Origin of the sequence: Vibrio chagasii (assembly GCA_041879415.1) — a bacterium.
Classification (GTDB): domain Bacteria; phylum Pseudomonadota; class Gammaproteobacteria; order Enterobacterales; family Vibrionaceae; genus Vibrio.
The window spans coordinates 2,189,482-2,304,824 of record CP090851.1 but is presented as its reverse complement, the minus strand read 5'-3'; the positions used below and the strand labels follow the sequence as shown (position 1 = coordinate 2,304,824).

Genomic DNA, 115,343 nt, shown 5'->3' with positions numbered 1-115,343 from the left:
TTTTCTAATAGGAGACGAACCTCTGAGTTGAGGCGAGAAACAGTAAAGATGTTTGGATTAGTCATAGAAGCACTATCTTTCCTTGAAGGAAGGTCTTTCTTGGAATCTCACAGGGCGTGAGTATGGAAGATAGCGGCAATATAATACATATCAAGGGGGTAAATGCAAATTAAAAATACAAAAATGTGTAGCCAAGCGATTTCCCCGTGCGTATAATCCCTCCGCAATATCTAATCCAAAGCACTTCATTATGCGAAACGATGAAGTCGGATTTTTCTTTCTACTCCTCAATTGTGAGATATTGCAAATGCTAAGAATTGCCAAAGAAGCGCTGACATTCGATGACGTACTACTCGTGCCAGCTCACTCCACTGTTCTCCCAAACACAGCTGATCTTCGCACTCAGTTGACTAAAAACATTTCACTGAACATCCCTATGATTTCTGCGTCGATGGATACCGTGACGGAAGCTCGTCTGGCTATCGCACTCGCGCAAGAAGGTGGCATTGGCTTTATCCACAAGAACATGTCTATCGAGCAACAAGCTGAAATGGTTCGCCAGGTTAAAATTTACGAAGCAGGTGTGGTTTCTCACCCTGTAACAGTAAGCCCTGACGCAACGATTGCTGACGTTGTTGCCCTGACAGAGAAGCACGGTTTTGCTGGCTTCCCTGTAGTGACTGAAACAAACGAACTGGTTGGTATCATTACTGGCCGTGACGTTCGCTTTGTAACAGACCTTTCTAAGAAAGTTGACGTAGTAATGACGCCTAAATCGCGTCTAGCTTCTGTTAAAGAAGGTGCAACTCGCGAAGAAGTTCAAGAGAAAATGCACGAAGCACGTGTTGAAAAAGTACTTGTTGTAAATGATGACTTCCAACTAACAGGAATGATCACTGCAAAAGACTTCCACAAAGCAGAACGTAAACCAAACGCTTGTAAAGATGAGCGCGGCAGCCTACGTGTAGGTGCAGCTGTTGGTGCTGGTGCTGGTAACGAAGAGCGCGTTGCTGCTCTTGTTGAAGCTGGTGTAGACGTTCTACTTATCGACTCTTCACACGGTCACTCTGAAGGCGTACTTAACCGTATCCGCGAAACTCGCGCTGCATACCCAGATCTACAAATCATCGGTGGTAACGTAGCAACTGGCGCTGGCGCTCGTGCTCTTATCGAAGCGGGTGTAAGTGCAGTTAAAGTTGGTATCGGCCCTGGTTCTATCTGTACTACTCGTATCGTTACTGGTGTTGGTGTTCCTCAAGTAACAGCAATTGCAGACGCAGCGGAAGTTGCAAACGAATACGGTATTCCAGTAATCGCAGATGGCGGTATCCGCTTCTCTGGTGACATCTGTAAAGCTATCGTTGCTGGCGCATCTTGTGTGATGGTTGGTTCAATGTTCGCGGGTACTGAAGAAGCACCAGGTGAGGTTATCCTTTACAACGGTCGTTCTTACAAGTCTTACCGTGGTATGGGTTCTCTTGGCGCTATGTCTCAAGGTTCTTCTGACCGTTACTTCCAATCCGACAACGCTGCAGACAAGCTTGTTCCAGAAGGTATTGAAGGTCGTATCGCATACAAAGGTCGTCTAAAAGAGATCGTTCACCAACAAATGGGTGGTCTACGCTCAAGCATGGGCCTAACAGGTTCTGCGACGATCGAAGACATGCGTACTAAAGCTGAGTTTGTTCGTATCTCTGGTGCGGGCATGAAAGAATCTCACGTACACGATGTTCAAATCACTAAAGAAGCACCTAACTACCGTTTAGGTTAATAATACGTCCAAACGTTTGAATAATGTGCTGATTAAGTCGGCACATTATTTTATCTACCGTCTGTTTTGCTGAAAGCCTGATTTTCTCAAAACACGAGGTTAAAGATATCTAACGAAAACGTTTGCTTTATTTCTTGAAGAGTTAATCAGAGGTGAGTAAACTCGCCTCCGTTTGATCACATAGCCAATAAGACTGCTTAAAATGACTAAAAATATTCATGACCAACGTATTCTAATTCTAGACTTCGGTTCTCAATACACACAGCTAGTTGCTCGTCGTATTCGTGAGATCGGTGTTTACTGTGAACTTTGGAGCTGGGACGTAGACGAAGCGGATATTCGTGAATTCAATCCAGACGGTATCATCCTATCTGGTGGCCCTGAAAGTGTAACCGAAGAGAACTCTCCACGTGCACCTCAGTACGTGTTTGATTCAGGTGTTCCTGTATTTGGTATCTGCTACGGCATGCAAACTATGGCCGAGCAACTTGGCGGTAAAGTAGCAACGTCTACTGAGCGTGAGTTCGGCTACGCAGCGGTACAAGTGACTGGTGAATCAGCACTGTTCGCTGACCTTGAGTCTACTCAAGATGTTTGGATGAGCCACGGTGATAAAGTGGTTGAGATCCCATCTGATTTCACAAAGATTGCTGAAACAGACACTTGCCCATACGCAGCAATGGCAAACGAAGAGAAGAAATACTTCGGTGTTCAATTCCACCCAGAAGTAACACACACTAAGAATGGCCTGAAAATGCTTGAGAACTTCGTTCTTAACGTTTGTGGTTGTGAAGGTCTGTGGACTTCAGCTTCAATCATTGAAGATGCAGTTGCACGTATTAAAGAGCAAGTAGGTGACGACGAAGTTATCCTTGGTCTTTCTGGTGGTGTTGATTCATCAGTAGTTGCAATGCTTGCTCACCGAGCTATCGGCGACAAACTGACGTGTGTATTCGTAGATAACGGCCTACTTCGTCTGAACGAAGCTGAGCAAGTAATGGATATGTTCGGCAACAAGTTTGGTCTAAACATCATCAAAGTAGACGCTGAAGATCGTTTCCTAGAAGCGCTTAAAGGCGAAGCTGAACCAGAAGCTAAGCGTAAGATCATCGGTCACGTATTCGTAGATATCTTCGATGAAGAGTCTAAGAAACTGACAAATGCTAAGTGGCTTGCTCAAGGTACTATCTACCCAGACGTAATCGAGTCTGCAGCATCTAAGACTGGTAAAGCGCACGTAATCAAATCTCACCACAACGTTGGTGGTCTTCCTGATGATATGGAAATGGGCCTTGTTGAGCCTCTACGTGAGCTGTTTAAAGATGAAGTACGTAAGATCGGTCTAGAACTTGGTCTTCCATACAACATGCTTTACCGCCACCCATTCCCGGGTCCAGGTCTAGGTGTTCGTGTTCTTGGCGAAATCAAGAAAGAGTACTGTGATCTACTGCGTCGCGCTGATGCTATCTTCATTGAAGAGCTTCACGCTGCTGACCTTTACCACAAAGTATCTCAAGCATTCACGGTATTCCTACCAGTACGTTCAGTTGGCGTAATGGGCGATGGCCGTAAGTATGATTGGGTTGTATCTCTACGTGCTGTAGAAACGATCGACTTCATGACTGCTCACTGGGCACACCTACCATACGACTTCCTAGGTAAGGTTTCTAACCGCATTATCAACGAAGTTGATGGCATTTCACGTGTTGTTTACGACATCTCTGGTAAGCCACCAGCAACTATCGAGTGGGAATAATCTCTTAGAGATTTAACTGCTATTTGATTTAGTTATTAAAAGCCCCGAACTCAGTTCGGGGCTTTTTTGTTTTCCACTCCGCATAGTCAATGGTTGTGGTTTGAAGACGGCTTATTGAGTGTAAGAAACCAAATCAGTTGGAAACTAGATATCAGCTCAAGAAACCATGAGACGCATTGTTACCTCTAACTATACATAAAACTATCACTCGCACTTTTTATAAAATCATAACGCAACAGCTAGGCTATTTCCCACGTGCCACATACTCTTTGATGGACTTATTAAGGACAGATAAGAGAATCCATCATGTTAAAAATCAAATATTTGGCGACAGTATTGGGCTGTACTTTAGCAGCACAAAGTCATGCGTCTTTGAACATTCAACCTGATCCGCAAAACCCGAATGGTTACCTTATTGAGAAGTCGGCTTTACAGGCTGCTGAACAAGCGAAAACCTCGGACCCTATGTATGCGATCTGGTCACAGGCACTACAAACTCGTTCGAACACCATCGTTGAAGCGATTGAACCCGGTTCACCTTCCAACCCTGAGAACGTAAAGCGGGTTGAGCGCGTATTCCCTCAATCAGAATGGGATTTCCTTACTCAGATGGCTGCGCCTGAATACACTTACACTCGTTTCCTACGCGCGATTGGTAAATTCCCCGCGTTTTGTGGAGAGTACACTGATGGTCGTGACTCTGACGCCATCTGTAAGAAATCCATCATCACGGCTTTTGCTCACTTCTCTCAAGAGACGGGCGGTCACATCGCGATAGATAATACTTCTGATAATCCGTTGGCTTTAGAAGAGTGGCAACAAGCGCTGGTACATGTTCGTGAGATGGGGTGGTCTGAAGGGCAAGAAGGTTACACAACTGGCTGTGGTCAGAACGATTGGCAAAATGCACGCTGGCCATGTGCGGCAGGGCAGGGTTATTTCGGTCGTGGTGCAAAACAGCTTTCTTACCACTTTAACTATGGTGCTTTCTCTGAAGTAATGTTCGATGGTGATGCAACGGTTCTGCTGAATAATCCGGGCCTAGTTGCTGATTCTTGGTTGAACTTGGCTTCGGCTATTTGGTTCTTCTTAACGCCACAAGCGCCGAAGCCAGCGATGCTGCATGTTATTGACCGTACTTGGACACCATCTCAACGTGAACTGGATGCGGGCATTGGTTATGGCTTTGGTACTACCATCAACGTAATCAACGGTGGTATTGAGTGTGGTGAACAGAATAAAGACAAAGGCCAACCGGTTAACCGTATTCGTTACTGGGAAGGGCTAGCTGCGCACTACCAGATCCCTGTTGAAGCAGACGAAAAGAATACCTGTTGGCAGCAAACACCATACGGAAGCTTGAACCTTAATGGCGCAACAGATGTGCTGTACACCAACTGGGATGGCAACTGGAAATACTACGCAGATCGCCCAGAAGGCTACTCATTTGAGTGTGAGCTAGTCGGTTTCCAAACCGCATACTCTGCACTAGTACCGGGTGATTACGAGAAGTGTGTGACCAACTTCTATGGTTCTCATGCAAGTTGGCCTGAAGTGAAGGTGGTCGATAAGCTTGATCCGGTAGACCCTGGAACCGATCCAGGTGGTAACGGTTGGAGCGCGACTAAGGTTTATAACGCTGGTGACCAAGTGACTCACAATGGCGCAACCTACGAAGCGAAATGGTGGACACAAGGGGATGACCCTGCCAATGGTGGCCCTTGGAAACTAGTAGCAGGTGAGCCAACACCACCGGTAGTGACAGATCCAACGCCTGTTGATCCTGCTCCTGTCGATCCAGAACCAGTAGACCCAACACCCGTTGAACCGCCTGTGACAGAGCCACCAGTGGTTGTCGATCCATCTGAATTTATTACGTGGCAAGCCGGTGTTAGCCAAGTGAGTAATGGCGATAAAGTGACGCATAACGGTAAGTGCTTCGTGGCTAAAAACGGCCCTGGCGTCTGGGAAAGCCCAGTTCAATCGAATTGGTTCTGGGATGAAATCAGCTGTAATTAATTGTTCAGCCAATTGAGTACCTTAACTGATTAATCAAAGCCGAAAGTGATTGCTTTCGGCTTTTGCGTTTCTGCTCTGCGTTCCTCGATCATCTAACGTAAAATTCCCTAGCTGAATGCTAATTTTCCATTTAGAGAATAAAGTCCTGTACAAATGCCATCTGTGAATTTATATTCATTTTTAAATTATACTTATTCTTTATTTTAGGGTTAAGGTTTACCTATGGAACAGACAGATATCACGTCACTCATCCCCATTGTGATTACTTTGGTGTTGTCGTTGGCGACAAGGAATGTAGTGATTGGCCTTTTTGCTGGCGTACTCAGTGGCGTTGCTATGCTCACCGGAATGTTTAGTGAACTAAACCCTCTTGATACCTTTGGAACCATGGTCAAAGGCTACTTAGTGCCACAGCTTACTGATAGCTACAATGCTGGCGTCATTATGCTGTTGGTATTCATCGGTGGCTTTGTTGCTTTGATGGAGAAGTCGGGTGGTGGTGTTGCGTTTGCCAAGCGTGTGACAGAGTGGGTCAGCAACAAGTGCCAAGCTCAACTGTCTGCGTGGTTTGGAGGAATCGTGATATTTTTCTCTGACTTAGGTACCCCGTTAATTGTTGGCCCTGTCTTTCGTCCCCTTTTCGATAAACTGAAACTTTCTAGACAGAAGCTGGCATTCATCATCGACTCAACATCATCACCTGTCGCGATCCTTATCCCTTTTATCGGGTGGGGCGTTTACATCATGAGCCTGATTCAAAAAGAGTTTACCGCTTTGAATGTCAACATGTCTGATTGGGATGCTTTTATCGGTGCGATTCCTTTCCAGTTCTACGCATTCTTAGCGATTTTCATTGTTCCTTTGGTTTCAGTTAAAGGTTTAGACTTCGGACCAATGGCAAAAGCGGAACGTGATTGCCAAGCGGGAATCAACTCTGGCGTGAACAGCGAATCACTTAATCCTTTCTCGCATAAAAATGCAAAGGCATCTTTTGTTTGGGCACCATTATTAGTGATGCTGGTGGTATTGTGTGCCATGTTAGTTCCACAAGGTTTCCCATTTCAAAAGGTCGCTGGCTCATCATTCAGAGCAGCACTGTCTTCGGCTTATTTCTTTGCCGCGATTACCTTGATCTCGCTAATGGCTTACTACGGCGTGAGAAAACTGTCGGATGGCGTTTCTGTGTATCTAAAAGGCATGGGTAACATGATGCCGGTCGCGATTATTTTGGTACTGGCGTGGGCATTAAGCACGATAGGTAAAGAGTTAGGTGCGGCGGCTTATATTGCAGAACAAGCGCAAAGCGGTTTCCCATACTGGTTAGTGCCTGCTGTAGCCTTTTTACTGTCGGCTATTATCTCATTTGCTACGGGTTCTTCATGGGGAACTTTTGCCATCATGATGCCGTTGGTTATCCCAACCGCGATTGCGATTGATGCACCGCTGTTGGTTGCTATTGGTGCGGTGCTTTCTGGCGGTCTGTTTGGTGATCACTGCTCACCGATCTCTGAAACCACCATCCTCTCTTCAACAGGTGCCGGATGTGATCAATTTGAGCACTTTAAGACGCAGCTACCTTACGCATTAATGAACGGTTGTATTGCTTTAGTGAGCTTTGTTATCGCAGGCTTAACGGGCAGCTCGTTGGTTGTGTTAGGTGCACTTGTCGCTCAATTGATTGTGGTGACATTGCTAGCCAAGCGCGACGCGAGTAAAAATGCATCTTCAGAAGTTCAATCTCAAGTGTCTGAATCTAAACCACAACAAGCGTAATTTAAGATTTCAACTGAGAGACTAGATATGGGATGCGAGTAAACGAGTATCGAAGAGCTCGCTCTCGATAGTTGTTTATTTGATACCTCGCACCTCCCTTTTTCTATCCGTCATTCCCTATAGCGAGGCACGAGCGTAGTAGGGAATCTCTTGTGTTTATTGTTGGTGTGGATACCTAGAGGAGATTCTAGACATCTCGTCCCTCGATTCTGGAATGACGATGGGATGGGTAGATACGGGATGCGAGTAATCGACCAACGAAGAGTTCGCTCTCTATTGTCTAAGTTTGACGCTAAGGGCTCTCGCTTACTCAAATCTGGAGAGTCTTTTCTCATCCCGCATCTAAGCTACACTCGTTTCTTCCTAAGCATCTCAATATACACTTCATCCGTCATTCCCTATAGCGAGGTACGAGCGTAGTAGGGAATCTCTTGTGTATCTCGTTACTCGCATCTTTTTTATAGCGTGATAGGGAATCGACAACGTATATGTTTCATGAATGGAAGCTGCAAAAACCAAATCAAAATCCCAATAGGATCATTTCAACAACCTTAGTTTTCGATAACTGGATTATCCCAAAAGCGATTTATCGATTAAAATTTTCTTACAATTTTTATTGGTTTTTTTTAACCCCCTATTTGATAAAGGTAAATTCGCAATGTCGACCAAACTAGCTAACCCAGCGCCGTTAGGCTTAATGGGTTTCGGTATGACCACTATTCTTCTTAATATCCACAACGCAGGTTTCTTCCCACTAGATTCAATGATCCTTGCAATGGGTATTTTTTACGGTGGTTTAAGCCAAGTTATCGTTGGCACAATGTGTTTCAAACGTGGTGACACGTTCGGTACAACTGCATTTACCTCTTACGGCCTATTCTGGTTGTCTCTAGTTGGTCTAATCGTAATGCCTTACATGGGCCTACCAGCAAGCCCTGCAGCATTCATGGGTTGGTACCTACTTCTATGGGGTATCTTCACAGGCTTCATGTTCATCGGTTCTCTATGCTACCCAGTAGCGAAGCAAGTAGTATTCGGCTCACTAACTATCTTGTTCTTCCTGCTTGCAGCTCGTGATTTCACAGGTAGCCAACTGATCGGCACTATCGCTGGTTTCGAAGGTATCTTCTGTGGCGCTTCTGCTATCTACTTCGCAATGGCACAAGTAATCAACAACGAATACGGCCGCACAGTACTGCCAATCGGTGAGAAGAAAGCACCTGAAATGGCAACACAAGAAATCGCTGCATAATCTCGCGTTTCTTAGAAATATAAAAAAAGGGTTAGCCATGGCTAACCCTTTTTTGCATTTGCTCTAAAGAAAAACAGAATCTAGAGCAACTTATCACTTAAAAGCTGCAATTGAAGGCCTTACGCTGAAGGCTGTTCTACTGGCTTGCTGTCTGCCACTTCAGCTTCTGGCGACTTACCCGTCTTACGCTTGTACTTCTCTTCCCAGTAAGTTGCACCTTTGATGCCTAGTTTTACAGGGTTGAATGTGTACTCGGTTACGCCTTTACTCTGTTGCTCTTCGTAGTCAGCCAAAGCTTTTAGCGCAGGCTTAGACATGAAGAAGATAATCAGAATACCAACGATGTTTAACCATGCCATCAAGCCAACACCAACGTCACCCATTGCCCATGCAAGGTTCGCTGTTTTAACTGTGCCATAGAACACCGCAGTGATAAGAACAAGCTTAAGTACGAACATCATGCCAGGGATCTTGATGGTACGACGTAGGTAAGCAATGTTCGTTTCTGCAATGTAGTAGTAAGCAAGAATCGTTGTAAATGCGAAGAAGAACAGAGCAAATGCGATGAATGGCTTACCAACACCTGGTAATGCGCTTTCAATCGCTAGCTGTGTAAATACAGGGCCGTTTGCACCAACGTTTGCTGCTAGGTTTTGTACAAGGAATACGCCTTCTGCGCCGCCGTGGACGTTGTAAGCACCAGTGATGATGATCATGAACGCTGTAGCAGAACAAACTAGCAATGTATCGATGTAGATAGAGAATGATTGAACCAAACCTTGCTGAGCTGGGTGATCAACACTTGCTGCCGCAGCTGCGTGAGGACCAGTACCTTGACCTGCTTCGTTTGAGTAAACACCACGTTTAACACCCCAACCAATCGCAGCACCGAAGCCAGCCATAGGTGTGAATGCATCACCAACAATCATAGAGAACACAACAGGAACTTGGCTGATGTTTAGTAGGATGATAACGAACGCGATGATGATGTAAGCCAATGCCATGAATGGAACAACGATTTGCGTGAAGTTCGCAATACGTTTAACACCACCGAAGATGATGAAACCAAGGATGATAGCGACAACAGTACCAGTGAAAATTTTAGCGAAACTGAATGTACCGACAGCTGTTTCGATCATTGCACCTGAACCAAATGCAGCTTCTACAGCGTTACCGATGCTGTTTGACTGAACACCTGGAAGTAAAATACCACAAGCAAAAATAGTCGCGATTGCAAAGATCCATGCGTACCACTTCTGACCCATCGCTTTCTCGATGTAGTAAGCCGGACCACCACGGAACTGGCCTTCGTCTTCTTCTTTGTAGATTTGCGCTAGCGTAGATTCTGCAAATGCAGTCGCTGCACCAAAGAAGGCAACAACCCACATCCAGAATACTGCACCAGGGCCACCGAAACCGATAGCAGCAGCAACACCTGCAATGTTACCTGTACCTACACGGCCAGATAGCGAAACAGCAAGAGCTTGGAAAGATGAGATACCTTTATTCGAACTTTTACCAGATAGTAACAAACGCCACATTTCAAAGAAGTGACGGATTTGTACAAATCGAGTCATGACCGAGTAGAACAAACCAGCACCTAAACATAGATAGATAAGTACTGGACTCCAGATTATTCCATTCAAAAAATCAACGAATGACTGCATGAGTATTTTCCCTGTTAGTTTTACTTGTGATTGTTTTTCGAACAACACAATACTTCACTTGTAACCTGAGTGTTAAATTATTTAACTGTGCATTCGAATTACTGTGACATAAAGCATGTTGTGGGAGCTAATTGTTAACGATTAGTGCTATTTCGATAATTATTCTATTTAAAATTAAATGCAACTGGTTGCTCTTGTGTGGTTTTTCAGAAATGCATAAATAGTGATTAATACAAAAGTGTGAGTTACTTGAAGGATTGAGAATGGGGTGAGACAGAAAACCGCACTTTTAGCCGATTGGAAGTAACGGCTGTAACCGGCGGAATGTTATCGATAAGTTGGAATATATCACCTCCATTTAGAGCTCTGGCAGCTTTAAGAAGAGGTGTTCTTTTGAAGGAGGGAGATGGCAAGAGGGCCCGCTACATATGCAGCAGTGCCCAGTTAAAAGCCTGTTTTAAACAACGTTGAATCCCTGTTTTATCAGCTCTTGAGTGAATTCAGACTGGGTATCTGGTTCGCCATGAATCAAATGCACTTCTTTGGGAGGCACAGGAATGCTAACAATAAAGCGCTTGAGATCTTCTTGGTCGGCATGAGCAGAGTAGCCAGACATGCCATGAATTTGAGCATTCACCTCTACTTGCTTGTTGTCGATTGATACCTGTATTTCACCTTGTTGAAGCTCTCTCCCTAGCGTGCCGTGCGCTTGGTAGCCCGCCAGAATCACATCGGTTCGTTTATCGGGCAGCAAGGCGGATAAGTAGTTCATGATTCTGCCTCCCTGACACATACCAGAAGCCGAGACCACAATCGCAGGCTCTCCGGTTGAACGCAGTCTATTGACGATTTTCTTATGCACTCTATGCCCATTGACAGTAATGCACTGCTCAAATGCCAGTGGATGACGTTTGAGTTCAAGCCGTTGTTTTGCCTCTTGGCCCCAGAGTTCTTTAAAGCGTCGGTAGGAGCGGGTGACTCTCAGAGCCATTGGTGAATCAAGAATGATAGGAATGTCGGCACTGAGTTGATGCTCAAAGATCAGTTGCTCAATATCAAACAGGAGTTCTTGTGTGCGGCCAATACTGAATGCTGGGATCAAGATGACAGCACCATCTAGTAGCGAACGATCAATGATCGCTTTAAGGCGCTCGGCTCGTGTCGCAATGTCATCGTGTGTGCTCATGCCATAGGTTGATTCGATAAACAGATAGTCGGCCTGCTGAGGAGGCATAGGGTCGGGCAGTAACGGTGTATTACTTGGCCCTAAGTCTCCTGAAAACACCACCACTTGTTGATTAGGTAACTTTATCTCGATATAGGCAGAACCCAAGGTATGTCCGGCAGGTTGAAAACGAGCATACAGAGTATTTGGCCTGCCATGATCCTTTCCGTTATTTTGCTGTTTAGCGGCGACAGGAAACCACTCTCCATAAGGCTTGGGAACAATCAATAAGTGGAGTTTTTTCAGTATTAGCTTTGCTTGTTTATGGCTTAGCCCTTGCAGCTTTAAGCCATCTTCAATCATTAAAGGGGCAAGTTCAGCGGTGGCTTGAGTGCAATAAATCGGTTGGTTGAACCCGGTAGCGAGCAACCAAGGCAGTCGCCCGATATGGTCTATGTGAGTATGAGTTAACAGTAGGGCATTGAGGTGGGATATTTCGAAATCGATATCAAGAGGGCGACTGTCTCTACCTTGAACCTCTTTGCCTTGAAACAAGCCACAATCGATGAGCACGGCTTGACCGGAATCTCTTAGCTCGTGACAAGATCCTGTGACCGTATGTTTACCGCCATGGTGAATCACTTCCATCGTTTACTCCCATTGCTCTATGCCGTATCCCGCGTTTTATTTTGCGGATAACCGTCGGCAAGTAAAACAAGAACAATGAGAGTTGCGAGCGTAAGGTCTCTTTTTCGGTAATTGAGCGATAACTCAATGTTTTCGCTGCGAGTTAGCTCGTAGAAGACCGGTCGGAATCAAGCTCTGGGTTTTGTTGTGATTCCAATCTAGCAACTTCGGCATCAAGCTCTGCAATCTTCTCAGCCATTAAAGCATGGCAGTGATTCGCCAGTTCTCTTGCGTCACTCAGTTTGTATCCAGATACATCAATAGGCTCAAGCATCTCGGTAATCACAATACCGTTGTTTAGTCGGTTAAAGTCGATTTTATTGTGAGTGGTGCTCGTGCACATCGGGGTGATAGGCACACCTGCCTCAATCGCCATTCGGAAAGCGCCCGTTTTGAAAGGCAATAGCCCGCGGCCTTTACTACGTGTCCCCTCAGGGTAAACCCACACAGAAAGGTCTCGCTGATGAATCGCTTCTGCCACTTGTTTGATGGTATCGCGTGCTTTCGACTTGTCTTCACGATTGATCAGAATGTTCCCCGTGATCCAATACAGCAGGCCAAAGAAAGGCACTATCAATAAATCACGCTTTCCTAAAGAAACGGTACGCGGCCTTAACATTCCTGGGTCGGTGACAAAATCCAACACACTCTGGTGGTTAGAGATATACACGCTCTTTTCTGGTGTTGGCGCATTCTCTAGGCCACGCTGCACCAGTTTTACACCAAGGATCTTCTGTAATTGGTTGAACCAACGACAGAAAAAGTACACATGCTTAGGGTTCTTGGGGCTAAACAAGCAGTAAACAAAAGCAAATAACGTGGTGAAAATAATAAACACCATAGCCAAGATAATACGAAGAACAGCAAGCACAATTGACTCCTTACTCACTACAGGGATGCAGTGATTAAATAGTTTTAGATAATTGAAGTTTTCACTCTATTTAACCGAAATGCAACAATTAACTGTGTGTGAGGCCTATTTTTAGATCTGTATATAAAACAATGACTAACAATCACTCACAGACAGGCTTACCGAGCTTACACGTGTTCACCAGTACGGGATTATGAGGGCCAATATTGCTTATTTGGGTCTGATGTTTCTACCCATTCAGGATTTTGGCGAGCTTCTAAATAGAGCTGAAGGCCGTTATAAGACATGAAAGCCGCAGGGCCGCCAAGGTGTTCGAAATAGTCAAAATAATCATCTTCAAGCGCGCACAGCTGAGCTAAATCTTCCACCTTGTTCGCCAGTGCCCATTGAATCGCAAACACCGGGGCCGTTGAGCTAGCAACCGACACTTCTTCAATATTGGGGTTAAACATCGCATTAGCCTGTTCCAGTAGAATCTCTTGCTGTTCAGATTCTTGCAGCAGCACCTCATCGATGATAGCCAAACGCTTGGAATTCGAGACATTCTTGTTCAGCTTTGCAATTTTCAGTGCGTAGCTAAATCTTTCTGATGAAACAATATTGACTAGCTCAGACAGTAGTTCTTTGTCTACCCCGGCTGCCTTGGTGAAATAGTCGATACAAGAGTGGATTGAAGCATAACGAGTACCTTCAAATTCAAAGCCACTGGTTTCGTCGTAGGCCTCAATGGCGATGTTATCAAGCGACAAAGGCCAACCTTGATACTCGACTCGTTGCTTGGCTATTTGATACATCTTCCAAGCGCTGCGCCCAAAACCGCCAAGTGTCGAACCCGTAAACTCACTGTCTATCAGCTCTTGCTCTGTCCAGTTCTCACCAATACCTAAGTGCTTGGCATACTTATCAATGAGCGCATGCTTTATCTGGTCGCGAACCGCCCAAATCGAAGTTAGGTCTTTGGCATATTTCACACTCGCGCACTCTTTACACGCTGGCAGTGCTATCGGCGCATGACCAACCTTGGCAAAAAGCGACGCGGTTTTAGGAAACTCAACGCTGTGATTAGAAGGCTCACCACAAAACCAACAGGTGTGGCGTAGGTTGAATGGGATGTCTATGTAGGAGTATTGAGTCATTGAACGTCTATCGCTGAGTATTGAGGTTGGGAGCATCACGGTAAACAATTATCTCTGTTCGGTTGTCGTCTTGCACCTGGTTTGTTTCACTTTTCCACCGAGTTTGATTTTAGGCGCTTGTTATCTGAATGGGTTGGTGGAGATATGTTTATATAAAACAGCGACTAATGGTCAATGTTGATGGGAGTGGCTGAACCGATATGTGCCGCTAGTAATCTTGTTAGGTCACTATTACTATGGAGCTAGACTCCTTACTCCAATGGCGCATATGTCTTCATCGATTTCTTTTTACGATAAAAATGCTCACCTACTTTGCCAGCAGTACCATTCCGTTGCTTTCGAAACTGTTCATAAAAGCTGGCAAGCTTATTGGCCTTTAGAGGGCGATAAGGTGCTAGATGTAGGGGCGGGATGTGGCCGTGATGCGTTATGGATGCAAAAAGCTGGTGCGGAAGTCATCGCGATAGAACCCAGTGCGTCATTACGTGAGCAGGGCTCAGAATATACTGGGCCAGATGTTACATGGTTGGATGATTCACTCCCATCCTTGAGTCGAACTGAAAATCTTGGAATGCGTTTTGACCTGGTACTAGTAAGTGCTGTGTGGATGCACCTTGCACCATCATATCGAGAGCGAGCATTCAGAAAGTTATCTAACTTGCTTGCCCCAAATGGCAAATTGGTGATTACGCTACGACACGGAGAGTTTCATGACGACCGAGAGGGCTATGAAGTCTCAGTTGAAGAGCTTGAGCGTTTATCGAAGAACAGTGCTTTGTTGGTGCGTCATGTCGATAATAGCCAAGACACCTTGAAGCGCAGTGAGGTTTGGTGGCAAACCGTAGTGATGACCTTGCCAGATGACGGCTCGGGTGACTTAAACAAGGTGCGCCACATTATTGTAAATGACAATAAGTCGGCCACATACAAATTGGCTCTGTTAAGAACCTTACTGCGAATCGCAGATGCCCATTCAGGTGCTGTGATTGATCGAACCGATGGCAAAATATCTCTACCAGTGGGTTTGGTTGCTCTGTATTGGGTTAGGCAATTTAAGCGTCTCATTGATATCGATATAGAAGGCGTTGGGATTCAGCAAAATAGCAACACGAGTAAAGGCCTAGGATTTGTAAAAGACGATGGCTGGAACAAACTCAAGCACCTCAGTGCTGATGATTTAGCTATTGGTGCCATGTTTTTAGGTGAGGAAGCCAAGGCTCTACAAAAGCTATTTTCACAGACGATCAGCACCATTAAATCGGGCCCAGTGACCTTTATTTATCAAGGTTCCAAAGAGAATAAGTTGTTTGAGATACTTCCACCTCAACAGCGACGAAAGAGTCGAGAATCACTGGTTATCGACAGCGAGTTCTTAGCAAGCTTTGGTTACTTCACACTGGATGAAAGCTTATGGGAATGTTTCAGAATCTACCACTCTTGGATTGAGCCGCTAGTAGTGAATCAATGGGTGATGGAGATGCAGCGTTTTGAGTTAAATCGACAGCGAAACATTTCACTTCAGACCTATCATGACTGCTTAGTCTGGATTGACCGAAACCACGATACTCGTGACGTACGCAAAAGAGTTGAGCAACTTAGAGCCGAACATGCAGACATTGTCAGTGTTTGGAGTGGAAAATCGTTAAAAAATGAGTATCACGTTGATCATTGTCTGCCTTTTGCTTACTGGCCGAATAACGACAAGTGGAACCTCTTTCCAACCACAAGCAAAGAGAATCTAAGTAAAAGTGACAAAGTGCCTACCGCTGAAAAACTTCGCGCGTCTAAACCTCGTATTCTCGAATGGTGGCAATTGGCGTGGAGTGATTCGGATCATTTTGAACAGCAATTCTTTTCTGAAGTAGCCCTTTCTTTACCCAATATTCCACCACAGTGTCGAGACTTTGAAGAGGTGTTTGACGCAATGGGTCTGCAGGTGCGTGGTGTGAAAAGTCGACTGCTAATCAATGAGTGGCATTGAGCGCCACGTTTACCCGCAAATTTAATCCTTTAAACAACGGTAGAGTAAACAATGAAATACATCGGAATTGATGGCTGTAAGGCGGGCTGGATCGCTTGGATTGTCTCTGATGATCAGGCGCCAGTGTTCAAAGTAGTAAAGGCACTTGATGAGCTAGCGAGTGATCTTATCGGTTCAACGGCGCTTATCGATATGCCGATTGGTTTTAGTGACGCACAAACTCCAGATCGCTTGTGCGACAAAGCAGCGAGGCGCTATCTAACCAGCAAACGTGGTTCTTCGGTGTTTCCGGTTCCGTGTCGAGAGGCGGTTTACCAAGCCGATTACATCGCGGCGTGCAGTGCCAATGTGCTGCAGCTTGGTAAGAAGTTCTCTAAGCAAACTTGGGGTATTGTTCCTAAAGTCCGAGAGTTAGATAAGCTCATCGATGATCGCCCACATTTATCGATCAGAGAGTCTCACCCGGAGGTAGTGTTTGCTGCCTTGAAAGGTGAACCGCTTACCTTTTCTAAGCGAACTCAAGAGGGCAAAGAAGAAAGGCTTTCGATTATTCAGCAACTCGCTCCGCAATGGTGTGAGGGTTTGGCGTTAGCAATCTCGGATACCAAGCGTAGAGATGTCGCGATAGATGATATTTATGACGCATTTATATTGATGCTGATTGCTTATCACGCTCCAACATTGTCGTGCTTGCCTGAGCTTTCTGAGATTGGTGGAAAGGCGGATAAGGATCAGAATGGTCGAGTTCGCGAAATCGTTTATTGGAACAAAGCGCACTAGCAAAGTATGCGCTCTGTTAGGTTGAGTGTGTTATTTTCCACTTCCTATCTTTTTACTCTTACTGTTTTTGAGCCTTGATATGAAACGTTTAATTGTTGGTTTGCTGGCAATCTTGATCAGTGCGGCGAGTTACGGCCAAGTCGCGCCTGTCTCTCAATGGCAGTGTGACATGATGAAAAAGAACAAGGTATTGAACAGTGGGGCTCCTGTTGGTTGTGAGCGTCTATCCAAAGTGGACTTTGATTTCGTTAACTTTAAGGGCGAAACGCAGCAGGGGAATATGATTGTGCTTGATGTTATCGCCCCTTCTGTTGAACAAATCTTTTTAGAACTCAAACAACGTAATTTCCCACTGCATTCTGCTCGCCTAATGCGTGAGTTCAACGGTGACGACAATGCCTCGATGGAAGCCAATAACAGCAGTGCGTTTAATGCTAGGCCTATCACTGGCGGAGGAGGTTGGTCGAAGCATGCATACGGTGTGGCAATCGACATCAACCCAGTTCAAAACCCTTTCTTAGCGTTTGATAGCAACGGAACCATTACGGTAAAGCCATCGCAATCGGCAACCAGCTACGTGAATAGAACACGCTTTCGTGCGCGCAATGACATTGAACGTCGCGGCATGGCGGAAGATGTGGTCGAGCTGTTTGCACATCATGGTTTCATGATCTGGGGAGGGGACTGGAATTCTCCAATCGATACTCAGCATTTCGAGGTCGGATCAAGAAAGTTCGTCAATCAGCTGCTCTCTAAACCCAAACCAGAAGCCAAAGTGTTATTTGAGCGATACGTCGAATCTTACCGCCAATGTTTTAATAAGAATAAAGGCGAGGGCGCAGAAAAAGCTCGTGCTATCTGTGCAAAGAAAACAGTCGGGACTTTTTAGTGCTATGTTTATCTAGAACCGTTTGTGTTTTAGCAAGTTAAGCTCGCTTCAAGGGTATTTTGAATCGCTAAGGTCAACGCGCGTCGTTGGCCTTTTTTGTATTCGTTTATCCAATAGAACCCTGCGTATTCAAAAGGTTATTGGGTATCGGTTAGTCAATAATTGATGAAGTAATGCGACGCAAAGTCATCGGTTTGTCATTGAAAAAGTCATAGCGTAAACGTTATGTGAGAACCATTGCTGGTGGGGGAACTTATTGCCTTTTCACCAGTATTATTAGTGAACTGATCACAACGGACCAACTAATGAAAAAGATACCTTTGGCTCTAACTCTTTTAAGCACTCTACTTTTTTCACAATATTCTTTGGCTACAGACACTTCACACACCACACAAAACCCGACTTACGAACTCGATGGTAAGGCGGTATTAGGCCGTACTGAGAATGTGTACCTCTCTAGCGTTCAAGGGCTTAAAGACGTTCCTTTCATTGGCAAAATCGACACCGGTGCCGAAACCACTTCCATGCATGCAGAAGACATCCATGTAAAAAGCACACATGCCGATTATAAGAACCTCAAAGATAAAGAGTTGATGTCGGCATTGACTGAAGATGTTCTGAACAATAGCGACGTTGATTACGACGATTGGGATGGCAGCACCTTTGCGAAATATGAAGCTGTGGTCTCTTTTAAGGTTCAAAACCCACGTACTGGTGAGATGGTATTGGTTGAGGCGCCGTTAGAGCGTGTCAGCATGATTCGCAGCCGTACCAGCAGCACGCCTTTGCTTCGCCCTACCATTAAAATGTCTCTGACTATCGCAGACCAAGAGCTAAAAACTGATGTTAACCTAACAGACAGAAGTCACTTCTCTGCGCCAGTATTGATAGGTAAGACCTTCCTAGCGGATAACGCACTGGTGTTTGCAGGTTACGACTATTTACAAGAGCAAGAGAACGCAACCGTGGTTGGCCGCAAAGAGGTGGTGTCTATCTCGGGAATGCCAATGAATGTGACTTTCTCATTAAAGAACCGCTACAGTATTTTGCATGCAAAAGACATCGATATAGACAAAGAGAACAAACAAGTGACGTTTGATATGTTCGACAACGACGGCAAGCAAAAAGAGATGACATTGCCGTTGGTTCGTATGTTAAGCGTCAGCGGTAAGAAGAGGCCTTTAGTCTATGTTCCCGTTCAACTTGATGAGGACACCACTAAAGATGTGCTTGTTTATCTGCGTGACCGTTCAGACAGCAGCTCACAGCTAAGGTTAGGTACCAACACAGCAAGTGAACTCTTCATGATTGATACCAGTGCTGAAAACATTTTATCAGAAGGTTCAGAGAGCTTTAGTGATGTGGCGGAGTCGGGTGAGCCTATGATTATCTCACCGGAAGAGGACATCACACTTGATGATTTTCCGCTTAAGGCTGTGGCTTCTTTCACGGTAAACACGCCTCTGTTGAAGGTGGACAGCTTTGAGGTTGTCGGCAAGGGTAAAGATGAATCGGTTGAGTTTTACCTAACTGACGCGAATGGCGAACAGCAGAAAGTCACAAAGCCAATCATTAAAAAGCTCAAAGTTGGGGATGATAGTCGCCCAGTAGTGAGCGGTGAGTTCTCGGCTTCTGGCAAGGTTCGCACACAAGAGTTTGCTATCGATGTGCTAAACAGCAATGAAAAAGAAGCCTACTTCATTCTCGGTAAGAAGATGGCGAAAGAGGGCGTTTACGTAAACACGCGCTCAGACTACCTATTGAAAGCCGAGCCTCTATTTAAAGTCGGGCACATTGAAGTGGTTGAAGTGAACGGCATGACATTCCCTGCCAAGCTAGATACCGGTGCTGACGTTAGCTCTATGAACGCGGTGAACATCAAGCGATTCAAGAAAGACGGCCAAGACATGGTGACCTTTACTTATCAAAACAACCAAGGCGATAAGCAAGAATTCACTAAGCCAGTGATTGATGTGATGCGAATTAAAGCGAAGAAAGGCGAAAAGGTAAACATTCGCCCTGTCGTAGAAATGAAAGTGAAGTTAGGCGACCTAGAGAAAGAGGTGAGAGTGAACCTTCAAGACCGTTCACGCTTTGAATACAGCATGATTCTAGGTAAGAACTTCCTGAAGTACGGCGCAGTAGTAAGTAGCGATGAAGATTACGTACTAGGGAAAATGGAGTAACACCTTAACTTACTAAAAGCGAAATAGAGCAGTTCTAAACGGCCACACATTCCAGTAATGGGATGTGTGGCTTTTTAATAACTAACTGTTTTGATGAGTTGTTCTCAGTTGTTTGCCATTGAACACATCTCATTTTGTGGTCTTTAGACAAACAAAAAGGGCCAACTCTTTCGAGTTGACCCTTTCCAAACGTTTGGTGGAGCTGGCGGGAGTTGAACCCGCGTCCAAAAACTATTCATCATTGGTACTACATGCTTAGTCGATCTTTAAATTCACCAGCAACCTGCGAACCGACACGCTAGTTAAAGGCTAACCTGAATTATAATTCGCGCTTTTCCTCTCAGGTGGGAGAAGCCACGCTAGCTTGTTTGGGTTTGATCTCTTGTTGGTCCCCGTCTTACGAGCGGAAGCTAGGGCAAGAGAGCTCTGAGCAGGTTATTAAGCTGCTAGTGCGTAGTTTTCGTCGTTTGCGACTATTTTTTTGCGGCTTTTTACGTGGCCAACCGCCCCACGGCATGCACCTCAGACTTCAAAATTCCTGTCGAATCCTAAATCAGCCCCAAGTGTTCTTGCATAGTACCAGAAAAGCTTACCCTGTCTAGCACTGTGCGTTTAAGTGCTTAAAATTAGCGCAAATTACTCTTCATAATTCGTGCTTTATCTCTCGCCCAATCTTTTTCTTTCATATCAGTACGTTTATCGTGCAGCTTTTTACCCTTCGCTACGCCGATCTTAATCTTCGCCCAAGAGCGAGACCAGTAAAGTGCGGTTGCGACAAGTGTCATGCCTTCACGGTTAATACGACCGAATAGGTTATCGAGTTCTTTTCTCGACATTAGGAGTTTACGGACACGTGTTGGGTTCGCCACGATATGAGTACTCGCTTGAGTAAGCGGAGTGATCGTCATACCACTAATGAATGCTTCGCCATCACGGATGTATACGTAGCTTTCTGCGATATTCGTTTTGCCTTCACGTAGGGATTTTACTTCCCAGCCTTGTAGCTCAAGCCCCGCTTCTATCTCATCATCGATGAAATATTCGTGGCGAGCTTTCTTGTTAAGCGCAATGGTATTGCTACCGGCTTTTGATTTTGATTTATTCTTTGCCATAATGGCCTCATTATACGGATTGCGCCCTAGTTGGGGAATCCTTTTTATTTGCGCTCTGGCCCAATACAATTAAAATTGCAGTTTGTGTTAATGTAACGCCGTCTTTAACAGGAGTCTATATGCCAAAGGTTACTCGTTCAGCATTAGTTTCATTTAGTGCCGACCAGATGTTTAGCTTGGTCAATGATGTTGCTCGTTATCCTGAGTTTTTGCCAGGGTGTTCTGGTTCTCGTGTGATCGAATCTTCAGATTCCGCTATGGTGGCTTCGGTTGATGTCTCTAAAGCCGGTATCAGCAAAACATTTACAACGTCTAACCGCTTAGCGGATGGCGCTGAGATCTTGATGGAGCTGGTGGACGGCCCGTTCAAGAAACTGCAGGGCGGTTGGTATTTTACTCCGTTGGATGAGCAGGCCTGTAAGGTCGAGCTTAAGTTAGAGTTTGAATTCTCTAGCCGAATGATTGAAATGGCATTTGGTAAGATTTTCAATGAGCTAACGACCAACATGGTGAGCGCATTTACTCAACGAGCGAAACAGGTTTACTAAACCATGACTATTGAATCAGATATGATCCACGTAGAAGTTGTGTTTGCACTTCCGCATGAGCAGCGTGTGTTTACTTTGGTTGTGAACAAGAACGCGACCGTTGAAGAGATTATTGCGCAGTCTGGTGTTTTGGAACTGTATCCAGAGATCGACTTAGCGAAAAACAAGGTTGGCGTGTTCAGCCGTAACGTGAAGTTAGATGCAACGGTTCGTGATAAAGACCGTATTGAAATTTATCGTGCACTGCTGGCTGATCCAAAAGAGATTCGCCGTAAACGTGCCGAACAAGCAAAAGCCGCTGCTGCTAAATAGCATCGAAAAACGGATTAAATTCATAGAGAGCTCGCCAAATCGGCGAGCTTTTTTGTGTCTGTGAGTTAGATTCGGTGGGTTAATTTGTAAGCAAATATTAAAAAGCCTGCTCATAGAGCAGGCTTTTAAGATTCTTGATTGAGAGCTTGTTTACTGAAAGCTAGCGAAGGCTTTCGAAGAACTCATCACTGGCTTCAAAATCACCATTGATCGTAACTAGGGTGCCAGTAGCATCAAAGTTCACGACGAGGTTTTTCTGAATCGGGTCTTCATGACCTTTTTGGTGGTGGTAAATGTAGTACCACGTATCTGGGTAGCCATTTTCGATAAGCATAGGTGAGCCCATAACGTAACGAACTTGTGTTTTTGTCATGCCAAACTTGAGCTGGTCGACAGCTTCTTGTTCAACATAGTTACCCTGATTGATGTCAATTCGATAAACCAACTTCTCTAGTAGAGAGCAACCGGTCAACATTGTTAGTGCAAGTGGAACTGCAACTAACCACTTTTTAATTCGCATAGTTTGAGATCTTTCTTCGCTAAAATACTGCCTGATAATAAACAAGCTCCAGCAAGAAGTAAAAAGCTCCTTGCGCTTTGAGCTTGTTATGACTGGCAATTTTGAATTTAGTTGCAAAATTGCCAATATTTTTCGGTAAATTATCAGAAAGTTGCTGAAGATTTAATCTAAGCGGCGACTAATAACTCTTTTGCGTTGGCAAGGGTCGACTCGGTGATTTGGCTGCCACCAAGCAGTCGAGCCAGCTCTGAAACGCGTTGTTGCTCATCAAGTGTGTGCATTTGAGTTTCAGTTTTACCTGATTTCGTGTTCTTTGCCACAAACAGCTGTTGGTGACCGCAACCGGCAACTTGAGGCAAGTGAGTCACACACATGACCTGAGTAGATTCGCCCAGTTTACGCAGCATCTTGCCGACTACAGCAGCGGTTGGACCACTGATACCCACATCCACTTCATCGAAAATCAGACTTGGAGTATCGACTTTTTGCGCGGTTATAACCTGAATCGCTAATGAAATACGTGACAGCTCACCACCCGAAGCCACTTTAGCAATAGGCTGCATTGGTTGACCTGGGTTTGTAGACACAATAAAGGTCACGTTATCCATACCCAATGGTGACGGGTGAGTGTTGGTATTGTTTACTTCAATCGAAAACTGCGCTTTTTCCATGCTGAGTTCGTGCATGCTTTGAGTGATCAGCTTGTTTAGCTCTTTCGCGTAACGAACGCGAGATTTATGCAGCTTTTCAGATTTTGCTACGAATGATTGGTATTGGTTTTCAACGTCATTTGCTAGCTCTTCAAGCTTTTCATCAGAGCAATCCAGCGCTTCTACTTGTTGTAGTAACTCTTGGTGGTGTTTATACAGCTCTTCAGGCAATACGTGGTGTTTACGCGCCATCGACATCACTTTAGAGAAACGCTCTTCAACGTAAGCCATGCGACCTGGGTCGACATCAATGCTATCAAGATAAGTTCTTAGCTCGCTGTTGGTCTCTTCAATCTGAATAATGGCTTCAGACAGCATATTTGGCAGCTCAGCAAGTCGTTCGTCTAATTCTGCCAATTGAATTAGGGAGTGATTGGCTGATTGCAGAATACCAAGCGCATTAACTTCTTCACCTTCGTAAATAAGCTCGATAGCTTGCTGGCAGGTTGAGGCCAATTCTCCGCTATTGGCGAGGCGCTTATGCTCTTGTTCGAGCTCTTCATATTCTTCCTCCCCAATAGATAACTCGTTTAACTCTTTGATTTGATATTCAAGAAGCTGTTTTTGAGCTTGGTTTTGTTGGCTGTTTTCACGTAACTCTTTCAGGTGGTTGTCTGCTTGACGCCAAGTTTGATAAGCGTTACGTGTCGATTTCAATAGGTTTAAATGGCCTGCGTATTGGTCAAGCATTGCCATTTGGTAGTCGCTTTTCATCAACTGATGATGTGCGTGCTGGCCATGAATGTTGATCAGCAGTTGTCCCAGTGATTTCAATTGTGAAAGAGGAACCGGACTACCGTTAATAAATGCACGAGAGCGACCTTCTTTAGAGATGGTTCTGCGTAGGATGCATTCGGTGCCGTCTAGAAGTTCGTTATCTTCTAACCAGCGAGTTGCATGCAGATTGTTCTCAAGTAAAAAAGCAGCACTGACTTCGGTTTTTTCTTCACCTTGTCTAACCATTCCTGCATCGGATCTCCCTCCAAGACACAAACCCAAAGCATCGATAGCAATAGATTTACCCGCACCAGTTTCCCCGGTGATTGTTGTCATGCCTTTAGAAAGTTCTAGCTGTAAAGACTTAACAATAGCGAAATTATTAACACTTAAATGAGCCAGCATTTTTATTTACCTGTATAACTGAACAATACTGTATATAAGCTCAGTATATACTGTTTCTTTATACAGTAAAGTCGGCAGGTGAAAATTTTTTGTGATAGCTCTCAGAATTGTACTTGCCTGTAGATCACTGAAACCACTATAGATTCCCAACTCAGTCGTTCCTCCTTCTTGGGAATGACGATCTCTGGGATTGACGTGAAGGCAGAGCTGGCGGGCGTTATACAGGTAGTAAAAAAGGCTAACGAATATCGTCAGCCTTTGAAGTTTTTGGTTGTTGCTAGTGCCGTTGAGCTAGAACAGCTTACTCGACCAGCCCAGTTTGTTTCGTAGGACATGGTAGTAGTTGTAGTCTTTCGGATGGATCAGCTTGAGTACATTTGGGCTTTGGTAAATGTGGATCTCGTCGCCTGGCGATACAGGTAGCGAGATTTGACCATCGCAGCTGACTTCTTGAGTGCCGCGGTTATCAGGCGATACGATCAGTTTAATGTGACGTTTCCCATCGACAACAAGTGGTCGGCTTGAAAGTGTGTGCGGGAACATAGGTACCAAAGAGATGGCATTCAAGCTTGATGACAAAATTGGGCCGCCGCCAGAAAGCGAGTAGGCGGTAGAACCGGTTGGTGTCGACACGATCAAACCATCAGAACGCTGCGAGAAAGCGAAGCTGTCGTCGATGTACACTTCAAACTCGATCATGTGCGCGACTTGACCGGGGTGAAGTACCGCTTCGTTCAGTGCCGCGTTATGGCTTTTTATTTGGCCATGGCGGTGGATCTCTGTTTCAAGTAGGAAGCGTTCTTCTTCCATGAACTCGCCTTTGAGAACATCAGTTAGTGCGCTCTGGAAGTTTTCTGGGTTGAGATCGGTCAGGAAGCCAAGGTTTCCTCGGTTCACACCGATTACTGAAATATCGAAACGAGACAAGATTCGAGCGGCGCCGAGCATGTTTCCGTCACCACCGACTACAATGGCGAGATCGGCGCGTTTACCTAAGTCGACCAGGCTAGAAAAATGTTCTTTTGGGATATCGTCTAAAATACTGGCGAGTCTGTCATCCACAAACACTTGATAACCCTCAGCGCTCAGCCACTGATAGAGTTCTCTATGAGTCTGAATTGCTTGCTGATCTCGAGGTTTACCAATAATGGCGATCACTTCAAATGGCTTTTTCATAAGGTTTCCAAACGAATTAGGCTTGAATCAAAATTCTTCATCCCCATAATAAAGGCAAGTTGAACGTCTATGCGAGTGTTTTATATCAATTTGAGGCGCAAACCCGCCTGTCACTTGCATTGGAAACGAATTCTGGAGATATCATGAGCAACGAAGAAAACAAAGTAACCGAAGAAGAACTAGATCAGATCATTGCTGAAGCAGAAAAAGTTGAAGAAGCTGAACTGAACGCAGACGCTGCTGATGAGCAGGAAGCAAAGATTGCTCAACTAGAAGCGGCATTGCTAGCTAGCGAAACTAAAGTGAAAGAGCAGCAAGACTCTGTTCTTCGCGCTAAAGCTGAAGTTGAAAACATGCGTCGCCGTAGCGAGCAAGAAATTGATAAAGCGCGTAAATTCGCTTTGAACAAGTTTGCTGAAGGTCTACTGCCTGTTATCGACAACCTTGAGCGTGCAATGCAAGCTGCAGACGCTGAAAACGAAGTGGTTAAGCCACTATACGAAGGTGTTGAGCTTACGCACAAAACATTCGTAGACACAGTTGCTAAGTTCGGTCTTAAAGAGATCAACCCTGAAGGTGAAGCGTTCAACCCTGAATTCCACCAAGCGATGTCTATCCAAGAAAGCCCAGATCACGAATCAAACACGGTTATGTTCGTGATGCAAAAAGGCTACGAGCTAAACGGTCGTGTAGTTCGTCCTGCAATGGTAATGGTTGCTAAGTAATTGAGTGGTGCTTGCTAAGTGAAAGGTTCGACCTTTTACTGATCAAGCGAGCTGCAGTTACAACATAATTCACTAGTTGATGTGAAATAAGAAGAGAGGCTTATGCCTCTCTTTTTTGTGCCTGTTACTTGAGAATCCGCGTAAATAGTCCGTCAAAGTGCATTAAGGATGTTGTTCTTTTTATTCCATACGGAACAGCGCTTTAGAGTTTTGTGTTATGAAACTGGTTGTTAATGAGAAAATGTTTTGATGTCACACTTGTGATATTTTTGTAAACAAATGCTTTTAATTGTTATCCTTGTATGTAAAATCCACTGCCATATGGCGATATTACTCGCATATACAACTATAAAAGTACAAATTTTAAACACAACAGACTGGAGAAGAACGATGGATAAATCGCTCTCAAGTAAGATTTTTGTAGGCCTGTTTGTCGGCCTGATTATTGGTACTGCTATTCAGTACCTATTCAGCGGAATCGCTATTTTTGACACTTACCTACTTGGTGCTGCAGAAGGCGCTGGTGGTATGTTCGTATCACTTATCAAGTTGCTAGTAGTGCCTCTTGTATATGTATCTATTGTTTGCGGTATCGTTGAACTAAAAGATATCCGTTCATTTGGTCGTCTTGGTGGTAAAACCTTTGGTCTTTACATTATTAACACCATCATCGCGATCTCTGCTGCTCTAACGATTGGTCTTATCTTCCAACCTGGTGCGGGTGCAAACCTAGCAGGTACGGTTTCTGAGACGATTGCACTTACAACAACAGAAACACCAGACATCTTCTCTCTTGTTGTAAACATCGTTCCTAGCAACCCAGTACAAGCGTTCGCAAGTGGCGACATGCTACAAATCATCTTCATGGCGATTCTGACTGGTCTTGCAATTCAAGCGCTTGATTCTCGTGGTGGCCCAGCTATCAAGACGTTCAAGATGGCTAACGAAATCATGATGAAGCTTATCGGCCTAGTAATGAGCCTTGCGCCATACGGTGTATTCGCTCTGATGATTCAACTAGGTGCAACACTGGATGCAAACACGCTAATGTCAGTAGCTGGCTACGTAGCGCTTGTTGTTGCAATGCTTGTGTTCTGGATCTTCTTCTTCTACCCAATGATGGTGGGTTCATTCACTGGTATTTCTCCAAAGCAGTTCCTACGTGCAACTCGTGAGCAGGTTCTATTCTCACTATCTACTGCAAGTTCGAACGCGACAATCCCAGTAACAATGCGCACTCTTACTGACAAGCTAAACGTATCTAAGTCAGTAGCGGGCTTCGGTGTACCACTAGGTGCAACAATGAACATGTCTGGTGTATCTATCTACATCGCACTAGCAACTATGTTCGTAGCAAACGCATTTGGTCAGCCAATCAACACCGCTGATATCTTCACTCTAGGTCTAACTATCCTGCTACTGTCTATCGGTGCTGGTGGTGTTCCAGGTGGCGGTGTAGTAATGGTAGGTGTTCTATTGCACCAACTAGGTCTACCACCAGAAGGTCTAGCTATCGTTGCTGCTGTTGACCGTATCTGTGACATGTTCTGTACTTCTTCAAACGTAGTTGGTGACACAGCGGTAAACACTATCGTTGCAAAATCTGAAAACGAAATCGGCGTTGAAGCAGACGAAGAAGTTGAACTGAAGAAAGCAGAAGCTTAATTAAAAGTTCTTCCTTCTATAGACAATGTCTATGTAGAAAGCCTTGATTGAAAACGGAGCCCAAGTGGCTCCGTTTTTTATTAGCGTTGATCGTTAGCCATAAGGCTTGTACAGCAACACCAGCTGTCGCCCACATAAGGCAAAACGGGGCTTTTGAATCGAATTACGGGTTTATTAGTGTGTTAATGATATGCATTCTTACCTAATCATTCTTTTTATTAAAATAAATGTAAAAAAATCCGTTTTTACCCTTGAAAAGGTATCGTGAGCCCTTATCTATGGTGCATACGAAAGCAAATTGTATTTGCACTTTAATTTTGTGTATTAGGGTTGAATCTCTAATTACCACCCCCACATCAGTGGGTATAGCAAAAACTTAATAGAATATATTTCGGAGATAGCCTGATGGGTAAAATCATTGGTATTGATTTAGGTACTACTAACTCTTGTGTTGCTGTTCTTGACGGCGACAAACCACGCGTAATCGAAAATGCTGAAGGCGAACGTACAACAGCATCAGTAATCGCATACACAGAAGGCGAGACGCTAGTTGGTCAACCTGCAAAACGTCAAGCTGTTACTAACCCTCAAAACACACTGTTCGCTATCAAGCGTCTAATCGGTCGTCGTTTTGAAGATGAAGAAGTTCAACGCGATATCGAAATCATGCCTTTCAACATTGTTAAGGCTGACAACGGTGATGCATGGGTAGAAGCGCAAGGCCAAAAAATGGCTGCTCCTCAAGTATCTGCTGAAGTTCTTAAGAAAATGAAGAAAACAGCTGAAGACTTCCTAGGCGAAGAAGTAACTGGCGCAGTTGTAACTGTTCCTGCTTACTTTAACGATGCTCAACGTCAAGCAACTAAAGATGCTGGCCGTATCGCTGGTCTAGATGTTAAACGTATCATCAACGAACCAACTGCTGCTGCTCTAGCTTACGGTCTAGACAAGCAAGGCGGTGATCGCACTATCGCTGTATACGACCTTGGTGGTGGTACATTCGATATCTCTATCATCGAAATCGATGAAGTAGAAGGCGAGAAGACTTTCGAAGTTCTTTCAACTAACGGTGACACTCACCTTGGTGGTGAAGATTTCGATAACCGCATGATCAACTACCTAGTAGATGAGTTCAAGAAAGAGCAAGGTATTGACCTTAAAGCTGATCCACTAGCAATGCAGCGTGTTAAAGAAGCAGCAGAAAAAGCGAAAATCGAGCTTTCTTCTACTACTCAAACTGACGTAAACCTACCTTACGTTACTGCTGATGCGACTGGTCCTAAGCACATGAACATCAAAGTGACTCGTGCGAAGCTTGAGTCTCTAGTTGAAGACCTTGTACAACGTTCTCTTGAGCCTCTAAAAGTTGCTCTAGCGGATGCTGACCTATCTGTAGGCGAAATCACTGACGTTATCCTAGTTGGTGGTCAAACTCGTATGCCTATGGTTCAAGCTAAAGTTGCTGAGTTCTTCGGTAAAGAAGCTCGTAAAGACGTAAACCCTGACGAAGCAGTAGCAATGGGTGCTGCAGTTCAAGGTGGTGTACTAGCTGGTGACGTCAAAGACGTACTACTTCTAGACGTTACTCCTCTATCTTTCGGTATCGAAACGATGGGCGGCGTAATGACTAAGCTAATCGAGAAAAACACAACTATCCCTACAAAAGCGGATCAAGTGTTCTCTACAGCTGAAGACAACCAAAGCGCGGTAACTATCCACGTACTACAAGGTGAGCGTAAGCAAGCGACTTACAACAAGTCTCTTGGTCAGTTCAACCTAGAAGGTATCCAACCAGCACCACGTGGCATGCCACAAATCGAAGTAACTTTCGACCTAGATGCTGACGGTATCCTAAACGTATCTGCGAAAGATAAAGCGACAGGTAAAGAGCAGAAGATCACTATCCAAGCATCAGGCGGTCTGTCTGAGGAAGAGATCGAAGCAATGGTACAAGAAGCAGAAGCTAACAAAGAAGCGGACAAGAAGTTCGAAGAGCTAGTAACTGCACGTAACCAAGCTGACCAAATGATTCACGGTACTAAGAAGCAAGTAGAAGAAGCTGGTGAAGCTCTACCTGCAGACGAGAAAGAGAAGATCGAAGCAGCTATCGCGGCACTAGAAGAAGTTAAGTCTAGTAACGACAAAGAAGCTATCGACGCTAAAGTTCAAGAACTTATGCAAGCAGCTCAGAAGCTAATGGAAATCGCTCAACAACAAGCACAGCAAGCTGGCGCTGAAGCGGGTGAGCAACCTAAGCAAGACGACGACGTTGTAGACGCTGAGTTCGAAGAAGTTAAAGACGACAAGAAATAATTTCGTCGCAGAGTAGCCTGATTTCGTTGTCGGAAGTGCTCACCTACTAGCGTAGGCTGCGCGCTTCCTCCTAGAACTCAAGCTACCTGCTTAGAAATTTGTCTCGAAGACTTATTAATACGGGCGTCAGAGGTAACTCTCACGCCCGTAAATTTGTATTTAGACTTGTCGATCTAGATAATAGCTTTATTCGGTGATTCAGCCGGCAGAACTTTTATCTAGATTGATACACAGACTACTGAAGTTACTTTTCGGTAGTAGCAATTATTTTGGTGACCTAGAACATGTCAAAACGTGATTTTTACGAAGTATTAGGCGTAAGCCGCGATGCATCAGAGCGCGATATTAAAAAAGCGTACAAGCGCTTAGCAATGAAATTCCACCCGGACCGTAACCAGGGTGATGAGAGCGCAGCGGACAAATTTAAAGAAGTAAAAGTAGCGTACGAGATCCTAACCGATCCTCAAAAGAAAGCAGCTTACGACCAATACGGCCACGCAGCTTTTGAACAAGGCGGCATGGGTGGCGGCGGCGGTTTCGGCGGCGGTCAAGGTGACTTCGGCGATATCTTCGGTGACGTATTTGGCGACATCTTCGGCGGCGGTCGTCGTGGTGGCGGTCAACAACGTGCACAACGTGGTTCAGACCTACGTTACAACATGGAACTGACGCTTGAAGAAGCGGTTCGTGGTGTATCTAAAGAGATTGAAGTACCAACACTGGTTGAATGTGACACTTGTGATGGTAGCGGTGCGAAGAAAGGTTCTTCTGCGCAAACTTGTGGCACTTGTCATGGCCACGGCCAAGTACAAATGCGTCAAGGTTTCTTCGCGGTTCAGCAGACTTGTCCTACTTGTAACGGTAAAGGCAAGATCATCAAAGACCCATGTAACTCTTGTCACGGTCAAGGCCGTAAGCAGAAGACGAAAACACTTAACGTTAAGATCCCTGCTGGTGTTGATACTGGCGACCGTATTCGTCTATCTGGCGAAGGTGAAGCGGGAGAGCAAGGCGCTCCAGCTGGCGACCTATACGTACAAGTTCACGTAAAAGAGCACAACATCTTCGAACGTGATGGCAACAACCTTTACTGCGAAGTACCAGTAAGCTTCTCTATGGCAGCTCTAGGTGGTGAAGTTGAAGTTCCAACACTGGATGGTCGTGTAAACCTAAAAGTGCCAGAAGAGACACAAACGGGCCGTATGTTCCGTATGCGTGGCAAAGGCGTGAAAGGTGTTCGTGGCGGCGGTGTGGGTGACCTAATCGTTAAGCTAGTGGTTGAGACGCCAGTTAAGCTAAGCTCTCGTCAGAAAGAACTTCTACGTGAGTTTGAAGAGACATGTGGCGGCGAAGCGGCAAGCAAGCACAAGCCTAAGTCTGAAGGTTTCTTCAGCGGCGTAAAAAACTTCTTCGATGACCTAACTAAGTAATTAGATTATTGAAATATTAAGTTATTGATACTTTAACTTAATGACGAAAATAGAAAGCCTGCTCTTGTAGCAGGCTTTTTTGTGTCTGTAGAAAATAGAAAAGTGGTCACACATGGTGCTGATTGGCTTACCTCGTTATTTCCAACACGCTTCTGGCTCCGAGATACCAGAGTGGTGTAATTCCAAAATATCAGTCGTTGAGTCTAAGCAGTCATCGTTAGTTTGTGGGGCGTGCGGCTCAGCTTGAATAGTATAGGTGGTGCTGCTTGCTGAGATAGCGAGCGTGTATCGGCTTGTATCAGTATCGCAAAAACTGCATGTCCCGGCGGAAATAATCCCCTGCGCTGCGGATGCATAGTCACCCGTATATAGGGTTTCCATCTCTAATTGTATCTTGGTCATGTCGGCCAACGCGGTGACACGATGTGCTTTCATGACATGGTTGGTATAACTCGGGTAGGCGATTGCCCCAAGTATTCCCACGATGACCACAGCCAGCAATAACTCGATCAATGTCATCCCTCTCATGCTTATGTTGTTGCTGTTGCATATATTTTTTCGAATCATCGCGAGTAGTTTCCTCTCATAATTCAGTACATTCTTCTCCGGTGGTAGCATCGCTGCAAGATTAAATACGGTTACGCACTGAATTACATAGGAATTTGGGAAATGACTCGCGGGTTTACTTTATTAGAGCTGTTAATAACGGTATCGGTACTGTCGATACTGATAGCGACGGCTGCCCCGAGTTTTAGTTCGGTGACTCAATCCGTCAAGATGCAGCGGTTAGCTGGTGAGCTCAATGGTTTCTTAATTCAGGCTAAGTCTGAATCGGTGAAAAGGAATCAGGATCTCTGGGTGCATTTCTCTACCGCAAAAAATGAAGTGCAATCGACTGGTGATTGGACGGTATGGTTGAAGCCGACTGAAGATCTCACTGGAGAAACTTTGCTGCAGTTGTCGGGTGGAGCATTTCGCGATGTCTCGTTTTCTCACAATTACACAGGAGAAAGAATCAGCTTTGAGAGTGTCAGGGGTAGGCCAGCTAGAGGCACGATCTATCTTTCTCCCAGTGCATCTTCAACCGACCGTTTATTGATTAAATTATCTAGCCCTCCTGGGCGCATAAAAGTGTGTGGTGAGTCGAGTGCGCAGTATGGCTATGATGCGTGTTAAACCTGTCGCGGTAGGACTCAGCAAGCAACAAGGTACTTCATTGGTTGAGTTAATGGTGGCCTCTGTGATTGGTGTCTTCGCTATCTCGATTATCGGAAGTGTCTTTATTACAGGGCAGAGAATAGCCAAGGACAAAGGCATTGAGTTACTGCTGCTACAAAACCTAACCAGCACCATACAAGTGATGAAAGAAGACATCCAACGAGCGGGTTACGACGGCTCAAACGGTTACTCAATCAAGTTATCTGGTGCAAGCAATACGATTCAAGTGAGTGGTGGCGCTGCGGTTGGTTTTGTTTATTTCAGAGAGGGTTCGAGCGGCAATAAAAACCACCGCAATATTGTTTACCAAAAAAACGGCACCAAACTGCAAATATGCGAGAAGGGCACCACGGTATCAGAGGCGTTCCCCACGTTTGAAGAGGTTACTGGCTGCTATTCACTGTTTGATGACACGATTATGGATGTCGATGAGTTCCACATTACATCTCGGGTGCTAGAGCAGAACTCAATTAAAAGCACGCTTACGGATATTAGTATTACCGCATCGATTCCAACTGCAGCGGTGACCAAGTCGGTGTCTGTTTCTATTAAGCAGAGGAATTGGCAATGAGGAATTATGCAAAGCAGCATGGCGTAGTGACTTTGTTGATTACATCTGTGCTTTTGCTTGGAGCCTTAGTTGTCACGCTAGGCTCCTATCGAAGTATCTTCCATCAGATGAAAGTGGCTCAAAATGAAGTTCAAGGCAGGCAAGCACATTGGCGTTCGGAAGGTGGACTGGAGTGTACTTACGCTTATCTACTTGAATTAGATAAAAGTGTTTCCGACATTCAAGATGCCAGTACTCGCCCAGCAGATTTTGCTGACTGGTGTTCCCCTTATCAAGACCAGCCCCAGATCGATCTGTCGAGCACGGCTAGCTCTAGTACGTATTTGGTGACGTCTTCTTCGAATACAAACTCCCTTTATAAGACGATAACAGAGCGCTCCCAACTAGGCACGGGAGCAATTCAGTCGACAGGACCAATAGAGATAGTTGGTACGTTAAGTCTCAAGCCAACAGCAAAAGAAGAGCCAATCAGTGGTAATGAATATGAGTGTGTCAGTGTCTCATTCGCTGATCTGTTTACTTATCAATATGATGCTACTCACGGTGATTCAGGGCAGGCGTTGGGTTTAGAAGTCCTTAATCCTACTGCTGATGGACCCTTTTCTGGTTTCGATGGCGCTTGTCATAGCGATTATAAAACGGAGATCCCGAAAGGCACTTCCGGTAGTTCCTATTCGATCTATGCCCCTGATTATTATCAAGGAACCAACCCACCGCCGTTCAAGAAAGACTTTAATCCAGATCCTAATATGAATCCGTTTTACACCTTCTTTGGCATGGCTAGAACGGAACAAAACATTCTCGACCTGTCGCAAGATACGGACTTGTTTAAACATGTTCAGCTATTGAATGCGACGGAGTGTGGTCCTGAGATCATGGACCATTTTACGATTGGCCAAACCAAAGGGTTGTGGATTGAAGGTAACTGTCACATCAATGCGGCGGTATCAGCTGCAAATAACCCCTCTCAACTTCTCGTAATTCAAGATGGTGTGCTCGCATTGAATGGCGCCATGGCCTATAACGGGGTGATTTATCACTTGGTTGATTACCAGAAGAGCCATGTGAAAACGCGAGTCGATAACTTCTGGAACTCGCTTGCGGCTAACAACGTGTTTGCGCCTTTTATCAAAGACATCGATGAGGCTAGCGTTGTTAAAAAGAGTGTCGGGATTCAATTTGCTTCTGGTTTGCCTTCTGGTGGTCTTATCTTTGATTCTCCCTCGGGAGTGACGACCATAGTGGGTGATATGGACATGGATTTTCGCGCGGATTCGAACCCAAGTGACCCGCCTTCTACGTACCAATGGCAGCGAGGCTCGTGGAATGATTTCTAAGAATTCTGGCTTCAGTTTGCTAGAGGTACTTATCTCTTTTCTGCTGATTGGTGTCGCGTCGTTAGGGTTGGTTAAATTACAGGTGTATGCGGAACAAAAGTCGGATCATGCGCTCCAGAGTGTCGAAGCTTTGCATTTTGCAGAAAGGCAGATGGAGTATTATCGAACTCGCGCTTTCAATGTTAGTGGGGCGGTAGGGCTTATTCCTTTTGAGGAACTAAATCAGTCGAGTTACTGTCTCAACATCGCGAGTTCAGATCCCTTGTCTGGTTTATCAGGCTCTGCGTATTCGATGACATGTGAAGTTACTAATGCGAGCGGAGCGTTATCTGGCGCCCTCAAAAACATTATTGTCACAATTGCATGGCAAGATCGTATGAACCGTACGCAAAGTATTTACCTCGAAACTATGCTCTCCAAATACAGTGAGTTTGACTGATCCCTAAGCAAACGTTTACTGCATGCCAAGGCTTACGCCACTCCTTTTACTGACAATTTTCACTCCTCGGACATTGTTTAATTACTGGTTAAATCCATGTATATGGAATGGTGTTTTTTGTGTTTTTATATTGTTGTAGTTGTATGGTATTTTTGCAAAATATGTCTCCATTTATGGAATTTAAGGTGGAATCTTGTGCTTTTTATGGGGGCTTTTAATAGAATGTGTGTTGTACCAATAGGCCGTGGTAAAAACTTATATTAGGCCTAAACAAACAACATCACATATGGAGTTACAATGAGTAACCAAGCCGTAAAAAAAGCACCATCGACTGACAAGATCAGTGGAATGGATCGCTTTCTAAACTTCATTGAACGCGCCGGCAACAAAATTCCAGATCCAGCAATCCTGTTCTTCTGGGCTCTAGTTATCGTATGGGTAGCATCTGCACTTTTGTCGAATCTTTCATTCGATCTAATCAACCCTCAAACGGGTGCTGCTCTAGAAGTAAATAACCTACTGACTGGTGAAGCGCTTGCTAGCTTCCTAGCGAATATGGTTACTACGTTCACTGGCTTCGCACCACTAGGCATCGTACTTGTTGCTATGCTAGGTGTTGGCGTTGCAGACTCTTCAGGCTTCATTACGACAGGCCTTAAGAAGATGCTGAACTTCACGCCAGCTAAGCTACTTACGCCAATGCTAATCTTGGTTGCTATCGTGTCTCACACAGCAGCTGATGCAGGTTACGTTCTAGTAATCCCTCTTGGCGGTATCATCTTCCACGCTGCGGGTCGTCATCCTCTAGCGGGTATTGCTGCAGCATTTGCTGGTGTATCTGGTGGTTTCTCTGCGAACTTCATCCCTTCAGGTATCGACCCGCTACTAGCTGGTTTCACGCAAACAGCGGCAAACGTTCTTGACCCTGAATACGTGATTAACCCTCTAGCGAACATCTTCTTTACTGGCCTATCTTCAGTTCTTATTGTTGCTATCGGTTGGTATGTAACTGAGAAGATCATCGAACCTCGTCTAGCAAACACGCCAGTTGATGAAGATGCTGAAGAAGCACCGGATCTAGGTACGTTCACTGCAATCGAATCAAAAGCATTCAAATACGCAGGTTGGGCAATGGTTGCTGGTATTGGTCTGCTTGTTGCGGCTCTAATCCCTGAGAACTCTGCACTGCGTTCTCCTGAAGGTGAGCTAACAGCATTCTCTGCACCAGTTATGAAGTCTATCGTTCCTCTGATCTTCATCCTGTTCATCATCCCAGGTATCGTTTACGGCCGCGTTGCGGGTACATTCAAGAACAGCAATGACGTAATCAAGGCGATGTCCGAGACAATGGCTACGATGGGCGCGTACATTGTAATGTCGTTCTTCTGTGCACAGTTCCTATCGGCATTCGGTCAATCAAACATTGGTACTATGCTGGCACTTTACGGTGCTGAAGGCCTGAAAGCGATGGACCTTCCTGGTGAAGCGACAATCGTTGGTATGATTCTACTAACGGCTTCAGTTAACCTCCTTGTTGGTTCAGCTTCGGCTAAGTGGGCACTTATCGGTCCAATCCTAGTTCCAATGCTAATGGTTGTGGGTATCTCTCCTGAGCTATCTCAAGCGGCTTACCGTGTTGGTGACTCAGTGTCTAACATCATCTCTCCACTAATGGTGTTCTTCCCACTGGTTGTTGTTTACTGCCAACGCTACGTTAAGTCTACAGGTATCGGTACTCTAGCTTCTCTAATGATGCCATTCTCGATTGCAATGCTAATCGGTTGGTCTATCTTCCTGCTAGCTTACTGGGCTCTTGGTATCCCACTAGGTATCCAAGCACCTTACACTTACACAATGTAAGATTGAACTAAGCAAAATTAAGCTTTATTCATTACTAAGCCCGCACCGAAATGTGCGGGCTTTTTTTTGCTATTTTTTCGCTCTCTTTATCTATTATTTTTATATCAAAAAGCAGCCTACTCAGCTTATACTCCGGATTACGGCTAATTGTTGGCCGGTAAAATTAGGAAATCCAAAACATCATGAAAATTCTGCTTCTGGTAGGGTTAATTGTTTTAAATGGTCTGTTTGCCATGTCTGAGATTGCATTGGTAGCAGCAAAAAATAGTCGGCTGAAACGCTTGGCCGAAAAGCACCGTTCTGCTCAGATCGCACTTGAGCTTAAAGAAAATCCAACTCGCTTCCTCTCAACCATCCAAATCGGTATTACGGTCATAGGCCTGCTCAGCGGTATCGTGGGCGAGGCAACGCTATCTGCACCACTAGCTGTTCAACTTGAACAGTGGGGCATGGATGCAACGCAAGCGAATGTCCTGTCTACCGCGGTCGTCGTTGTAGGTATTACTTACTTTGCCATTGTTGTTGGTGAACTCGTACCAAAACGATTTGCTCAATCTCAAGCGGAAACTATCGCTGTGTTGGTCGCTATGCCAATCTATTGGTTATCTAAAATCGCGACGCCGTTTGTTTTTGCTTTGTCTGCTTCAACGGAAGGTATTCTTAAGTTGATGGGCCGAGGTGGCGAAGAAGACAGTGTGACGGAAGACGATATTCATGCACTTGTTAAAGAGGGCTCAGACTCTGGTGTGATTGAGCGTGGCGAGCAAGAGATGATTCGTAATATCTTGCAGCTTGATGATCGCTTGGTGAGCTCGTTGATGACGCCGCGTCGAGACATCGACTTTCTGGATGTCGATCAACCTGTTGAGAATATCTTAAAGCAGCTTCGCTCATCGAAGCACAGTGTATTCCCTCTGTGCCAAGATCATCTAAATAAGGTGGTGGGCACTGTGTCGGCCAAGGCTTTATTGAATCAGGCGGGCAATCTGAGTATTCAAGTGATCATGGGTCTGTCTAAATCGCCGATCTATGTACCGGAATCGATGAAGGCACTGCGTCTGCTTGGCTACTTTAAAGAGTCGGGTACAGAGATGGCGTTCATTGTCGATGAGTATGGCGATGTTCAAGGCCTTGTGACTCATTACGACATTCTAGAGGCGATTGCGGGTGAGTTATCAAACAACCCGAACGACCTTTGGACTGAGTCTTTGCCAGATGGTTTGCTGGTGGATGGATTAATCCCGATCAGCGAACTGAAAAACCGCTTGGAGCTTTCAGAGTTAGAAGGTGAAAGCGAGGGCTTCCAAACTCTAAACGGACTCATCACATGGCTTCTAGGTCGCTTGCCTGATACGGGAGAGATCGTTGAGTGTCAGCAGTGGCAGTTTGAGATTATCTCGGTTGAGAACAATCGTATTGTGAGTGTGAAAGCGACACAAGTCGTCAATGATTTGGTTGAAGCCGAAAGCTAGACTGGCAGTTAATCATCCAGTCCATGGTTATTGATGGGCATCTCTTTGTTGTCCATCATCACTAAGATTAGGTATGCTTCACCGCATACCTTTTTTATTTCTATTGTTTGCTTTTTGGAGTCCCCTTTGTCAGACCATCAATTCACCCCTCAAGATGAAATCTTCATGCGACGTGCCATCGAAGTGGCCAAAAAAGCGGAGAGTGAGGGAGAGGTACCTGTTGGTGCCGTGCTGGTAAAAGATGGTGAGATTATCTCTGAAGGGTGGAACCGTTCGATTGGTAGCCATGACGCAACAGCGCATGCTGAAGTGGAAACTTTGCGCAAAGCGGGGCAGGTTCTGGAAAATTATCGACTGCTTGATACCACTTTGTATGTCACGCTTGAGCCATGCCCTATGTGTGCGGGTGCCTTGTTACACAGCCGAGTGAAGCGTATTGTTTTTGGCGCGCCAGATCTAAAAGCAGGTGCGGCAGGGACGGTGTTGAATTTGTTTGAAAGCCAAGCTTCTTACCATTATGCCGATGTTGAGCACGGGTTATTAGAAGATGAGTGTCGCGAGCAACTACAGGCGTTTTTTAAGCGTCGTCGAAAAGAGATAAAAGAGAAGCGAAAGCAAGAGCGTCTGTTGGAAGAGCAGCAGCTGGAAGCTGACAAGGCGCTTAAGAAGAAATAGCAGCAAGTTTAAGGCACTCTCATCGTTAGAGTGCCAGACAAACTTCCTGGCCGTAGTGTTTACTCGGCAAGCATCTGCATGAAAGCACGGTTGCGCCAAATGATCTTCTTCTTGTTATTTGAAAGCATACGCTTACGACGGTTTGCAGCAACTGTCTTACCAAGGCGTTTCGATTTCAGTTTCTTCATCATTTCAATGATTTCCTATTGGTCGTCTGACTGTGTCGTTTGGACTAACGATTTAATTATAGTGTGATTCGTCGGTTTGTTCTGTCGCGCAGAGGCTGATTTAGAAGAGCAACTCTATTCTTAAGCCTCTAACTTCGTCCAATGGCCTAGCGCAACAGAACGCTAATCTTGATTGTGGTGTGTCGTTATAAGGGGCGATTGTTACTGTAATATGACACTGCCTTTATCACCGCTTTTTATCCGCACCTCTCCTTTGTGTAAGCGATAGAAAGCGCAATAAAAAAGAGCAATGCTGGAAGGCATTGCTCTTTTGGTTTCTATTTCGAAGACTCAGAACCGCTTACTGTCGATTCTGCAGCGCTGATGCTGGGCTCAGCCCCAGAAGTCTCTAAAGGTGGAATAACGATCAACCCTTCAAGACTCTCTTCTTGTTCTTTATTACGCTTATTTACATGGCCGATGATGCTTTGGTAATAACGGCGAATGTTCTCTACGTAGTTTCTAGCTTCATCACCACGGGCATAACCATAGCGAGTTTGGCTGTAGTATTTCTTCTGTCTGAGTAGAGGTAGCCTGTCTTTTACATCACCCCAAGCATCAGGATCTCCGCCTTGCGCTTTGGTTAAGCGGCGTGCGTCCATCATGTGTCCGTAACCGACGTTGTATGAAGCGAGTGCAAACCAGATCTTTTCGTGTTGTGTGATTGAATCTGGTACTCGGTTCACGATACGACGCAGGTATTCAACACCACCTTGTACCGACTGTTTAGGGTCGAGACGGTTGGTCACACCAACGCTCTTCGCTGTCGGTAGTGTCAGCATCATCATGCCACGAACACCGGTTGGTGAGCGTGCGACTGGGTTCCAGTGCGACTCTTGATACGCCAGTGCAGCAATCAAGCGCCAGTCAAACTCTTGCGAATACTTCTGAAACAGTGGCGACCATTTTGGTAGCTTGCTGTCTAGCGCACGGATAAAGGCACGAGTATCAACGTAATCAAAAGTGCCAATATGACCGATGTACTTTTCTTCTAGCGAAGCAAGTTCACCGGACTGTTTTAGGTTGCCGAAGAACTCAATCAGCAATGCGTAAAGGCTTTCATCTTCAGACTTCTCTAGGTACCAAGAGATAGGTTGGTCTTCCGTCAGCTCAAACGCCAATGCTACGTCTGGGTATAAACGTTGTGCCAGCGACAGTTCGATAGAGTCTGCAACCGTAAATAAGCGTTCGCCTGTTGATACTTCTTTTAGCAGATCGTTGATATCAGCATTGCCAACTGCGTCGTAGATGAAGTCCTGGTGCGTGTTCTGTAATTGCTTAAGTGTTGGTTCGAAGTGCGAGTCTTTGACCACAACCAAAGAGGGAGTCAGAGTCTCGTTAGGTGACGCGTCTTCTGATTCAGCTTGTGCTTTGATGAATTCAGCCTGGCGGTCGTTTTCAAACTTGATCAGTTGATCTAGATTTCTTGGGCGCCACTGGCCTTTTTTGTACACCACCTGTTGGCTTACATAGTAATAAGCAGGCGCTGCACGATAAGCACGTGTCAGTTTGTTGTTTTGCGTTAATCCTGTCGCGATAAGGTCGATCTCGCCTTTCTTTAGAGCAGGGAATAGGCCAGATAGACGGTAAGCCGGTTTAACCTCAAGCTTAACCCCTAGCTCTTGTGCAAACTCACGAGCCAATTCGTAATCGAGACCAGCAGGGCCATCAGGACCAATGTAGTAAGAGAGTTGGTTATTCAGAGTACCGACACGAAGCACGCCACGCTCTCGTATCTGCTCGAGGACACTTTTAGGTTCAGACTCAATCTGGCATGCGGTTAGCCCAAACAGAGTGATAACCAGCAGAAAGGACTTAGACAAAAAGATGAGAGAAAATTTAGGCATCAAAATGAAATCTCGAAAAGTGGAAGCCCCTTTATACCAAACCCCGCCAGACTGGCAAAGCAGGTTTCATTAAACAGATGTAAAAGTGGTGATAAATGCAGCAAAAACACCATTTGCTCAGAAACATGAAAAAAATCACGCAAACGGTTGCTTTTGGTGTTACGTCACAAAAAAAAATGCTTTATAATGCGCTCGCATTGAAGAGGTGGAATCGGCATAGGTTTTTAAACCTTCGGGAATAGCTTCGAAGAAAACAGTTAGGTTTTTCCTTTAACCCACTGAATTTATTCCAATATCACCTTAATCAACTGCATAAGAGACCTAAGCACATGAGAATTTTGCGTGGCTCCCCAGCTCTATCTGAGTTTCGTGTTAACAAGCTTTTAGAGCTTTGTCGTGAATTAAGCTTACCTGTAACAGGTATTTACGCTGAGTTTGCCCACTTTGCTGATTTAACAGCAGACCTAGACGCGTCTGAAGTTGAGAAGCTAGAAAAGCTACTGACTTACGGTCCAACGATTGAAGAGCATGAACCTGAAGGTTTACTGCTGCTTGCTACTCCTCGTCCAGGTACTATTTCTCCTTGGTCTTCAAAATCTACTGATATCGCACATAACTGTGGTCTAGCGAAAGTATCTCGCCTAGAGCGCGGTACAGCTTTCTACATTGAAACGTCTTCTGAACTTTCTGATCTTCAACTTGTTGAACTGAAAGCGATTCTTCACGACCGTATGATGGAAGTGGTTTTCACTGACTTTGAATCAGCAGCTGCACTATTCACCGTTGCAGAACCAACACCTTATACGGAAGTTGATCTTCTTACTGGCGGCCGTAAAGCGCTTGAAGAAGCAAACGTTACCCTAGGTCTTGCTCTTGCAGAAGATGAGATTGATTACCTACTTGAAAGCTTTGTCACTAAGCTTGAACGTAACCCGACTGACATCGAGCTAATGATGTTCGCACAAGCGAACTCAGAGCACTGTCGTCACAAGATCTTCAACGCAGATTGGACTATCGATGGCGTTAAGCAAGAAAAATCATTGTTCAAGATGATTAAGAATACGTTTGAAGTGACGCCTGATAACGTACTTTCTGCATACAAAGATAACGCAGCTGTTATGACGGGCTCTGAAGTAGGTCGCTTCTTCCCAGATCCTGAAACTCGCCAGTACAACTACCACCAAGAGAAAACACACATCTTGATGAAAGTTGAAACGCACAACCACCCAACGGCTATCTCTCCATGGCCGGGCGCATCAACAGGTTCAGGCGGTGAAATCCGTGATGAAGGCGCAACAGGTATCGGTGGTAAGCCAAAAGCTGGTCTTGTAGCGTTCTCTGTATCTAACCTTAAGATCCCGAACTTCGTTCAACCTTGGGAAACTGACTTTGGTAAACCAAGCCGTATCGTTACTGCATTGGATATCATGCTTGAAGGTCCTCTTGGCGGCGCGGCATTCAACAACGAATTTGGTCGTCCAAACCTACTAGGCTACTTCCGTACTTACGAAGAGAAAGTAAACTCTCACGCAGGTGAAGAAGTACGTGGTTACCACAAGCCAATCATGCTGGCTGGTGGCCTTGGTAACATCCGTGACGAGCACGTTCAGAAGAAAGAGATCCCTGTAGGTGCAAGCTTAATCGTTCTAGGTGGCCCTGCAATGAACATCGGCCTTGGTGGCGGTGCGGCATCTTCAATGGATTCTGGTTCTTCTTCTGAAGATCTTGATTTCGCTTCGGTACAACGTGAAAACCCAGAGATGGAACGTCGTTGTCAGGAAGTGATCGACCGTTGTTGGCAGCTAGGTGATGCGAACCCAATCGCATTCATCCACGATGTGGGCGCTGGCGGTATCTCAAATGCACTTCCTGAGCTAGTAGACGATGGCGAGCGTGGCGGTATCTTCAACCTACGTGACGTGCCAAACGATGAGCCGGGCATGAGCCCACTTGAGATTTGGTGTAACGAATCTCAAGAGCGTTACGTAATGGCGGTTGCAGACAAAGACATGGCAACGTTCGACGCTATTTGTAAGCGTGAACGCGCACCATACGCTGTGGTTGGTAAAGCAACGGAAGAGCGTGAACTTAAACTTGAAGATTCACACTTCGACAACACGCCAATCGACATGCCAATGGATATCCTATTAGGTAAAACACCTAAGATGCACCGTGACGCGAAAACGTTAAAAGCGAACAACCCAGCGATTGACCGTTCTGGTATCGAAATGAACGAAGCGGTTGACCGTGTTCTTCGCCTACCAACTGTCGCAGAGAAAACATTCCTAATCACTATCGGTGACCGCTCGGTAACTGGCCTTGTTGCTCGTGACCAAATGGTTGGCCCATGGCAGGTTCCTGTTGCTAACTGTGCAGTAACCGCAGCAAGTTACGACTCTTACCACGGTGAAGCGATGTCTCTCGGTGAGCGCACGCCTGTGGCACTACTAGACTTCGGCGCATCGGCTCGCCTAGCAGTTGGTGAGGCAATCACAAACATCGCAGCGACTAACATCGGCGATATCAAACACATTAAACTGTCGGCAAACTGGATGTCTCCAGCGGGTCACCCAGGTGAAGATGCAGGTCTTTACGAAGCGGTGAAAGCTGTCGGTGAAGAGCTATGTCCAGCTCTGGGTCTAACTATCCCTGTGGGTAAAGACTCAATGTCGATGAAGACTAAGTGGGAAGAGAACGGCGAGCAGAAAGAAGTAACGTCTCCGCTATCTCTTGTTATCACTGCATTTGCTCGTGTTGAAGATGTTCGTAAGACAATTACGCCTCAACTTCGTACTGACAAAGGTGCTTCAAGCCTAGTTCTTATCGACCTAGGTAATGGCAAAAACCGTCTAGGTGCAACGGCACTAGCGCAAGTTTACAAGCAGCTTGGTGATAAGCCAGCAGACGTAGACAACGCAGCGCAACTAAAAGGCTTCTACGAAGGCGTTCAAGCACTGGTTGCTAACGACCAAGTTGTGGCTTACCACGATAAAGGCGATGGCGGTCTATTCGTTACTCTTGCTGAAATGGCGTTCGCAGGTCACTGTGGTGTGAATGCAAACATTGAAGCGCTAGGCGAAGACACACTAGCAGCGCTATTCAACGAAGAGCTAGGTGCGGTAATCCAAGTTCGTAACGATGACCTAGACGCAGTTCTTTCTACGCTTGCAGCAAACGGCCTAGAAGCGTGTTCACACGTTATTGGTTCAGTTGAAGCCTCTGATGAGTTAGTGATTAAGTCTGGTGAGTCTGTCGTGATTGAACGTAACCGTACTGAACTACGTACTATCTGGGCGGAGACAACGCACAAGATGCAAGGTCTACGTGATAATCCAGCATGTGCTGACCAAGAGCACCAAGCGAAGAAAGACAACTCAGATCCAGGTCTAAACGTGAAACTGAGCTTCGATGTTAACGAAGATATCGCTGCACCTTTCATCAACACTGGCGCTAAGCCTAAGATGGCGATTCTACGTGAGCAGGGTGTTAACTCTCACGTTGAAATGGCAGCAGCATTCGACCGTGCAGGTTTCGAAGCAACTGATATTCACATGAGCGACATCCTTACTGGTCAAGCTGTACTTGATGAGTACAACGGTCTTGTAGCATGTGGTGGCTTCTCTTACGGTGACGTACTGGGCGCTGGTGAAGGTTGGGCTAAGTCAGTTCTGTTTAACGATTCGACTCGTGAGCAATTTGAAAACTTCTTCAAGCGTGAAGATACCTTCTCTTTAGGTGTGTGTAACGGTTGTCAGATGTTGTCTAACCTGCGTGAGCTTATCCCAGGTGCTGAGTACTGGCCACGTTTCGTTCGCAACGAATCTGAGCGCTTTGAAGCTCGTTTCAGCCTAGTTGAAGTTCAGAAGTCTGATTCTGTATTCTTCAACGGCATGGAAGGTTCTCGTATGCCTATCGCTGTTTCTCACGGTGAAGGCCGCGTAGAAGTACGTGACAACGACCACCTAAACGCGATTGAAAACTCAGGTACGGTTGCTCTACGTTACGTTGATAACTACGGTAACCCAACGCAGCAATACCCGAACAACCCGAACGGTTCGCCAAACGCTATTACAGGTTTAACAACGACGGATGGCCGCGTGACCATCATGATGCCTCACCCAGAGCGTGTATTCCGTACAGTTGCTAACTCTTGGTCTCCAGAAGGTTGGGGCGAGAATGGTGCTTGGATGCGTATGTTCCAAAACGCACGTAAGAACGTGGGTTAACCATGCCGCGTTAATCTAAATTAGATTAAGCAAAAATCAAAAGCGCAGATCGAAAGGTCTGCGCTTTTTTTGTGAATTTTTTTGGAACCAGAGTGATAAATTGAGGTTTGCAGTTTGCTGTTCTAAAAATCTCCACTACGCTAAATGTTATGGAATCAATTTGTTAGGCGAATAATGTCTGTTTTTATGCAGAGGGATATTCGTTCGTCTGTGCAAAAACTGAATCAATCATCGTGGCATAAGAGGGAACTATGAAAACAACAATCACAAAAGCCGTTGCAGTGGCAGCGATTGTCATGTCGTTAGCTGGGTGTGTAGGTAGTAACGCTGTGACTGGGAAATTAATGAAGTTTAACGTCGAGGTAGTGGATAACCGTTACGCTCGTGCGGGCGTCAACTTCTTGCTTGCTCCGGTTTACGCACTGACTACTGCAGCCGATTATATTGTATTTAACTCGATTGAATTCTGGGCGGGTAAAAACCCACTTACTGGTGCGCCTCACATCTTCGATAGCAAAGTCGATACCATGATCGATGTGAATGACAGCCTAGACGATTCACTAAAAGAAGCACCACTTGGCTTCAACAATCGCCAGATTGAATGGGGTGAAATGCAGCAAATCGATGAAAACACGATTCGCATGGACATCACTTACAACGATGGTCAGAAAGCAGTATTGCTGGGTGTTCGCGATGGCGATAAGGTCAGCTACTACATGGATGGCACACTAGTATCTGAAACCTCTATCCAGGCTCTAGAGCAGTTAGCCGCAGAGAAAGTGTAACGTCTTTCATTATCTATAGATAAAAGAAAAGCCGCTGGATTTAACCCCAGCGGCTTCGAATTTTCTAGCATCTAGATTAGTTGTTGCTGTGTAGCTCGCTGTTTAGTTCAACAGCAGACTTGTTCGCTAGACACTCAATTTGACCAGTGATTGAGTTGCGACGGAACAGCAGATCAGAAACACCAGCTAGGTCGCGAGCTTTAATGATTTCTACTTCGTTGCCTTCTTTATCTAGCATGCGAACTTTCGTACCAGCCGTTACATATAGACCAGACTCAACAGTACAACGGTCGCCCATTGGGAAACCAAGACCCGCGTTTGCGCCTAGCAGGCAGTTTTCGCCGATAGAGATAACCATAGTACCGCCACCAGACAGAGTACCCATAATAGAAGCGCCGCCGCCGATGTCTGAACCGTTACCTACAACAACACCTGCAGAGATACGACCTTCAACCATGCTTACGCCTGTTGTGCCCGCGTTGAAGTTGATGAAACCTTCGTGCATAACTGTTGTACCTTCACCCACATGTGCGCCAAGACGAACACGAGAAGTGTCAGCAATACGAATACCTGTTGGCACCACGTAATCAACCATTTTAGGGAATTTGTCTACGCAATCTACAGACAGATTACGGCCTGCAAGGCGAGCTTCGATTTGACGCTCAGCCAGTTCAGGAAGGTCGATTGGACCTTCGTTTGTCCATGCGATGTTGTGCAGTAGACCGAAGATGCCGTCTAGTACTGTACCGTGTGGTTGAACTAGGCGGTTAGAGATTAGTTGCAGTTTTAGGAAGCCTTCAGCAACAGATGCTGGCTTCTCGTCAGTCGCAAGAACAACAAGAACAAGTGGCTGTTCAGATGCTGCTGCTTTTTCTGCGAAAGATGCGTTTGCTGCATCGTCGTTTGCTGCGAATGCTTTCGCTAGTTCTGCGCTTTTTGCAGCAGAGATTTCGATAGCTTGGTTGCCTTCAGTGTAACCTGCTACTTCACCAACAGCCGCTACTAGAGCGTCGCTTGGGTTTAGAAGTGGGCTAGGGAAGAACGCTTCAATGATTTTATTGTCGCGGTTTTTGGTTGCCGTACCGAAGGCTAGTGAAAAGAAAGCCATGTTGAATCTCCATGTGTTGAGTCTTGATTTTGCTATTTCATAACAGCGGTTCGAATAACCAGCGCTGTTGTTAGCAAAGTTAATTTAATTGCGTTCATCATAAAGAGAGCGCCCTCGTTATGAAAGAGCGCATCGGGATAAAGTCTGTAAAATGATATTGCTTGTCTTTTGAGAGATATTTTTCTGCAATGAGAAAACGTTGCAGATCAATACATATTGGCGGATATATGAGTCAATATTCCCCTTGAGTGAGCATTTAAACAAACAGTGCTTTATGAGCTTGCTCGATCCCTTCAATCAACATCTGCATACCGATAACTGCCAGTATCAAACCCATCATTCGAGTAATCACGTTCAGTGCGCTTGGCCCTACCGCTTTCACGAAGCGCTCACCAAACACAAACAACACGTAAGTTAAGGTACACAACAGACCAAACGCGATGATGGTGATGACGGTTTCATAGATGCCCTCGGTGCTGGCAAAGTTCATCGCGGTGGCAATTGTCCCCGGACCTGCCAGTATCGGCATGGCCAGTGGTGATACTGCGATACTTAGCGCCGCGTCTTGTTGGGCATCTGAGTTAACCTTCTCTTTCGCCTTCGAGTGTGTCGATTCACCTTGTAGCATGTGAAAGCCAATCAAGAAGACCAAAATACCGCCTGTGATGCGCAGGGCATAAAGCGTGATACCAAAAAGGTCGAAGATCAGCTTGCCTGAAATGGCAAACGTACTGACGATGATGAATGCGATAAACACTGAGCGAAACGCGATTGACTTAACTGTCTCCCTGTCGTTGTCGCCTGTTAAACCAAGAAAGATTGGCGTGTTAGCGATAGGGTTCATGATGGCGAAAAAGCCCATGAACACTGTGATGGTATGAATGATGAGCTCTTTCATATTATTCCTTTAAAAAGATGCAGTTAAATACACATATTGAATAAGAATAGATACTAGAGCAAGTGTGAATAAAAAACAGCCAGCATAGGGCTGGCTGTATAGTTTTAGTGATGGGAGTAGAGTTTTAATTGTGTGTTGGTGTCGATTTTTCAACTAACGCCTCGGCTTGAGTCGCTAAATGCTGACAGTCACTTCTCTCATTATGCGTTTTGAGATTCGCTTACCGCGACAGCCAGTGCAACCGTAGCACCGACCATTGGGTTGTTACCCATGCCGATGAAGCCCATCATAGCAACGTGAGCAGGAACTGAAGAGCTGCCTGCAAACTGAGCGTCTGCGTGCATTCTGCCCATGGTGTCTGTCATGCCGTAAGACGCAGGGCCTGCCGCTACATTGTCTGGGTGTAGAGTTCGACCTGTACCACCGCCTGAAGCCACAGAGAAGTAAGGTAGACCTTGGCGAGTTCGCTCTGCTTTGTAGATACCTGCAACAGGGTGTTGGAAGCGCGTTGGGTTGGTAGAATTACCCGTAATGCTCACATCTACCTCTTCTCTGTGCATGATTGCCACACCTTCACGAACATCATCGGCGCCGTAGCATAGGATCTCGCCACGAGGGCCCTGTGAGAAGCGGCGACGTTCTGTTTCAACGAGTTCACCGGTTTGGTAGTCGTATTGAGTGCGCACGTAAGTGAAGCCATTGATGCGTGAGATTAAGTACGCCGCATCTTTACCTAAACCATTTAGGATAACTTTTAATGGATTTTTACGTGATTTATTGACGTTTAGTGCGATTTTAATTGCGCCCTCAGCGGCAGCAAAAGACTCGTGACCAGCAAGAAAAGCAAAGCAGTGACTCTCTTCATTCAGAAGACGAGCAGCAAGCGCACCATGACCAATCCCTACTTGACGTTGCTCGGCAACACTACCGGGTTTTGTGAATGCTTGAAGGCCTTCACCGATGATGTTGGCTGCTTGTTCAGCGTTGCTTGCTTTGCGAAATAGTGCCATGGCTGTACCTAAAGTATATGCATCGGCTGCGCTTTCAAAAGCAATTGGTTGAGTGTCCATCACCAATGTTTTTGGGTCTACATTGTGTGCTTTACAGTATTGCTCAGCTTGCGCCAAAGAGTCGAAGTTCATTTCTGCCAAAGCGCGAGTTACTGATTCACTAAGTTGAGTGTTCATAATATCTTTCCTCTAAATTGGCAAAAATTACTGTTGGCGTGGGTTAATTGTGGTCACAGCTTCATCGAAGCGACCATAAGTCCCTGTAGCAAGGTCGGCCGCTTCATTGGCTGGCACACCTTGATTAATCGCCTTCATCATTTTTCCGAGGTTAAGATACTCGTAACCAATCACTTCGCTGTGGTCATCAAGTGCAAGCTTGGTTACGTAACCTTCTGCGAGTTCTAGGTAACGGACGCCCTTTGCTGCGGTTGAGTAGCTGGTACCAACTTGGCTGCGCTGGGTTTGACCTAAGTCTTCCAATGCAGCGCCGATTTCTAGGCCATCTTCAGAGAAAGCTGATTGAGTTCGACCGTAAACAAACTGCAGGAAGATTTCGCGCATCGCGACGTTAATCGCGTCACACACTAAGTCAGTATTGAGCGCTTCTAGAATAGTTTTTCCGGTAAGGATTTCAGCGGCCATCGCGGCAGATTGCGTCATGCCTGAGCAGCCGATAGTCTCGATGAGTGCTTCTTCGATGATGCCGTTTTTCACGTTAAGAGTCAGTTTTGCCGCACCTTGTTGTGGTGCACAAGTGCCAACACCGTGGCTTAAACCTGAGATAGCGATAACATCTTTTGGACTAACCATGGCGCCTTCAACTGGGATTGGAGCCGAGTTGTGAAGATCACCCCTTTGAATAGGGCACATGGATTGTATTTCTGAAGAGTAATGCATAATGTTTTCTCACTAATAAAGTCGTATTGACCTAGGGCGTTGAGAAAACAGGACGTGTTGGAAGAGGTGCGGCTAATTCACTACAGATCTTGAGTATCGATAATCCAAAGGAGCAATGGAACTTGGTCTTGATAGACTCAGCCCATTTCAAAATGGAGGAGTAGCGATACATCCAACAGTATTACCTGTTTTCGATTCTGTAGGAGTCATTAGCACGGTTCAAAAGAACGGGCGGTTGAAGCAAAAGCTTAGGTGGAACCCCATCACCTGATGGCTATAGATTAGATCTTTATCACACTTTTTTGCAAGCGAATGTTTAGAGCGATTTCGACTATAAACAAGCATCATTATATTTCGATAAGTATAAAAAAACGCCAATGACTGACTCTGATTAGAGGTGTCATTGGCGTTTTTTAGAAAGCTTCAGCTAATTAAGCTGCATCTTCTTCTGCGTCTTTAACCGCTTCAAGCTTCTTCGCTTTTTTCGGAGCTGGTTTACGCTTCGCACCTAATGCGTAAAGAACTTCTTCTTTGTTCTTAGCCAGGTACATTGCAAGTTCTTCTTGCTTGCCTTCATCTTCAACTAAATCGCTTTTGCCTAACAGTTCAAAAAGCTCATCAGCCATATCCAGCATTTTGTCGTATGCGTCAGCTTCGGCTTTAGAGGTAAAAGTCATTTTCTCTTCTCCGTTGCGTTCCACCACGTACTTGACGATAACAGCCATGGTTAATCCTCTAAGTTTGATAAATTTTACTGGCTTTTTATACAGTTTCTGAGGCTGAAAGTCCAGTTGGAGCCCGCACTATGCGGCCTCAATCTTGATGTGTCGCCCAGTCTTCACAATAACTCATGAAAGATTTCAGTAACGGGCTTTGGTATTTGTCTTTGTGGACCAGCATCCAGAATCGACGTTTCATATCGAGTGGCACATTAAGCGCTTTTACTCTACCTGAATCGATCGCCCTTTGAGCAGCTAAACGAGACAAACAGGCAAAGCCAAGACCGGCAGAAACAGAGTTGATGATCGCTTCTGTGGTGTTGAGCTCAAAAGACTCATACCAATGCTCGATGCGTGGTGCGACAGCGCGCAGGAAAAACTCACGGGTACCAGAACCTGACTCACGCAATATCCAATGGCTGTTTTCTAGATCTTGTAGTGCAATTTGCTCTTTTACTACCAGAGGGTGTTGATTACTAACGATAATACACATCTCATCGCTACTAAACTGGCTTGAGATTAACTCCGGGTGGAGTGTTTTTCCTTCAATTAACGCGATATCCAGTTCATAATCCACCAACTTTTGACAGATCAGGGCACTGTTTGAAATGAACAAGCTTTGGTCTTGGTGCTGAGTTTTTTCTCGAAAGCCAGACAAAATAAAAGGCGCAACCTGATTACCAATCGTGTCACTCGCACCAACCTTAAGATTGCCACTTAATGGCTGGTCGTCGCGGAACAGAACATCGATGCCGGCGGCCCGATGAAGAATCTCATCAGCTAAAGGAAGCAGCTTGTGCCCTTCTTGATTGAGAATTAATCGGTTGTTAACCCGGTCAAATAGAGAATGGCCTAGCTGCTTTTCCATTTCACCGAGTGCCATGCTAACCGCGGCTTTAGAGAGAAACAGAGCTTCCGATGCGGCGGTAAGTGTCGAATGCTGGGTAATGGTGACAAACACTTTTAGTTGTTTGATTGAGATATTAGCCATCAGGTTCCTAGTTTTACGCTGCTGGTGGAATTGGTTGTTCAGTATTGGTGAACGCTTGTTATATATAATTGGATATTACTTAACGAAGTGCAAGCGTATTATGGCTTCAACAAGCTGATGAGTTCACAAGTTTAGTGAATCAAGTTCAAGAGAGGCTCACATGATTCAACGTATTAAATATAGATTAACAGGAGCTCCAACACCCATGGCAGGGTTAGCACTAGCAATTGCAAGTTTAGGCTGGTGTTGGGATGGCGTTTTAGTCGCACAAGGTATTTTGCATACCCCAGGTTTAGTGCAATGGATCAGTGCTGGCATCGCGGCGGTATTACTTCTTGTTTTAGCTGTGAAGTTTCTGATTCATGGGCATCTATTGCGTGAAGATCTTGCTCACCCTGTAGTGGGTAGTGTGGTTCCAACATTTGCGATGGGCTGCATGGTGGTATCAGCATCTTTAGCGCCGATTTCTCAATTCTTACAAGAGGCGATGTGGCTAGCGGCGGTTGCTTTACATGTTGTGTTCTTAGTGAGCTTTTTGTACCACAGAGCAAAACAGTTTGAGATTCACCACATGGTGCCAAGCTGGTTCGTACCGCCAATCGGTATCATTGTGGCAGACGTTTCTTTCTCTGGTAATCCAGTTTTGGAGCCTGTAGCGAACGCGACTTTGGTATTCGGTTTATTGGTTTACGCAGTAATGCTACCAATGATGGTTTACCGTTTGATCTTCTCTCACGAAGTGCCAGATGCTGCAAAACCAACGATCGCGATTATGGCGGCACCTGCAAGCCTATCTTTAGCGGGTTATCTAACCGTGACAGCGAGCCCTTCGCCAGTGATCATTGGTCTACTATTTGGTATTGCGGTGTTGATGACGTTTATTATCTATGCAGCGTTCTTCAAACTACTTCGTTTACCATTTAGCCCTGGCTATGCAGCGTTTACTTTCCCAATCGTGATTGGTGCAACAGCCTTGTTTAAATTGGCTGCGTGGATGCAAGCACAAGGCATCGAGGCGCATTACATTAACCAAGTGTTTAACCTAGCTTATCTAGAACTGATTGTTGCAACCTTGGTAGTAGGTTATGTGGCTGTTCGTTACTACATGAACTACAAACCTCATCGTGTTTTGGGTGCGGTAGCCGGTAGATTGTAAAGGGCAATAGTTCAAAAGATAAACGGACCTTAAGCTTTCGGTATTTCATAAGCTTATATTCCTAATCCAAACTCAGCACTTATGCTAATCTGGCAGTATATTGTGGCAAGATTAGCGTGAGTGCACTTTTCCTCAACGTAGTTTACAGATCCCTTTCGCCATATCTGCATAGCTTCAATAGGACATTTCTAAGTGCTATTTTGAAGCATTTCAATTGAACTTATAACTGTGCTAATATCCAGTGTTTTTATTTTCTATTGGAGCAGTTACTTTGTCAAAACAACGATTACTAGTTGACCTATTCTCCGGATGTGGGGGGTTATCACACGGCTTTGAGCAAGCCGGTTTTGAGTGTGTTGTCGGTGTGGATATTGATGCTCCAGCTTTGAAAACTTTTGCTCACAATCACCCCCATGCAACCCCAATGCAATTAGACCTTTCTGACTCACAGAGCATTGATGCCATTGTTCAAGAGCTTAATGGTCGTGAGGTTGAGGTTATTGTTGCAGGGCCGCCGTGTCAGGGTTTTTCTTTAACAGGAACTCGAAATGAAAATGATAAACGAAACAAACTCTTTTATTCTGTTTTTCAATTAGCAGAGCGCATTAAACCAAAATACATTGTAATTGAGAACGTGCCAGGCATTGCTAACCTATACGAAGGGCGTGCTCGAACAGCAATTTTGGCTGAGTTTGCTCGTTTAGGTTATTCAAACTCAGAAAAATTGATGTATGCGCCAGACTACGGTATTCCTCAGATTCGCAAACGAATGTTTTTTGTCGGTATCAGAAATGGCGAGCGATTTGTTTTCCCTGAAGCATCGCATAAACCAGAGAACTATGTTACCTGCGAACAAGCAATAAGCGACTTGCCAACTTTAGAGCATGAGCTTGGGAAAGAAGAGTCTGACTACATTATGACTCCCCAAAGCGAGTATCAATCGCTGATGCGTAAAAACGCTACTCGACTATTTAACCATGTAGGTACTCGTCATACTGAACTTGTTGTTTCTGTCATTCGTCAAGTACCAGAGGGTGGAAACCATAAAGATTTACCGCCAGGCGTAGGTGATTCTCGTAAGTTCAATGAAGCCTGGACTCGTTATCATAGCCAAAAGCCATCTAAGACAATTGATACTGGCCATCGCAACCACTTTCACTACAAGTGGGATCGTGTACCTAGTGCACGTGAAAATGCTCGTCTGCAGTCTTTTCCTGATGATTTTCAGTTTGTTGGGCCAAAGACACAACAATACAAGCAAATTGGTAATGCTGTTCCACCGCTACTAGGCCTAGCGATCGGTAATCAAATTCTTAAGTTGGAAAAGTAATAATGCTCAATACTATAGACCTGTTTGCTGGTTGTGGTGGCTTAACGGATGGCTTTAAACAGTCTGGAGAGTTTAAGCTATTAGCTGGAGTTGAGTGGGATAAACATGCAATTCATACTCTACGCCAACGCCTATCTATGCGTTGGAACTATAGTGAATCCGCTTCTTCAATGCTCCATTTTGATATCCAAAGAACAGATGAATTGCTTTTGGGATATAAAAATGATCCAGAATATGGCAGTTCAGTGGGGTTACATAAGCTAGTTGATAGCAATAATGTTGATGCTGTTATTGGTGGACCACCATGCCAAGCTTATTCTATTGCTGGTCGCATTCGTGATGAAAATGGTATGCATGATGATTACCGAAACTTTTTATTTGAGTCATACATGAAAGTAGTTGCTCACTTTCAGCCGAAAGCGTGTATTTTTGAAAATGTTCAAGGGATGTTAAGTGCAGCCCCCGGTGGTGTGTCAATTGTCGAACGAGTCACAAAAGCTTTTAATGATGCGGGATATTATATTTCAACTAATTTGAAGCGTGATGCCCTATTTGATACATCTGAATTTGGAGTCCCTCAAAAAAGATTGCGTGTGATTATCGTAGCTCTAAAAAAGGAAGCCTTTTCTGATTGTGAGAACAAAGTTAAAGAATTCTATAGAAATCTAAACTCATATAAAGTTGATCGCAAGGTGACGGTTAATGACGCTATAGGTGATTTACCTAAGATATTCCCAATAGAAAATGCAGTAGATCGAACATCACATAAAATAGAAAAATCTAAGCAAAATCCATTAAATCATGATCCTCGTTTTCATAATGCACGTGATATCGAGATATTTAACCTGTTAGCTGAAGATATTCAAAGTGGGCGCAATGAATATGTTCATAGCGATGCGCTTAAAAAACTGTATACAGAAAAAACAGGTAAATCTTCTTCTGTACACAAGTATCATGTGTTGCGACCAAACTTGCCGAGTAATACGATACCAGCACATCTCTATAAAGATGGGTTAAGGCATATTCATCCGGACCCAGAACAATCTAGAAGCATTACGGTGCGAGAGGCAGCCAGACTACAAACTTTTGAAGATGATTTTGAGTTTTGTGCGGCTCAAGGAGCAAACTATAAGATGATTGGCAATGCTGTGCCACCGAAGTTCGCAAAACTAATTGCAATGACATTGTCAAAGATAATCAATGAGGATAGCTAATGTCTATATCGGTAGTCGTAATTAGGATTAATGATAATGAAAGGGGAATAAGGAATGGTGAACCTAATAAAGCAGGCCCCTTTTGTTTAATAAAAAAAGAGGCTTTAGAGGTTGATGGCTTTAATCCTGAATCCGATACGATACCGTTGTATTACAATGGTATCTACAAAAATACGGTTACTTATAAAAGACCTGAAAGTAAAACTGAAAGGAGACTTTCACTATCTAGTATTAGAGAAGAGCTTAACCATGTTCCTCATGGCTCAGTGTTTTGTTTTTACATTTATACTGATGAAACTAATGGATTAGGAATCAACATCGAACCTGTAAGTGATGAATCGGTATATGCCTCACTATTGAAGGCGCATGGGCATCAATATAATGATAAAAAAACAGGTCAAAAAGTCAGAAGTTATGTCGTTACAACAGCGTATATTGACCCAGAAGTTTCCTCAGAAGAGACTCTTCCATCACCTGCTTTAGTTTTACCTAAGCCCTTCCTGCTTCTTGCAGGTATTTCTGGTACTGGTAAGACTCGCTTTGTTCGTAAACAAGCAGAGACGACAGGCTCTTTAAATGAAACCTACTGCCTCACTTCAGTGCGTCCTGATTGGCATGAGCCAAGTGATCTACTAGGGTATGTTTCGCGTCTATCAAAAGAGGGACAGGCCGAGTATATTACAACCGATGTGCTGCAGTTTATCGCAAAAGCTTGGCGTGGAATATTTGATAGCGGTTTAGAAATCGGTGTGGAGATGAGCGCAGATCTTGGCGAGCGTTTGGTAGTTACGGGGGATGCTCAAACTCAACAACAAGTACGACCTTATTGGCTCTGTTTAGATGAAATGAACCTTGCCCCTGTCGAGCAATACTTCGCTGATTATCTATCAGTGCTAGAGACAAGAAGTTGGCATTGGGACAACGATCGCTTTACATATTCATGTGACCCATTACTGAAGCCATTAACTTTGAGACTTATTGATGAAAATGGTGAGCTGGATGAAATATACGATAGAAAGTTGCGTGCAAGTTTAGGCTTTGATGATGCTAAATATGATGAGCTGTGGCAGCTGTTCTGTCAGTATGGCCTGGGGATTCCATTTAACTTGGTTGTTGCCGGTACGGTTAATATGGATGAAACGACCCATGGCTTCTCTCGTAAGGTCATTGATCGTGCATTGAGCGTCGACTTTGGTGAGTTTTTTCCTAATGATATCGATCAATTTTTTGAGCCGAAGCAACAGCCACTTGCTTTGAGCTATCCAACCTATAGCCAAGCAAATCAGGAACAGTTTTCTCAAATTGATGCAGATCCTACCATTGACAAAACGAAAGAGTTTTTTGTGTCAGTAAATGCTGTCTTGAAAGGTACAGCATTTGAGTTAGCTTATCGTGCATTTAATGAGCTTTGTTTGTCAGTCATCAGCTTTTCTCCAAAGGATGAAGAGCAACTTGCTGCTGTTTTTGATGACTTTCTAATGTGCAAGATATTGCCTCGCATTGAAGGCGATGAAGACAAGTTGACTATGGTGGATGGCGGCGCACTTTTAGAACAATTAGTAGAAGTACTATCAAATCAAAATACCTTAAAAGCTATTTGGGATAGTGAACGTACAGATTTGTTCCGTCAGAGTATTGAAAATAAAGAGACACCAATCAAGGTAGGTTGCCGTTCGAAGATTAAGCTTGAGCATATGCAGTTGAAGTTGCATTCGGGCTTCACCTCATTCTGGCCATAGTATGGTAATAGGGAAGCGGTAAGAAATGGTGAAACCAAAACGTGTGACTATCAAAGCTATACATAAGCACTTTATTGTTTATGTTACATGCGATGATATTGATAACCCGTTAAATAAACTAAAACATACTTACAGTCAGCGAGGTGAGCAATTACCCTCTGATGATGCAGTTCAAATTCTTGTTGATGGAGTTGCGGCTGCATTCGATGATGAGTGTGCTTCGCCTATTATTACGCCTTTCTTTTTTGAAAACCGGCAATATTGGTTTGATATTGAGTTTTCAAGCTCAGTCTCTAGAGGTACGGCAGTAGTTAACCATAAACATCGTCAAATTGAAGAGGCATTTCGCTTAACTCGAAACGGTGATGGATTACAAGCTGCTGTTAACTTTGGCAACGATGTTGGTAACTGCCACTTTAATATAGAGTATCAAGTTGATGATACACTATGCAGCGCTGAAGTTTGCTTTAATATCTTTGCTACAAAAATGGTCATAGCCCAAGACCTTGTTTTGATTAATCGAACTATTGATGATATTTACCCTCTTTGGCGCTATAGCTTAAGTAGCAAAACAAGTCAGCAAGTGAGCCAATCACGCCGCAGTAATGAAACGTTTGAATTGTTCTGGCTTGCTCAATTTCAACGTTTGGTTGAAGAGTTGCAAAGTGGTGTGAAGCAGGTAATTAACTCACCTCATAATCGACTTCAACCTTTCTCCAAGAATCAAAGGTTAGATCGGGTCAATAAACGATTAAATCAAAAGCAGGCAGAAAAATCTCAACAGTTAATCCAAACTGGGGTAGCTAACTCACGGCTCTCTATTAGCTATAAAAAGCTGCATATTAATACTGCTGAAAATCGTTTTATAAAAATGGTGGTTACGAAGGTTGCGAATAACTTAAATCATTTGATTTCGACAATTACCCTCACAGACAAATCTCAATTGTCAGGCTCTTTTGTGCAGAAGATGGAAATATGGCGGTCTGCGTTTAACAAAATGTGTAAACATCAGCTTTGGCGAGAGGTAGGCAATTTTAAAGGACAAGGTGGTGAGTCTAAGGTATTACAGCAGGGTACTGGTTATGCAAAAGTTAATAAAGCGTGGCAACAATTAAAATACTATTTAAATGGTGTTCATAATCAAGTAGATATGTCAGTCAAGTCAATGGCAGAGCTCTATGAGATTTGGTGCTTTGTCGAGGTGATGGCAGTTATTGAAAGCCTTGGTTTTAAGGAGCAAAAGAGAGATCTGGCTGAATTAAAGCAAGTGCGATTTGAAAAGCAATTTAAAAAGGATGGAATGGCCGCTGCATTTGAGTTTAGGCGAGATGATGGCGTTATAATCAAATTAGCTCATGAACCGACCTTTTCACCTAAAGGTATGAAAGAACGTACTTGGATAGCGAATCAGCGACCTGACATCGTGCTACAAGTGACTCTTGAAAATGAGGAGTCCTTCTTTATTTTATTTGATGCTAAATACAGAATTGATAATCACCAAATAAAAGTGAATAGCGAAAAATTCGATGCTGTCCCTGAAGATGCGATTAATCAAATGCACCGCTATCGTGATGCAATCATACATCAACAAAAAATAGATAATGAAAATCCGATTAAGAGCCGGCCCGTTATGGGAGCCTTTGCCTTATATCCTGGCTTTTGCGACCAAGAATCTACTCAGAACCCTTACGAAGATGCGATTGAACAAATAGGTATTGGCGCATTTGCGCTACTACCAAGTTCAGAGAGTCAACCTAGCCATAATATATGGCTGACGAATTACTTACAGAAAAAGCTCGGGGTGAATATTATGAATCGCTCTAAGCTTAGTAATGACTATTATTTTGTTGATGATTCGACTCGAATTGCACCTTATGGAAGCTATAGTACTCGTTATCAAGACCTGACGATGATAGCTCCATTAAATGAAATCGGTCGTGATGATGCTTACTTGAATCTTGCTCGGAGTGGTAAGCTTAAAGGGTATCATACACAGCTATTAGCGACCAATCGCCAAAATGTGCACCGTAATATTGTTCGTGAAGTGCGCTATTTATTGATTACTGTTCGTGACAAGGTGACCGATAGTAGTCAATTTTCAAAGTATCTATATCGTGTAGCTAATGTGAAGTTGTTACCACGAAGTAAAATAAGCCAACAGTTTACAGGCAAAGATAGTCAACAAGATGCTCTATATTGGCTTTTTGAGTTTACAGGTGAGCCTATCATATTGAATACGCCAATAGAGAAGCCTTACCAAGAGCACTTTAGGTTTAAGTTAACTAAAGCTGAATTACTGCGTCAATTGCATCATTGGGATGACATAAAGGGTGATTATCAGCTTTATGCTGGCTTAGACAATGCTTGGTAATTGTTAATTGCAGCTACTTATACTGGATTTTTTTCGTTCAAATAAAATCCAACTTGGCGGCATAACGGTTAGTAGCTAACCGGATTTTAGTTTGACTACCAATAGAGTAAGTTTTTGGCATTTCATAAGCTTATATTCCTAATCTAAAGTAGGCACTTATGCTAATCTGGCAGTATATTGTGGCAAGATTAGCGTGGGTGCACTCTGTTTACTGTTTATCATTCAAATAAAGTTGATACTTTAAAAATTCTTCTCGTTCACTTGATCAAAAGTGACCCTTTAGCCAACCCTTTCGAAAAAGAGCAGATCTTGGTTCAGAGCCCAGGTATGTCTCAATGGCTTAAGATGGAACTCGCCAAAGAGTTTGGTGTAGCAGCAAATATTGATTTTCCTCTTCCAGCAACCTTCATTTGGGATATGTTCACCCAAGTGCTTCCTGACGTACCTAAACGTAGTGCTTTTAATAAAGAAGCGATGACGTGGAAGCTAATGAGTTTGCTGCCCGCGAAACTTGACCACCCTGATTTCTTACCGCTACAGCGCTATCTCGAAAATGATGAAGACGGCTCTAAGTTGTATCAATTAGCCGAGAAAATTGCCGATATCTTCGATGGCTACTTGGTATATCGCCCTGAGTGGATGGCGATGTGGGAAGCGGGAGAGCCCGTTGCAGAATTGATTGATAGTGAAGGGCAACAAGAGCACCCTTGGCAGCCAATTTTGTGGAAGGCACTCTACGAGCAAACACTGTCTCAAGGTCAATCGAAATATCACCGTGGTAATTTGTATCACGACTTCATTGAAGCGTTATCTAATCAACAAGGGCAACTACAACACTTGCCTAAACGCCTATTTGTGTTTGGTATTTCGTCATTGCCTCCTCGCTACATGGATGCCTTGAAAGCGCTTGGCGAACAGATTGATGTTCACCTGATGTTTACTAACCCTTGCCAACATTACTGGGGCGACATCCGCGACCGTAAATATTTGGCAAGAGTTGAAGCGCAGCATCGCAAGCAGTTTGCTCTGGTTGATGGTTTGCCTCAGCTAGAAGGTAAAGTATCGCCATTGAAAGATGGTATTGAAGCCAATGTAGAAGATGAGCTGCATACCAACCAAGCGGTCGGTAATAGCTTGCTTGCGTCTATGGGTAAGCTAGGCAGAGACAATTTGTTCTTGCTGTCTCAATCAGACAGCGAAGAGCATGAATTCTTTATTGATGTCGAGAGAGACAGCCTGCTGCATCAACTGCAAGCCGATATTCTTGAGTTAGAAGAGCACCAAGACGATCACATCTTAGACTCTAGCAACCACAAACAAGTGGTTGAGCTAGGCGATCGGTCGTTGACAGTACATGCTTGTCACAGTCCAATGCGTGAAGTTGAAGTTCTTCATGATCAGCTGTTAGCAATGTTTGACGCTGACCCGACATTAAAACCACGCGACATCATCGTGATGGTGGCTGATATCAATGCCTACAGCCCTGCGATTCAGGCGGTATTTGGTAATGCTCCGGGTGAGCGTTATATCCCATACTCGATCTCGGATAGAACGGCAGACCAAGAGAGCCCGATTCTGACCGCGTTCATGCAGCTGGTCGCGCTACCGAACACGCGTTGTTTAGCGTCTGAGTTGTTAGAGCTACTGGAAATCCCAGCAATGATGGCACGCTTTGGTATTGATGAATTTCAATTTGAGCAAGCTAAGCAGTGGGTTGAAGAAGCAGGTATCCGTTGGGGTGTCGATTCTTCTACCGCAACCGAGTTTGATTTGCCTGCCACCGAGCAAAATACCTGGCTGTTTGGTATCCAGCGCATGCTACTGGGCTACGCGATGTCGGATTCCGCAGGTTTGTTTGAAACTGAACACTCTCCAATTGCAGCTTATAACGAAGTTCAAGGCATCAACGCCGAACTTGCTGGTAAGTTAGCGCACTTTATTGATCGTATTGCCCATTACCGTAAACGTCTTGCTAAGACGCAATCCATCGATATGTGGCGTGAAACCTTGCTGCAAATGATTGATGATTTCTTCGCCGTTGAGCTAGAAGGCGAGGTGGTGCTTAAGTCGATTCGTGATGCACTTTCTCAACTGAATGAACAGCTTGATGATGCTTTGTACGAACAAGAGCTATCGCCAAGCATCATCTATCAGTACTTGAATAATAAACTCTCAGGCGCGCGTATCAGTCAGCGTTTCTTAGCGGGGCAAGTGAACTTCTGTACCCTGATGCCGATGCGTTCTATCCCGTTCAAAACCGTTTGTCTTTTGGGCATGAATGATGGTGTTTACCCTCCCTCTAACCCTGTCGAGAGCTTTAATTTGTTAGAAGGCAGGGCTCGTCCCGGAGATCGATCTAGGAGAGAGGATAGCCGCTATTTATTCTTAGAGGCGATGTTGTCGGCGCAAGAGTGTTTGTACATCAGTTATGTCGGCCGCTCGATTCAAGATAATACTGAGCGAGTACCGTCGGTATTGGTTTCAGAGTTGATTGAGTACTGCCAGCAGAACTACTGCCTAAGTGAAGATCAAGCGCTACCAAGTGATGATTCTGGTATCAAGCTGACTCAAGCAATCAGCTTTGAGCACACCATGACCCCGTTCAGCCCGGCAGCTTTTACACAAGGTGATGAAAGTCATGTATTGAGCTACGCCAAAGAATGGCTTCCTGCGGCAAACCGTTCTGGTGAGCGCAGTGGTGAATTCAATCGCGCGTTGGATGACTACTTGCTTGGTGCTACTTATCCGTTAGAACTCGATTTGGTTGAGCTTCAGCGTTTCTGGCGCTTGCCAGTGCAATACTTCTTTAATCGTCGCTTAAAGGTAGTGTTCGAGCCACCACTTCCGGTAATGGAAGACGATGAGCCGTTCGTACTTAATGGATTGGAGAGCTTCCAGCTTAAGGATGCTTTGCTGCAAGTTCTGTTGGATAACCCTGAAGGGGCAGATGAAGCGGTTCGCTTGTTTGTTTCTGAACAAAAGGCACAAGGTCGCTTACCGGTTGGTGCTTTTGGTGATATCGAGTTTGAAACCAACCGTGTTCAAGCGGAAGATTTAGCCAAAGAGATTCGATTTGTAAGTGGGCAGCCACAGCAAGATCTCGAGGTAAATATTGAATTTGACGTGCTAGGCGAGGGTAAACCGGTTCGTTTGATGGGTTGGCTGACTCAAAATTATCAATCGGGTTTGGTACGCTTCCGTAGCGGTAAAATTCGTTCGCAAGACTACTTGGCTGCGTGGATTGATCACTTGTGTTGTGCGGTGATGGGGCATGGCAAAACAACTCATATAATTGGTTATGACAGAAAAGAGGGCGTGGTTCACCAAACGCTACAACCTATCGGCGATGCACTGCAGGCGAAGGGTTTATTGGCTGAGTTAGTACGACTGTTCTATCAAGGCATGACAGCACCATTGCCTTACTTCCCGAAAACCGCCCTGGCAGGCGTTGAAGCGGGCTTTAGCCGTGGTAAATGGGTCGATGATGAAGAGAAGTCGCTAAAGAAAATGGCCGATACTTTTAATGACAGCTTCGCTTTCACTGGCGAAGGGCGAGATACCTACATCTCACGTATTTGGCCTAAGTGGGATGATGTGCTGGCTGCTGAGTCACGTATGTATTCAACGCTTGTATTGCAGGCGGCAAGGTTGGCTGCTGCCGATCTGGAAGATCAGGAGTAAGTGGCTGTGATCGACAAGATCAGTAGCGTATGTGCTGACTTAATGAAAGACGAAATATAGTCGCTAGTAAGCATTTGGGATGCTTAGTTTCCAGGTGAAGAGAAGCAAGGTACAGGAAATAAAGTGGCCGCCAGTAAATCATTATTAGTGTAGGGCGTTCGCTGTACGGCCACAGGTCAGAGGGACCATTATTCTGTGGTTCTAAGTAGGCAATGAGTATAAAACTCGAATCGCGCTCCTGAACTCGTGGGCGCATAGTAGCGAGGCGATCCGAATTGATCCGTGAGAGAGATCGCACTAACTATTAACAAATCAGCGTAGGACGTAAATTGAATGACGTTTTCCACGCTAGGTCACATTTGTAACAACATATTTATCAGAAGGCAGTAAGGCATGACGACCACAAGCAGTGTTCAGGTAATTGCTCCACAGACACTCAACACCATGACGTTTCCACTTCATGGTGCGCGTTTAATTGAAGCATCGGCGGGTACAGGTAAAACATTTACCATCGCTGGCTTGTACTTACGCCTACTGCTCGGACACGGCACGGCAGCACCACAAGGTGAGCTTACAGAAGCTACCCGACATCACGAGCCGCTCACTGTAGATCAAATCCTGGTCGTGACTTTTACCGAAGCAGCAACCGCAGAGCTACGTGACCGTATCCGTGCTCGAATCCATGATGCGCGCATTGCGTTTTCTCGCGGGCAAAGTGACGATCCAGTGATTGCTCCTTTGCTGCAAGAAATCGAAGATCACGCTAGCGCTGCGAAAACACTGCTCAATGCCGAAAGGCAAATGGATGAAGCTGCGGTTTACACCATTCATGGCTTCTGTCAGCGAATGTTGACTCAAAATGCCTTCGAGTCTGGCAGCCGATTTGATAATGAATTTGTGACTGATGAAAGCCATCTCAAAGCGCAAGTGGTTGCCGACTATTGGCGTAAGCAGTTTTACCCGTTGCCTATTCAGCTAGCTGGTGAGGTTCGTAATATCTGGGGTTCACCGGCTGCATTATTAGCAGACGTAAATCGTTATCTGACAGGATCTCCTCTGAAATTGACAGTTGATGCGATGTCGGGTGATTTGCAAATTCTGCATAACCAGAACCTAGACAAAGTGAAGCAGCTTAAAGCGCTGTGGTGTGAGTCTGAAGCGGACTTATTGGCTTTGATCTCTGGTTCGGATGTGAACAAGCGTAGTTACACCAAGAAGTCTCTGCCGACATGGCTAGAGGCGGTGACAGCATGGGCGCAAAGTGACACCCATGATTATCAATATCCAGACAAGTTAGAAAAGTTCTCTCAAGCCACATTAATTGAAAAAACACCGAAAGGCACCGCGCCTCAGCACGCTGTTTTCGAAGCGATTGAGGATTTCTTAAATAACCCTGCCGACTTGAAAGCCCCGTTATTGGCGCATGCGATTACTCACTGTCGAACTATGTTAGCCAAGGCAAAACAGCAGAAGCAGTGGTTGTCGTTTGATGACTTGTTGACTCAGTTATCCGCGTCGATTGATGTCGATGAACAATCTTTGCTGGTGGAAAGAATTCGCACACTCTACCCGGTTGCGATGATCGATGAATTCCAAGATACCGATCCACTGCAATACAGTATTTTTAGCCGAATCTATCTCGATAATCCGCAGTGCGGTTTGTTTATGATCGGTGACCCGAAGCAGGCTATTTATGGCTTCCGTGGCGCAGATATCTTTACTTATATTAAGGCGAGAAACCAAGTTAGTGCACACTACACCTTAGGCACTAACTGGCGTTCAAGTGCTGATATGGTCAGCGCAGTAAACCAAGTGTTTATGAATTCGGACAGCCCGTTTATCTATGACCAAGACATTCCATTTTTGCCTGTTGCTGCCAGTCCATCGGCTGATAAGCGCCAATGGGTGATGAACGGAGAAACTCAGCACGCACTCACCTTTTGGTTACAAGAGGCTGAAGACAAGCCGTTGCCAAAAGGCGAATATCACAAGGCAATGGCTGAGGCGACGGCGAGTCAAATTCAAACCATTCTGACCGCTTCTCAAAACCAGCAAGCCTATTTTGATAACGGCAAAAAACAACATGCCGTGAATGCGGGTGATATTGCTGTCTTGGTTCGAACCGGCAGTGAAGGTCGTCTGATCAAAAATGCGCTGTCTGAACAAGGCATTGCGAGTGTGTATTTGTCGAACCGAGACAGTGTGTTTACCAGCTTGGTTGCGCAAGATATTCAACGCTTGTTGCAAGCGGTGCTGACGCCCGAAAACGACCGTGCATTGCGCGCGAGTCTAGCCTCCGAGTTGTTTGCTCTGGATGCGGCTTCATTGGATGAGCTCAATAACGATGAGGTTGTGTGGGAAAACGTCGTTAACGAGTTTCGTGAGTATCGTAAGTTGTGGCTACAACGTGGTGTGCTACCAATGCTGCGCAGTGTGATCAGCAAACGACATCTCGCGGAACGCTTACTGGAAGAAGAAAATGGTGAGCGCTCACTTACTGATTTGATGCACATAGGCGAATTACTACAGCAGGCAAGACAAGAGCTCGACAGCGACTACGGCTTGTTGCGTTGGTTGGCAGAAGCGATTTCCGATGCTCAAAATGGTTTAGGCGGTAGTGAAGATGACATTCAGCGTCTTGAATCGGAGAGAAACTTGGTTCAAATCGTTACCATTCATAAGTCGAAAGGTTTGGAATATGACTTAGTATTCCTGCCATTTGTGGCGAGTTACCGAGAAGCGAGCGAAGGCAAATTCTACGACCATGATTCAGATACTACAGTGCTGGATATTACAGGTAGTGACAGTGCCTTAGCCCAAGCGGATAAAGAGCGACTCGCGGAAGACTTGCGTTTGATTTATGTAGCGCTGACTCGTGCCGTTTATGGCTGTTTCATGGGTATGGCGCCACTGCGTAAAGGGCGTTCAACTAAAGAGCCGACCGGTGTTCATTTAAGTGCGATGGGTTATTTGGTTCAAAACGGACAAGAGCAGGGTATTGCCGAATTGCATCAGGCTCTTGCAACCATTGAGGGCAAGAACTCCAGTGTGTTGTTAGCCGAAACACCAACCGCGCATGAGCAAGTGTTTGTGCAAACAGAGCAAGTGAGTGAAGACTTACATGCTAACGAGCTAAAGGCTTCAATCGACAGGGCTTGGCGTATCACTAGTTACTCGGGGCTTGTAAAGCAAGGCAGTCACGGTGCGAGTCATGACGCGACCATTGAGGTGTCTGGCTTTGATATTGACTCGGCTGATGAGCAAGATGAATCTGAGTTGATTGAACCTGAACGCTCTATCTTTACGTTCCCTCGTGGTGCTCGCCCAGGCACTTTCTTGCACACATTGTTTGAGGAGGTTGAGTTTACCGAGCCAGCAACTAGCGAACACAACACGCAAGTAATCACTCACTTATTAGAGTCAGAGCAATACGAATTAGAGTGGCTACCTGTGCTTCAGCAACTGGTCGATACGGTGCTGAACACCGCGTTGGATGGTAAAAGCCTAAAGCTAAGCGAGAAAGATTCGACACAACGTTTAGTTGAGATGGAGTTCTTACTGCCAATCGAAGTGTTGGCTGCATCTGAATTGAATCAAACCATTCAATATCATGATCCGTTATCGGCGAAAGCGGGCGACCTAGGTTTCCAAACCGTGCAAGGCATGCTGAAAGGTTTCATCGATTTGGTGTTCGAGCATCAAGGTAAATACTATGTACTCGACTGGAAATCGAATCACTTAGGAGATGATGTTGCCGTCTACCATGGTGAAGCATTGAAATCGGCGATGGCCGACCACCGCTATGATTTGCAATACCAAATCTATGCATTGGCGTTGCACCGTTTCTTACGTAGTCGTGTTGCCAATTACATCTACGAGCAACATTTTGGCGGCGTGTACTACTTGTTCCTACGTGGAATGGATGGCCAATCTCAACAAGGTATTTTCTCAGCGAAACCAACACTGGCTTTACTTGATGAAATGGATCAATTGATTGACGGTAAAGTGATAGACAGACGTTCAGCACAATTGAATGACGATGAAACTGGACAGATGGGGCTTTTATAATGACAACAACGACCACTAATACCAGCATAGATACTGCGAACACAGCAAAGCCATTTTCACTTATTCCTGAGCAACTCATAGATGTACTCAAGTTTCTTGCGGATAAGGGTTCTATTCGTCAGTTGGATTATCAATTTGCTCGTTTTATTGCTCAGCAAGCTACGAGTTACTCTCAAGAGATCGGCTTTCTTGCAGGGGTAGTGAGCCATGAATTAGGCAAAGGACACATTTGTACTCAGCTGATACATCAGCATACGACAGGCCACGAACAAACGGCAGATCTAGCCCAGTTACTTGGGTTGTACGGTGAAACGGCTCTGCAATTGAATCAAAAGCTGTTAGGTATTGATTGGGTGACTGTTCTGCAATCATCTAACCTCGTTGGCGCAACCAATGACTGTGTTAAGCCTCTGATGTTTGATGGACTGCGTGTCTACTTACAGCGTTACTGGAACTATGAGGTTGTGTTGGCTGACACGTTAAACCGTTTAAGTAAGCCGGTAGAATTCAATATTGAACAGAAAAAGGCGCTGACGGAAACACTTAATCAGCTCTTTGCACGTAGTTATCATTTTCTGTTTAACGCCTTAGCCAAGGCTGAAGCAAATCAGCAGACGTCTCAGGTACAGCGCCAACAGCTAGTGTGTGATCATCTTGATATTGTCGATGAGCAATCTCTGAATTGGGGGGCAATAGACCAAGCGATCGTTCAAGCTAAGCAGGTAACGGACTTAGATGTTCTAGACGGTTTGGTACCGCTATCGGCATGTTTGAACTGGCAAAAAGTGGCGGCAGCGGTGGCGCTGAGCCGTCGCTTTGCGGTGATCTCTGGTGGGCCGGGTACCGGTAAGACGACAACGGTAACCAAATTACTGTCGGCGATGGTCGAGCAATCATTAAGCCAAGGTAAAACACCAACGATTAAGCTAGTGGCACCAACGGGTAAAGCGGCGGCACGTTTAACTGAGTCGATTGGTAAAGCGATTGAGCAACAGCCTTTAGCGCCTGCAGTAAAAGCCAACATACCAACCGAATCAAGCACTTTACATAGATTGCTCGGTGCGATTCCCAACCGTGCAGAGTTTAGACACAACCGACGTAATCCACTTCACCTGGATATCTTGGTGGTGGATGAAGCGTCGATGGTTGATCTGTCGATGATGTATAAGCTAGTGGATGCACTTCCTGCACACGCAAGGCTTATCTTATTGGGAGATAAAGACCAACTGGCTTCCGTTGAAGCCGGCGCAGTGTTAGGTGATATCTGCTCATTCAATTCAGCAGGTTATAGCAGTGCACAAGGCAACTTGATTGCGGAGATGACCGGTTTTGATGCGATAGCCCATACACAGCAGGCAAAAGCGGGAGTCGTTAATCCTCCGGCCATTGCAGACAGCCTATGTATGCTGCAAAAGAGTTACCGTTTCGATGCCCGTTCTGGTATTGGTCAGCTGGCAAAAGCAATCAATAACGGCTCTGCGAATCAAGTAGACCAAGTGTTTGCCAAAGGTTTTGGCGATATCGAAAATCATCCTCTATCGAGCGACAGCTATAACTTGATGCTGCGTACCTTGGTTAATGAGTATGGTGCGTATCTCAATCGAATGAATGTGCCATTGGACGAGCTAGAAACCCAAGAAGCGAGAGCCAAATCGGTACTCGATTTGTTCAGCCAATGTCGACTGTTGTGCTCTATTCGTGAAGGCGATTTTGGTGTTAATGGCCTCAACCACAGAATAGAAAGAGCACTTGCCGCAAGGCGTTTAGTGAATCCACATAATGATGAATTGTGGTATCACGGGCGACCAGTGATGGTAACGCGTAACGATCATGGCTTGGGGTTATACAATGGTGATATTGGTATCTGCATGCTTGAATCGGATTCAAGCCAACCTGACTCAACCCCTCGTTTGAAGGTATATTTTGAATCACCTGATGGCAGTGTGAAAGCTGTACTACCAAGTCGAGTGCCTGAGCATGAAACGGCTTATGCGATGACAATTCATAAATCTCAAGGTAGTGAATTTGATTTGACCTTAATGATTCTGCCACCAGATTTCAGCCCAATCTTGACTCGAGAGCTTATCTACACGGGGATTACGCGTGCGAAGAAACGACTGATGATGTTCAGTGATACGAATGTATTGAAGCGTGGGATTAAGGTGAAAACAGAGCGAGTGAGTGGTTTAGGAAGTCGCTTAACCAACTAGCGATAATTGAGGCATATGTACAAAGCAACCATCCCTGGTTGCTTTGAGCGTACTAGGAATCATTGCCTAAAAACGCTCGAGTAAACGATATGTGGTTTATCTTGTATTTTGCTTGGCAATTCAAAATAAACTCTTTTAGATTTTCGCTCACAGGGAACACGCAGTGAACGTCTAGCCCTTCTAAGAATTGGTTATCAGCCATATCCCAAAAACTTTGCAGCGAGTTACAAACAATGGTTCTCATATCATGTTGCTCTTTTTGCTGTTTATACTAACGACCAGAGCATCAAGCGCCTGCTGATCGTTAACGGGTATAGCAATCCGTGCAGTAACCACTTCGATTCGCTCAAATGATTTGTGTCATAGGGCGTTTGAGGTGGTCATTCCAATAAAAACATTTGTTATTTTGTTAAAGCGACCAAATTCTAAACAATTTTGTTTGTGAGTTAAAGTGCATACCTAATAAATCTCATATAGAAAACGATTACATTTGCAATTATTTTTCCTTTGAAGTGAGATTTTAGTCCAAAATTTTATTTACACATTTAATGCTAAGATTTTTGAGTTACGTTGATAGTTGTATAGGCCCTGTTTTTCCATCGGTAGCTCATCAACTCCGATCTCGTAAAACCCTTGTTCACGGAACCAATGCAGGCTGTGTGTGGTTAAAACGAAAATTTGGTCGATATCACGAGACTTCGATTGATGACGCATATAATCCAGTAATATTTGCCCGCGGTTGCCATCACGATAATCAGGATGGATAGCCACACAAGCCATCTCTGCCATATGATCTTCCGGGTATGCGTAGAGGGCAGCGCAACCGATAATCAGCCGATCTTTTTCAATAATGGTAAATCGGTGGATCTCTTGCTCTAGCTGTTCTCTAGAGCGGCGTACTAAGATGCCTTGCTCTTCAAGTGGGCGAATAAGGTCAAAGATGCCGCCAATGTCGTCAATCTGAGCTTGTCTTACTTGCTCGGCACTCGCCATCACCACTTGGGTTCCAATACCATCGAAAGAGAACAGCTCTTGGATCAGGGCGCCATCCACTTTGTAGCTGATTAAGTGGCAACGAGGTACGCCTGCACGACAAGCGGAAATTGCTCCTTTTAGGAAGCGCATGGTCCCGGTGCTCATGTCTTCAACTGGATTCTGAACTTCAGTTAAGCGTTCAAGAATCTGTTTAGCATCTTTAGGAAACAGCTCGGCGAGTACATTGCCGTTTTGATCTGTTACCCCTTGCTCAGAGCAAAAGCCAATAAGTTTGTCGGCTTTTAAACGAATTGCTACCTGGGTTGCGACCTCTTCAGAGAGTAGGTTAAAGCTTTCGCCAGTAACGGAGCTCGCAATAGGGCCAAGTAACACGATAGAACCTTGGTCGAGGGTGCGATTAATCCCTTCGATATCGATTCGACGAATACGTCCGCTATGGCAATAGTCGGTGCCATCATCCACACCCAGTGGCTGTGCTGTAATGAAGTTGCCGCTCATCACGTTAAGTTGAGTGCCTGCCATTGGCGTGTTGTTTAAGCTCATTGAAAGGCGAGCGGTGATGGCAAGTTGAAGCTGTCCAGCAGCCTGCATAGCCACACCTAGAGCGTATTCATCGGTGACTCTAATGTTCTTATGATAGGGTGTGTGGCAATCTTGCTTTGCTAGCAATTGGTTGATCTGTGGTCTTGCACCGTGAACGAGAACAATCTTTACCCCAAGGCTGTGGAGCAGAGCGATGTCACTAATTATGTTACCAAAGTTCTTATCGGCAACGGCTTCGCCTCCCAACATTATGACCATGGTTTTGCCACGGTGTGCATTAACATAGGGGGTTGATTGTCTAAATCCTTTTACTAGCGCTGTACTTCTTAGTTTCACAGAACAAGTCCGATTTGTTTATTTATTCGATAATTTAGCATTTTAATTCAAATTTAAACAACATCTTTTTGGAATAAAGCGCAAACAATTCTCATCTAGACTTCATTATATAAAGTGTCTCAGTGTAGAATGCGCACAGCATCTTCATGAGTAGTAACCGAATGCCACAAGCTTCAGCACAAAAGAATAAAATCGATGAGATTACTAAAGGCCTCTACAGTGAGGCTGAGCAGCGCAATCAATCTCCATTGAAGCGCAAGATCATAGAGCGTTGCCTGATGGTGCTGGCTCTCGTCGGTTCGTTTGCTGTCGTATCGCTTTATGGTGATGTCATCACTCGTTTGCAGCAGGCTGCAACGCCAAATCATTTGCTGTATGGCACTTGGATTGAGCAAGATGTAGCTCATTATGCAACGGATGAGTTTGTGTTGAATGCCAATGGAGTGTCTGTCGCTGGTTCGATTATCGCGACCAGTTTTGAATTTGACGGCAACTACTTCGAGTATAAAGCGGGAGATAAGACGTACCGCTTCCGAATGAGCAATTCTGACAACACAGAAATGACGCTGGATTCAGAGAGTCATTACAATCCCGTCTTTCGTTTAAAAGGCCACACTGATAACTCCGTCCGATAGGTTATCTTCTTGTAAACTCTTACAAACGAAGATTGTGTTATCTGATCGTTTTTGTCATCCTCGATGCATAGAATTTTTAGGATGACTCTTGTGATTAAAAAATGGCTTCCCCTTGTCGCTGCCACTGTTTTATTTGGCTGTGCTCAACCCACCGATCTCGCTCAACAACACCTTGATGATGAATTTCCTCGCACCTTAAATAAGGTCGATGTAGTGGAGTCTAATAAACCAAGAGATTACACGGCATTTGCTGAACAAGCTGAGATGGTTGTGTCTCGATCACCATCGATGGCGAAAATCTACGAGCCGCTATACAAGCAACTTAATGAGTGGGCGATGCTAAGTGGTGACCCAAGTGAACTCGCAAACTTTGGTGTTCAAACGGCTCAACTTGGTGGCGGAGATAAGCAAGGTAATGTGCTTTTCACAGGCTATTTCTCTCCAGTAATGGAACTGCGCCATGAAGCGAATGAAGAGTACCGTTACCCGGTGTATGGACTGCCAGATTGCGATAAAGAGTGTCCAACCCGTGAAGAGATCTACAATGGTGCCTTAGAGGGTCAAGGACTTGAACTTGGCTACGCTGCTAACCGTATCGACCCGTTTATGATGGAAGTACAAGGCAGCGGTTTCGTGCACTTTGGTGATGACGATACCTTGCAGTATTTTGCGTACGCAGGAAAAAACAACAAAGCGTACGTGAGCATTGGTCGTGTGTTGATCGAACGAGACTTAGTTCCCCGGGAAAAGATGTCGTTGAAAGCGATCAAAGAGTGGGTGTTGGCGAATGACCCTGAAGTCGTTAAAGAGCTGTTAGAACAAAACCCATCTTTCGTTTTCTTTGAAGCAAGGGATGACCTATCGGTAATGGGCAGCGCAGGTATCCCTCTATTACCAATGGCTGCAGTCGCCGGTGATCGCTCTATCTTGCCAATGGGAACGCCGATTCTTGCAGAAGTACCGCTACTAAATGCCGATGGCACTTGGAGCGGAGCACACCAACTAAGACTGTTACTGGTTTTAGATACGGGCGGCGCGGTTAAGCAGAACCACTTGGATCTTTACCATGGTATGGGGCCACGTGCAGGTACTGAAGCCGGTCACTACAAGCATTTTGGCCGAGTGTGGAAATTGGGCTTAGATGGTAGCGCGACTGAAGCGCCTTGGGCTTTACCGCCTGAAAAGGTCGAGTAAACGACAATAAAATAGGGCATTGAAAGCGAATCGCTAATCCCCTAGACTTTTTATTCAAGAGTGCGTATAAAACGCACTCTTTTCTTTTTCTCAGAAATAAATTGGCGGCAACAATGCGTGAATTGACCACTCCAGCTTCAGAAAACTATGACCAACGATTCGGTGGCACTCGTCGTCTGTATGGTAATAGTGAAGTCGACATACTTAGAGCGGCACATGTGTGTGTGATCGGTATTGGTGGCGTTGGTTCATGGGCGGTTGAAGCGCTTGCGCGTACTGGCGTGGGTGAGCTGACATTGATCGATATGGATGATGTGTGTGTTACGAACATCAACCGTCAGATTCATGCAATGTCGGGCACGGTAGGTAAGAGCAAAATAGAAGTGATGGCCGAGCGCGTTAAGCTGATTAATCCTGAGTGTAAAGTTAACCTGATTGACGATTTCATCGGTCCTGACAACCAGGCTGAATACCTGTCGAAAGAGTTCGATTTTGTGCTGGATGCGATCGATAGCATGAAGGCTAAGGCTTCGCTATTGGCGTATTGCCGCAGTAACAAAATTAAGGTAATCACCACTGGTGGTGCAGGTGGTCAAATCGACCCAACGCAAATTAAAGTGGCGGATCTGACTAAAACGATTCAAGATCCACTGGCGAAGAAACTGAAAGATACGCTGCGTCGTCATCATAACTTCCCTAAGAATCCTGCGCGTAAGTTTGGCATCGATTGTGTGTTCTCGACCGAGCAACTTAAATACCCTCAAGCGGATGGCAGTGTATGTGCTGTGAAAGCGACAGCGGAAGGTCCTAAACGTATGGATTGCGCGACCGGTTTTGGTGCTGCAACTGTAGTAACTGCGACTTTTGGGTTTGTTGCTGTTTCGCGTATTGTAGAAAAGATCATTCAAAAGCACAGTAAGTAATACGTTACTGTACGCCTAATAAGAATTTACTGGATATAAAAATGATGTCATTCCCGAGCTCTCCATTTGGCAACGAAATTACTAGTGATGATATTGTCGCAAAAATGCAGGCTTTCAACGGTTGGGAAGACCGTTACCGTCAAGTAATTCAATGGGGTAAGAAACTGCCAGTAATGCCTGATGAGCTGAAAAGTGAGCAGGTAGTGGTATCTGGTTGTGAGAGTCAGGTGTGGTTAGTTTCGCAGAATATCGACGGTGTTTGGTACTTTTGTGCCGATTCAGACGCACGTATTGTACGCGGACTTATTGCGTTAGTAATGGCGGCATATGACGGTAAAACATCAGAGCAAGTTCAAGCGTTTGATATCGATGGCTATTTCGACGAGATTGGCTTGATTACGCATTTGAGCCCTTCAAGAGGAAACGGACTTAAAGCGATTGTTGAGCAGATCAAGAATCTCTCCGCTTAAGCGTCTATTTGTTTTAGAACGCCTTTCTGTTTGAGAGCTTGTTCGTTTAACAACTTCTTAGTACAGATAAGCAAGCGACAGTATTAAAAAGAAACGGTGCCCAATGGCACCGTTTTTCGTTTTAACGGATAACTGAATACGTCGAGAGAAGAATTAGAAGTGGAATTCAGCGCTAATTGCGTAACCGTTCTCGATAAGTTTTGCTTCGTACATTGTGTATTCAAGAGCAACACGAGCAGGACCAATCTTCACACCAGCACCCACACCGTAGTAAACATCGTTGCTGTCACCTAGGTTACTTTCAAAGTGACCGATACCAGCACGGCCATAAATATCAAAGATTGTGATTGGCAAAGAAACTTTTGCACTTGTTAACCATGCGTTTGAGTATAGGTGCTCGAAGTCTTTGTTCGTATCAACAAAATCTGCGTAACCAGCTTCGATAGAAAGCAGGTCATTAAATGCGTAACCCAAGTATAAGTTGTAACCGCTATTTTGATCGGTCATGTCCACATTTTCACTCTCTACTTGATACTCTGAGTATAAGTAGCTTGCACCAATGTATGGGTCAGCTGAAGCTTGTTGAGCGGCAGTTAGCATTACTAGAGGAAGAACGATTGTTTTATGTTTCATTGTGTTGTCTCTATCTAAAAATTAATGTGTAAAGTGCTATTCCTTCAGCTTCAGGTCACCCTTGATAAATGGTGATTCTCGCTATTCAGTCACGATCTTTAACGTGGTATCGGTGATTAAACGAGAACGGGGTGCATTGTCGTTTTTTTCAGAAATGACGCATCAATGAAGTCTTAGAAATCAATAAAAGCAGATAAGTGACATATAAAGAAAATATAAAATTACTACTTATCAATGGGTTATTTGTTTCTAATTTAATGCTAAAAAAGGAACTATTTTTGAGGAGGGGAAGTCTGGTTCGAGGCCATTGAACCAGACATTAAGATCTTTGGTGGGGTTTTAGAGCATATCGACAGCTTTTTCTATCGCTGCGATCAGTTTGTCTACATCATCCATGTTGTTGTATATACCAAATGAAACTCGCACGGTTCCTTTTACCTTGAGTGCATCCATTAATGGGTGTGCACAGTGGTGACCCGCACGGACGGCAATACCTTGTTGGTCGAGTAACGTCGCAATATCTTGATGGTGAACGCCATCCATCACAAAAGTAATAACGCTCGAATTGGGCTTATAACCGAGTATTTGGATGTCGTCCAATTGACTGAGTGCTTGATAAGTTTTGTGTTGTAGCTGGTGGATATGATCTTCCACGTCTTGTTGTTCAAACTGATGTAACCACTCGATTGCTGAACTTAAAGCGATAGCACCTGCTACGTTTGGTGTGCCTGCTTCGAACTTACCAGGCAATTCTGAAAACGTGGTGCCAGAAAAAGAGACGCGTTCGACCATTTTGCCACCGCCATGCCATGGCGGCATCGCTTCAAGCAATTCCAGTTTGCCGTAAAGTACGCCAATCCCTGCTGGGGCATAGAGTTTGTGCCCTGAGAATACGTAGAAGTCTGCGCCCAAAGTGGCAACATCCACAGGTTCATGAACGATACCTTGTGCGCCATCGACGACAACAACGGCGTTCATCTCATGTGCTTTTTCGATAACTTGCTCAATCGGCTGGCGAGAACCCGTCACATTGGTTATCTGAGCCAGAGCGACAATCTTGGTTCGTTCAGTCAACACAGCATCAAAAGCGGCAAGATCAAACTCACAGTCAGGTGTCATCGGGATTTTGATGACCTTAGCACCGGTTTGTTCTGCCACGATTTGCCAAGGGACGATGTTGGCGTGGTGCTCCATTTCGCTTACCAGAATTTCATCGCCTGGTTGAAGGGTGCTTCTAGCGTAAGTTTGAGCGATAAGGTTGAGTGCTTCGGTGGCACCGCGAGTCCAGATAATCTCTTTCGATGAGGTAGCGCCAATAAACTGAGCGACCTTGTCTCTAGCGGCTTCAAATTGGCTGGTGGCGTGCGCGGTTAAGCTGTGACTACCACGATGAACATTGGCATTCTGCTTGGAGTAATACTGGCTAATGGCATCAATAACTACCTGAGGTTTTTGTGTGGTTGCCGCGCTATCTAAGTAAATCAGTGGTTGCTGATTGATGGTTTGTGATAGCGCAGGGAACTGCTCTCGGATGTGATTGATATCAAGCATCTATTCTTACCTAAATCTTGGGAAATTGGTGCCAGCGTTATGCTGAGCGGTATCATTATTTTATCGCGACTTATTGATTGGCGCAGGCTAATCTTGTTTTTTCCAGCTACTTTCTTGTTCTTTGACTTGTGTGAAGAGTGTTTGGTTAACGGGAACGTCGATTTGATGCCTATGTGCTGTCTTTAATAGAAAGCCAGTAATGAAATCGATCTCGGTTCTTCTTTGATAGAACATGTCTTGTTTCATAGAGGAGTTATTCTTTGCCGTCGCTTGAATAACTTTGTTGACGTTAGTTTCCAATTCGTCGAACGAGCAACTAATGCCCTCTGCCTGCATAACTTGCGTCAGCTCTTCAATGATTGCGGTTAGAGTATTACCAAAGCGTGGTTCGGACAGCTCCCCATTCTTGATTTGCTCAAGGCCAGTTAGCGGGTTGATTGCACAATTGATCGCGAGTTTGGTCCACAAAGCGGTATTTATTGCTGGGTTCCAGGTGACGTTAGGTAATGCGTGATTAAGGACATCGACTAAGAAGGCGCATTTTTCCCCAGCTTGATCAAAAGCCCCTAACTGAGTTTGACCAGCACCAGTGTGAATCACATGATTGCGATCGGGTTTGAATGCAGCTTGAGTGGTGGTCGCTAATATAACTGGATGAGTATTGATTTGATCGGCTATGGCATCGACAGCGCCCATGCCGTTGTGCATGAACATTAGGATCGTATCGGAGTCGATATGTTGAAGCAGTGGTGTGATAGCATCTTCGACTTGCCAAGCTTTTACAGTGAAGAGCACCAAATCGCTTTCTGAAAGCTTGTCTTTGTCGTTATTGCTGAAGGAAATCGAAGCTTGTTCGTCAAGAGATAGATCAACAGAAGGTTCAGAAGAACGACTCCACAAAGACACATTATGACCAGCTTGAAGCAGTTTTATTGCCCATAAAGCGCCAATCGCTCCGGGACCAACAATAGTGATGTTCACAGCAATACCGAGATAAGAAAGTGATGCTGCAAGGATAGCGAGGCATTAAATGAAAGCAATAAAAAATGGCACCCGAGGGTGCCATTTAGGAAACTTTCTTAGAAGTTCGATTAGAACTTGTAAGTTACTGCAACGTAGTGACCTACGCCAGAAGATTCAGCTTGTGAAGTTGCATCCCAAGGTAGGTTTGCACCATCTTTGAAGCCGTATACATCGCTGTATAGTTTCAGGCCGTAACCAACTGCAAAGCGATCTGAGTGCCAGTAGATACCGTTAAACATCGCGCCGCCGTTGCTTACTTGAGCGTACTCATCTTTCATACCGAATTGGTAATCAATGTAACCTTGGTAAGAGATGAATGAGCCGTTCTCGAAGAAGTAGAATGGCTTGAACCAGTTAGTCGAGATTTGGAAACCATTCCAATCTTTTTGGTTTGAATCGTATGTACCGTAAAGGTTTAGACCCATTTTACCGAACCATGGAACCATCACGTCAGAACCAAGACCAACTTTTTGAGTGTTAACACCGCCGTTGTTACCATCCCACTCGAAAAGAGTTGAAAGGTATAGCTCTTCAACAGGACCGAAAGATAGATCTTTACCTGTTAGACCGTCAAGAGACATACGAGGAGCAAACTTCATGAAGATTTTGCCATCTTTGTCTGCTTTATCGCTGCTAGAGTCTGATGTTAGGTTAAATACATCAACATAGCCGTATAGGTCGAAAATTCCAGAGCGACCGCCAAATTCCATCTCTAGGTAATCGTGAGTAGATTCGTAAGGACCTTTCTCATTGATTGCGCCCATAATGTTGAACTGCATCCACTTGTAATCGTTTTTGTGGATGTCGCCGTCAGAATAATCTGCTGCCATTACTGGAGCAGAAGTCGCTGCAAGTAGGCCAAGAGTTAAAAGTGATTTACGCATAATGGAACTCTCTATGTTTGAAATAAGTAACCCGCTAATCCGTGCGTGTTTATATGTCCGAATGGCGAGCATCATAGCGATTTTGTTCTCAAATAAAAGTGAGACAGAGTGAAAATTGCAATTATTAGGGTGAGGTCGATCACACTAATGATCTAAATGATGGAACTTTAAGGTGGGGATGCATCCTGATGCACCTCTAATTCTATTGATTTTGTGAAATCTGATTATTTTGTGTATTAATTGGTGAATTGACGCTCTAAGCAAACGATTATACTAAATTGAGTGATATGCATATCAAAATCAACAGTATTCCTTTCTATGTGATTTTCTCTCTAAAAGCGGACAAATCTGCCCTCATACAAACCCACTTCCTGATCTATTTTTAATCAACTTCGTAATGGTGGTGGAATCAATTGATGAGCAACCGGTGTGACGAGCGATAACCTATGAACTTTTTTGACTTGTTTCGATCACCGAGGATTTTAAGACGGTTCCCTACACGAAACACAGAGAGAGTGTGTTTTAAGATTTTTACTGAGCGTATCTTTTGTGTGACGAACCGGTCTAACTTTTTGGAGAGAAGACCGATGAAATATTCACCACTGTTAGCTGTCGCTGTGTCAGCGCTATTTATTGTTGGGTGTGATGATGACGATGAGCCTACAACGCAGCTTCAAGCCGTTCATGCATCTCCCGATGCCCCGTTAGCTAACGTACTGATAGACAATCAACCCCTCTGGAGTAGCGTAGACTACGCGCAGGCCTCTGGATACTCGGCGGTTAATCAGGGGCAGACATCTGTTCAAGTCGATGTCCAACTTCCCGGAGACGCAGTAGCAACTGTTATTCCGCAAAGCCAATTCGATTTGAGTGGGGATCTAGACTACACCATTATGGTGGTAGGGGATGCCGATGGTTCCAACAATCCTGTCGAAGCCCTAGTTGTGACTAGACCTGCTGAGGGCACAGCAACGAGTTCAACGTTAGATGTACAAGTTGTTCATGCTGCCACGGGGGTTGGCGATGTAAACCTATATGTAACAGGGCCGAGCGATCCATTGGGTGCTCCACTTGGCACCTTAGGTTATAAAGATTTTACCGATGTTCTTAATATTCCAGCAGGGCAGTATCGAGTGAGACTGGAAACGGTCAGTGGTAATGCTATCGCGTTCGATTCAGGGGCGATCACTCTAGCCGCAGGTAGCGAATTGACGATTGCCGCTGTGCCGAGAGCTGATTCTAATAGCGCCTCACCTGTGAAGTTAATGGTTATGGACGGTAGTGGCTCCTCGTTAATCTACGACATGGCAGAGACGGCGGAAGTAAGAGTAGGGCATTTAGTCGATGGCGCTCCAGATGTAGATGTTTTTGTCAACGGAGCAGCATTTGCACCGCTAGCTGATTTGATGTTCAAAGAGATCCGTGGGTTTCTCGACTTAGCAGTTGGAAGTTATGACATTGACATCTTTGCTGATGGCACGACGACTAACGCATTGATTGACGCGGATGGTGTCGCTGTATTCGCGGGGATGGATTACAGCATTTATGCAGTAGGGACAGTGAGTCCGCTAAACTTGGAGCCTTTAGTCGTTCCTGAAAACCGTCGTCCGGTGGCAACCAGCGCGGTGCTAAACATTACGCATGCTGCTGCTAATCCAATTGCGGCATCTGTAGACATCTACTTAACAGAAAATGTAGGCATCGCTGGAAGCACGCCAGCGCTGAGTGATGTGAAGTTTAAAGATTATGCGAATGGTATCTATGTTGCAGCAGGGTCTTACTTTGTGACCATTACTGTCGCGGGCCAACCGTCGGTTGTGGCAATTGACTCTGCTCCAGCAACCTTGGCTGATGGTGTAGTTTATCAAGTTGTGGCGATAGATGATTCAGCCGGTACTGGCTTCAACCTTATCGTGAGTGACACAACAGACTAGCGCTTACGGAACCAAAGTAACAAAGTAAAAGAGGGTAGCGTGATGCTACCCTCTTTTTATTCTGTTTTCTTTTTCTGTTATTCGTGGTTATTTTTCGCTTTTTCTAGTAAATCTGCGAAAAAGTGGCGCAGCGAATAGAGCATGATTAAACTTGGAATCACCATCAGTGCAGTCAGTATAAAGAAGGTTGACCAATCATTGAGGTAATCAACCAGTTCACCACTAAAGGAAGCTAAAGTGGTACGACCGAAGTTTCCAAGTGAAGCCAGTAAGGCATACTGTGTTGCTGAAAACGCCTGACCTGTTAATAGCGTTAGGAAAGATACAAACGCGACGGTAGAAAAGGCCGTTGTGAAGTTATCAACAATAATAGTAGCCAAGAACAGCGTCTCACTTGGGCCTGTCTGAGCGATCCAAGCAAACATTAGGTTACTTGCTGCCATTGCCACGCCGCCTATCATCAGCCCGCGTACAATACCGAACTTCACATTGAAGACACTGCCGACCAAAGTGAAGAATATCGTCGCACCCCAACCAATCAATTTGGAGTAGTGGCCAATTTGCTCGTTACTGAAACCTATCTCTTTATAGAAGGTGATCGACATTCGACCTAAGAAGGCTTCACCGATCTTAAATAGGAACACAAACAGCAGTAGGGTAATCGCAACCTGAACGCCATTTCTTTTGAAGAAATCATAAAAGGGCTCAATGACCGTTACGCTGAACCAAGCGACAAGCTTTGAACCAACTACTTTATTGTGTCGCTGTTGTGCTTGTTCTTGTAGGGCTTCACGTTGTGTATTTGGCTCTCCGACAAAAAGAGTAAACAGCATTAACACGACAACGACACCAGCCATACCGTAGTAAACACCATTCCAACCGATTGAGTCTGCGTTAATAAAGGCAAGATAGCCTGGTAGAGAATAGCCCGTCCACCAACCAACTACTGCCATTGCAGAGGCTTGTGGCAGTTTTGATGCTTCAGATTTTGGGAAGGTATCAATACGAAATGCATCTATCGCGATGTCTTGAGTGGCTGAGGCAATAGCAATAGCGAGTGCCAACATCGAGGTAAACGCCAAGTTCTCTGCGGGATTGACGCCTGCGATGAATAAGGTGCCAACTAAAACAATGGACTGGCAGAAAAAGATCCAACTGCGGCGCTGGCCGAGTATTGCGTGAAGTACCGGTAATTTGACTCGGTCTACCAGAGGTGCCCACAAAAAGTTAATAGCGTACACGGCAAATACACTACCAAAGTAGCCAATAGCAGCACGGGTTAAACCTGCGTCTTTAAGCCAGCCAGACATGTTGGATCCAATAAGAACCCATGGGAAGCCGCTTGAGCAGCCGAGCATGAACACCCACAGTAAGCGCTTGTCGAGATAGCTTCGGAAAGTTTGCATCCAAGAAAGAGAGGGGGTGCCTAATGACATAGGTCGTCCTTGTATAGAAAAACGCCCTTAAGAAATAAGGGCGTTGCTTTAGATTACTTAAGAAGGGTCACTTTCGTGATGACAATTGGATCAACAGGGATATCTGCCATACGACCCATTCGCTTAGTTGGAATGGTCGCCATCTTTTGAATTACGTCAAAGCCTTCGGTTACTTTACCAAATACTGCGTAACCCGGGTTGCCGCCTTTCGCGTTTAGGAAGTCGTTGTCTGCATAGTTAATGTAGAACTGACGAGTTGCAGAGTCTGGTGCGTTAGTACGAGCCATAGCGATGGTTGCTGTGTCATTTTTCAGACCATTGCTACCTTCATTTTTTATCGGAGCATACGTTGCTTGTTGCTGCATGTCTTGATTGAAGCCGCCACCTTGCGCCATAAAACCAGGAATAACACGGTGGAAGATAGTGCCTTCGTAACTACCGTCTGCTACGTATTTAAGAAAGTTCTCAGAACTAATTGGTGCTTGATCTTGGTTTAGCTCGATTGTGAAGTTACCTAGCGTCGTCTCCACATTCACTTTAGGGCCAGCCCACACGCTTACACTCACTAACATGAGTGCGATAGAAGATAGAATACGACCCATTAGAAACGTTCCTTCATGTAAGTTTGCAGTTCTTGGTCATTAGCGATCTCTTTAAGCACTAAGTCGATAACATCGTTAAGTACCATTGCGATATCGTCGTTTGATGCGCTTAATGCACCAGTGCGAGTTGCTGTACCATTGAATGTCTTAACCAGTTTACCTTCTGGTGTTTCAGCCGTAACTTCAAGCGTTACTTTACCGTCCATTTGGTTTTCCATAATGGTGTGTTCTACGGTAACTAAAGCTTCTTGAATCTCTAAAACAACAGAGTTTTCGCTGTTTACGCTGGCACGAAAGCCTTGAGACTCAAATTGCTGTGCGATAGCGTTTTCTAGAGAAATGCGCATGTTTTGCTTAGCGTGAATTGGCTGAATGTTAGCTCGGCCGCTATCAACAAGTGCAACATACTGAGCAGCGCGGACATCTTTACTGGTTAGTGTGTAGGTTTTGCCTTGCACTAGATTGCTTGAGCTTAGTGAAGCTTCTGGCATTACATTGATCTGTTCTTGCTGAGGGGCTGAACATGCTGTCAAAGCCATGATAGAAGCAGCCAAAATCAGTTTTTTCATTCCTTTATCCTTTCTAAATTCACACCAGAAGCTCGGTATTTTAAATTCTTATAAAGCAGTCTACTGCCTATTTGTTAAAATTAGCAGGTTCTCTTGTTGCTTGTAATATCTCAAATTTTTGGTTTAGTTCAAGCGTTTCAACGTTCGCTTCACCAAATAATCTTGCTAGTTTGACATCGTATCCGAGGTGTCGGTTGCCAATAACAATTAATTTGCCTCCATTGCTAAGAACATGCTTTGCATCACAGAACATTTGCCATGCAATGTGATCAGTAATCGCTTGCTGTTGATGGAATGGAGGGTTACACAAAACTAGGTATGTGCTGTTTTTCTTAAAACCGTCCAAACAGTTGTTAGCAATGAACTGGAAGTTTCCTTCTTCCCCAAGGTTATCTTTTACGTTTTGGCGCGCTGATTCTACGGCCATAAAGCTTTCATCGACACACGTAATACGAGCCTGCGGATTCAGTTGACCAGCTTTAACACTCAGTACACCGTTACCACAACCAAGATCGATGATATGACGTAACTCCGGATCTTGAGGGATATGCTCTAGCATATAGCGAGCGCCCTGATCGAGTGCTTCCCCTGAGTAAACATTTGGTAAATTTTTCAGACGGATATCTTCACCATCAACGTCCCACTCAACGAATGGTTCAACTTTGTGAATAGGTTGACAGTTTGGAGATGAGAACACCAAACGGTGCTTTTTCTTCGCCAGTGATGTTTTGGTTTCACCCAAGTACTTTTCAAACAGATTCAGCGTTGATGTGTGAATCTCTTTTACCTTGTTGACACCGATCACTTGGCAGCCTTCAGGTAAAGCTTGGCGCAATTGGCTTAGTTGCCACACCAAATGGCGGTTTGTTTTTGGTAGCTGCATCAGTACCAGATCAATACCGTGAGGGATATCATCCATGGTGTTTAAAAAGTTGACGCGATTGCACTGATTACGCTGTAAGTTTTTCAGGCCGCCGCGATGAGAGATAAACGAGTCGCTCATCATGGTCACATCGTGATCTTTTGAGAACCAAGCGGATAGGGCACCAAAGCTGTCGTTTAAGATCAGAATGTGTTTGCCAGGTTCAAGGTTCATCTCTTCAACATGGTTAATAATGTATTCGTCGCCCGCATCCCAAGCTTGAAGCGTTTCATTTGAACGTTTAGGGAAACGATGTAAGGTCAAGGTTCTATCGTGAAGGGTAAGTTCAGTTTTCATTACTTGGGATACTTATGTGAGAAATAACAAAGATATTGTCTCAAATGCGGGCTGAACAAGATAGGGAAAACTCGATTAAACCTATGCTGTTCGTTATTAAATACTCAGACAGTAGCCTTGTTAGGGTTTATACTCACCCCACAGATAATGCCAACCCGTTATTAAGGAATCACAATGATCCAAGAAGTTATCGAAACAAAATTGCACAATGAGTTTTCACCAAGTCACTTGAACGTGATTAATGAGAGCTATATGCACAATGTTCCGGCTGGTTCTGAGAGTCATTTTAAGGTGATTGTTGTGAGCGAAGCGTTTGAAGGCTTGCGTTTGATTGCTCGTCACCGAGCGGTAAATAAAGCACTTTCAGAAGAGCTAGCGAACAATATTCACGCTTTATCTATTCACACTTATACAAAAGATGAATGGTTGAAGCAGCTAGATAACGTGCCAGACAGCCCAATGTGTATGGGTGGGGGCAAGTAATAGATTTAATACATATAAAAAGAGGTGGCTATGCCGCCTTTTTTATCGCCCAAATTATCTGTTTTTTGCCGTTATATCACTCAAACTGATGGCAAATTAAACGTCTAAAAATACCTACAATGAGTAGTGTTTTTATTAACAGTGTTTCAACATAACTCATAAAATATTAGTTTGTGACAGAGTGTTAATCTCTTGTTTAAAACACCTTTCAAAAGCCAATTTATCTGTGCGGCTCGTCAAATTTATACATATTTAAGAGTCCATATGCTTCAATTCTCACCAAATAAACGTGCTATTCAAGTTATTGGTCATGGCATCAAGATGCCAAAAAATGCTAGAATACGGCACCTGATAAATCTCACATGATTTGTGTGAGAATTTTATTAAGATAATGTTGCGATTTTGGTATCTCAAATTTACCAAAACCGGACACTGTAATGTCGTGTCTAAGGGCGATTTTAAAACGTCCTGAATTTACGCAATTAAAAGAATCTTTTTCCCGATAAAGTAGTGCAAGTGCGTATGATTACAATAAAGAAGGGTTTGGATCTTCCTATCGCAGGAACTCCATCCCAGGTGATTAATGATGGTAAGTCCATCACTAAAGTCGCCTTGCTTGGCGAAGAGTACGTTGGTATGCGTCCTACGATGCATGCTCGCGTTGGTGATGAAGTGAAGAAAGGCCAAGTTCTTTTTGCAGATAAAAAGAACCCAGGTGTTGTATTTACTTCTCCAGCAAGCGGTAAAGTTATTGAAGTGAACCGTGGTGCTAAGCGTGTTCTTCAATCTCTAGTGATTGAAGTAGCAGGCAATGAGCAAATCACGTTCAATAGCTATGAAGCTAACCAACTAGCAGGTCTTGACCGTGAAACGGTTAAAGCTCAGTTAGTTGAGTCTGGTTCATGGACCGCTTTGCGAACTCGTCCGTTCAGCAAGGTTCCAGCAATTGATTCTGAAACTCAGGCTATTTTCGTAACTGCTATGGATACTAATCCGCTAGCAGCTGAGCCAGAATTAATCATTAACGAGCAGTCTGATGCTTTCGTTGCTGGTTTAGATATTCTTTCAACCCTGACTAACGGTAAAGTGTACGTTTGTAAAAAAGGTACTAGCTTACCTCGTTCAGCTCAGTCTAACGTTGAAGAACATGTTTTTGATGGCCCACACCCTGCAGGTCTTGCAGGTACGCATATGCATTACCTATACCCGGTAAATGCAGAAAACGTAGCGTGGAGCATTAACTACCAAGATGTTATCGCATTCGGTAAGCTTTTCCTTACTGGTGAGCTTTACACTGATCGTGTTGTTTCTCTGGCTGGTCCAGTAGTAAACAACCCACGTCTAGTTCGTACTCAAATTGGTGCTAGCCTTGAAGAGTTGACAGACAGCGAGCTAATGCCAGGCGAAGTTCGTGTGATTTCTGGTTCTGTACTAACTGGTACACAAGCAACCGGTCCACATGCTTACCTTGGTCGTTACCATCAGCAAGTTTCTGTTCTACGTGAAGGTCGTGATAAAGAGCTATTCGGCTGGGCTATGCCTGGTAAGAACAAGTTCTCTGTTACTCGTTCATTCCTTGGTCACCTGTTTAAAGGTCAGTTGTTCAACATGACAACGACTACAAACGGTAGTGATCGCTCAATGGTTCCAATCGGTAACTACGAGCGCGTAATGCCTCTAGATATGGAACCTACATTGCTGCTTCGTGATCTATGTGCAGGCGACGTTGATAGTGCACAAGCACTAGGTGCGCTAGAGCTAGATGAAGAAGATTTGGCATTGTGTACCTTTGTATGTCCAGGTAAGTACGAGTACGGTCAACTACTTCGTGAATGCCTAGATACGATTGAGAAGGAAGGGTAATTTTCATGGGCCTTAAAAAGTTTCTTGAAGACATCGAGCATCATTTTGAGCCAGGTGGCAAACACGAGAAGTGGTTCGCGCTTTACGAAGCAGCGGCTACAGTGTTCTACACGCCAGGTCTTATCACAAAGAAAAGCTCGCACGTTCGTGATAGCGTTGACTTAAAACGTATCATGATCATGGTTTGGTTCGCGGTATTCCCAGCAATGTTCTGGGGTATGTACAACGCGGGTGGCCAAGCTATCGCTGCACTTAACCACATGTACGCAGGCGCTGAACTAGCATCTGTAATCGATGGTAACTGGCACTACTGGCTGACTCAAATGCTTGGCGCCTCCTTAGGAGCCGATGCAGGTGTTGGCAGTAAGATGCTACTTGGTGCGACTTACTTCCTACCTATCTACGCAACGGTATTTATCGTTGGTGGTTTCTGGGAAGTTCTGTTCTGTATGGTGCGTAAGCACGAAGTTAACGAAGGTTTCTTTGTAACTTCTATTCTTTTCGCGCTTATCGTTCCGCCAACACTTCCTCTATGGCAAGCAGCTCTAGGTATTACCTTCGGTGTTGTTGTTGCTAAAGAGATCTTTGGTGGTACAGGTCGTAACTTCCTAAACCCTGCACTTGCTGGCCGTGCGTTCCTATTCTTTGCATATCCTGCACAGATTTCAGGTGACGTAGTTTGGACTGCAGCAGATGGTTTCTCTGGTGCAACTGCGCTTAGCCAATGGGCTCAAGGCGGCGGTAGCGCACTAGTGAACACAGTATCTGGTGAAGCAATCACTTGGATGGATGCGTTCATTGGTAACATCCCAGGTTCTATCGGTGAAGTATCGACTCTAGCACTTATGATTGGTGCAGCGATGATCGTTTACATGCGTATCGCTTCATGGCGCATCATTGCTGGTGTAATGATCGGTATGATCGCTGTGTCTACGCTATTCAATGTGATCGGTTCTGATACTAACGCAATGTTCAGCATGCCTTGGCACTGGCACCTAGTTCTAGGTGGCTTCGCATTCGGTATGTTCTTCATGGCGACAGACCCTGTATCAGCTTCATTTACCAACAAAGGTAAGTGGTGGTACGGCATCCTAATCGGCGCAATGTGTGTAATGATCCGTGTAGTTAACCCTGCATACCCAGAAGGCATGATGCTTGCGATTCTATTCGCAAACCTATTTGCTCCTCTGTTTGACCACGTTGTAATCGAGAAGAACATTAAGCGGAGACTAGCTCGCTATGGCAAGTAATAACGATAGCATTAAAAAGACGCTGTTTGTTGTTATCGCATTGAGCCTAGTGTGCTCAATTATCGTTTCAACAGCTGCAGTTGTTCTTAAACCTAAGCAACAAGCTAACGCGGTTCTGGATCAGCAAACTAAGATCCTAGAAGTTGCAGGTGTTGACCTTGAAGGTGACATCCCAGCGCTGTACGCAGAGAACATCGAACCTCGTCTAGTTGATTTCGCTACTGGTGATTTCGTTGACGGTGATGCTTCTGCATACGACCAACGTAAAGCGGCAAAAGATCCAGCTCAGTCAATCAAGCTTTCAGCTGAAGATGACATCGCTAAGATCCTTCGTCGTGCTAACACAGGTACTGTATACCTAGTGAAAGACGGTGCTGAAACTACTAAAGTTATCATCCCTGTTCACGGTAACGGCCTATGGTCAATGATGTACGCATTCGTTGCGGTAGAAACTGATGGCAACACAGTTTCTGGTATCACTTACTACGAGCAAGGTGAAACTCCTGGACTTGGTGGTGAAGTTGAGAACCCAACTTGGCGTGCTCAATTCGTTGGTAAGAAATTATTCGACGAAAACCACAAGCCAGCTATCAAGGTAGTTAAAGGTGGTGCTCCTGAAGGTACTGAGCACGGTGTTGATGGCCTTTCTGGTGCAACACTGACCAGTGTTGGCGTTCAACATACATTTGACTTCTGGTTAGGTGATATGGGCTTTGGTCCGTTCCTAGCAAAAGTTCGTGACGGAGGTCTGAACTAATGTCTAGTGCAAAAGAAATTAAAAAGAGCATTCTAGCGCCAGTATTGGATAACAACCCAATCGCGCTACAGGTTCTTGGTGTGTGTTCTGCTCTTGCGGTAACCACTAAGCTAGAAACAGCATTTGTTATGACTATCGCGGTAATGTTTGTTACTGCTCTGTCTAACTTCTTCGTTTCTCTAATCCGTAACCACATTCCTAACAGTGTGCGTATCATCGTTCAGATGGCAATTATCGCATCATTAGTAATCGTGGTAGACCAAGTGCTAAAAGCATACCTATACGATATCTCTAAGCAGCTATCTGTATTCGTAGGCCTAATCATTACTAACTGTATTGTAATGGGTCGTGCTGAAGCATTCGCAATGAAGTCTGCGCCAATCCCATCTCTAATCGATGGTCTTGGTAACGGTCTTGGTTACGGTTTCGTTCTTATCACTGTTGGTTTCTTCCGTGAGCTTCTAGGCTCTGGCAAACTATTTGGTATGGAAGTACTACCTCTAGTGAGCAACGGTGGTTGGTATCAGCCAAACGGCTTGATGCTTCTAGCACCTTCTGCATTCTTCCTAATTGGTTTCTTGATTTGGGCGATTCGTACGTTCAAACCAGAGCAAGTAGAAGCGAAGGGGTAAGGTAGTCATGGAACATTATATTAGTCTGCTAGTTAAATCGATTTTTATCGAAAACATGGCGCTTTCTTTCTTCCTAGGTATGTGTACATTCCTAGCGGTATCTAAGAAAGTTAAAACTTCTTTTGGTCTTGGTGTTGCGGTAGTTGTAGTACTTACAATCGCTGTTCCTGTGAACAACCTTGTTTACACTAACATCCTAAAAGAAAACGCGCTTGTTGAAGGTGTCGATTTAAGTTTCCTTAACTTCATCGCATTCATCGGTGTTATCGCTGCACTTGTACAAATCCTAGAGATGGTTCTAGACCGTTTCTTCCCACCTTTGTACAACGCACTAGGTATCTTCCTTCCACTGATCACAGTTAACTGTGCAATCTTTGGTGGTGTATCTTTCATGGTAACTCGTGACTACAACTTTGCTGAATCTGTTGTTTACGGTTTCGGTTCTGGTGTGGGTTGGATGTTAGCTATCGTTGCTCTTGCGGGTATCCGTGAGAAGATGAAGTACTCTGACGTACCTCCAGGTCTACGTGGCCTTGGTATCACGTTCATTACTGTTGGTCTGATGGCGTTAGGCTTTATGTCTTTCTCTGGTGTTCAACTGTAGGGTAAGCACCCAGTAATAAGGAATAACAAATGCAAAGCATTATTCTTGGCGTAGCGATGTTTACCATTATTGTATTGGCTCTAGTGCTAGTGATTCTATTCGCTAAATCTAAGCTAGTACCATCAGGTGACATCACTATTTCAGTAAACGGCGACCCTGAAAAGGCGATCGTTACTCAACCTGGTAGCAAGCTACTTGGTGCCCTAGCTGGCGCTGGTATCTTCGTATCTTCTGCTTGTGGTGGCGGTGGCTCTTGTGGTCAGTGTCGTGTAAAAGTTAAGTCTGGCGGTGGCGACATCTTACCAACTGAACTTGATCACATTACAAAAGGCGAAGCTCGCGAAGGCGAACGTCTTGCATGTCAAGTTGCTATGAAAACTGATATGGAGATTGAACTAGACGAAGATATCTTTGGTGTTAAAAAGTGGGAATGTACTGTTATCTCGAATAACAACGAAGCTACTTTCATCAAAGAACTTGCACTAGCAATCCCTGAAGGTGAAGAAGTACCGTTCCGCGCGGGTGGTTACATTCAGATTGAAGCTGAACCACATCACGTGAAATACGCAGATTACGATATTCCTGAGGAATACCGTGGTGACTGGGATAAGTTCAACCTATTCCGTTACGAGTCTATCGTTAAAGAACATTCAATCCGTGCTTACTCAATGGCTTCATACCCAGAAGAGAAAGGCATCATCAAGTTGAACGTTCGTATCGCGACTCCGCCGCCAAACAACCCAGACGTAGCTCCAGGTGTGATGTCTTCATACATCTGGTCTCTTAAGCCTGGTGACAAGTGTACTATTTCTGGTCCATTTGGTGAGTTCTTCGCTAAAGACACAGACAACGAAATGGTATTCATCGGTGGTGGTGCAGGTATGGCGCCTATGCGTTCTCATATCTTCGACCAACTTAAGCGTCTTAAGTCTACTCGTAAGATGTCTTACTGGTACGGCGCACGTTCTAAGCGTGAGATGTTCTACATTGAAGATTTCGACGGCCTAGCAGCTGCAAACGAAAACTTCGTGTGGCACTGTGCACTGTCTGATCCTCAACCAGAGGACAACTGGGACGGTTACACTGGTTTCATCCACAACGTATTGTACGAAAACTACCTGAAGGATCACGAAGCTCCTGAAGATTGTGAGTACTACATGTGTGGTCCACCGATGATGAACGCTGCTGTTATCGGCATGCTGAAAGATCTTGGTGTAGAAGATGAAAACATCCTACTAGATGACTTCGGTGGTTAATCCACTTAAGTGATTGATATTATGGCTGACTCCTACGAGTCAGCCATTTGTTTTTCTAAGACAGATTTTGACAACATACTGGCTTATATAAGAAAGAGTAAGGCATTCAAAATACCTATTATCTACTCTTATTTTTCCTTATATAAATCCTCAACATTAGACAGGAGTAAGCAAGTGAGAATTTGGCTTGTTGCATTAACTTCTTTGATTTTTCTTGCTGGCTGTGAGCAGTCAAGAGAGCAAGTGCATTTGAGTGGCCCAACGATGGGCACGAGTTACAATATTAAATACATCAATGGTGATGAATTTCCTGAGTCTAATGAAGTTCATACTGAGATCGACCGTCTACTTGAAGAAGTAAACGATCAGATGTCGACATACCGTGAAGATTCAGAGTTGAGCCGTTTCAACCAATACAAAGGTGCTGACGGATTCGAAGTGTCTGAACAAACAGCAACGGTTGTGAAAGAAGCGATTCGTTTGAACGGTCTTACTGAAGGAGCACTGGATGTAACGGTTGGTCCATTAGTTAACTTATGGGGCTTTGGTCCTGAAGCTCGCCCTGAAGTTGTACCATCAGATGAAGAGCTGGCGGCTCGCAAGGCTAAGATTGGTATTCATCACCTTAGCGTTGAAGGCAATATGTTGAAGAAAGATCTACCTAACCTGTATGTCGATCTATCAACCATTGCAAAAGGCTGGGGAGTTGACGTAGTCGCAGACTACCTAGATTCTATTGGCATCCATAACTATATGGTTGAAGTTGGTGGTGAAATTCGTCTGAAGGGTTTAAACCGTGAGAATGTAGGTTGGCGCATCGCAATCGAAAAACCAAGCGTTGATGAGCGTAATATCCAAGAGATCATCGAGCCTGGTGACATGGCTATCGCAACCTCTGGTGATTACCGTAACTATTTTGAACGTGATGGTGTTCGTTACTCACACATCATCAACCCAGAAACAGGAAAGCCTCTTCACCATAAAGTGGTTTCTGTAACAGTTTTAAACTCGTCTTCAATGACTGCAGACGGTTTATCTACAGGCCTTATGGTCTTAGGTGAAGAGAAAGGAATGGAAGTCGCAAACCAACATAACATCCCAGTGTTCATGGTGGTAAAAACAGCAGATGGCTTTAAAGAAGTTGCTTCTGAAGCATTTAAGCCATACTTAGGTAAATAAGGTAAGCGAGAAAATTATGAATACATTTCTGATTACATTTGGTGTTTTTCTAGCTGTGATTACAGCAATGTCGATTGGCTACATCATTCAAAAGAAAGTAGTTAAAGGTAGCTGTGGCGGCTTGGGTGCGGTTGGTATTGATAAAGTATGTAACTGCCCAGAACCTTGTGACGCGCGTAAAAAGCGTGAAGCTCGTGAAGCTTACCGCGAAGAGAAACTGGCTGAGCGTCAGCAAAAAGAAGCAGCTTGGAATAAAGATCGTATTGCTTAATCAGCGATACTGATTGGGAGTGAATTTAGCTCTCCAAGAACAAAAGCCCAAGGCATATGCCTTGGGCTTTTTCGTTTTACGCGAATTGGATTCATTGCTTAAAAAGGTTCAGCTACTCGTTAACTAACTGAAGATTATTGCGAGCGCATACTAGCTGGTTTCGACCTTGTTCTTTTGCGGTATAAAGTAGTTCGTCGGCGGCTTTTATCTGTTCATCTAAAGAGCCCACTTGATCGGTTACCCCAATGCTCATGGTCACTTTAATGATTTGTGAATCATGCTCCACTTGGTGATTTTCAATTGCGTCTCTCATGGATTCCAACGCTTCCACAAATTGTTCAAATGGACCGCAAGATTGAATGCAAAACTCTTCTCCGCCAAAGCGAACGGGTAAGTCATCTTGAAAGTGTTGCTTGATAATTTTTCCAACTTCAATCAACACCGCATCACCACCATCGTGACCATAGGTATCGTTCACTTTCTTAAAGAAGTCGATGTCCATCATGGCAATATTGCGTTCTTCACAACCTTTACACGTCTGATTAAATAAATAACGACGGTTCCATAGGCCCGTAAGGGCATCCTCGTTAGCGTGACGAAACAGCTCACTCGTCGCTTCTTTCATATCGAGGAGTTGATGAATTCGACAGAAGAATTCTTCTTGATTAAAGGGTTTATAGAGAAAGTCATTGGCACCAGCTTTCAGGAAACGAGCCGTCATGGTGCGATCATCGCTGCCTGATAGGCCAAGGATAGCGAGTTGGTTACGGTCGTGATGTACTCGAATATCACGGGTCATCGCGATACCGTCTTTATTTGGCATATCGTGGTCAGTGACCACTACTGTGATATCAGGATCGTTTTGAAGCAGTGCGAGCGCTTGCTCTCCATCCTCTGCCTGAACCGTTTGAATATATTGGTGTTCAAGAAGTTGAACGACATAGCGACGAACCACAGCCGAATCATCAACAACCAGAGCTTTGTGGTGTCGATTATTTGAGATTCGTTTTACAAGAGGCAGTAAGTAACTAACCGATGACATGCTGTCTTTGAGGATGTAATCCAACACACCTTTAGCCAGTACTTGTTCTCGCAGGGTGTTGTTGAACATGCCGGTAAGTACGATGATCTTTTGTTGATAGCCGAGCACCAAATCAATGATCTCGCCATCTTGGCCGTCAGGTAGGCAGTAGTCGAGCACCGCACACAAGAAGTCCGTCTCTTGTTCTAAGATAGCTTTGGCTTCAGCCACCGATTCTGCGAGTGCAACTTCATAACCATCGTTTTTAAATTGCTGGTAAAGGTAGTTTCTGAATGCGCGACTGTCCTCTACTACTAGTATTTTTTCACTCAAAAGCTATCCCTACTTATAGACTAAATACTCCTAACAATACTATCAGAAGAGTAGGTGGGGGTTGAAGCTAAACCTGTTGAGCTGGACTCCAGATCATTTTAAAACCAACAATTATCCATTATACTGTTCATAGATACAGTTGTAAGTTTGAGTTACTGGTTGATGTGTAGTGCGGACCAAGAGAAAGTGAGAAAAATAATCCATGTCGATATGGACTGTTTTTACGCGGCTGTAGAAATGCGGGATAACCCGGCCTACCGTAACCGACCGTTAGCCGTAGGCGGGCATGAAAAGCAACGTGGTGTGCTCAGCACATGCAATTATGAAGCGCGTAAGTTTGGTGTTCGCTCGGCCATGCCGACAGCTAAAGCGCTACAACTTTGTCCTAACTTGTTAGTAGTGCCGGGAAGAATGTCTGTCTATGTCGAGATATCTAAAAAGATCCGTGAGATTTTCTCTCGGTATACTTCGGTGATTGAGCCGTTGTCGTTGGATGAAGCATTTCTTGATGTAACCGACTCAAAGCAGTGCCATGGCTCTGCAACACTTATCGCTGAATCGATTCGTCGTGATATCTGGAATGAACTTAATCTAACAGCGTCTGCCGGTATTGCACCTATAAAGTTTTTGGCGAAAGTGGCTTCGGATATGAATAAGCCTAACGGGCAATTCGTTATCCCTCCACAAGACGTGCAAGCGGTGATCGATGAACTACCACTTGAAAAGATCCCCGGTGTTGGCAAGGTGAGCATTGAAAAGCTTCACCAAGCGGGCTTTTTTACCTGCAAGGATATAAAAGAGTCTGACTATCGCGATTTACTACTTAAATTTGGTCGTCAGGGTGCCTCACTGTGGAAGCGCAGTCATGGTATCGATGAGCGAGAAGTCATTGTCGAGCGTGAACGAAAGTCTGTTGGGGTTGAGCGAACCTTTACTCAAAACATTTCGACTTACGCCGAGTGCTGGCAGGTGATAGAAGACAAGCTGTTTCCTGAACTTGAAACTCGATTGGAAAAAGCGAGTCCAAGCAAAGCGATCATCAAGCAGGGTATAAAGCTCAAATTCGCTGATTTCCAACAAACCACTATTGAGCATATTCATGCTTCTCTAGACCGTGAGCATTTCAAAGAGCTGTTAAGTGAAATACTCAAAAGGCAGCAAGGGCGAGAGATACGCTTACTGGGTTTAAGTGTGATGTTGCAGCCCAAAGACCAAATGCGTCAGCTGAGCTTTTTCTAAAGACAGAGATTGGCGAGTGCTTTTCATAAAAAACGACTTAGCTTTGCGGCCTAGTCGGTTTTTATCGTTTAGAGTTATCTTGGAAGCTGTTTTACGCGCGCTAAGGTGTCGGCGAAAGGTTGTTGCTCTAACTTTCCGTAGCCAGCCATTTTGCTTGCTTTAAGCTTGGTCGAAAGTGGTGTGGCGATTCCACAAAGAAAACGAGTGATGGCTTCATCGGTTATCAGTTGTTGGCTTGCAGAAATAAACTCATGAATCCATGTCATGACTGTTTCATCATCGACTGATTCAACATCAACGCTTGGCAAGGTTGCTACTTGACCGCGGCATACGGAGCAGTGACCGCAGGCTTTTGGCGCTTCGTTGTCTGCAAAGTAGCTTGCTAGGCGCGAGCTTAGGCAGGAGTCAGCCTCAAAGAAGCTCAGCATTTGATTGAGACGATTTATCTCGCTATTCTCTTTTGCTTTAAACAACTCTGTAAGTCGCTCAGACAACAGCATCATCTCTTCAGAAGTATTGTGGATCGCGTAAACATCGGTGATCTGTTTACTTTCCAACTCAATCCAGCCCTGTTCATTAAAGTAATCGATAGCGGCAATCACGCGTTGACGGTCAGCTTGGAAGTGAGTCCAAAGTGCTTCGAAGTCGACTTGACACCAAACTCTCGCTTGCGGAGAACACTGGAAGATCGCTTCAACAAAGTTACGACGTTCGCCTTGGAATTGCTCGCAGATCTGCTGTTTAGGGCGAATGAACTTAAATTTGTAGTCCGCAAAGTAGCTGTACTTCGGCTCAATCACACCTTCAATTTCGAGGTAAACCAGCAGTGTTTTAAGCGGCAGCTGGCGAATGTTAGATTCACGCGAAAGTTGGTTAAGCATGATTTCCCATTGATTGGCACCAGATGGCCCAATGTTTTGGTTTTCGTAGATCTCTCTCAATACGGCTTGGATGGATATGTTGTCCGGTGTATCGCCAAACACGAAGTTCTCAAGTGTGCTCAAGCCATGTTTGTTAGCTAGTAAAATACACTCAGAAGCTTGTCCATCACGGCCAGCTCTTCCTATCTCTTGTGAGTAGTTCTCTATCGATTTTGGTAAGTCAAAATGAATCACTCGGCGGATATTTGATTTGTCCACACCCATACCAAATGCAATCGTCGCCACAATACAGTGCACGTCATCATTCATGAATTGTTGTTGGATGGCATCTCTATTTTCTGGTTTAAGACCGGCGTGATAAGCCACAGCGTTAACCCCGGCATTACGGAGCTGTTGAGCAACCATTTCTGCCGTTTGCTGCAGAGTAACATAGACAATGGTGGGTGCTTGCGCCGCTTGGTTGACCACATTACACAAGCTTTCTAACTTGTTAGCTTGTTCGCATGGCTGAATAGATAGGTCGAGGTTTTGACGATAGAAGCCCGTGACCACAACACGATCTTTATCGATATCGAATTTCGACTTCATATCTTGAATAACAGATGTTGTGGCGGTCGCTGTGAGCAGCAGTACCTGTGGAATATTGAGCTGTTTTTGATATTGAGGCAGCTTGAGGTAGTCTGGTCTGAAGTTGTGGCCCCATTCCGAGATACAGTGCGCTTCGTCGACCACAAGTAACGAGATAGGCACTTGGGAAATAAACTGGCGAAAGCGTTCGTTTTTCAGTCGCTCGACTGAGATCATCAGGATCTTTGTGTCGCCGTTGCGTACGGATTGCATCACTTGCTGGGTGGTTTGTCTGTCTTGGCTCGATTCAATTGCAGCCGCGTTGATGCCCTTACTGTGTAGGAACGCGAGTTGGTCTTTCATCAAGGCGAGCAGTGGCGATATCACTAAGGTAAGGTGGGGCAACTCTAAAGCGGGTAGCTGATAACAGAGTGATTTGCCTGAACCTGTCGGGAATATCGCGGCTGTCGAGTGACCAGATAGAACATTATCAATGACTTGCTTCTGTCCGTTTCTCAGTGAATCGAATCCGAATACTTGTTTTAGCTTCTGCTCAATCATTTGTGTTCTACCTGAATTAATAAGTGTTGTCTTGATGCTAAAGCAAGCGTTGGTTGACGATAGCGTCTCTTGAGGTATCAAATCTCTTGCACCTGATTGTACCTAATTCTATTCTGTAGCTCCTATAGAAAAGCACCCCAATAGTATGAATAAGTCTGAGCTCCGCCAAACAATCATAGAGCAACTTGAATCCCGATTACGTATCGCGCAGTCCGCTACACAACGCGCCATTGATGCTGCGACTGATGAAGAGACGGTACCTGAACACAAGTACGATACGTTGGCGTTAGAAGCCTCGTACCTTGCTCACGGACAAGCGGTTAGGGTGCAAGAGTGCGAAGATGATATTCAGTGTTACCGAAACCTAGTTTTGCGGGATAGTGAGAAGGTAACAGTGAGTAGCTACGTTGTAGTGATTGACGAGCACGATCAATATAAGCATTTTTTCATGGGGCCAAGAGTCGGTGGGCTGTCTGTTACCTGGAACGGTAATGAGTTATCTATAGTGACGTCGAATGCGCCGTTTGGTCGCGCTCTTATGGGGAAAGAAGTCGGCGACGAGATTGAGTTTAGCGTCGCTGATAAACCGTTTTGTTATGAAGTGGTTTCTATTGATTGAGCTCTGAGTGAATTGATATAAAACCTTGCTCTGACAAAGAAGCATAAACTCGGGGTATAGTAATCTGGCAGATTGATGAGAGGATGTTATGAAAAGCAATGTATCTATGAAAAACAGTGTATTAATTGCATCGTTAACAGCGGCGATCTCTGTTGTGAGCCTGCCAACATTTGCAGCTCAATGTCGAGTTGATTTGAAGAATGAGTTGCGAATCGATGACCAAAAAGTCGAAATTCATCAGGTAAATGGTGATACAGCCGTATTTGATGATAACAACGATCTCTATATCCATGGCGAGAAAGTTGAGCTTGACGCTGACCAACAAGCGGCGATTGAAAAATATCGCGAGAGTATGAGTGAGTACATACCGCGAGCTAAGCAGATGGCAAGCGAAAGTCTCGCATTAGCCAATGATGTGATTGACGATATTGCTGTCAGCTTGGACTCTCCAGAATCGTTTGATAACGTAAAAGAGTCGATGAAAACGTTCTTCGCAGACCTAGAAGCCCGTTACTACAAAGATGGTGAGCTGGTTTTGCCAGCAGACAGCTTTGAGTCGATGGCCAATGGTTGGTCTGAAGATTTCGAAAAGGCTAAAGAGATCTTTAACCAAGAGTTTATCTCTAGTGCTTTTAATGCCATGTCAGAAAAGATGAAGCAAGAAGGCGGACTCAACCTGACGGAATTGACAGACAGCATGGCTGAACTCAAGCTGAAAGTTGAAGAGCGAATGAAGCAGCATGCTAAGCAGATGGAAGAAGAAAGCGCTGAGTTCTGTGATTCTCTTGATGAGATGGCAGAACAAGAGCAAGAGCTACATGAAATCATTCCGAACCTAAAAGATTATCAAGTATTCACGATTTAATTCGAGTCTAGTGATGAATAGCAAGAGCACCAGTTGGTGCTCTTTTTGTTTATAGCATTTGCCCAACGGATCAGTATCCGATTTGATGATGGTGTAGACTGATAATTCTTATATATCTGCTTGTGAAAAATTATCGAACTGGAATTTTGTTAATTTTGTGGTTCTAAATATCGTATTGATTGTAAAAATTAGAGAATTGTTCATTTATTGGTTGTGTCTATCATTGCTTTTTATTACTGTACTTCTCAACTAGTTCACTGATTCTTTGTGCGAGCAATATGGACCAACAATCTTCCTCTTCAAGAGAGCTGTTTAGTTCTCGTTTAGGCTTTATTTTAGCTGCGGCTGGTGCTGCTGTTGGCTTGGGTAATATTTGGGGTTTTCCGACTCAAGTAGCAAGCAATGGCGGTGGCGCCTTCCTACTTGTTTACCTAATCATGATTTTCGTGGTTGCGTTCCCTATGCTGGTGGTTGAAATGGCGATTGGTCGTCATGGTCAAGCCAACCCAGTTGATAGCATGCGTTCACTAACGAGTAACCCTCTAGGAAAGAAAGTCGGTGAATTTGTCGGTTGGATTGGGTTAAGTGTCCCAAGTGCCGTATTGGCTTTTTACAGCATTGTTGGTGGCTGGTTGATCTGCTTCCTAATTGGTGCAGTCGCTGATCTTATTGGTCTAGAGGCGGCGGCTGATTGGTTCAAAGGCTTCAGTGTTGAGCGTAATGTATTTGGTACTGTAGCGTTCTACGTACTGACCATTCTTATTGTACAGGGCGGTGTTAAGCAAGGTATCGAGAAGTGGTCGACGCGCTTAATGCCAGCACTGTTTGTTTTGTTCGGCTTATTGTTCGTGTACATCATGACTCAAGCTGGTGCAATGGAAGGCTTAAAGCATTACCTAGTGCCTGATTTTGAAAAGGTGTGGGACAGAAAACTGATTCTAGCAGCGATGGGCCAAGGCTTCTTCTCGCTAACGATTGGTGGCTGTTCAATGTTGGTTTATGGATCTTACTTAAGTAAAAAAGAAAACCTGCCCAAAATGGCAATGAACGTGACGCTGGTTGATACCGCAGTGGCTTTTATTGCTGGTTTAGTGGTAATGCCTGCAATGTTTGTTGCGATGCAAAAAGGCGTACAAATCTATGCAGAAGATGGCTCGCTGTTAAGTTCTGACACGCTAGTGTTCACGGTTCTACCTTTGATGTTTGATAGCTTAGGTGTACTTGGTCAGATCTTCGCAATTGTTTTCTTCTTGTTGCTAACCATTGCTGCGTTGACGTCTTCTATCTCAATGTTAGAAGGCCCGGTAGCGTTAGTGAGTGAGCGCTTCAATACTAAACGTACGTCAACAAGTTGGGTGATTGGTGGTGCTATTGCGCTGTTTAGTGTGGTGATTGTTTACAACTTTGCTGCGATGTTTGGCATGGTTGCGATGATTGCGACACAGTACCTGCAACCCGTTGCCGCATTGATGTTCTGCCTATTTGGTGGATGGGTGTGGGGTCGAGCGTCAAAAGTAAAAGAACTTGAGCAAGGTTGCCCTGATTTTCAACTTGGCTGGTTTGGTAAGATTTGGCCGATGTATGTGAAGTTCGTGTGCCCAATCTTAGTGGCAACGGTTATCTGGGCTTCTTTCGGCTAATTAGCCATTATTGTTTGCTTGTCTATTGTCTAGACATCTGAATTTAAAAAAGCCGCTCTCATAGAGCGGCTTTGTTGTATCTGAATGGCAACGTTACGGTTTTTTGATAAGAAAAAGGCGCATCCCCGAGAGGATGCGCCTTTGAAACTGAGGAGATAAGTAATCGCTTACTTGATTTCCATACCTTGTGCTTGCAAGTCTGCATGGTAAGAAGAACGTACAAACGGACCACATGCTGCGTGAGTGAAGCCTAGCTCAAGAGCAATCTCTTTTAGCTCGTCGAACTCTGAAGGCGGCACATAGCGTTCTACTGGTAAGTGGTGACGGCTTGGTGCTAGGTATTGACCAAGAGTCAGCATAGTTACGCCGTGCTCACGAAGGTCTTTCAGTACTTGAATGATCTCTTCTTTGGTTTCACCAAGGCCCATCATTACGCCAGACTTTGTTGGGATGTCTGGGTGCTGCTCTTTAAACTTCTTCAGTAGATCAAGAGACCACTTATAGTTCGCACCTGGACGCGCTTTACGGTATAGGCGTGGCGCTGTCTCTAGGTTGTGGTTGAAAACATCTGGTGGATTGTCTTTCAGTAGTTCAAGTGCAACGTCCATACGACCGCGGAAGTCTGGAACCAGCGTTTCGATACGAATGTTTGGGTTTAGCTCGCGGATCTCACGGTTACAGTCTGCAAAGTGTTTAGCACCACCGTCACGCAAGTCATCACGGTCAACTGAAGTGATTACTACATACTTCAGTTTCATGTCTTGAATTGTCTTCGCCAGTTTCTTCGGCTCTTCTGCTTCAGGAGCAACAGGACGACCATGGGCAACATCACAGAACGGGCAGCGACGTGTACAGATAGCGCCAAGAATCATAAACGTTGCCGTACCGTGGTTGAAACACTCGGCTAGGTTAGGGCAAGACGCTTCTTCACAAACTGAGTGCAGGTTGTTTTTGCGCATTGCTGATTTGATTTCTTGGATACGATGGCTGTCTGAAGGAAGTTTAATCTTCATCCATTCTGGCTTACGTAGCACTTCTTTCTGTTCAGCAGGCATATTCTTTACGGGAATTAATGCCATTTTGTCAGCGTCACGATATTTAACGCCTTTTTCCATTTGGATTGGTTTGCTCATGATTTTATGCTTCTGCTGTAATGTTACTGGTGGCTTGAATGTCTACTTGGTCATAGCCGAGCAGCTCTACGAGCTCTTGTATTAACTGTTGCTCAACGTTCTCTAATTCACTTGGTCCGCCAAGTTGGCTTACCTGTGCCATTTCCATACCTTGGTAACCACATGGGTTAATGCGCAAGAATGGAGACAGGTCCATATCGACGTTCAATGCTAGCCCGTGGAATGAGCAGCCACGTCGAATACGTAATCCGAGTGAACAGATTTTCTTGCCATCGACATAAACACCAGGAGCGTCAGGTCGGGCAGCTGAATCTATATTGTAAGCTTTCAGAGTGTTGATTACGAGGTTCTCGATATGAGTAACCAAATCGCGCACTCCGAATTTCTTGCGGCGGATGTTAATCAGAAAGTAAGCAACTAACTGACCTGGGCCATGGTAAGTCACCTGGCCACCGCGATCGCTTTGTATCACAGGGATATCGCCAGCATTTAACACATGCTCAGCTTTGCCTGCTTGTCCTTGAGTGAAGACGGGGTTGTGTTCAACCAACCATACTTGGTCTGCGTCTTCTTCTGTGCGTTCGTCTGTGAACTTATGCATGGCTTTCCATACAGGTTCGTAATCCTGACGGCCTAATTTTTTTACGATTAGCTTATTTTGCAAAGCGGCACTCCCTCAAGGATTAATAAAGTGAACGCATTATAAACGCGAAACATGATTCTAACTACAGATGGACTGCAAGGTTTTTCAACTTTCTTTGTGTTTATTTAAAATTAAGTTGAATGAATTTGACCACCATAAGGTGCTCTAAACAAAAACAGCGGCAATAAGCCGCTGTTTTTCATGCGTAATCGAGGATTACAGAACCATACGAACGATTTCGATCTCGCCTAGTTCTTTGTATAGCGTTTCCACCTGCTCAATTGAAGTCGCAGTGATGTTGATAGAAACAGAGTGGTAGTTACCCTTTGCACTTGGTTTTAGTGTTGGGCTGTAGTCACCAGGAGCATGACGCTGGATCACTTCTAGCACTAGTTCAGTCAGTTCTGGCTTAGCGTGGCCCATTACTTTGTAAGTGAATGAACAAGGGAACTCTAAGAGGTCTTTTAGTTTTGCATCAGAATTGATGTTCATGATTAGCTCCAAAAGGCTAGACTCTCGCAAATTGGCGGAAGTCGATAAAAAGCGTGTTCGGTCAGTAGACTCGAGTAATAAGGCGGAATATTACGTGTAATTATCATTGAACTCAAGATCCACAAAAGCCGCACATGGCGGCTTTTGTTTCGCTAAAGAGTAAATAATGAACTTACTCATTAGGTTAGCTTTCTAGCAAGTTTAGATTTTGTTTAGAACAAAACCTTGGAATTACTTAGAACAAGCCTTTGAATAGCAGTACTAGATAATCCCATAGGCGGCTAAATAGGCTGCCTTGCTCTACGTCTTCAAGTGCTAGTAATGGGTATTCCGCAACGTCTTCACCATCAACTTGGTAGAAAAGTTTACCAACAACATCACCCTTGTTGATTGGCGCTTCTAGCTCTTTCTCAAGTACAAAGCTTGCTTTAAGGTCTTTAGCTTGGCCGCGAGGCAGAGTTACGAAGGTATCTTCGTCAACACCTAGCGCTACCGTGTCTTTACTACCCATCCAGATTTTCTCTTCTACGAAAGTTTCACCAGCAGTGTGTGGTGCCACTGTTTCGAAGAAGCGGAAGCCGTAGCTAAGTAGCTTTTTGCTTTCTGTTTTACGAGCGTTTGCATTCTTAGTACCCATCACAACCGCAACTAGGCGCATTTTGCCTTCTGTTGCTGAGCTTACTAGGCTGTAACCTGCATTGCTTGTGTGGCCTGTTTTAATGCCATCAACGTTCATGCTCTTGTCCCACAACAGACCATTACGGTTGTATTGGGTGATGCCGTTGTATGTGAATTTTTTCTGTGAGTAGATGCGGTACTCATCAGGTACGTCACGAATTAGCGCCTGACCAAGCAGTGCCATATCGTAAGGCGTTGAGTATAGGTTCGGGTTGTCTAGACCGTGCACGTTAGCAAAGTGCGTGTCTTTCATGCCGATAGAGCTTGCCCATGCGTTCATTAGGTCAACGAATGCGTCTTCTGAGCCAGCAATGTGCTCAGCCATTGCTACACAAGCATCGTTACCTGATTGAATGATGATACCGCGGTTCAGTTCTTCAACTTTAACCGTTGTGCCAACTTCAACGAACATTTTAGATGAGTCTGGGAAGTTTTTAGCCCAAGCATTTTCACTGATTACAACATCGTCGTTTAGGTTGATGTTACCACGCTCAAGTTCTTGACCGATTACGTAGCTCGTCATCATCTTGGTTAAACTTGCTGGAGAAAGTTGAGTATTCATCTCTTTCTCTGCTAGTACTTTGCCTGAATGGTAATCCATCAGAACAAAACCTTTAGCGGCGATTTGTGGTGCATCAGGAACAACAATTGGAGCAGCGAATGACGATGTAGCTATTGTTGCTGAAAGCGCAACAGAAGTAGCAAAAATCGTTTTAACAAGTTTATTAGATTTAATCATTTTGAATGCAATTATTTGGTGAACTATTCATATCTTACCAGAATCACTCTGTCACACCAGAGCGCTGATTACCAGAGGTTACTGTCAGATTAATTAGCGAGTTAGTGTGTGTTTCTTGATATAAGCAGAAGGGTAACCCATCAGTTTAACCTGTTCTAATTTCTCTTGAGTCAGAGCATAGTCATGAAATGGCCCAAGCATCAGTCGGTATTGACCATCATTTGGCTGCAAGAAGCTTGCTACTACTAGCTTTTCGCTGAGATCTTTGGCTAACTTCTCCGTTCTGTCTTCATGTGGCGATGTCGCGACTTGAATAATAAATTGTGGCAAAGCCGCCTTCTTTTTAGCATCAGTTGGCATTGCCACTTTGATCACTTCAATCTCAACATTTGCGGTGCCTGTCCTTAAGACATCAAGCTTGTAAGCCGCCGCATAACTGAGGTCAATGATTCGGCCTTTATGGAATGGGCCGCGATCATTAATACGCACAATCGTTGTTTTGTTGTTGTCGGTATTAGTGACTTTGACATAACTTGGAATAGGCAGTGTTTTGTGTGCCGCCGACATCGAATACATGTCGTAAATCTCACCATTCGATGTCAAATGACCATGAAATTTTTTGCCGTACCAAGACGCTTTGCCTTTCTCGGTGAAGCCTTCGGTTTCCTTTACGATTTTGTAGTCTTCACCGCGCAGAGTGTAGTCACTGTTACCACCTAGGCTGTAGGGTTCGTATTGAGGGTGTGCGTCCTCTAAATGTTCGACCGAGATAGGGGCATCAGGCGCAATATCTGAATCGATATCGTAGCGGCCACTTGGTTTCTGCGAGGAACAGCCATTGATTAAAATCGCTAAGCCCAGAATTGAGACTATTTTTTTGATTGGCAGCTCATCAACCAAGGATGCTTTTTTTGAAAACGTTGTAATAGACATCGATTAGGTCGCCTTTGAGAATGCTTTTCTGTGTGTGTGGATTGACATTAAAATACCAAAACCAGCCATTAGGGTAACCATAGAGGTACCGCCATAGCTGACCAAAGGAAGAGGTACACCTACAACCGGTAGAATGCCACTTACCATGCCAATATTTACAAAAATATAAACGAAGAAGCTCAGTACAATACTGCCGCCCATCATTCGACCAAAGGCCGTTTGCGCTTGGCTTGCTAGGTACAAACCACGTCCAATAATGAATAGGTAGATAGCCAGTAAGAACAAGATACCTATCATGCCCCACTCTTCAGCAATAACCGCGAAGATGAAGTCAGTATGGCGCTCAGGAATGAACTCTAGTTGAGACTGAGTCCCTTGCAGCCAGCCTTTTCCGGATATACCGCCTGAACCTATCGCAATCTTACTTTGAATGATGTGGTAACCCGCACCTAATGGATCAGATTCAGGATCAAAAAGGGTTCTTACACGCACCTTTTGGTATTCACGCATTAAGAAGAACCACAGAATTGGGATAAATGCACCTAAGGCGACAGCTGCACTAGCAATGATCTTCCAGCTAATACCTGCTAGGAATATCACGAAGATACCCGATGCCGCGATAAGGATAGAGGTGCCTAAATCGGGCTGCTTGGCGATAAGAATGGTTGGTACAAACACCATAACCAGCGAGATCGCCAAGGTTTGGAATGTCGGAGGTAATGAGCGCTTACCAATAAATCTCGCCAGCATTAAAGGCACGGCGAGCTTTAAGAGCTCTGAGGGCTGGAAGCGAACAAAGCCGAAATTAAGCCAACGCTGCGCACCTTTGGAGGCTTCGCCAAAGAAGAGTACACCCAATAGTAGAATAACACCGCCAGCGAATAATACAGGGGCTAAAGTCTCATAGGTACGTGGTGATATCTGAGCTAAGAAGATCATTACGCCCAAAGACAGTGCCATACGCATCGCCTGGCGATCCATCATCGCTAGGCTTTGCCCACTCGCGCTGTACATGATTAATAAGGCAAAGCCCATTAAAACTAGAATGCCGAGTAAGAGTGGCAGATCGATATGGAGCCTTTCAAATAAGGCTCTGTTTCGTCCTGTTGAAGGATCAAGTTTCATTATTTTATTGGCTCGCTTTGATAATCTTCTGCAAGGATAATGTGGTCTAGAATTCGTCGCACTACTGGAGCACCATTAGAAGAACCACCACCGGCATTTTCTAGAACAATGGTAACAACGGCCTCTGGAGATTCGATTGGTGCGTAGCCAGTAAACAACGCGTGGTCACGTAGGTGCTCAGCGATTTCATCGGCGTTGTACTCTTCATCTTCTTTCAGACCAAAGACTTGTGCTGTACCTGACTTACCTGCAGTAACGTAAGACATATTTTGGAATGAGCGTCTTGCTGTCCCTTTTTTACCGTGGTTAGCCAGCTTCATACCTTCTTGAGCGATATCCCAGTATTTCTTCTTGACGCCTGTTAGTGGCGGGTAAGTTTCAATATCTGACATCACTTGCTCGTCGAATGGGTGACCGTTTTCAATGGTGGCACGCAATAGGTGAGGTGCTGTTACCTCGCCCTTATTGACCAGCACAGAGGTCGCTTTTGCAATCTGCATTGGTGTAGCTGTCCAGTAGCCTTGACCGATACCTACAGGGATAGTGTCACCTTGGTACCAAGGCACACGGTGTCTGGCCATTTTCCAGTCTCGGGTTGGCATGTTGGCTTTACTTTCTTCGTAAATATCGATGCCCGTGTAATCACCAAATCCAAACATCATCATCCATTTGGATATGCGGTCTATACCTAGGTCATACGCGATCTGGTAGAAGAACGTGTCCACCGATTCTTCAATCGCTTTGACGATGTCGACTTTACCATGGCCCCAACGTAACCAATCTCGGAATGGTCGAGTTTTAGAGTTAGGGATCTTCCAATAGCCAGGGTCGTTACGCGTGGTATTTGGCGTAATGACACCTTCTTGCAAAGCTGCAACGGCCATAAATGGTTTGATTGTTGATGCTGGTGGATAGATGCCAAGTGTGGTTCGGTTTACCAGAGGACGATTTTTGTCCTGAAGCAGCGCGTTATATCCTTTAGAGGAAATGCCATGCACGAACGCATTCGGGTCATAGCTTGGGCTTGAAACCATCGCCAATACGCCGTTATCTTTTGGATCCAATACAACTGCAGAACCACGTCGGCCATCGAGTAGCTTATGAACGTAAAGCTGAAGATTGATATCTAGGTTCAGTACAATATCTTTACCTGGAACAGAAGGAACAAATTTGAGCGTGCGGATAACACGTCCACGGCTATTGACTTCAACTTCTTGATAGCCGGCTGTGCCGTGTAGCAAATCTTCGTAATAACGTTCGATACCGAGCTTACCGATATCACGAGTCGCTTGATAATTGGCGTCTTTTTCTTCCCGTACCAAGCGCTGCATATCACGGTCGTTGATACGAGAGACATAACCAATAACGTGGGTAAGCACATCACCATACGGGTAGAAGCGCTTTAAAGTACCTGTCACTTCAACACCCGGGAATTTGTGTTGATTTACCGAGAATATAGCAACTTGCTCTTCTGTCAGCTGGTTAAGAATAGGTACTGATTTAAAGCGTCGTGAATTACGGCGCTCACGGTTAAACCGTTCAATACGCTCTGGTGGGATCTCAATTAACTCTTGTAGACGGACAAGTGTGTCGTCCATGTCTTTAATTTTTTCTGGTGTGATTTCTAGATTGAAAACCGGACGATTCTCGGCAAGAAGTACACCGTTTCGATCGTAAATCAAACCGCGGTTTGGCGCGATTGGTACTACCTTAATACGGTTGTCGTTAGAGCGAGTTTTATAGTCTTGATATTGATTGACCTGAATGTTGTACAGGTTAACAACCAACAAGGACATCATGACTATGATGCCTGCAAACGCAACAAAAGCACGACTAGTAAATAGTCGTGCTTCTGCTTTGTAATCACGGATTTGGCTACGTTTACGTAACATTAACGCTTATTCTCGATGATAAGGGTGGTTAGCAGTGATGCTCCAAGCTCGATACAAGCTTTCAGCCATGATAACGCGTACTAATGGGTGAGGGAGAGTAAGCGCAGACAGAGACCAACTTTGGTCAGCGGCCGCTTTACATGCCGGTGCTAATCCTTCAGGCCCGCCAATCAGGATAGAAACATCACGTCCATCCAACTTCCAACTTTCCAATTGCTCAGCAAGTTGTGGTGTGTCCCACTTTCTTCCAGGGATATCTAGCGTGACAATTCGGTTGCCTTTTGGCACCGCAGCCAACATGGCTTCGCCTTCCTTTTGAAGAATACGAGCGATATCAGCGTTCTTACCACGCTTGCCTGCTGTGATTTCAACGAGTTCTAACGGCATGTCGTGAGGGAAGCGGCGTTTATATTCGTTAAAGCCTTCTTCAACCCACTTCGGCATTTTCGTGCCAACCGCGATTAACTGGATCTTCAACGTTTAGCCCCAAAGTTTTTCTAGTTGGTACAGTTCACGATGCTCTTCTTGCATAACGTGCAGCATGCTTGTGCCCATATCTAGTACAACCCATTCGCCTTCTTGCTGGCCGTCCATACCAAGTGGTTCAAGACCGGCTTTCTTTACTTCGTCAGCAACATGCTGAGCAATTGAAGCTACGTGGCGCTTAGAAGTACCAGTACAAACGATCATGTAGTCCGTTACACTTGATTTGCCTTCTACATCGATGGTCACAATAGATTCTGCTTTCATGTCGTCAGCTTTGTCTGCAAGAAAGTCTTTTAGTTCTTCACGTAACACTGGGTGTTCCTTAAATCTGAATTTGGTTCTACTAAGATCATAACACGCTTTTATGCGTGAGATGGTATTGAAGCTGAAGGGATACAAAACTCAACGCTTAACTGATGGATTAGTGGCCAAGGCGACTGCTCATACTGAGTTTTTGTTATCAATTCTGCTTGGGTCAGCAACGCAAACAGTGAGTGTAATTGAGAAATTGAAACTCTTGTTAGCGCGGCGTTATAAAGCGGCTTTTTCGATTGCCAGATACGATGTTTTTCGAAAACCTGACCGATCGGCATGAGTTTCATTTGTTGCTGCATTTGCAGTAGCAATGCAAGCTCTCGTTGCACGCTTCGCAGCAGAATAACTGGTTCGACACCTTCGGCTTCGAGTTGTCTGAGTATCCTCTGTGCTCGATTCCCTTTCCCTGCCAATAGGGCATCACTCCAATGGAATGGAGTAAAGTGGTTGTGGCGGCTCAGAGACTCTTCTAAGCGTACTAAGGTTAGCTTTCCATCTGGATACTGAAGTGCCAGCTTTTCAAGGCTTTGTGTGAGTGCAAACAGGTTGCCCTCATGCCACTGCGCCAACATCTGAATAGCTTCAGGATCTGGTGATAACCCGACTTGACGACAGCGTGCTTGAACAAATTGAGGTAGCCTGCTGACATCAGGCGTCAGGCAGCTTACCCAATGTCCTTTGTTAGAGAGTGCCTTGAACCATTTAGCGTTTTCTTGAGCTTTTGTCAGTTTGGTGCCAACAAGAATTAACAATATATCGCTGTGGATGTGCTCAGATATAGCCAATAGTTCTTTTGCTATTGCAGCATTCACGCCTGACTCTGGTAGCTCAAGCTCAATGATTTGACGGCTAGAAAACAGGCTTAGCGCTTGGGTGCAGTCATAGACTTGGTTCCAATCCATACTGTTATCAATCGCAAAGCGGTGACGCTCCTCGAAACCTTGTTGTTTAGCCGCTTTTTGAATCGCTTCTCGGCTTTCTTGCAAGAGCAGTGGCTCATTACCAAAGATCAGGTAAACGTTACTCAGCTGTTTAGCTAGCTGTTCTGGTAAGCGGTCAGCAAAAATACGCATCAAATAAACCTATTATTGAGCAGATTCGCTGAGCTCTGATTGTTCTTCTGTGTTTGGCTCGATTTCAACGTCGTCAATCTCAACATTCTTGATGTTGTATTGCTTCTCAAGCTCTTTAACTTGAACATTTTCTAATGACTCTAGATTCATGCTACCAGCGGCAATATTGGCTTTTAGGCGAGCCATCTGGCGAAGGATTTGGCTAGTTGCTAGCTTGCGCATTTCATCTTCGATCATGTCGCGTTCAACGGATTTTGCAAGAGCCGTTAACGGGTTATCTAGGTAGCTGCGGGTAACACTGGTTGAGAAGGTTTTTGAACCGAGATCTGGAATCGTTACGCGGTACGAAGCACGGAACGTAAGTTCTTTCTCAGCAGCTCGAGTATTTTGGTATAGCGATAAAGTACGCTCACCAACACTTTCACTAATGATGTGTAGGTTAGGGGTATTTTCTGCAGGTGGCACAATTTCTACATCATTCATACGCAGTTGGCCTTTCATCATACGTGTAAACGTACTGTATTGGTCGTAACTGGTTACCGAGATCTTATTGAGTTCTTCTGGTACCGAGTAGTCACCGCGCAGGTGAAAACCACAGGCACTGAGTAGGCTAACGGTTAGAACAACAATAGTAACTTTCAATGAAGATAGTGAAATCAGGCGCATTATTTGATGGCTCTCATGAAGGTAGAATACTTATTTAAAGGCTTTAGCTTGTTGAAGTGAGGTTAGTCACTGAAAGTAAAGCGTTTAAATAAGTAGACAGGGCAATGTCATTACCCTGTCTACAGACTGCAAAAAACGAATTAAGTTCGTTTTAGTCTACAAAGATTAGTTAGCAACGATGTTTAGAAGCTTACCAGGTACGAAGATAACTTTACGGATCGTTAAGCCATCTAGGAACTTCTTCGCGTTCTCATCGTTCAGACCAAGCTCACGAACCTGCTCTTCTGTTGCATCAGCTGCCACAGTTAGCTTCGCACGCAGCTTACCGTTGATCATAACAACGATAGTCTTCTCGTCTTCAACTAGTGCTTTTTCGTCAAATGTTGGCCATGTTGCAGAGTCAACATCTGATTCACCAAGAGCAATCCACATTTCGTAAGAGATGTGAGGAGTCATTGGGTAAAGCATGCGAACCACTGCTTTCAGTGCTTCGTCAAGGATTGCACGATCTTGTGCAGATTCTTGAGGTGCTTTCGCCAGTTTGTTCATCAGTTCCATGATCGCAGCGATCGCCGTGTTGAACGTTTGACGACGGCCGATATCGTCCGTTACTTTCGAGATAGTCTTGTGAACATCACGACGAAGCGCTTTTTGGTCACCAGAAAGCGCTGCAACGTCCACAGATTCAGCTGTACCCTTAGATGAGTGAGCGTGAACCAGCTTCCAAACACGTTTAAGGAAGCGGTTTGCACCTTCAACACCAGACTCTTGCCACTCAAGTGTCATGTCTGCAGGTGATGCGAACATCATGAATAGACGTACTGTGTCAGCACCGTACTTGTCTACCATCTCTTGTGGGTCGATACCGTTGTTTTTCGACTTAGACATCTTGATCATGCCTGAGTGAGCAACGTCACGGCCTTGGTTGTCTTTCGCAGATGTGATGCGGCCTTTACCATCGCGCTCTACAGAAACGTCAGTAGGAGCAACCCACTCTTTAGTGCCTTTCTCGTTCTCGTGGTAGAACGCATCTGCTAGTACCATGCCTTGACATAGTAGCTGCTTGAATGGCTCGTCAGACGTTACGTAACCTGCGTCACGTAGCAGTTTGTGGAAGAAACGAGAGTACAATAGGTGCATACAAGCGTGCTCGATACCACCGATGTACTGGTCTACTGGTAGCCAGTAGTTCGCTTTTTCTGGATCTAGGATGTCGTCTGCTTGTGGTGAACAGTAACGAGCGTAGTACCAAGAAGATTCCATGAACGTATCGAACGTGTCTGTTTCACGTAGAGCAGGTTCGCCGTTGAATGTTGTTTCTGCCCACGACTTGTCAGCCTTGATTGGGCTAGTCACACCATCCATTACCACATCTTCAGGAAGAATTACTGGTAGCTGGTCTGCTGGTACTGGGTGAACTTCACCATCTTCAGTTGTTACCATTGGGATTGGCGCACCCCAGTAACGTTGACGAGATACACCCCAGTCACGTAGACGGAAGTTTACTGTTTTCTTACCTTTGCCTTCAGCTTCTAGCTTCGCAGCAATTGCGTCGAATGCTTCTTGGAAAGCAAGACCATCGAACTCACCAGAGTCGAACAGTACGCCTTTCTCGGTGTAAGCTGCTTCAGATACATCTAGCTCAGAACCATCTTCTGGCTTGATTACTGGAATGATATCGATTCCGTACTTAGTTGCGAACTCGTAGTCACGCTGATCGTGAGCTGGAACCGCCATTACCGCGCCTGTGCCGTAATCCATAAGTACGAAGTTTGCTACGTATACAGGAACAACACGACCGTTAAGAGGGTGGATAGCCGTTAGGCCAGTATCCATACCTTTCTTTTCCATCGTTGCTAGTTCAGCTTCAGCAACTTTGGTGTTGCGACACTCTTCAACGAATGCAGCAAGCTCAGGGTTGTTCTTAGACGCTTTCTCTGCAAGAGGGTGACCTGCAGCGATACCAACGTAAGACACACCCATTAGCGTATCAGGACGAGTTGTGTACACTTCTAGTGGCGCTTCTTCACCGTTAACAGCGAAAGATAGCTCAACACCTTCAGAGCGACCGATCCAGTTGCGCTGCATGGTTTTAACCATTTCAGGCCAACCTTCAAGGTTGTCTAGGTCATCTAGTAGCTCTTGAGCGTACTCAGTGATCTTAATGAACCACTGTGGAATTTTCTTTTGCTCTACTGGAGTATCACAACGCCAGCAGCAACCGTCTTCTACTTGCTCGTTTGCTAGTACAGTTTGGTCGTTTGGACACCAGTTAACAGAAGAGGTCTTCTTGTACACTAGGCCCTTTTCGTAAAGCTTAGTGAAGAACTCTTGCTCCCAGCGGTAGTATTCAGGTGTACATGTTGCGAATTCACGATTCCAGTCGTAACCAAAGCCAAGAAGCTTAAGCTGGTTTTTCATGTATTCGATGTTTTCGTAAGTCCATGGTGCAGGTGCTGTGTTGTTTTTTACAGCTGCGTTTTCTGCAGGTAGCCCGAATGCATCCCAACCGATTGGTTGCATTACGTTTTTGCCTTGTAGACGTTGGAAACGAGATACCACATCACCGATGGTGTAGTTACGCACGTGACCCATGTGCAGTCGGCCACTTGGGTACGGGAACATAGAAAGACAGTAGAATTTTTCTTTGTTTGGGTCTTCACTTACAACGAAAGTTTCGCTGTTATCCCAGTGTTGTTGAACCTTTTGTTCAATCTCTTGCGGGTTATATTGTTCTTGCATCGATGGTATCCGGTTATCTTGGAATTTGTGAGTTCGGTTAGAACAGAATCTTACAGATCGTCATAGAATACCTAAAGGAGCTTAGTACAACAATAGTTATACCCTTCATACTTGCAGTTGCTGACTCGTAGATGGCGTAATTTCCACTGAATTTCGTAGGGCAACTATACTTAAGAGTATGAATTGCATTTGTTTGTGAGCGAGGGGGCGTTGTAGCACTTCGTTTACTCACTATAACGTTGGTTATCTTAAGGAGGTTGTTATGCCGAAGAAAAAAGCACTCTATGAAGAAGTGGTTGAAGAGGTTATCGAAACGCTGAAGCATAGTCCTGAAGAGCTCAACAACAAAATCGAAACATCAGGCAAATATGCGAAAGCCGCCAATGACATGACCAAAGATGAGCTATCGCTGATCTCGGCCTACGTGAAGTCAGACTTGAAAGAGTTTTCTGAGAGCTACGAAGAGAGCAAAAGCGGTCCATTTTATCTGATGATTGCAGACTCTATTTGGCAGGGGCTTCTAGATATTACCGATCGCACTAAAGTCGAGTGGGTCGAGCTATTCCAAGATTTAGAACACCAAGGCTTGTATCAAGCTGGTGAAGTGATTGGTTTGGGGACGCTTGTCTGTGATGAGTGTGGCCATCAAACTGAATATAACCATCCCACGACCATCATCCCGTGCATTAAGTGCGGCTCGAAAGGGTTTAGTCGCAAAGCACTGAAGCCGTAAATCTCCCCCAAATACAGCACAAACAAAAGGGTTGACCAAATGACCAACCCTGTAAGTTACTTTACGTTGAATTTTTAACTTAGCTCTTTGGTTTTCTCATAATCCAGCCAATTACCAAGCTTAGTAGCACCCAAATATACAATGGCCAAGTACCGACCACGCGGTAAGGAGTTTGGCCATCTGTTGAAACAAGCTCAGCTTTTAGTACTGCCGTTTCAAACTGAGGTATTTGCTTGATGATATTGCCTTTGTAGTCCGTCACCGCTGTCACACCATTGTTGGTCGAGCGAATAAGCGGCTTACCAAGCTCAAGGGCACGCATTTGCGCGATTTCCATATGTTGTAGTGGGCCAATTGAACGGCCAAACCACGCATCGTTAGAGAGCGTGAGAATAAAGTCCGTATCGTCTGTCACATTCTGTCTTACTTGATCATTAAAGATGATCTCATAACACAGAGCTGGCGCTAGATGACGACCGTTAGCGACAATGTTTGGCTGGACGAAATCACCACGACTGAACGAAGACATTGGCAAGTTAAAGAACGGTGCCAATGGACGTAATATGTCTTCAAACGGTACAAATTCACCAAATGGCAGTAGGTGATGTTTATGGTAGCGCTCGTCTGGGTCGTAGCTGTATTCACCGTATGGGTTAACACCCAGAGATAGAATACTGTTGTAGTATTTCTTATCTTCAGACTGGTTCAGCACACCTGTGATGATGGAACTGTTGTTCATCTTAGCTGCACTGTCTAAGTTACGCAGAAAAGAGGGTATTTCGACTTCAAAAGCAGGGATCGCGGCCTCTGGCCAGATGATGATATCTGCATCCCAGTTTTCTCGGCTGAGGTCAGTGTACTTCATCATGGTCGGCCAGCGGTGACTTGGCAGCCATTTGCTGTCTTGGTCGACGTTGCCTTGAATCAACACCACTGAGGTTGTTTTATCAGGGTTAGGCGTTACCCAATCGATGTTACGAATACCAAAGCCAGTACTAAATACAACAGCAGGGATGACAGCAATGCTCCAGGCTCTATTGATAACAGCATAAGCAAACGCGGATGCTGAAATAATAATGGCAAGAGTCACTAACTCAACACCACCAATT

93 protein-coding genes and 1 other RNA gene (2 of these 94 only partly in view) are annotated in these 115,343 nt (G+C 44.9%); 51 read left to right on the top strand and 43 right to left on the bottom strand.

Annotation, left to right across the window (positions count from 1 at the left end; translation table 11 throughout):
- Positions 1-65, bottom strand: partial view of an exodeoxyribonuclease VII large subunit gene (gene xseA, locus L0991_10400; protein XGB61827.1) — the beginning only. It extends 1,276 nt beyond the left edge of the window; 65 of the gene's 1,341 nt are visible here — the first part of the coding sequence; its start codon is at positions 63-65; its stop codon lies off the left edge, out of view.
- Positions 66-307: 242 nt separating this feature from the next.
- Between xseA and guaB the strand changes: the two genes are divergently transcribed.
- From guaB to L0991_10375, 5 genes are all read left to right on the top strand, one after another.
- Positions 308-1,771, top strand: a complete 1,464-nt coding sequence (guaB, locus tag L0991_10395) for an IMP dehydrogenase (GenBank protein ID XGB61826.1) — start codon at positions 308-310, stop codon at positions 1,769-1,771.
- A gap of 202 nt (positions 1,772-1,973) precedes the next feature.
- The gene (gene guaA, locus L0991_10390) at positions 1,974-3,527 is read left to right on the top strand and encodes a glutamine-hydrolyzing GMP synthase (GenBank protein XGB61825.1); all 1,554 of its coding nucleotides are present in this window, start codon (positions 1,974-1,976) and stop codon (positions 3,525-3,527) included.
- Between the two features lie 306 nt (positions 3,528-3,833).
- A complete protein-coding gene (locus L0991_10385; protein XGB61824.1) occupies positions 3,834-5,546 on the top strand; it encodes a carbohydrate-binding protein in 1,713 nt (570 codons plus the stop codon).
- Positions 5,547-5,768: 222 nt separating this feature from the next.
- Entirely contained in the window at positions 5,769-7,319 is a 1,551-nt protein-coding gene (locus tag L0991_10380; protein XGB61823.1) for a sodium:proton exchanger, read from the top strand.
- Between the two features lie 658 nt (positions 7,320-7,977).
- Positions 7,978-8,571 carry an acetate uptake transporter gene (locus L0991_10375; protein XGB61822.1) on the top strand — a complete coding sequence of 198 codons (594 nt, stop codon included), beginning with the start codon at positions 7,978-7,980 and terminating at the stop codon, positions 8,569-8,571.
- A gap of 119 nt (positions 8,572-8,690) precedes the next feature.
- Here the strand turns inward: L0991_10375 and L0991_10370 are convergent, their stop codons facing one another.
- From L0991_10370 to L0991_10355, 4 genes are all read right to left on the bottom strand, one after another.
- On the bottom strand, positions 8,691-10,238 hold the full coding sequence (locus tag L0991_10370; protein ID XGB61821.1) for an alanine:cation symporter family protein: 1,548 nt from the start codon (positions 10,236-10,238) through the stop codon (positions 8,691-8,693).
- Positions 10,239-10,695: 457 nt separating this feature from the next.
- Positions 10,696-12,051, bottom strand: coding sequence for an MBL fold metallo-hydrolase (locus L0991_10365; protein ID XGB61820.1), 1,356 nt, complete (start codon positions 12,049-12,051; stop codon positions 10,696-10,698).
- Positions 12,052-12,193: 142 nt separating this feature from the next.
- Entirely contained in the window at positions 12,194-12,961 is a 768-nt protein-coding gene (locus L0991_10360; GenBank protein XGB61819.1) for a 1-acylglycerol-3-phosphate O-acyltransferase, read from the bottom strand.
- 191 nt (positions 12,962-13,152) lie between these two features.
- Positions 13,153-14,097, bottom strand: a complete 945-nt coding sequence (locus L0991_10355; GenBank protein XGB61818.1) for a hypothetical protein — start codon at positions 14,095-14,097, stop codon at positions 13,153-13,155.
- Between the two features lie 268 nt (positions 14,098-14,365).
- Between L0991_10355 and L0991_10350 the strand changes: the two genes are divergently transcribed.
- From L0991_10350 to L0991_10335, 4 genes are all read left to right on the top strand, one after another.
- The gene (locus L0991_10350; protein XGB61817.1) at positions 14,366-16,078 is read left to right on the top strand and encodes a class I SAM-dependent methyltransferase; all 1,713 of its coding nucleotides are present in this window, start codon (positions 14,366-14,368) and stop codon (positions 16,076-16,078) included.
- Positions 16,079-16,129: 51 nt separating this feature from the next.
- A complete protein-coding gene (locus L0991_10345; protein XGB61816.1) occupies positions 16,130-16,858 on the top strand; it encodes a DUF429 domain-containing protein in 729 nt (242 codons plus the stop codon).
- A gap of 79 nt (positions 16,859-16,937) precedes the next feature.
- Positions 16,938-17,747 (top strand): M15 family metallopeptidase, encoded by an 810-nt coding sequence (locus L0991_10340; protein XGB61815.1) that lies wholly within the window; start codon positions 16,938-16,940, stop codon positions 17,745-17,747.
- Between the two features lie 305 nt (positions 17,748-18,052).
- A complete protein-coding gene (locus tag L0991_10335) occupies positions 18,053-19,933 on the top strand; it encodes a RimK/LysX family protein (protein XGB61814.1) in 1,881 nt (626 codons plus the stop codon).
- Between the two features lie 194 nt (positions 19,934-20,127).
- On the opposite strand, the gene ssrA is transcribed toward L0991_10335, so the two are convergent.
- Together ssrA and smpB are read right to left on the bottom strand one after the other, a co-directional pair.
- Positions 20,128-20,494: a transfer-messenger RNA gene (gene ssrA / locus L0991_10330) on the bottom strand.
- 65 nt (positions 20,495-20,559) lie between these two features.
- A complete protein-coding gene (smpB, locus tag L0991_10325; GenBank protein XGB61813.1) occupies positions 20,560-21,045 on the bottom strand; it encodes an SsrA-binding protein SmpB in 486 nt (161 codons plus the stop codon).
- Between the two features lie 119 nt (positions 21,046-21,164).
- Here smpB and L0991_10320 point away from each other — a divergent pair, with 119 nt between their 5' ends.
- Positions 21,165-21,593, top strand: a complete 429-nt coding sequence (locus L0991_10320) for a ubiquinone-binding protein (GenBank protein ID XGB61812.1) — start codon at positions 21,165-21,167, stop codon at positions 21,591-21,593.
- 3 nt (positions 21,594-21,596) lie between these two features.
- Positions 21,597-21,905: an RnfH family protein gene (locus tag L0991_10315; GenBank protein XGB61811.1), complete on the top strand. Its 309-nt coding sequence runs from the start codon at positions 21,597-21,599 to the stop codon at positions 21,903-21,905.
- 160 nt (positions 21,906-22,065) lie between these two features.
- On the opposite strand, the gene bamE is transcribed toward L0991_10315, so the two are convergent.
- The 3 genes from bamE to nadK form a co-directional block, all read right to left on the bottom strand.
- Positions 22,066-22,425 (bottom strand): outer membrane protein assembly factor BamE, encoded by a 360-nt coding sequence (gene bamE, locus L0991_10310; GenBank protein ID XGB61810.1) that lies wholly within the window; start codon positions 22,423-22,425, stop codon positions 22,066-22,068.
- Between the two features lie 167 nt (positions 22,426-22,592).
- Positions 22,593-24,257: a DNA repair protein RecN gene (recN, locus tag L0991_10305; protein XGB61809.1), complete on the bottom strand. Its 1,665-nt coding sequence runs from the start codon at positions 24,255-24,257 to the stop codon at positions 22,593-22,595.
- 291 nt (positions 24,258-24,548) lie between these two features.
- A complete protein-coding gene (gene nadK, locus L0991_10300) occupies positions 24,549-25,433 on the bottom strand; it encodes an NAD(+) kinase (GenBank protein ID XGB61808.1) in 885 nt (294 codons plus the stop codon).
- Between the two features lie 143 nt (positions 25,434-25,576).
- Between nadK and grpE the strand changes: the two genes are divergently transcribed.
- From grpE to dnaJ, 4 genes are all read left to right on the top strand, one after another.
- Positions 25,577-26,158 (top strand): nucleotide exchange factor GrpE, encoded by a 582-nt coding sequence (gene grpE, locus L0991_10295; protein ID XGB61807.1) that lies wholly within the window; start codon positions 25,577-25,579, stop codon positions 26,156-26,158.
- Positions 26,159-26,548: 390 nt separating this feature from the next.
- Complete coding sequence (locus tag L0991_10290; GenBank protein ID XGB61806.1) at positions 26,549-27,823, top strand: dicarboxylate/amino acid:cation symporter; 1,275 nt, start codon at positions 26,549-26,551, stop codon at positions 27,821-27,823.
- A 405-nt stretch (positions 27,824-28,228) separates the two neighbouring features.
- Positions 28,229-30,136 (top strand): molecular chaperone DnaK, encoded by a 1,908-nt coding sequence (gene dnaK / locus L0991_10285; protein XGB61805.1) that lies wholly within the window; start codon positions 28,229-28,231, stop codon positions 30,134-30,136.
- A 284-nt stretch (positions 30,137-30,420) separates the two neighbouring features.
- Positions 30,421-31,566 carry a molecular chaperone DnaJ gene (gene dnaJ, locus L0991_10280; GenBank protein XGB61804.1) on the top strand — a complete coding sequence of 382 codons (1,146 nt, stop codon included), beginning with the start codon at positions 30,421-30,423 and terminating at the stop codon, positions 31,564-31,566.
- A gap of 135 nt (positions 31,567-31,701) precedes the next feature.
- On the opposite strand, the gene L0991_10275 is transcribed toward dnaJ, so the two are convergent.
- Positions 31,702-32,133, bottom strand: a complete 432-nt coding sequence (locus L0991_10275; protein ID XGB61803.1) for a prepilin-type N-terminal cleavage/methylation domain-containing protein — start codon at positions 32,131-32,133, stop codon at positions 31,702-31,704.
- A 102-nt stretch (positions 32,134-32,235) separates the two neighbouring features.
- Here L0991_10275 and L0991_10270 point away from each other — a divergent pair, with 102 nt between their 5' ends.
- From L0991_10270 to tadA, 7 genes are all read left to right on the top strand, one after another.
- Entirely contained in the window at positions 32,236-32,742 is a 507-nt protein-coding gene (locus L0991_10270; protein XGB61802.1) for a GspH/FimT family pseudopilin, read from the top strand.
- Entirely contained in the window at positions 32,723-33,355 is a 633-nt protein-coding gene (locus tag L0991_10265; protein XGB61801.1) for a pilus assembly protein PilW, read from the top strand. Before L0991_10270 ends, L0991_10265 begins: the two co-directional genes overlap by 20 nt.
- The gene (locus L0991_10260; protein ID XGB61800.1) at positions 33,352-34,692 is read left to right on the top strand and encodes a hypothetical protein; all 1,341 of its coding nucleotides are present in this window, start codon (positions 33,352-33,354) and stop codon (positions 34,690-34,692) included. The genes L0991_10265 and L0991_10260 overlap by 4 nt, the downstream gene beginning before the upstream one ends.
- Positions 34,682-35,131, top strand: coding sequence for a prepilin-type N-terminal cleavage/methylation domain-containing protein (locus tag L0991_10255; GenBank protein ID XGB61799.1), 450 nt, complete (start codon positions 34,682-34,684; stop codon positions 35,129-35,131). Before L0991_10260 ends, L0991_10255 begins: the two co-directional genes overlap by 11 nt.
- A gap of 297 nt (positions 35,132-35,428) precedes the next feature.
- Positions 35,429-36,991, top strand: a complete 1,563-nt coding sequence (locus L0991_10250; GenBank protein ID XGB61798.1) for an AbgT family transporter — start codon at positions 35,429-35,431, stop codon at positions 36,989-36,991.
- A 182-nt stretch (positions 36,992-37,173) separates the two neighbouring features.
- The gene (locus tag L0991_10245) at positions 37,174-38,463 is read left to right on the top strand and encodes a hemolysin family protein (protein XGB61797.1); all 1,290 of its coding nucleotides are present in this window, start codon (positions 37,174-37,176) and stop codon (positions 38,461-38,463) included.
- Positions 38,464-38,589: 126 nt separating this feature from the next.
- A complete protein-coding gene (tadA, locus tag L0991_10240) occupies positions 38,590-39,138 on the top strand; it encodes a tRNA adenosine(34) deaminase TadA (protein XGB61796.1) in 549 nt (182 codons plus the stop codon).
- 505 nt (positions 39,139-39,643) lie between these two features.
- Here the strand turns inward: tadA and mltF are convergent.
- Complete coding sequence (gene mltF, locus L0991_10235) at positions 39,644-41,212, bottom strand: membrane-bound lytic murein transglycosylase MltF (protein XGB61795.1); 1,569 nt, start codon at positions 41,210-41,212, stop codon at positions 39,644-39,646.
- Positions 41,213-41,541: 329 nt separating this feature from the next.
- On the opposite strand from mltF, the gene purL reads away from it, so the two are divergent.
- Positions 41,542-45,438, top strand: a complete 3,897-nt coding sequence (gene purL / locus L0991_10230; protein ID XGB61794.1) for a phosphoribosylformylglycinamidine synthase — start codon at positions 41,542-41,544, stop codon at positions 45,436-45,438.
- Positions 45,439-45,689: 251 nt separating this feature from the next.
- Complete coding sequence (locus L0991_10225; GenBank protein ID XGB61793.1) at positions 45,690-46,223, top strand: DUF3332 domain-containing protein; 534 nt, start codon at positions 45,690-45,692, stop codon at positions 46,221-46,223.
- A gap of 76 nt (positions 46,224-46,299) precedes the next feature.
- On the opposite strand, the gene dapD is transcribed toward L0991_10225, so the two are convergent.
- The 6 genes from dapD to L0991_10195 all read right to left on the bottom strand — a co-directional run bounded on the left by dapD (position 46,300) and on the right by L0991_10195 (position 51,846).
- On the bottom strand, positions 46,300-47,331 hold the full coding sequence (dapD, locus tag L0991_10220) for a 2,3,4,5-tetrahydropyridine-2,6-dicarboxylate N-succinyltransferase (protein ID XGB61792.1): 1,032 nt from the start codon (positions 47,329-47,331) through the stop codon (positions 46,300-46,302).
- A gap of 256 nt (positions 47,332-47,587) precedes the next feature.
- Positions 47,588-48,229, bottom strand: coding sequence for a MarC family protein (locus L0991_10215; protein ID XGB61791.1), 642 nt, complete (start codon positions 48,227-48,229; stop codon positions 47,588-47,590).
- A 200-nt stretch (positions 48,230-48,429) separates the two neighbouring features.
- Entirely contained in the window at positions 48,430-49,419 is a 990-nt protein-coding gene (locus L0991_10210; GenBank protein ID XGB63884.1) for a GGGtGRT protein, read from the bottom strand.
- A gap of 24 nt (positions 49,420-49,443) precedes the next feature.
- Positions 49,444-50,136 (bottom strand): iron-sulfur cluster assembly scaffold protein, encoded by a 693-nt coding sequence (locus L0991_10205; protein XGB61790.1) that lies wholly within the window; start codon positions 50,134-50,136, stop codon positions 49,444-49,446.
- Positions 50,137-50,567: 431 nt separating this feature from the next.
- A complete protein-coding gene (locus L0991_10200) occupies positions 50,568-50,861 on the bottom strand; it encodes a YebG family protein (GenBank protein ID XGB61789.1) in 294 nt (97 codons plus the stop codon).
- Positions 50,862-50,949: 88 nt separating this feature from the next.
- Entirely contained in the window at positions 50,950-51,846 is an 897-nt protein-coding gene (locus L0991_10195; GenBank protein XGB61788.1) for a LysR family transcriptional regulator, read from the bottom strand.
- A gap of 205 nt (positions 51,847-52,051) precedes the next feature.
- Between L0991_10195 and L0991_10190 the strand changes: the two genes are divergently transcribed.
- The 8 genes from L0991_10190 (at position 52,052) to recD (ending at position 69,615) form a co-directional block, all read left to right on the top strand.
- Positions 52,052-53,002 (top strand): TDT family transporter, encoded by a 951-nt coding sequence (locus tag L0991_10190; GenBank protein XGB61787.1) that lies wholly within the window; start codon positions 52,052-52,054, stop codon positions 53,000-53,002.
- Between the two features lie 271 nt (positions 53,003-53,273).
- Complete coding sequence (locus tag L0991_10185; GenBank protein ID XGB61786.1) at positions 53,274-54,332, top strand: DNA cytosine methyltransferase; 1,059 nt, start codon at positions 53,274-53,276, stop codon at positions 54,330-54,332.
- A gap of 2 nt (positions 54,333-54,334) precedes the next feature.
- Positions 54,335-55,546, top strand: coding sequence for a DNA cytosine methyltransferase (locus L0991_10180; GenBank protein XGB61785.1), 1,212 nt, complete (start codon positions 54,335-54,337; stop codon positions 55,544-55,546).
- The gene (locus L0991_10175; protein XGB61784.1) at positions 55,546-57,285 is read left to right on the top strand and encodes an ATP-binding protein; all 1,740 of its coding nucleotides are present in this window, start codon (positions 55,546-55,548) and stop codon (positions 57,283-57,285) included. Before L0991_10180 ends, L0991_10175 begins: the two co-directional genes overlap by 1 nt.
- Positions 57,286-57,310: 25 nt before the next feature.
- A complete protein-coding gene (locus tag L0991_10170; protein XGB61783.1) occupies positions 57,311-59,656 on the top strand; it encodes a restriction endonuclease-like protein in 2,346 nt (781 codons plus the stop codon).
- A gap of 204 nt (positions 59,657-59,860) precedes the next feature.
- A complete protein-coding gene (recC, locus tag L0991_10165) occupies positions 59,861-63,337 on the top strand; it encodes an exodeoxyribonuclease V subunit gamma (GenBank protein XGB63883.1) in 3,477 nt (1,158 codons plus the stop codon).
- Positions 63,338-63,730: 393 nt separating this feature from the next.
- Positions 63,731-67,405 (top strand): exodeoxyribonuclease V subunit beta, encoded by a 3,675-nt coding sequence (recB, locus tag L0991_10160; protein ID XGB61782.1) that lies wholly within the window; start codon positions 63,731-63,733, stop codon positions 67,403-67,405.
- Positions 67,405-69,615: an exodeoxyribonuclease V subunit alpha gene (recD, locus tag L0991_10155; protein ID XGB61781.1), complete on the top strand. Its 2,211-nt coding sequence runs from the start codon at positions 67,405-67,407 to the stop codon at positions 69,613-69,615. The genes recB and recD overlap by 1 nt, the downstream gene beginning before the upstream one ends.
- 52 nt (positions 69,616-69,667) lie before the next feature.
- Here the strand turns inward: recD and L0991_10150 are convergent, their stop codons facing one another.
- Positions 69,668-69,859: a hypothetical protein gene (locus L0991_10150; protein ID XGB61780.1), complete on the bottom strand. Its 192-nt coding sequence runs from the start codon at positions 69,857-69,859 to the stop codon at positions 69,668-69,670.
- Positions 69,860-70,152: 293 nt separating this feature from the next.
- Positions 70,153-71,490: an amino-acid N-acetyltransferase gene (argA, locus tag L0991_10145; GenBank protein ID XGB61779.1), complete on the bottom strand. Its 1,338-nt coding sequence runs from the start codon at positions 71,488-71,490 to the stop codon at positions 70,153-70,155.
- A 161-nt stretch (positions 71,491-71,651) separates the two neighbouring features.
- Here argA and L0991_10140 point away from each other — a divergent pair, with 161 nt between their 5' ends.
- The 4 genes from L0991_10140 (at position 71,652) to csdE (ending at position 74,712) form a co-directional block, all read left to right on the top strand.
- Positions 71,652-72,125, top strand: coding sequence for a DUF2850 domain-containing protein (locus tag L0991_10140; GenBank protein ID XGB63882.1), 474 nt, complete (start codon positions 71,652-71,654; stop codon positions 72,123-72,125).
- Positions 72,126-72,206: 81 nt separating this feature from the next.
- On the top strand, positions 72,207-73,319 hold the full coding sequence (mltA, locus tag L0991_10135) for a murein transglycosylase A (GenBank protein ID XGB61778.1): 1,113 nt from the start codon (positions 72,207-72,209) through the stop codon (positions 73,317-73,319).
- 113 nt (positions 73,320-73,432) lie between these two features.
- Positions 73,433-74,242, top strand: a complete 810-nt coding sequence (tcdA, locus tag L0991_10130; GenBank protein ID XGB61777.1) for a tRNA cyclic N6-threonylcarbamoyladenosine(37) synthase TcdA — start codon at positions 73,433-73,435, stop codon at positions 74,240-74,242.
- 41 nt (positions 74,243-74,283) lie between these two features.
- Positions 74,284-74,712: a cysteine desulfurase sulfur acceptor subunit CsdE gene (csdE, locus tag L0991_10125; GenBank protein XGB61776.1), complete on the top strand. Its 429-nt coding sequence runs from the start codon at positions 74,284-74,286 to the stop codon at positions 74,710-74,712.
- Positions 74,713-74,865: 153 nt separating this feature from the next.
- On the opposite strand, the gene L0991_10120 is transcribed toward csdE, so the two are convergent.
- The 4 genes from L0991_10120 to L0991_10105 form a co-directional block, all read right to left on the bottom strand.
- Positions 74,866-75,345 carry a porin family protein gene (locus L0991_10120; protein ID XGB61775.1) on the bottom strand — a complete coding sequence of 160 codons (480 nt, stop codon included), beginning with the start codon at positions 75,343-75,345 and terminating at the stop codon, positions 74,866-74,868.
- A 339-nt stretch (positions 75,346-75,684) separates the two neighbouring features.
- Positions 75,685-76,896, bottom strand: a complete 1,212-nt coding sequence (csdA, locus tag L0991_10115; protein XGB61774.1) for a cysteine desulfurase CsdA — start codon at positions 76,894-76,896, stop codon at positions 75,685-75,687.
- Positions 76,897-76,983: 87 nt separating this feature from the next.
- Positions 76,984-77,877, bottom strand: a complete 894-nt coding sequence (gene panE, locus L0991_10110) for a 2-dehydropantoate 2-reductase (GenBank protein ID XGB61773.1) — start codon at positions 77,875-77,877, stop codon at positions 76,984-76,986.
- A 110-nt stretch (positions 77,878-77,987) separates the two neighbouring features.
- On the bottom strand, positions 77,988-78,803 hold the full coding sequence (locus tag L0991_10105; GenBank protein ID XGB61772.1) for an outer membrane protein OmpK: 816 nt from the start codon (positions 78,801-78,803) through the stop codon (positions 77,988-77,990).
- A 587-nt stretch (positions 78,804-79,390) separates the two neighbouring features.
- On the opposite strand from L0991_10105, the gene L0991_10100 reads away from it, so the two are divergent.
- The gene (locus L0991_10100) at positions 79,391-80,737 is read left to right on the top strand and encodes a DUF4397 domain-containing protein (GenBank protein ID XGB61771.1); all 1,347 of its coding nucleotides are present in this window, start codon (positions 79,391-79,393) and stop codon (positions 80,735-80,737) included.
- A 77-nt stretch (positions 80,738-80,814) separates the two neighbouring features.
- Here L0991_10100 and L0991_10095 read toward each other — a convergent pair whose 3' ends face one another.
- From L0991_10095 to L0991_10080, 4 genes are all read right to left on the bottom strand, one after another.
- Positions 80,815-82,173, bottom strand: coding sequence for an MFS transporter (locus L0991_10095; protein XGB61770.1), 1,359 nt, complete (start codon positions 82,171-82,173; stop codon positions 80,815-80,817).
- A gap of 53 nt (positions 82,174-82,226) precedes the next feature.
- The gene (locus L0991_10090) at positions 82,227-82,775 is read right to left on the bottom strand and encodes a peptidylprolyl isomerase (GenBank protein ID XGB61769.1); all 549 of its coding nucleotides are present in this window, start codon (positions 82,773-82,775) and stop codon (positions 82,227-82,229) included.
- Positions 82,775-83,344, bottom strand: coding sequence for a YajG family lipoprotein (locus L0991_10085; GenBank protein ID XGB61768.1), 570 nt, complete (start codon positions 83,342-83,344; stop codon positions 82,775-82,777). The genes L0991_10090 and L0991_10085 overlap by 1 nt, the downstream gene beginning before the upstream one ends.
- Positions 83,345-83,411: 67 nt before the next feature.
- Entirely contained in the window at positions 83,412-84,563 is a 1,152-nt protein-coding gene (locus tag L0991_10080) for a methyltransferase (GenBank protein ID XGB61767.1), read from the bottom strand.
- 174 nt (positions 84,564-84,737) lie between these two features.
- Here L0991_10080 and bolA point away from each other — a divergent pair, with 174 nt between their 5' ends.
- From bolA to nqrM, 9 genes are all read left to right on the top strand, one after another.
- The gene (gene bolA, locus L0991_10075) at positions 84,738-85,046 is read left to right on the top strand and encodes a transcriptional regulator BolA (GenBank protein ID XGB61766.1); all 309 of its coding nucleotides are present in this window, start codon (positions 84,738-84,740) and stop codon (positions 85,044-85,046) included.
- 522 nt (positions 85,047-85,568) lie between these two features.
- The gene (locus L0991_10070) at positions 85,569-86,909 is read left to right on the top strand and encodes a Na(+)-translocating NADH-quinone reductase subunit A (GenBank protein ID XGB61765.1); all 1,341 of its coding nucleotides are present in this window, start codon (positions 85,569-85,571) and stop codon (positions 86,907-86,909) included.
- Positions 86,910-86,914: 5 nt separating this feature from the next.
- The gene (locus L0991_10065; GenBank protein ID XGB61764.1) at positions 86,915-88,159 is read left to right on the top strand and encodes an NADH:ubiquinone reductase (Na(+)-transporting) subunit B; all 1,245 of its coding nucleotides are present in this window, start codon (positions 86,915-86,917) and stop codon (positions 88,157-88,159) included.
- Positions 88,149-88,916, top strand: coding sequence for a Na(+)-translocating NADH-quinone reductase subunit C (locus L0991_10060; protein XGB61763.1), 768 nt, complete (start codon positions 88,149-88,151; stop codon positions 88,914-88,916). Before L0991_10065 ends, L0991_10060 begins: the two co-directional genes overlap by 11 nt.
- Positions 88,916-89,548 (top strand): NADH:ubiquinone reductase (Na(+)-transporting) subunit D, encoded by a 633-nt coding sequence (locus L0991_10055; GenBank protein ID XGB61762.1) that lies wholly within the window; start codon positions 88,916-88,918, stop codon positions 89,546-89,548. Before L0991_10060 ends, L0991_10055 begins: the two co-directional genes overlap by 1 nt.
- A gap of 7 nt (positions 89,549-89,555) precedes the next feature.
- Positions 89,556-90,152 (top strand): NADH:ubiquinone reductase (Na(+)-transporting) subunit E, encoded by a 597-nt coding sequence (gene nqrE / locus L0991_10050; GenBank protein XGB61761.1) that lies wholly within the window; start codon positions 89,556-89,558, stop codon positions 90,150-90,152.
- Positions 90,153-90,181: 29 nt separating this feature from the next.
- Complete coding sequence (nqrF, locus tag L0991_10045; GenBank protein XGB61760.1) at positions 90,182-91,408, top strand: NADH:ubiquinone reductase (Na(+)-transporting) subunit F; 1,227 nt, start codon at positions 90,182-90,184, stop codon at positions 91,406-91,408.
- A 174-nt stretch (positions 91,409-91,582) separates the two neighbouring features.
- Positions 91,583-92,587 (top strand): FAD:protein FMN transferase, encoded by a 1,005-nt coding sequence (locus L0991_10040; GenBank protein ID XGB61759.1) that lies wholly within the window; start codon positions 91,583-91,585, stop codon positions 92,585-92,587.
- 16 nt (positions 92,588-92,603) lie between these two features.
- The gene (nqrM, locus tag L0991_10035) at positions 92,604-92,858 is read left to right on the top strand and encodes a (Na+)-NQR maturation NqrM (protein ID XGB61758.1); all 255 of its coding nucleotides are present in this window, start codon (positions 92,604-92,606) and stop codon (positions 92,856-92,858) included.
- A 112-nt stretch (positions 92,859-92,970) separates the two neighbouring features.
- Here the strand turns inward: nqrM and L0991_10030 are convergent, their stop codons facing one another.
- A complete protein-coding gene (locus L0991_10030) occupies positions 92,971-94,212 on the bottom strand; it encodes a response regulator (protein ID XGB61757.1) in 1,242 nt (413 codons plus the stop codon).
- A 162-nt stretch (positions 94,213-94,374) separates the two neighbouring features.
- Here L0991_10030 and dinB point away from each other — a divergent pair, with 162 nt between their 5' ends.
- The gene (gene dinB / locus L0991_10025) at positions 94,375-95,451 is read left to right on the top strand and encodes a DNA polymerase IV (protein ID XGB63881.1); all 1,077 of its coding nucleotides are present in this window, start codon (positions 94,375-94,377) and stop codon (positions 95,449-95,451) included.
- Between the two features lie 74 nt (positions 95,452-95,525).
- Here dinB and L0991_10020 read toward each other — a convergent pair whose 3' ends face one another.
- Positions 95,526-97,460 carry a RecQ family ATP-dependent DNA helicase gene (locus tag L0991_10020; GenBank protein XGB61756.1) on the bottom strand — a complete coding sequence of 645 codons (1,935 nt, stop codon included), beginning with the start codon at positions 97,458-97,460 and terminating at the stop codon, positions 95,526-95,528.
- Between the two features lie 145 nt (positions 97,461-97,605).
- On the opposite strand from L0991_10020, the gene L0991_10015 reads away from it, so the two are divergent.
- From L0991_10015 to L0991_10005, 3 genes are all read left to right on the top strand, one after another.
- On the top strand, positions 97,606-98,079 hold the full coding sequence (locus L0991_10015) for a GreA/GreB family elongation factor (protein ID XGB61755.1): 474 nt from the start codon (positions 97,606-97,608) through the stop codon (positions 98,077-98,079).
- Between the two features lie 88 nt (positions 98,080-98,167).
- Complete coding sequence (locus L0991_10010) at positions 98,168-98,944, top strand: YggN family protein (GenBank protein ID XGB61754.1); 777 nt, start codon at positions 98,168-98,170, stop codon at positions 98,942-98,944.
- A gap of 278 nt (positions 98,945-99,222) precedes the next feature.
- Positions 99,223-100,584 carry a sodium-dependent transporter gene (locus tag L0991_10005; protein ID XGB61753.1) on the top strand — a complete coding sequence of 454 codons (1,362 nt, stop codon included), beginning with the start codon at positions 99,223-99,225 and terminating at the stop codon, positions 100,582-100,584.
- 167 nt (positions 100,585-100,751) lie between these two features.
- Here L0991_10005 and lipA read toward each other — a convergent pair whose 3' ends face one another.
- The 12 genes from lipA to leuS form a co-directional block, all read right to left on the bottom strand.
- On the bottom strand, positions 100,752-101,717 hold the full coding sequence (lipA, locus tag L0991_10000) for a lipoyl synthase (protein XGB61752.1): 966 nt from the start codon (positions 101,715-101,717) through the stop codon (positions 100,752-100,754).
- 4 nt (positions 101,718-101,721) lie between these two features.
- Positions 101,722-102,381 (bottom strand): lipoyl(octanoyl) transferase LipB, encoded by a 660-nt coding sequence (gene lipB / locus L0991_09995; protein ID XGB61751.1) that lies wholly within the window; start codon positions 102,379-102,381, stop codon positions 101,722-101,724.
- A 195-nt stretch (positions 102,382-102,576) separates the two neighbouring features.
- A complete protein-coding gene (ybeD, locus tag L0991_09990) occupies positions 102,577-102,855 on the bottom strand; it encodes a DUF493 family protein YbeD (GenBank protein XGB63880.1) in 279 nt (92 codons plus the stop codon).
- Between the two features lie 232 nt (positions 102,856-103,087).
- Entirely contained in the window at positions 103,088-104,269 is a 1,182-nt protein-coding gene (locus L0991_09985) for a serine hydrolase (protein XGB61750.1), read from the bottom strand.
- A 93-nt stretch (positions 104,270-104,362) separates the two neighbouring features.
- Positions 104,363-105,202 carry a septal ring lytic transglycosylase RlpA family protein gene (locus L0991_09980; GenBank protein XGB61749.1) on the bottom strand — a complete coding sequence of 280 codons (840 nt, stop codon included), beginning with the start codon at positions 105,200-105,202 and terminating at the stop codon, positions 104,363-104,365.
- Positions 105,203-105,205: 3 nt separating this feature from the next.
- The gene (gene rodA, locus L0991_09975) at positions 105,206-106,327 is read right to left on the bottom strand and encodes a rod shape-determining protein RodA (GenBank protein XGB61748.1); all 1,122 of its coding nucleotides are present in this window, start codon (positions 106,325-106,327) and stop codon (positions 105,206-105,208) included.
- Entirely contained in the window at positions 106,327-108,219 is a 1,893-nt protein-coding gene (gene mrdA, locus L0991_09970) for a penicillin-binding protein 2 (protein ID XGB61747.1), read from the bottom strand. Before mrdA ends, rodA begins: the two co-directional genes overlap by 1 nt.
- Before the next feature lie 6 nt (positions 108,220-108,225).
- Entirely contained in the window at positions 108,226-108,696 is a 471-nt protein-coding gene (gene rlmH / locus L0991_09965; protein ID XGB61746.1) for a 23S rRNA (pseudouridine(1915)-N(3))-methyltransferase RlmH, read from the bottom strand.
- Positions 108,697-108,699: 3 nt separating this feature from the next.
- Positions 108,700-109,017 carry a ribosome silencing factor gene (gene rsfS, locus L0991_09960; GenBank protein ID XGB61745.1) on the bottom strand — a complete coding sequence of 106 codons (318 nt, stop codon included), beginning with the start codon at positions 109,015-109,017 and terminating at the stop codon, positions 108,700-108,702.
- A gap of 50 nt (positions 109,018-109,067) precedes the next feature.
- Entirely contained in the window at positions 109,068-110,093 is a 1,026-nt protein-coding gene (gene holA, locus L0991_09955; GenBank protein ID XGB61744.1) for a DNA polymerase III subunit delta, read from the bottom strand.
- 12 nt (positions 110,094-110,105) lie between these two features.
- The gene (gene lptE, locus L0991_09950) at positions 110,106-110,759 is read right to left on the bottom strand and encodes an LPS assembly lipoprotein LptE (GenBank protein ID XGB61743.1); all 654 of its coding nucleotides are present in this window, start codon (positions 110,757-110,759) and stop codon (positions 110,106-110,108) included.
- 165 nt (positions 110,760-110,924) lie between these two features.
- On the bottom strand, positions 110,925-113,501 hold the full coding sequence (gene leuS / locus L0991_09945) for a leucine--tRNA ligase (GenBank protein XGB61742.1): 2,577 nt from the start codon (positions 113,499-113,501) through the stop codon (positions 110,925-110,927).
- A gap of 262 nt (positions 113,502-113,763) precedes the next feature.
- Here leuS and L0991_09940 point away from each other — a divergent pair, with 262 nt between their 5' ends.
- On the top strand, positions 113,764-114,234 hold the full coding sequence (locus L0991_09940; protein ID XGB61741.1) for a zinc ribbon-containing protein: 471 nt from the start codon (positions 113,764-113,766) through the stop codon (positions 114,232-114,234).
- 79 nt (positions 114,235-114,313) lie between these two features.
- Here the strand turns inward: L0991_09940 and lnt are convergent, their stop codons facing one another.
- Positions 114,314-115,343, bottom strand: partial view of an apolipoprotein N-acyltransferase gene (gene lnt, locus L0991_09935; protein XGB61740.1) — the 3' portion only. 488 nt of this gene lie beyond the right edge of the window; the window shows 1,030 of its 1,518 coding nt (coding positions 489-1,518); its start codon lies beyond the right edge, outside the window; its stop codon occupies positions 114,314-114,316.

What these genes read in the sequence shown, in the direction of transcription:
- holA (XGB61744.1), bottom strand. Translation starts at nt 110,093, where the DNA reads ATGCGTATTTTTGCTGACCGCTTACCAGAACAGCTAGCTAAACAGCTG.
- L0991_10350 (XGB61817.1), top strand. Translation starts at nt 14,366, where the DNA reads ATGTCTTCATCGATTTCTTTTTACGATAAAAATGCTCACCTACTTTGC.
- guaA (XGB61825.1), top strand. Translation starts at nt 1,974, where the DNA reads ATGACTAAAAATATTCATGACCAACGTATTCTAATTCTAGACTTCGGT.
- L0991_09980 (XGB61749.1), bottom strand. Translation starts at nt 105,202, where the DNA reads ATGTCTATTACAACGTTTTCAAAAAAAGCATCCTTGGTTGATGAGCTG.
- L0991_10105 (XGB61772.1), bottom strand. Translation starts at nt 78,803, where the DNA reads ATGCGTAAATCACTTTTAACTCTTGGCCTACTTGCAGCGACTTCTGCT.
- L0991_10065 (XGB61764.1), top strand. Translation starts at nt 86,915, where the DNA reads ATGGGCCTTAAAAAGTTTCTTGAAGACATCGAGCATCATTTTGAGCCA.
- recN (XGB61809.1), bottom strand. Translation starts at nt 24,257, where the DNA reads ATGCTGGCTCATTTAAGTGTTAATAATTTCGCTATTGTTAAGTCTTTA.
- L0991_10095 (XGB61770.1), bottom strand. Translation starts at nt 82,173, where the DNA reads ATGTCATTAGGCACCCCCTCTCTTTCTTGGATGCAAACTTTCCGAAGC.
- grpE (XGB61807.1), top strand. Translation starts at nt 25,577, where the DNA reads ATGAGCAACGAAGAAAACAAAGTAACCGAAGAAGAACTAGATCAGATC.
- L0991_10245 (XGB61797.1), top strand. Translation starts at nt 37,174, where the DNA reads ATGAAAATTCTGCTTCTGGTAGGGTTAATTGTTTTAAATGGTCTGTTT.
- L0991_10340 (XGB61815.1), top strand. Translation starts at nt 16,938, where the DNA reads ATGAAACGTTTAATTGTTGGTTTGCTGGCAATCTTGATCAGTGCGGCG.
- L0991_10120 (XGB61775.1), bottom strand. Translation starts at nt 75,345, where the DNA reads ATGAAACATAAAACAATCGTTCTTCCTCTAGTAATGCTAACTGCCGCT.
- L0991_10275 (XGB61803.1), bottom strand. Translation starts at nt 32,133, where the DNA reads ATGATTCGAAAAAATATATGCAACAGCAACAACATAAGCATGAGAGGG.
- L0991_10250 (XGB61798.1), top strand. Translation starts at nt 35,429, where the DNA reads ATGAGTAACCAAGCCGTAAAAAAAGCACCATCGACTGACAAGATCAGT.
- L0991_09940 (XGB61741.1), top strand. Translation starts at nt 113,764, where the DNA reads ATGCCGAAGAAAAAAGCACTCTATGAAGAAGTGGTTGAAGAGGTTATC.
- L0991_10365 (XGB61820.1), bottom strand. Translation starts at nt 12,051, where the DNA reads ATGGAAGTGATTCACCATGGCGGTAAACATACGGTCACAGGATCTTGT.
- L0991_10100 (XGB61771.1), top strand. Translation starts at nt 79,391, where the DNA reads ATGAAATATTCACCACTGTTAGCTGTCGCTGTGTCAGCGCTATTTATT.
- smpB (XGB61813.1), bottom strand. Translation starts at nt 21,045, where the DNA reads ATGGCAAAGAATAAATCAAAATCAAAAGCCGGTAGCAATACCATTGCG.
- lptE (XGB61743.1), bottom strand. Translation starts at nt 110,759, where the DNA reads ATGCGCCTGATTTCACTATCTTCATTGAAAGTTACTATTGTTGTTCTA.
- L0991_10320 (XGB61812.1), top strand. Translation starts at nt 21,165, where the DNA reads ATGCCAAAGGTTACTCGTTCAGCATTAGTTTCATTTAGTGCCGACCAG.
- L0991_10020 (XGB61756.1), bottom strand. Translation starts at nt 97,460, where the DNA reads ATGATTGAGCAGAAGCTAAAACAAGTATTCGGATTCGATTCACTGAGA.
- dnaJ (XGB61804.1), top strand. Translation starts at nt 30,421, where the DNA reads ATGTCAAAACGTGATTTTTACGAAGTATTAGGCGTAAGCCGCGATGCA.
- leuS (XGB61742.1), bottom strand. Translation starts at nt 113,501, where the DNA reads ATGCAAGAACAATATAACCCGCAAGAGATTGAACAAAAGGTTCAACAA.
- nqrF (XGB61760.1), top strand. Translation starts at nt 90,182, where the DNA reads ATGCAAAGCATTATTCTTGGCGTAGCGATGTTTACCATTATTGTATTG.
- L0991_10385 (XGB61824.1), top strand. Translation starts at nt 3,834, where the DNA reads ATGTTAAAAATCAAATATTTGGCGACAGTATTGGGCTGTACTTTAGCA.
- L0991_10265 (XGB61801.1), top strand. Translation starts at nt 32,723, where the DNA reads ATGGCTATGATGCGTGTTAAACCTGTCGCGGTAGGACTCAGCAAGCAA.
- nadK (XGB61808.1), bottom strand. Translation starts at nt 25,433, where the DNA reads ATGAAAAAGCCATTTGAAGTGATCGCCATTATTGGTAAACCTCGAGAT.
- L0991_10180 (XGB61785.1), top strand. Translation starts at nt 54,335, where the DNA reads ATGCTCAATACTATAGACCTGTTTGCTGGTTGTGGTGGCTTAACGGAT.
- tcdA (XGB61777.1), top strand. Translation starts at nt 73,433, where the DNA reads ATGCGTGAATTGACCACTCCAGCTTCAGAAAACTATGACCAACGATTC.
- L0991_10085 (XGB61768.1), bottom strand. Translation starts at nt 83,344, where the DNA reads ATGAAAAAACTGATTTTGGCTGCTTCTATCATGGCTTTGACAGCATGT.
- guaB (XGB61826.1), top strand. Translation starts at nt 308, where the DNA reads ATGCTAAGAATTGCCAAAGAAGCGCTGACATTCGATGACGTACTACTC.
- L0991_10015 (XGB61755.1), top strand. Translation starts at nt 97,606, where the DNA reads ATGAATAAGTCTGAGCTCCGCCAAACAATCATAGAGCAACTTGAATCC.
- lipA (XGB61752.1), bottom strand. Translation starts at nt 101,717, where the DNA reads ATGAGCAAACCAATCCAAATGGAAAAAGGCGTTAAATATCGTGACGCT.
- L0991_10150 (XGB61780.1), bottom strand. Translation starts at nt 69,859, where the DNA reads ATGAGAACCATTGTTTGTAACTCGCTGCAAAGTTTTTGGGATATGGCT.
- L0991_10335 (XGB61814.1), top strand. Translation starts at nt 18,053, where the DNA reads ATGAAAAAGATACCTTTGGCTCTAACTCTTTTAAGCACTCTACTTTTT.
- L0991_10345 (XGB61816.1), top strand. Translation starts at nt 16,130, where the DNA reads ATGAAATACATCGGAATTGATGGCTGTAAGGCGGGCTGGATCGCTTGG.
- L0991_10380 (XGB61823.1), top strand. Translation starts at nt 5,769, where the DNA reads ATGGAACAGACAGATATCACGTCACTCATCCCCATTGTGATTACTTTG.
- L0991_10010 (XGB61754.1), top strand. Translation starts at nt 98,168, where the DNA reads ATGAAAAGCAATGTATCTATGAAAAACAGTGTATTAATTGCATCGTTA.
- L0991_10080 (XGB61767.1), bottom strand. Translation starts at nt 84,563, where the DNA reads ATGAAAACTGAACTTACCCTTCACGATAGAACCTTGACCTTACATCGT.
- L0991_10225 (XGB61793.1), top strand. Translation starts at nt 45,690, where the DNA reads ATGAAAACAACAATCACAAAAGCCGTTGCAGTGGCAGCGATTGTCATG.
- L0991_10005 (XGB61753.1), top strand. Translation starts at nt 99,223, where the DNA reads ATGGACCAACAATCTTCCTCTTCAAGAGAGCTGTTTAGTTCTCGTTTA.
- L0991_10255 (XGB61799.1), top strand. Translation starts at nt 34,682, where the DNA reads ATGATTTCTAAGAATTCTGGCTTCAGTTTGCTAGAGGTACTTATCTCT.
- L0991_10375 (XGB61822.1), top strand. Translation starts at nt 7,978, where the DNA reads ATGTCGACCAAACTAGCTAACCCAGCGCCGTTAGGCTTAATGGGTTTC.
- csdE (XGB61776.1), top strand. Translation starts at nt 74,284, where the DNA reads ATGATGTCATTCCCGAGCTCTCCATTTGGCAACGAAATTACTAGTGAT.
- L0991_09985 (XGB61750.1), bottom strand. Translation starts at nt 104,269, where the DNA reads ATGATTAAATCTAATAAACTTGTTAAAACGATTTTTGCTACTTCTGTT.
- L0991_10290 (XGB61806.1), top strand. Translation starts at nt 26,549, where the DNA reads ATGGATAAATCGCTCTCAAGTAAGATTTTTGTAGGCCTGTTTGTCGGC.
- L0991_10175 (XGB61784.1), top strand. Translation starts at nt 55,546, where the DNA reads ATGTCTATATCGGTAGTCGTAATTAGGATTAATGATAATGAAAGGGGA.
- L0991_10170 (XGB61783.1), top strand. Translation starts at nt 57,311, where the DNA reads ATGGTGAAACCAAAACGTGTGACTATCAAAGCTATACATAAGCACTTT.
- L0991_10270 (XGB61802.1), top strand. Translation starts at nt 32,236, where the DNA reads ATGACTCGCGGGTTTACTTTATTAGAGCTGTTAATAACGGTATCGGTA.
- L0991_10355 (XGB61818.1), bottom strand. Translation starts at nt 14,097, where the DNA reads ATGACTCAATACTCCTACATAGACATCCCATTCAACCTACGCCACACC.
- L0991_10260 (XGB61800.1), top strand. Translation starts at nt 33,352, where the DNA reads ATGAGGAATTATGCAAAGCAGCATGGCGTAGTGACTTTGTTGATTACA.
- nqrE (XGB61761.1), top strand. Translation starts at nt 89,556, where the DNA reads ATGGAACATTATATTAGTCTGCTAGTTAAATCGATTTTTATCGAAAAC.
- dapD (XGB61792.1), bottom strand. Translation starts at nt 47,331, where the DNA reads ATGGCTTTCTTTTCACTAGCCTTCGGTACGGCAACCAAAAACCGCGAC.
- bamE (XGB61810.1), bottom strand. Translation starts at nt 22,425, where the DNA reads ATGCGAATTAAAAAGTGGTTAGTTGCAGTTCCACTTGCACTAACAATG.
- mltF (XGB61795.1), bottom strand. Translation starts at nt 41,212, where the DNA reads ATGCCTAAATTTTCTCTCATCTTTTTGTCTAAGTCCTTTCTGCTGGTT.
- purL (XGB61794.1), top strand. Translation starts at nt 41,542, where the DNA reads ATGAGAATTTTGCGTGGCTCCCCAGCTCTATCTGAGTTTCGTGTTAAC.
- dnaK (XGB61805.1), top strand. Translation starts at nt 28,229, where the DNA reads ATGGGTAAAATCATTGGTATTGATTTAGGTACTACTAACTCTTGTGTT.
- rodA (XGB61748.1), bottom strand. Translation starts at nt 106,327, where the DNA reads ATGAAACTTGATCCTTCAACAGGACGAAACAGAGCCTTATTTGAAAGG.
- dinB (XGB63881.1), top strand. Translation starts at nt 94,375, where the DNA reads ATGTGTAGTGCGGACCAAGAGAAAGTGAGAAAAATAATCCATGTCGAT.
- L0991_10055 (XGB61762.1), top strand. Translation starts at nt 88,916, where the DNA reads ATGTCTAGTGCAAAAGAAATTAAAAAGAGCATTCTAGCGCCAGTATTG.
- L0991_10215 (XGB61791.1), bottom strand. Translation starts at nt 48,229, where the DNA reads ATGAAAGAGCTCATCATTCATACCATCACAGTGTTCATGGGCTTTTTC.
- L0991_10140 (XGB63882.1), top strand. Translation starts at nt 71,652, where the DNA reads ATGCCACAAGCTTCAGCACAAAAGAATAAAATCGATGAGATTACTAAA.
- mrdA (XGB61747.1), bottom strand. Translation starts at nt 108,219, where the DNA reads ATGTTACGTAAACGTAGCCAAATCCGTGATTACAAAGCAGAAGCACGA.
- L0991_10370 (XGB61821.1), bottom strand. Translation starts at nt 10,238, where the DNA reads ATGCAGTCATTCGTTGATTTTTTGAATGGAATAATCTGGAGTCCAGTA.
- mltA (XGB61778.1), top strand. Translation starts at nt 72,207, where the DNA reads ATGACTCTTGTGATTAAAAAATGGCTTCCCCTTGTCGCTGCCACTGTT.
- L0991_10205 (XGB61790.1), bottom strand. Translation starts at nt 50,136, where the DNA reads ATGCATTACTCTTCAGAAATACAATCCATGTGCCCTATTCAAAGGGGT.
- L0991_10195 (XGB61788.1), bottom strand. Translation starts at nt 51,846, where the DNA reads ATGGCTAATATCTCAATCAAACAACTAAAAGTGTTTGTCACCATTACC.
- recD (XGB61781.1), top strand. Translation starts at nt 67,405, where the DNA reads ATGACAACAACGACCACTAATACCAGCATAGATACTGCGAACACAGCA.
- nqrM (XGB61758.1), top strand. Translation starts at nt 92,604, where the DNA reads ATGAATACATTTCTGATTACATTTGGTGTTTTTCTAGCTGTGATTACA.
- csdA (XGB61774.1), bottom strand. Translation starts at nt 76,896, where the DNA reads ATGCTTGATATCAATCACATCCGAGAGCAGTTCCCTGCGCTATCACAA.
- L0991_10070 (XGB61765.1), top strand. Translation starts at nt 85,569, where the DNA reads ATGATTACAATAAAGAAGGGTTTGGATCTTCCTATCGCAGGAACTCCA.
- L0991_10090 (XGB61769.1), bottom strand. Translation starts at nt 82,775, where the DNA reads ATGGGTCGTATTCTATCTTCTATCGCACTCATGTTAGTGAGTGTAAGC.
- bolA (XGB61766.1), top strand. Translation starts at nt 84,738, where the DNA reads ATGATCCAAGAAGTTATCGAAACAAAATTGCACAATGAGTTTTCACCA.
- L0991_10315 (XGB61811.1), top strand. Translation starts at nt 21,597, where the DNA reads ATGACTATTGAATCAGATATGATCCACGTAGAAGTTGTGTTTGCACTT.
- recB (XGB61782.1), top strand. Translation starts at nt 63,731, where the DNA reads ATGACGACCACAAGCAGTGTTCAGGTAATTGCTCCACAGACACTCAAC.
- L0991_10200 (XGB61789.1), bottom strand. Translation starts at nt 50,861, where the DNA reads ATGGCTGTTATCGTCAAGTACGTGGTGGAACGCAACGGAGAAGAGAAA.
- L0991_10060 (XGB61763.1), top strand. Translation starts at nt 88,149, where the DNA reads ATGGCAAGTAATAACGATAGCATTAAAAAGACGCTGTTTGTTGTTATC.
- L0991_10190 (XGB61787.1), top strand. Translation starts at nt 52,052, where the DNA reads ATGGCAGGGTTAGCACTAGCAATTGCAAGTTTAGGCTGGTGTTGGGAT.